The organism is Variovorax sp. PMC12 (genome assembly GCF_003019815.1).
GTDB lineage: Bacteria > Pseudomonadota > Gammaproteobacteria > Burkholderiales > Burkholderiaceae_C > Variovorax.
Window position 1 is genome coordinate 1,847,973 of the sequence record NZ_CP027773.1, and the last position, 113,805, is coordinate 1,961,777.

The 113,805-nt window shown below is 66.2% G+C and carries 101 protein-coding genes and 1 tRNA gene (2 of these 102 running past the window's edge); 49 read left to right on the plus strand and 53 right to left on the minus strand.

Annotation, left to right across the window (positions count from 1 at the left end; genetic code table 11):
- The 4 genes from mutL to C4F17_RS08650 all read left to right on the plus strand — a co-directional run.
- Positions 1-1,085 carry the 3' portion of a DNA mismatch repair endonuclease MutL gene (gene mutL, locus C4F17_RS08635; RefSeq protein WP_106934957.1) on the plus strand. 787 nt of this gene lie to the left of the window's left edge, so the window shows 1,085 of its 1,872 coding nt (coding positions 788-1,872); its start codon lies off the left edge, out of view; its stop codon occupies positions 1,083-1,085.
- 192 nt (positions 1,086-1,277) lie between these two features.
- A complete protein-coding gene (locus C4F17_RS08640; RefSeq protein WP_081266761.1) occupies positions 1,278-2,249 on the plus strand; it encodes an alpha/beta hydrolase in 972 nt (323 codons plus the stop codon).
- An 81-nt stretch (positions 2,250-2,330) separates the two neighbouring features.
- The gene (gene miaA / locus C4F17_RS08645; protein ID WP_106934959.1) at positions 2,331-3,395 is read left to right on the plus strand and encodes a tRNA (adenosine(37)-N6)-dimethylallyltransferase MiaA; all 1,065 of its coding nucleotides are present in this window, start codon (positions 2,331-2,333) and stop codon (positions 3,393-3,395) included.
- Positions 3,392-4,042 (plus strand): ABC transporter ATP-binding protein, encoded by a 651-nt coding sequence (locus C4F17_RS08650; RefSeq protein WP_106934960.1) that lies wholly within the window; start codon positions 3,392-3,394, stop codon positions 4,040-4,042. The genes miaA and C4F17_RS08650 overlap by 4 nt, the downstream gene beginning before the upstream one ends.
- Positions 4,043-4,061: 19 nt before the next feature.
- Here C4F17_RS08650 and C4F17_RS08655 read toward each other — a convergent pair whose 3' ends face one another.
- Entirely contained in the window at positions 4,062-5,021 is a 960-nt protein-coding gene (locus C4F17_RS08655; RefSeq protein WP_106934961.1) for a threo-3-hydroxy-L-aspartate ammonia-lyase, read from the minus strand.
- Positions 5,022-5,138: 117 nt separating this feature from the next.
- Between C4F17_RS08655 and C4F17_RS08660 the strand changes: the two genes are divergently transcribed.
- From C4F17_RS08660 to C4F17_RS08680, 5 genes are all read left to right on the plus strand, one after another.
- Positions 5,139-5,846 carry a GntR family transcriptional regulator gene (locus C4F17_RS08660; RefSeq protein ID WP_106934962.1) on the plus strand — a complete coding sequence of 236 codons (708 nt, stop codon included), beginning with the start codon at positions 5,139-5,141 and terminating at the stop codon, positions 5,844-5,846.
- Positions 5,843-6,718 (plus strand): phytanoyl-CoA dioxygenase family protein, encoded by an 876-nt coding sequence (locus C4F17_RS08665; RefSeq protein WP_081266610.1) that lies wholly within the window; start codon positions 5,843-5,845, stop codon positions 6,716-6,718. The genes C4F17_RS08660 and C4F17_RS08665 overlap by 4 nt, the downstream gene beginning before the upstream one ends.
- 4 nt (positions 6,719-6,722) lie before the next feature.
- Positions 6,723-8,084, plus strand: a complete 1,362-nt coding sequence (locus tag C4F17_RS08670) for an NAD(P)H-dependent oxidoreductase (RefSeq protein WP_106934963.1) — start codon at positions 6,723-6,725, stop codon at positions 8,082-8,084.
- A 163-nt stretch (positions 8,085-8,247) separates the two neighbouring features.
- The gene (locus C4F17_RS08675; protein WP_106934964.1) at positions 8,248-8,610 is read left to right on the plus strand and encodes a YciI family protein; all 363 of its coding nucleotides are present in this window, start codon (positions 8,248-8,250) and stop codon (positions 8,608-8,610) included.
- Complete coding sequence (locus C4F17_RS08680) at positions 8,610-9,848, plus strand: RNA polymerase sigma factor (protein ID WP_106934965.1); 1,239 nt, start codon at positions 8,610-8,612, stop codon at positions 9,846-9,848. Before C4F17_RS08675 ends, C4F17_RS08680 begins: the two co-directional genes overlap by 1 nt.
- Before the next feature lie 6 nt (positions 9,849-9,854).
- Here C4F17_RS08680 and C4F17_RS08685 read toward each other — a convergent pair whose 3' ends face one another.
- On the minus strand, positions 9,855-10,511 hold the full coding sequence (locus tag C4F17_RS08685; protein WP_234382860.1) for an NUDIX hydrolase: 657 nt from the start codon (positions 10,509-10,511) through the stop codon (positions 9,855-9,857).
- Between the two features lie 156 nt (positions 10,512-10,667).
- Here C4F17_RS08685 and C4F17_RS08690 point away from each other — a divergent pair, with 156 nt between their 5' ends.
- Both C4F17_RS08690 and C4F17_RS08695 read left to right on the plus strand, forming a co-directional pair.
- Positions 10,668-11,228 (plus strand): NADAR family protein, encoded by a 561-nt coding sequence (locus C4F17_RS08690; RefSeq protein WP_106934967.1) that lies wholly within the window; start codon positions 10,668-10,670, stop codon positions 11,226-11,228.
- Positions 11,225-12,127: an ADP-ribosylglycohydrolase family protein gene (locus C4F17_RS08695; protein WP_106934968.1), complete on the plus strand. Its 903-nt coding sequence runs from the start codon at positions 11,225-11,227 to the stop codon at positions 12,125-12,127. The genes C4F17_RS08690 and C4F17_RS08695 overlap by 4 nt, the downstream gene beginning before the upstream one ends.
- A 13-nt stretch (positions 12,128-12,140) precedes the next feature.
- Here C4F17_RS08695 and C4F17_RS08700 read toward each other — a convergent pair whose 3' ends face one another.
- The gene (locus C4F17_RS08700; RefSeq protein ID WP_106934969.1) at positions 12,141-13,595 is read right to left on the minus strand and encodes a serine hydrolase domain-containing protein; all 1,455 of its coding nucleotides are present in this window, start codon (positions 13,593-13,595) and stop codon (positions 12,141-12,143) included.
- Between the two features lie 80 nt (positions 13,596-13,675).
- Between C4F17_RS08700 and C4F17_RS08705 the strand changes: the two genes are divergently transcribed.
- The 4 genes from C4F17_RS08705 (at position 13,676) to C4F17_RS08720 (ending at position 18,195) form a co-directional block, all read left to right on the plus strand.
- Positions 13,676-16,285: an FtsX-like permease family protein gene (locus C4F17_RS08705; protein ID WP_106934970.1), complete on the plus strand. Its 2,610-nt coding sequence runs from the start codon at positions 13,676-13,678 to the stop codon at positions 16,283-16,285.
- A 68-nt stretch (positions 16,286-16,353) separates the two neighbouring features.
- Entirely contained in the window at positions 16,354-16,575 is a 222-nt protein-coding gene (locus tag C4F17_RS08710) for a hypothetical protein (RefSeq protein WP_106934971.1), read from the plus strand.
- Positions 16,575-17,648, plus strand: a complete 1,074-nt coding sequence (locus C4F17_RS08715) for a lipocalin-like domain-containing protein (protein ID WP_106934972.1) — start codon at positions 16,575-16,577, stop codon at positions 17,646-17,648. The genes C4F17_RS08710 and C4F17_RS08715 overlap by 1 nt, the downstream gene beginning before the upstream one ends.
- Positions 17,649-17,739: 91 nt before the next feature.
- A complete protein-coding gene (locus C4F17_RS08720) occupies positions 17,740-18,195 on the plus strand; it encodes a YXWGXW repeat-containing protein (RefSeq protein ID WP_081266599.1) in 456 nt (151 codons plus the stop codon).
- 69 nt (positions 18,196-18,264) lie between these two features.
- Here the strand turns inward: C4F17_RS08720 and C4F17_RS08725 are convergent, their stop codons facing one another.
- From C4F17_RS08725 to C4F17_RS08755, 6 genes are all read right to left on the minus strand, one after another.
- A complete protein-coding gene (locus C4F17_RS08725) occupies positions 18,265-19,257 on the minus strand; it encodes a branched-chain amino acid ABC transporter permease (protein ID WP_172839792.1) in 993 nt (330 codons plus the stop codon).
- 10 nt (positions 19,258-19,267) lie between these two features.
- Positions 19,268-20,143: a branched-chain amino acid ABC transporter permease gene (locus tag C4F17_RS08730; protein ID WP_081266598.1), complete on the minus strand. Its 876-nt coding sequence runs from the start codon at positions 20,141-20,143 to the stop codon at positions 19,268-19,270.
- A 136-nt stretch (positions 20,144-20,279) separates the two neighbouring features.
- Positions 20,280-21,428, minus strand: a complete 1,149-nt coding sequence (locus C4F17_RS08735) for an ABC transporter substrate-binding protein (protein WP_234382862.1) — start codon at positions 21,426-21,428, stop codon at positions 20,280-20,282.
- Positions 21,429-21,530: 102 nt separating this feature from the next.
- On the minus strand, positions 21,531-22,730 hold the full coding sequence (locus C4F17_RS08740; protein WP_081266596.1) for an ABC transporter substrate-binding protein: 1,200 nt from the start codon (positions 22,728-22,730) through the stop codon (positions 21,531-21,533).
- A 147-nt stretch (positions 22,731-22,877) separates the two neighbouring features.
- Positions 22,878-23,585 carry an ABC transporter ATP-binding protein gene (locus C4F17_RS08750; protein WP_081266595.1) on the minus strand — a complete coding sequence of 236 codons (708 nt, stop codon included), beginning with the start codon at positions 23,583-23,585 and terminating at the stop codon, positions 22,878-22,880.
- A gap of 1 nt (position 23,586) precedes the next feature.
- Entirely contained in the window at positions 23,587-24,357 is a 771-nt protein-coding gene (locus C4F17_RS08755) for an ABC transporter ATP-binding protein (protein ID WP_081266594.1), read from the minus strand.
- Positions 24,358-24,625: 268 nt separating this feature from the next.
- Between C4F17_RS08755 and C4F17_RS08760 the strand changes: the two genes are divergently transcribed.
- The gene (locus C4F17_RS08760) at positions 24,626-25,834 is read left to right on the plus strand and encodes an AGE family epimerase/isomerase (protein ID WP_106934974.1); all 1,209 of its coding nucleotides are present in this window, start codon (positions 24,626-24,628) and stop codon (positions 25,832-25,834) included.
- A gap of 52 nt (positions 25,835-25,886) precedes the next feature.
- Here C4F17_RS08760 and C4F17_RS08765 read toward each other — a convergent pair whose 3' ends face one another.
- Genes C4F17_RS08765 through C4F17_RS08780 form a run of 4 tightly spaced genes read right to left on the minus strand, consistent with a single transcriptional unit; the run spans position 25,887 to position 30,856 of the window.
- Positions 25,887-27,449 carry a DHA2 family efflux MFS transporter permease subunit gene (locus C4F17_RS08765; RefSeq protein WP_081266592.1) on the minus strand — a complete coding sequence of 521 codons (1,563 nt, stop codon included), beginning with the start codon at positions 27,447-27,449 and terminating at the stop codon, positions 25,887-25,889.
- A gap of 50 nt (positions 27,450-27,499) precedes the next feature.
- On the minus strand, positions 27,500-28,816 hold the full coding sequence (locus C4F17_RS08770; RefSeq protein WP_081266591.1) for an HlyD family secretion protein: 1,317 nt from the start codon (positions 28,814-28,816) through the stop codon (positions 27,500-27,502).
- 38 nt (positions 28,817-28,854) lie between these two features.
- A complete protein-coding gene (locus tag C4F17_RS08775) occupies positions 28,855-30,327 on the minus strand; it encodes an efflux transporter outer membrane subunit (RefSeq protein ID WP_106934975.1) in 1,473 nt (490 codons plus the stop codon).
- On the minus strand, positions 30,320-30,856 hold the full coding sequence (locus tag C4F17_RS08780) for a MarR family winged helix-turn-helix transcriptional regulator (protein WP_081266589.1): 537 nt from the start codon (positions 30,854-30,856) through the stop codon (positions 30,320-30,322). The genes C4F17_RS08775 and C4F17_RS08780 overlap by 8 nt, the downstream gene beginning before the upstream one ends.
- 76 nt (positions 30,857-30,932) lie before the next feature.
- Between C4F17_RS08780 and C4F17_RS08785 the strand changes: the two genes are divergently transcribed.
- On the plus strand, positions 30,933-32,717 hold the full coding sequence (locus C4F17_RS08785) for an ABC transporter transmembrane domain-containing protein (RefSeq protein WP_106934976.1): 1,785 nt from the start codon (positions 30,933-30,935) through the stop codon (positions 32,715-32,717).
- A 15-nt stretch (positions 32,718-32,732) separates the two neighbouring features.
- Here C4F17_RS08785 and C4F17_RS08790 read toward each other — a convergent pair whose 3' ends face one another.
- The 25 genes from C4F17_RS08790 to C4F17_RS08910 form a co-directional block, all read right to left on the minus strand.
- Complete coding sequence (locus C4F17_RS08790) at positions 32,733-33,185, minus strand: DUF1178 family protein (protein WP_106934977.1); 453 nt, start codon at positions 33,183-33,185, stop codon at positions 32,733-32,735.
- Positions 33,186-33,192: 7 nt separating this feature from the next.
- Entirely contained in the window at positions 33,193-33,804 is a 612-nt protein-coding gene (locus tag C4F17_RS08795; RefSeq protein WP_106934978.1) for an NUDIX domain-containing protein, read from the minus strand.
- 7 nt (positions 33,805-33,811) lie between these two features.
- A complete protein-coding gene (locus C4F17_RS08800; protein ID WP_106934979.1) occupies positions 33,812-34,117 on the minus strand; it encodes a DUF2818 family protein in 306 nt (101 codons plus the stop codon).
- Positions 34,118-34,132: 15 nt separating this feature from the next.
- Positions 34,133-35,620 (minus strand): NADH-quinone oxidoreductase subunit NuoN, encoded by a 1,488-nt coding sequence (gene nuoN, locus C4F17_RS08805; RefSeq protein ID WP_106934980.1) that lies wholly within the window; start codon positions 35,618-35,620, stop codon positions 34,133-34,135.
- 24 nt (positions 35,621-35,644) lie between these two features.
- A complete protein-coding gene (locus C4F17_RS08810) occupies positions 35,645-37,123 on the minus strand; it encodes an NADH-quinone oxidoreductase subunit M (protein ID WP_081266583.1) in 1,479 nt (492 codons plus the stop codon).
- A gap of 25 nt (positions 37,124-37,148) precedes the next feature.
- Positions 37,149-39,179 carry an NADH-quinone oxidoreductase subunit L gene (gene nuoL, locus C4F17_RS08815; RefSeq protein WP_106934981.1) on the minus strand — a complete coding sequence of 677 codons (2,031 nt, stop codon included), beginning with the start codon at positions 39,177-39,179 and terminating at the stop codon, positions 37,149-37,151.
- 7 nt (positions 39,180-39,186) lie between these two features.
- The gene (gene nuoK / locus C4F17_RS08820) at positions 39,187-39,495 is read right to left on the minus strand and encodes an NADH-quinone oxidoreductase subunit NuoK (RefSeq protein WP_019653383.1); all 309 of its coding nucleotides are present in this window, start codon (positions 39,493-39,495) and stop codon (positions 39,187-39,189) included.
- Positions 39,492-40,148, minus strand: coding sequence for an NADH-quinone oxidoreductase subunit J (locus tag C4F17_RS08825; RefSeq protein ID WP_081266581.1), 657 nt, complete (start codon positions 40,146-40,148; stop codon positions 39,492-39,494). The genes nuoK and C4F17_RS08825 overlap by 4 nt, the downstream gene beginning before the upstream one ends.
- A 37-nt stretch (positions 40,149-40,185) precedes the next feature.
- Positions 40,186-40,707 carry an NADH-quinone oxidoreductase subunit NuoI gene (gene nuoI, locus C4F17_RS08830; RefSeq protein WP_042579825.1) on the minus strand — a complete coding sequence of 174 codons (522 nt, stop codon included), beginning with the start codon at positions 40,705-40,707 and terminating at the stop codon, positions 40,186-40,188.
- Positions 40,708-40,725: 18 nt separating this feature from the next.
- Positions 40,726-41,805 carry an NADH-quinone oxidoreductase subunit NuoH gene (gene nuoH, locus C4F17_RS08835; protein WP_409195238.1) on the minus strand — a complete coding sequence of 360 codons (1,080 nt, stop codon included), beginning with the start codon at positions 41,803-41,805 and terminating at the stop codon, positions 40,726-40,728.
- A complete protein-coding gene (gene nuoG / locus C4F17_RS08840; protein WP_106934982.1) occupies positions 41,802-43,973 on the minus strand; it encodes an NADH-quinone oxidoreductase subunit NuoG in 2,172 nt (723 codons plus the stop codon). Before nuoG ends, nuoH begins: the two co-directional genes overlap by 4 nt.
- A 20-nt stretch (positions 43,974-43,993) precedes the next feature.
- Positions 43,994-45,334 carry an NADH-quinone oxidoreductase subunit NuoF gene (nuoF, locus tag C4F17_RS08845; protein ID WP_106934983.1) on the minus strand — a complete coding sequence of 447 codons (1,341 nt, stop codon included), beginning with the start codon at positions 45,332-45,334 and terminating at the stop codon, positions 43,994-43,996.
- A complete protein-coding gene (locus tag C4F17_RS08850; protein ID WP_199851934.1) occupies positions 45,334-45,888 on the minus strand; it encodes an NADH-quinone oxidoreductase subunit NuoE family protein in 555 nt (184 codons plus the stop codon). The genes nuoF and C4F17_RS08850 overlap by 1 nt, the downstream gene beginning before the upstream one ends.
- A 10-nt stretch (positions 45,889-45,898) precedes the next feature.
- Complete coding sequence (locus C4F17_RS08855; protein WP_106934984.1) at positions 45,899-47,152, minus strand: NADH-quinone oxidoreductase subunit D; 1,254 nt, start codon at positions 47,150-47,152, stop codon at positions 45,899-45,901.
- A 5-nt stretch (positions 47,153-47,157) separates the two neighbouring features.
- On the minus strand, positions 47,158-47,769 hold the full coding sequence (locus C4F17_RS08860; RefSeq protein WP_106934985.1) for an NADH-quinone oxidoreductase subunit C: 612 nt from the start codon (positions 47,767-47,769) through the stop codon (positions 47,158-47,160).
- A gap of 13 nt (positions 47,770-47,782) precedes the next feature.
- Positions 47,783-48,262, minus strand: coding sequence for a NuoB/complex I 20 kDa subunit family protein (locus tag C4F17_RS08865; protein WP_007837763.1), 480 nt, complete (start codon positions 48,260-48,262; stop codon positions 47,783-47,785).
- Positions 48,263-48,277: 15 nt separating this feature from the next.
- Positions 48,278-48,637, minus strand: a complete 360-nt coding sequence (locus tag C4F17_RS08870) for an NADH-quinone oxidoreductase subunit A (protein ID WP_012748607.1) — start codon at positions 48,635-48,637, stop codon at positions 48,278-48,280.
- A 67-nt stretch (positions 48,638-48,704) separates the two neighbouring features.
- Positions 48,705-48,789, minus strand: a tRNA-Leu gene (locus C4F17_RS08875).
- A 119-nt stretch (positions 48,790-48,908) separates the two neighbouring features.
- Positions 48,909-49,319 (minus strand): preprotein translocase subunit SecG, encoded by a 411-nt coding sequence (secG, locus tag C4F17_RS08880; RefSeq protein ID WP_081266576.1) that lies wholly within the window; start codon positions 49,317-49,319, stop codon positions 48,909-48,911.
- Between the two features lie 39 nt (positions 49,320-49,358).
- A complete protein-coding gene (gene tpiA, locus C4F17_RS08885; RefSeq protein WP_106934986.1) occupies positions 49,359-50,123 on the minus strand; it encodes a triose-phosphate isomerase in 765 nt (254 codons plus the stop codon).
- A gap of 13 nt (positions 50,124-50,136) precedes the next feature.
- Positions 50,137-51,135 (minus strand): NAD(P)H-quinone oxidoreductase, encoded by a 999-nt coding sequence (locus tag C4F17_RS08890; RefSeq protein WP_081266574.1) that lies wholly within the window; start codon positions 51,133-51,135, stop codon positions 50,137-50,139.
- Between the two features lie 89 nt (positions 51,136-51,224).
- On the minus strand, positions 51,225-53,567 hold the full coding sequence (gene pnp, locus C4F17_RS08895; protein ID WP_106934987.1) for a polyribonucleotide nucleotidyltransferase: 2,343 nt from the start codon (positions 53,565-53,567) through the stop codon (positions 51,225-51,227).
- A 205-nt stretch (positions 53,568-53,772) separates the two neighbouring features.
- The gene (rpsO, locus tag C4F17_RS08900; protein WP_007837783.1) at positions 53,773-54,039 is read right to left on the minus strand and encodes a 30S ribosomal protein S15; all 267 of its coding nucleotides are present in this window, start codon (positions 54,037-54,039) and stop codon (positions 53,773-53,775) included.
- A gap of 160 nt (positions 54,040-54,199) precedes the next feature.
- Positions 54,200-55,372: a pyridoxal phosphate-dependent aminotransferase gene (locus C4F17_RS08905; RefSeq protein WP_106934988.1), complete on the minus strand. Its 1,173-nt coding sequence runs from the start codon at positions 55,370-55,372 to the stop codon at positions 54,200-54,202.
- A 32-nt stretch (positions 55,373-55,404) separates the two neighbouring features.
- A complete protein-coding gene (locus C4F17_RS08910) occupies positions 55,405-56,685 on the minus strand; it encodes a branched-chain amino acid ABC transporter substrate-binding protein (protein WP_106934989.1) in 1,281 nt (426 codons plus the stop codon).
- Positions 56,686-56,810: 125 nt separating this feature from the next.
- On the opposite strand from C4F17_RS08910, the gene C4F17_RS08915 reads away from it, so the two are divergent.
- Both C4F17_RS08915 and C4F17_RS08920 read left to right on the plus strand, forming a co-directional pair.
- Positions 56,811-57,182 (plus strand): Hsp20/alpha crystallin family protein, encoded by a 372-nt coding sequence (locus C4F17_RS08915; protein ID WP_106934990.1) that lies wholly within the window; start codon positions 56,811-56,813, stop codon positions 57,180-57,182.
- A gap of 189 nt (positions 57,183-57,371) precedes the next feature.
- On the plus strand, positions 57,372-58,133 hold the full coding sequence (locus tag C4F17_RS08920; RefSeq protein ID WP_106934991.1) for an alpha/beta hydrolase-fold protein: 762 nt from the start codon (positions 57,372-57,374) through the stop codon (positions 58,131-58,133).
- Here C4F17_RS08920 and tsaD read toward each other — a convergent pair.
- The gene (gene tsaD, locus C4F17_RS08925) at positions 58,069-59,130 is read right to left on the minus strand and encodes a tRNA (adenosine(37)-N6)-threonylcarbamoyltransferase complex transferase subunit TsaD (protein WP_106934992.1); all 1,062 of its coding nucleotides are present in this window, start codon (positions 59,128-59,130) and stop codon (positions 58,069-58,071) included. The genes C4F17_RS08920 and tsaD overlap by 65 nt on opposite strands.
- A 129-nt stretch (positions 59,131-59,259) precedes the next feature.
- Between tsaD and C4F17_RS08930 the strand changes: the two genes are divergently transcribed.
- The 4 genes from C4F17_RS08930 to C4F17_RS08945 all read left to right on the plus strand — a co-directional run bounded on the left by C4F17_RS08930 (position 59,260) and on the right by C4F17_RS08945 (position 63,890).
- A complete protein-coding gene (locus tag C4F17_RS08930) occupies positions 59,260-60,513 on the plus strand; it encodes a nitrate regulatory protein (protein ID WP_106934993.1) in 1,254 nt (417 codons plus the stop codon).
- A 333-nt stretch (positions 60,514-60,846) separates the two neighbouring features.
- Complete coding sequence (locus C4F17_RS08935) at positions 60,847-62,091, plus strand: CmpA/NrtA family ABC transporter substrate-binding protein (protein WP_106934994.1); 1,245 nt, start codon at positions 60,847-60,849, stop codon at positions 62,089-62,091.
- A 10-nt stretch (positions 62,092-62,101) separates the two neighbouring features.
- Positions 62,102-63,025, plus strand: coding sequence for a nitrate ABC transporter permease (gene ntrB / locus C4F17_RS08940; RefSeq protein WP_081266756.1), 924 nt, complete (start codon positions 62,102-62,104; stop codon positions 63,023-63,025).
- Between the two features lie 55 nt (positions 63,026-63,080).
- Entirely contained in the window at positions 63,081-63,890 is an 810-nt protein-coding gene (locus C4F17_RS08945) for an ABC transporter ATP-binding protein (protein WP_081266565.1), read from the plus strand.
- 28 nt (positions 63,891-63,918) lie between these two features.
- Here C4F17_RS08945 and C4F17_RS08950 read toward each other — a convergent pair whose 3' ends face one another.
- A complete protein-coding gene (locus tag C4F17_RS08950) occupies positions 63,919-65,196 on the minus strand; it encodes an ANTAR domain-containing response regulator (RefSeq protein WP_234382682.1) in 1,278 nt (425 codons plus the stop codon).
- 266 nt (positions 65,197-65,462) lie between these two features.
- Between C4F17_RS08950 and C4F17_RS08955 the strand changes: the two genes are divergently transcribed.
- Positions 65,463-66,728 (plus strand): MFS transporter, encoded by a 1,266-nt coding sequence (locus C4F17_RS08955; protein WP_081266563.1) that lies wholly within the window; start codon positions 65,463-65,465, stop codon positions 66,726-66,728.
- Positions 66,729-66,748: 20 nt separating this feature from the next.
- Here the strand turns inward: C4F17_RS08955 and C4F17_RS08960 are convergent, their stop codons facing one another.
- The gene (locus C4F17_RS08960) at positions 66,749-68,470 is read right to left on the minus strand and encodes a bifunctional protein-serine/threonine kinase/phosphatase (protein ID WP_081266755.1); all 1,722 of its coding nucleotides are present in this window, start codon (positions 68,468-68,470) and stop codon (positions 66,749-66,751) included.
- Positions 68,471-68,534: 64 nt separating this feature from the next.
- On the opposite strand from C4F17_RS08960, the gene nirB reads away from it, so the two are divergent.
- The 9 genes from nirB to C4F17_RS09005 all read left to right on the plus strand — a co-directional run bounded on the left by nirB (position 68,535) and on the right by C4F17_RS09005 (position 80,663).
- A complete protein-coding gene (gene nirB, locus C4F17_RS08965; RefSeq protein WP_106934995.1) occupies positions 68,535-71,003 on the plus strand; it encodes a nitrite reductase large subunit NirB in 2,469 nt (822 codons plus the stop codon).
- Between the two features lie 12 nt (positions 71,004-71,015).
- A complete protein-coding gene (nirD, locus tag C4F17_RS08970) occupies positions 71,016-71,414 on the plus strand; it encodes a nitrite reductase small subunit NirD (protein WP_106934996.1) in 399 nt (132 codons plus the stop codon).
- Between the two features lie 2 nt (positions 71,415-71,416).
- Positions 71,417-74,215, plus strand: a complete 2,799-nt coding sequence (locus C4F17_RS08975) for a nitrate reductase (protein WP_106934997.1) — start codon at positions 71,417-71,419, stop codon at positions 74,213-74,215.
- Between the two features lie 100 nt (positions 74,216-74,315).
- Positions 74,316-75,221: a DNA-binding protein YbiB gene (gene ybiB, locus C4F17_RS08980; RefSeq protein ID WP_106934998.1), complete on the plus strand. Its 906-nt coding sequence runs from the start codon at positions 74,316-74,318 to the stop codon at positions 75,219-75,221.
- Positions 75,218-76,027: a uroporphyrinogen-III C-methyltransferase gene (gene cobA / locus C4F17_RS08985; RefSeq protein ID WP_106934999.1), complete on the plus strand. Its 810-nt coding sequence runs from the start codon at positions 75,218-75,220 to the stop codon at positions 76,025-76,027. The genes ybiB and cobA overlap by 4 nt, the downstream gene beginning before the upstream one ends.
- A gap of 86 nt (positions 76,028-76,113) precedes the next feature.
- A complete protein-coding gene (locus tag C4F17_RS08990; RefSeq protein ID WP_106935000.1) occupies positions 76,114-77,232 on the plus strand; it encodes an ABC transporter ATP-binding protein in 1,119 nt (372 codons plus the stop codon).
- 55 nt (positions 77,233-77,287) lie between these two features.
- Positions 77,288-78,556, plus strand: coding sequence for an ABC transporter substrate-binding protein (locus tag C4F17_RS08995; protein WP_106935001.1), 1,269 nt, complete (start codon positions 77,288-77,290; stop codon positions 78,554-78,556).
- Between the two features lie 16 nt (positions 78,557-78,572).
- Positions 78,573-79,490, plus strand: coding sequence for an ABC transporter permease (locus tag C4F17_RS09000; RefSeq protein WP_106935002.1), 918 nt, complete (start codon positions 78,573-78,575; stop codon positions 79,488-79,490).
- Between the two features lie 282 nt (positions 79,491-79,772).
- Complete coding sequence (locus C4F17_RS09005; RefSeq protein WP_106935003.1) at positions 79,773-80,663, plus strand: ABC transporter permease; 891 nt, start codon at positions 79,773-79,775, stop codon at positions 80,661-80,663.
- Between the two features lie 1,190 nt (positions 80,664-81,853).
- Here C4F17_RS09005 and C4F17_RS32730 read toward each other — a convergent pair.
- Positions 81,854-82,018: a hypothetical protein gene (locus C4F17_RS32730; protein WP_159053625.1), complete on the minus strand. Its 165-nt coding sequence runs from the start codon at positions 82,016-82,018 to the stop codon at positions 81,854-81,856.
- Between the two features lie 73 nt (positions 82,019-82,091).
- Here C4F17_RS32730 and C4F17_RS32735 point away from each other — a divergent pair, with 73 nt between their 5' ends.
- The 10 genes from C4F17_RS32735 to C4F17_RS09045 all read left to right on the plus strand — a co-directional run bounded on the left by C4F17_RS32735 (position 82,092) and on the right by C4F17_RS09045 (position 92,883).
- Positions 82,092-82,535: a hypothetical protein gene (locus C4F17_RS32735; protein ID WP_159053626.1), complete on the plus strand. Its 444-nt coding sequence runs from the start codon at positions 82,092-82,094 to the stop codon at positions 82,533-82,535.
- A 69-nt stretch (positions 82,536-82,604) separates the two neighbouring features.
- A complete protein-coding gene (locus C4F17_RS09010; RefSeq protein ID WP_106935004.1) occupies positions 82,605-83,849 on the plus strand; it encodes an HlyD family secretion protein in 1,245 nt (414 codons plus the stop codon).
- A complete protein-coding gene (locus C4F17_RS09015; RefSeq protein ID WP_106935005.1) occupies positions 83,846-85,987 on the plus strand; it encodes a peptidase domain-containing ABC transporter in 2,142 nt (713 codons plus the stop codon). The genes C4F17_RS09010 and C4F17_RS09015 overlap by 4 nt, the downstream gene beginning before the upstream one ends.
- Positions 85,988-86,135: 148 nt before the next feature.
- On the plus strand, positions 86,136-87,932 hold the full coding sequence (locus C4F17_RS32740; protein ID WP_159053627.1) for a hypothetical protein: 1,797 nt from the start codon (positions 86,136-86,138) through the stop codon (positions 87,930-87,932).
- 342 nt (positions 87,933-88,274) lie between these two features.
- Positions 88,275-89,405: a sterol desaturase family protein gene (locus tag C4F17_RS09020; RefSeq protein WP_081266551.1), complete on the plus strand. Its 1,131-nt coding sequence runs from the start codon at positions 88,275-88,277 to the stop codon at positions 89,403-89,405.
- Positions 89,405-90,196 carry a YaeF family permuted papain-like enzyme gene (locus tag C4F17_RS09025; RefSeq protein WP_106935006.1) on the plus strand — a complete coding sequence of 264 codons (792 nt, stop codon included), beginning with the start codon at positions 89,405-89,407 and terminating at the stop codon, positions 90,194-90,196. Before C4F17_RS09020 ends, C4F17_RS09025 begins: the two co-directional genes overlap by 1 nt.
- An 11-nt stretch (positions 90,197-90,207) precedes the next feature.
- Positions 90,208-91,413 (plus strand): NAD(P)/FAD-dependent oxidoreductase, encoded by a 1,206-nt coding sequence (locus tag C4F17_RS09030; RefSeq protein ID WP_106937493.1) that lies wholly within the window; start codon positions 90,208-90,210, stop codon positions 91,411-91,413.
- A gap of 222 nt (positions 91,414-91,635) precedes the next feature.
- Positions 91,636-91,848, plus strand: a complete 213-nt coding sequence (gene rpsU, locus C4F17_RS09035; RefSeq protein ID WP_007833691.1) for a 30S ribosomal protein S21 — start codon at positions 91,636-91,638, stop codon at positions 91,846-91,848.
- Between the two features lie 109 nt (positions 91,849-91,957).
- Positions 91,958-92,407, plus strand: a complete 450-nt coding sequence (locus C4F17_RS09040) for a GatB/YqeY domain-containing protein (protein ID WP_081266549.1) — start codon at positions 91,958-91,960, stop codon at positions 92,405-92,407.
- A 5-nt stretch (positions 92,408-92,412) separates the two neighbouring features.
- Entirely contained in the window at positions 92,413-92,883 is a 471-nt protein-coding gene (locus C4F17_RS09045) for an NUDIX domain-containing protein (protein WP_106937494.1), read from the plus strand.
- Positions 92,884-92,890: 7 nt separating this feature from the next.
- Here the strand turns inward: C4F17_RS09045 and C4F17_RS09050 are convergent, their stop codons facing one another.
- Positions 92,891-93,649, minus strand: coding sequence for a sulfite exporter TauE/SafE family protein (locus C4F17_RS09050; protein WP_199851936.1), 759 nt, complete (start codon positions 93,647-93,649; stop codon positions 92,891-92,893).
- 101 nt (positions 93,650-93,750) lie between these two features.
- On the opposite strand from C4F17_RS09050, the gene C4F17_RS09055 reads away from it, so the two are divergent.
- The gene (locus C4F17_RS09055) at positions 93,751-94,686 is read left to right on the plus strand and encodes a LysR family transcriptional regulator (RefSeq protein WP_106935008.1); all 936 of its coding nucleotides are present in this window, start codon (positions 93,751-93,753) and stop codon (positions 94,684-94,686) included.
- Between the two features lie 9 nt (positions 94,687-94,695).
- Here the strand turns inward: C4F17_RS09055 and pmbA are convergent, their stop codons facing one another.
- On the minus strand, positions 94,696-96,066 hold the full coding sequence (gene pmbA / locus C4F17_RS09060; protein ID WP_106935009.1) for a metalloprotease PmbA: 1,371 nt from the start codon (positions 96,064-96,066) through the stop codon (positions 94,696-94,698).
- A gap of 105 nt (positions 96,067-96,171) precedes the next feature.
- On the opposite strand from pmbA, the gene yjgA reads away from it, so the two are divergent.
- Positions 96,172-96,828 carry a ribosome biogenesis factor YjgA gene (yjgA, locus tag C4F17_RS09065; protein WP_081266544.1) on the plus strand — a complete coding sequence of 219 codons (657 nt, stop codon included), beginning with the start codon at positions 96,172-96,174 and terminating at the stop codon, positions 96,826-96,828.
- 121 nt (positions 96,829-96,949) lie between these two features.
- The gene (gene mog, locus C4F17_RS09070) at positions 96,950-97,540 is read left to right on the plus strand and encodes a molybdopterin adenylyltransferase (RefSeq protein WP_106935010.1); all 591 of its coding nucleotides are present in this window, start codon (positions 96,950-96,952) and stop codon (positions 97,538-97,540) included.
- Positions 97,541-97,569: 29 nt separating this feature from the next.
- On the opposite strand, the gene C4F17_RS33355 is transcribed toward mog, so the two are convergent.
- The 6 genes from C4F17_RS33355 to czcI all read right to left on the minus strand — a co-directional run bounded on the left by C4F17_RS33355 (position 97,570) and on the right by czcI (position 106,937).
- Complete coding sequence (locus C4F17_RS33355) at positions 97,570-97,944, minus strand: hypothetical protein (protein ID WP_234382685.1); 375 nt, start codon at positions 97,942-97,944, stop codon at positions 97,570-97,572.
- A gap of 59 nt (positions 97,945-98,003) precedes the next feature.
- Positions 98,004-100,262 (minus strand): catalase/peroxidase HPI, encoded by a 2,259-nt coding sequence (gene katG / locus C4F17_RS09080; RefSeq protein ID WP_106935011.1) that lies wholly within the window; start codon positions 100,260-100,262, stop codon positions 98,004-98,006.
- 234 nt (positions 100,263-100,496) lie between these two features.
- Positions 100,497-103,712, minus strand: a complete 3,216-nt coding sequence (locus C4F17_RS09085; RefSeq protein ID WP_106935012.1) for a CusA/CzcA family heavy metal efflux RND transporter — start codon at positions 103,710-103,712, stop codon at positions 100,497-100,499.
- 10 nt (positions 103,713-103,722) lie between these two features.
- Entirely contained in the window at positions 103,723-105,084 is a 1,362-nt protein-coding gene (locus C4F17_RS09090) for an efflux RND transporter periplasmic adaptor subunit (RefSeq protein WP_106935013.1), read from the minus strand.
- Positions 105,085-105,102: 18 nt separating this feature from the next.
- Positions 105,103-106,467: a TolC family protein gene (locus C4F17_RS09095; protein ID WP_106935014.1), complete on the minus strand. Its 1,365-nt coding sequence runs from the start codon at positions 106,465-106,467 to the stop codon at positions 105,103-105,105.
- A 95-nt stretch (positions 106,468-106,562) separates the two neighbouring features.
- Entirely contained in the window at positions 106,563-106,937 is a 375-nt protein-coding gene (gene czcI, locus C4F17_RS09100) for a cation efflux protein, CzcI family (protein WP_106935015.1), read from the minus strand.
- 159 nt (positions 106,938-107,096) lie between these two features.
- Between czcI and C4F17_RS09105 the strand changes: the two genes are divergently transcribed.
- Together C4F17_RS09105 and C4F17_RS09110 are read left to right on the plus strand one after the other, a co-directional pair.
- Entirely contained in the window at positions 107,097-107,774 is a 678-nt protein-coding gene (locus C4F17_RS09105) for a heavy metal response regulator transcription factor (RefSeq protein ID WP_081266536.1), read from the plus strand.
- On the plus strand, positions 107,771-109,096 hold the full coding sequence (locus tag C4F17_RS09110; protein WP_106935016.1) for a heavy metal sensor histidine kinase: 1,326 nt from the start codon (positions 107,771-107,773) through the stop codon (positions 109,094-109,096). Before C4F17_RS09105 ends, C4F17_RS09110 begins: the two co-directional genes overlap by 4 nt.
- Before the next feature lie 4 nt (positions 109,097-109,100).
- Here the strand turns inward: C4F17_RS09110 and C4F17_RS09115 are convergent, their stop codons facing one another.
- Positions 109,101-110,354 carry a cation:proton antiporter gene (locus C4F17_RS09115; RefSeq protein WP_081266534.1) on the minus strand — a complete coding sequence of 418 codons (1,254 nt, stop codon included), beginning with the start codon at positions 110,352-110,354 and terminating at the stop codon, positions 109,101-109,103.
- Positions 110,355-110,441: 87 nt separating this feature from the next.
- On the minus strand, positions 110,442-112,763 hold the full coding sequence (locus C4F17_RS09120) for a heavy metal translocating P-type ATPase (protein ID WP_106935017.1): 2,322 nt from the start codon (positions 112,761-112,763) through the stop codon (positions 110,442-110,444).
- 70 nt (positions 112,764-112,833) lie between these two features.
- Here C4F17_RS09120 and cadR point away from each other — a divergent pair, with 70 nt between their 5' ends.
- Positions 112,834-113,304: a Cd(II)/Pb(II)-responsive transcriptional regulator gene (gene cadR / locus C4F17_RS09125; RefSeq protein WP_106935018.1), complete on the plus strand. Its 471-nt coding sequence runs from the start codon at positions 112,834-112,836 to the stop codon at positions 113,302-113,304.
- Between the two features lie 9 nt (positions 113,305-113,313).
- Here the strand turns inward: cadR and cysE are convergent, their stop codons facing one another.
- A protein-coding gene (gene cysE, locus C4F17_RS09130) for a serine O-acetyltransferase (protein WP_081266531.1) crosses the window boundary here: on the minus strand, positions 113,314-113,805 show its 3' portion. It continues 282 nt past the right edge of the window; only the last 492 of its 774 coding nucleotides appear in the window; its start codon lies off the right edge, out of view — the gene reads right to left on this strand; the stop codon is at positions 113,314-113,316.

Below are 113,805 nucleotides of genomic sequence, written 5' to 3' on the forward strand. Positions count from 1 at the left end.
TCAACGGCCGCTTCGTGCGCGACAAGGTGCTGTCGCATGCCGTGCGCAGCGCATATGAAGACGTGCTGCACGGCCACCGCCAGCCGATCTACGCGCTCTACCTCGAGATCGATCCGTCGCGGGTCGACGTGAACGTGCATCCCACCAAGATCGAGGTGCGCTTCCGCGACGGGCGCGAGATCCACCAGGCGGTGCGCCATGCCATCGAGGACGCGCTGGCGGCGCCGCGCGCCGGCGACGCCGTGGCCGCATCCGGCCCGCCGCAGCCCTTCTTCAGGCAGACACCGCTGCCACCGAACGCCAGCTGGGCCCAGCCTGCTATCAATTTCGTAGCTCAGGAACGCGGCGCCGGGGATTTCGAAGCGCTGTGGCCCCAGCAGCGCGCCGATCGCTCCGACGACCAGCCACGGACTGAAACAGCCTTTCGTCCGCCGGCCGGACTCGGCCTGTCGGCGGTCGCTCCCGCTGCAGCGCCGGCGCCGACGGCGACCAACGACGAGGCCTGGCCCCTGGGCCGCGCGCTGGCCCAGCTGCAGGGCATCTACATCCTGGCCGAGAACAGCCAGGGCCTGGTGGTGGTCGACATGCACGCGGCGCACGAGCGCATCGTCTACGAGCGGCTCAAGACCCAGCTCGACGGCGCGGCCATCACCAGCCAGCCGCTGCTGATTCCCGCCACCTTCGCGGCCACGCCGCAGGAAGTGGCCACGGCCGAAGCCTGCGCGTCGGTGCTGCCGACGCTGGGGCTGGAGATCACGCCGTTCTCGCCGCGCACGCTTGCGGTGCGCGCGGTACCCGGAACGCTGGCCGACGGCGACCCGGTGGAGCTGGCGCGCAGCGTGCTGGCCGAGCTGGGCCAGCACGACGCAAGCACCGTTGTGCAGCGTGCCCAGAACGAATTGCTCTCCACCATGGCCTGCCACGGCGCCGTTCGGGCCAACCGCAAGCTCACCATCGACGAAATGAACGCACTGTTACGCCAGATGGAAGCGACCGAGCGTTCCGACCAGTGCAACCACGGCCGACCCACCTGGCGGCAGCTATCCATCCGCGAGCTGGATTCGCTGTTCATGCGCGGCCGATAGCCCCGGAAAGCGCCTTTCAGAGGGTTTTCGAGGGGTTCGGGCGGTCATCCGCGTTCCGGGCACGCACGTTGCATAGGCTCCACAAAGCGCCTGCGAGCGTTGTTTCAGGGAGTTAACCGCGGCGCGATGTCGGCACGCCGCGGCCAACGCAGGTGAACTTTTCCGCCGACTTCGCTGTCCCTCAACCTCATGATGAAACGCTGGACCCTCCTCGCGTCAGTCTTTTCGCTTTGCGCCCTGCTGGCGGCGGGTTGCTCGACGCTCGACGAACAGCAGCGCCAGTGGATCTTCCAGCCCAGCGACCGCAGCTGGGGCAATACAGCTTCCATGGCCCAGGGCATGGAAGACGTGTGGATCGACTTCCAGTCCTCCCTTACCGGCGAGCCCGCGCGCCTGCACGGCCTGTGGCTGGGCGGCAAGCCCGAGACGACCGACACGCCCGTGCTCCTGTACCTGCACGGCGCCCGCTACAACGTCGCCGGCTCGGCACCGCGCATCCAGCGCATGCACGAGCTGGGCTTCTCGGTGCTGGCCATCGACTACCGCGGCTTCGGGAAGAGCTCCAAGGGCCTGCCCTCCGAGGAATCGGCCCGCGAAGACGCCCGCGCCGCCTGGACCTGGCTGGCCGCGCGCCATCCCAAGCAACACCGTTACATATTCGGCCATTCGCTCGGCGGCGCCATCGGCATCGACCTGGCGGCCCACGTGAACGACGAGAGCGGCGTGATCGTGGAAAGCACCTTCACCTCGATCGCCGACGTGGTGAGCGGCTTCAAGTGGGGTTGGCTGCCATTCGGCCCCTTCATTACCCAGCGATTCGAGGCAATCAACACGGTCAAGAACATCTCCGCGCCGCTGCTGGTCGTGCATGGCACGGCCGACAGCCTGATCAACCCGACGCTGGGCCGCAAGCTGTATGACGCGGCCACGGTGCCTAAACTCTTCGTGCTGGTCGAGGGCGGCTCGCACCACGACACCAACTCGGTTGGCGAGTCGCAGTACCGCGCGGCGCTGGCGCAACTGTTCCGCATGAAGCCGGAGGCCACGCTCGCCAGCAATGGCGGCCCGGCCCGCCCGACACCCCGGCTCGCACCGCCAGCCAATGCGCCCACCGCGCAAGACGTGCGCGGTGCCGCGCCTGCACCGGTGCCAGCGGCCATCTGAGCGACAGTTCCGTGCAAAGGCGTGCGCGGGCAAGCCCCGCGGCGCCGACGCCCCCGCGCCATTTGCTACCCTCGGCGCATCATGTCTCCCAGCTTCCCCCCGGCCGCCGCGGCCAACGCGGCTGCCTCCCCGGCATCGCCGGGCGCCGCGACCCTTCCCGATTCACCGCGCTATGTCGCACTTGCCGGCCCCACCGCATCCGGCAAGACAGCGGTGGCGCTGGCCATGGCGATGGTCCGCCCGGTGGAGATCGTCAGCGTCGATTCGGCGCTGGTCTACCGCGGCATGGACATCGGCACCGCCAAGCCCACCGCCGTAGAGCGCGCCGCCGTGCCGCACCACCTGATCGACATCCTCGATCCGCATGAAAGCTACAGCGCCGCCGCCTTCGTGGCCGACGCCACGCGGCTCATCGGCGAGATCCGCGCGCGCGGCGCGCTGCCGCTGCTGGTGGGCGGCACCATGCTGTATTTCAAGGCGCTGTTCGACGGCATCGACGCCATGCCGGCAGCCGATGCCGCCGTGCGCGCGCGCATCGACACCGAGGCGGCCACGCTAGGCTGGCCCGCCATGCACGCGCGGCTCGCGCAGGTCGACCCGGTCACGGCGGCACGGCTCGCTCCGCAGGACAGCCAGCGCATCCAGCGCGCGCTCGAGGTGTGGGAAAGCAGCGGGCAGCCCCTGTCGAGCTTTCATGCGAGCGACAACAAGACTGCCAGGCCCGTCGACGGCGGCGTGCTGTTCTCGCTCGAGCCCGCCGACCGCGCGTGGCTGCACAAGCGCATTGCCGAGCGCTTCGACGCGATGCTGGCGGCCGGCTTCCTCGATGAGGTCAAGGCGCTGCGCGCGCGCGGCGACCTCTCGACCGACCTGCCCTCGATGCGCTGCGTCGGCTACCGACAGGCGTGGGAAACGCTCGACGCGTGCGGCACGTCGCAACCCGACGCCCGGGCCATGGCCGACCTGCGCGAACGCGGCATCGCCGCCACGCGCCAGCTCGCGAAGCGGCAGGTCACCTGGCTGCGCAGCATGCCGCAGCGCACCGTGATTGCCTGCGACGCACCCTACGCGGTGCAGAACGCCGTTCAACTGATTGCAAAGGCCATGACCCCCAACAGCCCCAAGAGCCAAAAGAGCCCCGGATGACGCTGCGTATTTCCAACCTCGGCAAGCACTACGGTGAATCGCCCGTCTTCGAGAACGTGACACTCGCCGTCGAGCCCGGCGAATTCGTCGCCATCGTCGGCGAATCGGGCGTCGGCAAATCGACCTTGCTCAACTGCATGGCCGGCCTCGACAGCTGGGACAAGGGCACGGTCACGCACGACGGTACCGACATCGGCGCGCTCGACGGCGAAGCCTGCGCGCTCTGGCGCCGCCGCCACGTGGGTTTCGTGTTCCAGGCCTTCCATGTGCTGCCGCACTTGGACGTTGCGCAGAACGTGTCGCTGCCGCTGATGCTGCTGGGCCAGCAGCGCGACGACGGCCGCGTGGCGCACATGCTCGAAGCAGTCGGCCTGCCCGGCATGGGCGCGCGGCTGCCGCAGACGCTGTCGGGGGGCCAGCTGCAGCGCGTGGCCATCGCCCGCGCGCTGGTGCACCGCCCCGCCCTGCTGCTGGCCGACGAGCCCACGGGCAACCTCGATCCGGCCACCGCCGCCAAGGTGATGGAACTGCTGATCGGCCAGACGCGCGAGCATGGTGCGTCGCTGGTGCTGGTCACTCACTCCGAGAGCGCGGCGGCCCGTGCGGACCGCCTGCTGCATCTCACGGCCAGCGGCATCCGCGCCTGACGAGCCCTTCTGCAGCAGATCAAGGCGCGATGAAAGTCGCGTAGCGCGACAGGTCGACGTTGCCGCCGCTGATCACGATGCCCACGCGCTGGCCGGCGATGGCCTTGCCCGCCGCAATGGCGCCCGCAAAGGCGAGGCAGCCAGTCGGCTCCACCACCATCTTCATGCGCTCGGCGAAGAAGCGCATGGCGTCGACGAGCTGCGCGTCGGTCACGGTGAAGATGTCATCCACGTCGCGGCGGATGATGCCGAAGGTGTACTCGCCCAGGTGCTGCGTCTGCGCGCCGTCGGCGATGGTCTTGGGCGTTTCGATGTGCACGATCCTGCCCGCGCGGAACGACTGCTGGCCGTCGTTGCCTGCCTCGGGTTCGACGCCGTAGACCTTGCAGTTCGGCGCGAGTGCGCGCGCCGACAGCGCGGAGCCCGACAGCAGCCCGCCGCCGCCGAGGCACACGAACAGATGGTCGAGCGGACCGGTCTCCTCGATCAGTTCCTTCACCGCCGTGCCTTGGCCGGTGAGCACGTCGGGGTGGTCGTAGGGCGGAATCATCGTCATGCCGCGCTCCTGCGCGAGCCGTTTGGTCAGTGCCTCGCGGTCTTCGGTGAAGCGGTCGTACATCACCACTTCGGCGCCGTAGCCCTGCGTGGCCGCGACCTTGGCGGCGGGCGCGTCCTTGGGCATCACGATCACGGCGGGCATCGACAGCAGTCGGGCCGACAGCGCGATGGCCTGCGCATGGTTGCCCGACGAGAAGGCGATCACGCCGCCCTTGCGCTGCGCCGCGTCGAACCTGGAAAGCGCATTGAACGCGCCGCGGAACTTGAAGGCGCCCATGCGCTGGAAGTTCTCGCACTTGAAGAAGAAGCTCGCGCCCCAGCGCTCGTCGGCGGTGGTCGAGCGCAGCACGGGGGTGCGATGGGCACGGCCCTCGAGCCGCTGTGCAGCGGCAATGACGTCGTCGTAGGTCGGTAGTTGCATGCGCCGAGCTTAGCGGCGGCTTGCCATCTTTTGCAGGTCCGATGGGTAAAAACCCGGTATGCGCGGCCGCCCTGAAGTTTGTACTCTGTATACAGAGTTCAGACCCGGAGCCCGTCCATGCCAGCCCAGCTCGTCAGCATCGAAGCCGCCCCCGACCTCGTCGACCAGGTCTACCGCGCCCTGCTCGGCGCCATCAGCAGCGGCACGCTCGCGCCGGGCGAGCGCATCACGCAGGAAGACATCGCGCAGCGCCTGTCGGTGTCGCGCCAGCCGGTGCTGCAGGCGCTGCGGCTGCTGAAGAAAGATGGCTTCGTGCTCGACGCGCCGGGCCGCGGCGTGCTGGTTGCGCCGCTGGAGGCCGAGGCGATGCGCAAGGTCTACCAGGTGCGCGGCGCGCTCGATGCGCTGGCCGCGCGGCTCGCGGCGCAGCAGCGCTTTCGCATCGATCCGAAGCTCATCGAGCGCGGCCGTCGCGCGGCGCGCGGGCGCAATGTGGAAGCCATGCTCGATGCCGACGTGGCCTTCCACCAGGCCATATACGAGGCCTCGGGCAACCCGCTGATCGGCCAGAGCGCCGATCCGCACTGGCGCCACCTGCGCCGCGCGATGGGCGCGGTGCTGCAGGCCGAGCCGCAGCGCGAATCGCTGTGGGACGAGCACGAGGCAATTGCCGCGGCCATTGCCGGCGGCAACGCCGACCGTGCCGCGCGCCTGAGCGAAGAACATGTCTCGCGGGCCAGCGAGGCACTGAGCGAGCGGCTCGCGCAGCAACAGGCGCGCGCCGCATCCATGACCCCACCGACCAGAAAAGGAGACAAGGCATGAAGCTGACCCCGGAGCAACGCGCGCAGTTCGAGCGCGACGGCTATCTGTTCTTCCCCGGCCATTTCTCTGCCGAAGAGACGAAGGTGCTGACCGACGCGGTGCCGGACCTCTACAGCAGGCGCGAAGCCTTCAACGTGCGCGAGAAAGGCTCCGACGCGGTTCGCACGAACTTTGCCGCGCACCTCATCAGCGAGCCCTTCGCGCGGCTGGCGCGCCACCCGCGCATGGTGGGACCGGTGACCGACCTGTTCGAGGAAGAGGTCTACATGCACCAGTTCAAAATCAACGGCAAGATGGCCTTCGAAGGCGACGTGTGGCAGTGGCACCAGGACTACGGCACCTGGCTCAACGACGACCTGATGCCCACCGAGCGCGCGATGAACGTCGCGATCTTCCTGGACGACGTGAACGAGCACAACGGCCCGCTGATGTTCATACCGGGCAGCCACCGCAAGGGCGTGGTCGATGCGAAGCATGACCTGACCACCACCAGCTACCCGCTGTGGACGGTCGACAACGATCTGATCCGCCAGCTGGTCGACCGTGCCGGCGGCAAGCGCGGCGGCATCGTTTCGCCGAAGGGGCCGGCGGGCTCGATGATTCTTTTCCACAGCTGCCTGGTGCATGCCTCGGGCAGCAATCTGTCGCCCTTCAACCGCGTGGCTGTGTACCTGAGCCTGTGCGCGGTCAGCAACCACATCCGGCGCCACAAGCGGCCCGAGTACATCGCGCACCGCGACTTCACGCCCATCGAGATGCTGCCCGACGACTGCCTGTTGAAGCCCTATCCGGTGGAAGTGCCATGGAAGAACGGCCTGCCCGAGAGCGCGCTGCGCACCTCGCTGGACGTGCTCGACACCGCGGAGGCCTGACCCCATGAGCCTGCACAACCGCCTGCAGCAGCGCGCCGCCGAAGGCCGCCCCGTGCGCATCGGCCTCATAGGGGCCGGCAAGTTCGGCGCCATGTATCTCGCGCAGATTCCTCGCACGCCCGGCGTGCAACTGGTGGCGATTGCCGACCTCTCGCCGGATGCGGCCCGCGTCAACCTGGAGCGCGTGGGCTGGCAGCGCGAACGTGCCGCGGCCTCATCCGTGCAGGAAGCGCTGAAGCACGGCACCACCTGGATCACCGACGACTGGCAGGCAGTGACGCGCGAGCCGTCCATCGACATCGTGGTCGAGTGCACCGGCAACCCCATCGCGGCGGTGGACCACTGCCTGGACGCCTTCGCGCACGGCAAGCACGTGGTGAACGTGACCGTGGAGGCCGACGCCTTCTGCGGCCCGCTGCTCGCACGCAGGGCGCAGCAGGCCGGCGTGGTCTATTCGCTGGCCTTCGGCGACCAGCCGGCGCTGATCTGCGACCTGGTCGACTGGGCCCGCACCTGCGGCTTTCCGGTGGTGGCCGCCGGGCGCGGCCACAAGTGGCTGCCGCACTTCACCGAATCGACGCCCGAGACGGTGTGGGGCAACTACGGCCTCACGCCCGAGCAGGCGAAGCGCGGCGGGCTCAACCCGAAGATGTTCAACAGCTTTCTCGACGGCTCCAAGCCATCAATAGAAAGCTCGGCGGTGGCCAACGCCACCGGGCTCACGGTGCCTTCCGACGGCCTGCTCTACCCGCCCGCGAGCGTGGAAGACATTCCCTTCGTCACGCGGCCCAGGAGCGAAGGCGGCGTGCTCGAGCGCAAGGGCATGGTGGAGGTGGTCTCATCGCTGGAGGCCGACGGGCGCAAGATCCCCTACGACATCCGCATGGGCGTGTGGGTCACGGTCGAGGCCGAGACCGAGTACATCAAGAACTGCTTCGAGGAGTACAACGCCCACACCGACCCGAGCGGGCGCTACTTCACGCTGTACAAGCGCTGGCACCTGATCGGCCTGGAGGTGGGCATGTCGGTGGCCAGCGTGGCGCTGCGCGGCGAGCCCACCGGTGCCGCCACCTGCTGGAACGCCGACGTGGTGGCCACCGCCAAGCGCGATCTCGCGGTGGGCGAGGTGCTCGACGGCGAAGGCGGCTACACGGTTTGGGGCAAGCTGCTGCCGGCCGGCCGCTCGCTGCGCATGGGCGGCCTGCCGCTCGGGCTGGCGCACGGCATCCGCCTGCTGCGTCCGGTGAAGAAGGGCCAGAGCCTGAGTTGGGCCGACGTGGCCATCGACACTTCGACCGCTGCGTACAAGCTTCGCGGCGAAATGGAAGGCATGTTCGCACCGGCGGTGGAAGCGCGGGTGGCGTGAGCGCCCAGCGCGGGTGAATGCCAAATGCTGCATTGCACCCGCGCGCCATAACGGAAAAAATATTTGCCCCGGCGCGCCACGGCGTGTCGAAATGGCCGCACGCAGGCCGTCATTGTGGTGAGCGATCCTGCTCTGCACAGCTTTTCCATGACGGAGAGACACCATGCAGTACATGTTGATGTTCTACCAACCCGCGGCCGAATTCGAACAACGCGACGACGCCTCCTCCCAGGCCTACCGCGCCAGCTGGGTCGCCTATGCCGACGCGGTGCGCCAGGCCGGCATCTCGCTCGGCGGCCACGGCCTGTTCCCGCCCATGACCGGCACCACCCTGCGCGTGCGCGGCGACAAGCGCCAGGTGCAGGACGGCCCCTTCGCCGACACCAAGGAGCAGCTCGGCGGGTACTTCTTGATCGACGTGCCCGACCTCGACGCGGCGCTCGAATGGGCGGCGCGCGCGCCCTGCGCGACCAGCGGCGGCGTCGAAGTGAGGCCCGTGTTCGTGGCCACCGCCGTCGCCGCATGATGAAAGACCCGGGGGCTCACCAGGCCGCCGAACGTGCGGCGCGCGATTCATACGGGCGGCTGCTGGCCATCCTGTCGGCCCGCACGCACGACATCGCCGCGTCGGAGGACGCTCTGGCGGACGCTTTCGCGCGTGCGCTCGAGCGTTGGCCGGCCGACGGCATACCGGCTCGGCCCGACGCCTGGCTGCTGAGCGTCGCGCGGCACCGCAAGCTCGACGCCTGGCGCCACACCCGCGTGCAGGACGAGGCCACGCAGGCGCTGATGCTGCTGGCGGGCGAGGTCGACGACATCGACAGCGCCAACGACGGCGCGGTCGTGCCCGACGAGCGGCTGCGCCTGCTCTTCGTCTGCGCGCACCCGGCCATCGACGCGCCGGCGCGCGCGCCGCTGATGCTGCAGACCGTGCTCGGCCTCGACGCGGCGCGCATGGCCGGCGCCTTCCTGACATCGCCTTCTACTCTCGGCCAGCGCCTGGTGCGCGCCAAGGCACGCATTCGCGCCGCCGGCATTCCCTTCGAATACCCGCAGGCGCGCGAACTGCCGCAGCGGCTGCAGGACGTGCTCGACGGCATCTACGCCGCCTACGGCACAGGCTGGGACGACGTGGACGGCGCCGATGCGATTCCGCGCAACCTGACGGCCGAGGCCATCGACCTGGCCCGCATCCTGTGCAAGCTGATGCCGCGCGAACCCGAGCCGCTGGGCCTGCTCGCGCTCATGCTGTTCTGCGAGGCGCGCACCGCCGCACGCCGCAACGATGCCGGTGCGTACGTGCCGCTCGACCAGCAGGACATCACGCGCTGGAACCACGAGTTGCTGGCCGAGGCCGAGCACCACCTGCGGCAGGCCTCGTCGATGCAGTCGCTGGGTGCCTACCAGCTGGAGGCGGCCATCCAGTCGGCGCATTGCGAACGCCGCGCCGGCGCGCCCGTGCCGCCCGAAACCCTGGTGTCGCTGTACCAGGGCCTGCTGGCCTTGCGCCCCAGCATCGGCGCGCAGGTCAGCCTTGCCTGCGCGCTCGCCAATGCGCGCGGACCTGAGACTGGTTTGCAGGCGCTCGATGCGATTCCCGCGGCCGACGTCACCAACTATCAACCGTTCTGGGCCGCGCGTGCCCATCTGCTGGCTGCCGGCGGCGCACGCGCGGCGGCGCGGCAGGCATACGACCGGGCCATCGGCCTGAGCACCAGCGCGGTGGTGCGGGCCTATCTCAACGCGATGTCGCAGCGGCTCTGAGCGGCCCTACTTCGTGCTGTTGAAGGTGCGCGGAAACAATGCCGCCTGCGAGCGATCGCGCAGCCGGTAGCTCATGGCCGGCCGGCCCAGGCTGCCCGTGACCATGCCGGCCTCTTCCATGAACCCGCCGTCGAGCATGCGCTTGCGGAACGCGCTCTTGTCGACGTCGCGGCCCAGCACCACTTCGTAGACACGCTGGAGCGCGGGCAGCGTGAAAGGCTCTTCGAGCAGGAAGGCCGGCAGCGAGGTGTATTCGACCTTGCCGCGCAGCCGGGCGACGGCCGCCTCGAGCAGCTCGCCGTGATCGAAGGCCAGCCGCTTGCGCGAAGCGGCACCGACCTCGAACCACGTCACATCCGACGCGTTGGCGCCGCTGCGCAATTGCATTGCCTGCGCAGGAACCAGCGCATAGAAGCAGTGCGTGGCCGACCAGCCGCGCGGGTCGCGCTGCGCACCGCCCCAGCTGCCGAGCTGCTCGAGGTAGGGCGTGACCACGCCGGTCTTCTCGCGCAGCTTGCGCAGGGCGCAGCCGAGCAGCGTGGCGTCTTCGTCGATGTTCACGAAGCCGCCCGGCAGCGCCCACCTGCCGGGAAAAGGCTCGTCGCTGTCGGCTGGCCGCTTCACCAGCAGGACCTGCAGGGCGTCGTCGAGCACGGTGAACATCACCACGTCGACCGTGACCAGCGGGCGGGGAAAAGTCAGCGGCGGGAAGTTCGGCTTGGGTGTGTTCACGGGAAAGGCTTGACGCCGGATTTGTTAGTTGTACTATACAACCCTCAATTAGTTGCACAGAGCAACTCATGAAAGAAGAATAGAAAAATGACCACGACACCCCGCAGCCCTCGAGACCTGCCCGCGTACTTCGCACAGGGCCACCGCCCCGAATATCTGCTGTTCTGGGGCCACCAGGCACCGAAGATCGGCGTCGACAAGAGCTGCTTCAGCCAATGGTTCGAGGCGGAGTTCATCGTCGACGGCATCCGCTATCGCACCGCCGAGCATTTCATGATGGCGGGCAAGGCGCGCCTGTTCGGCGACGCCGAGACCTGCGAACGCATCCTCGCGGCGCGCACGCCCGCCGAAGCCAAGAAGCTGGGCCGCGAGATCCGCAACTTCGACGAAGCCGCATGGGTGGCCGCTCGCCTGGACATCGTGACGCGCGGCAACATCGCCAAGTTCGCGCAGAACCCGGCGCTCGGTGCCTTCCTGCTGGGCACGGGCCATCAGGTGCTGGTGGAAGCCAGCCCGGTCGATCCCATCTGGGGCATCGGACGCGCCGCGACCGACCCCGCGGCGCAAGACCCGCGCGAATGGAAGGGCCTCAACCTGCTGGGCTTTGCCTTGATGGCCGCGCGCGATGCTTTGAGGCAGACGCCATGAACAACGGCATCGACCGCTACCGCGGCTGCCTGCTCGGCCTGGCCTGCGGCGACGCCGTGGGCACCACGGTCGAGTTCCGCGCGCGCGGCAGCTTCACGCCCGTGACGGGCATGCAGGGTGGCGGCCCGTTCGGGCTAGTTGCCGGCGAATGGACCGACGACACCTCGATGGCGTTGTGCCTGGCCGCGAGCCTGATCCACTGCAAGGGCTTCGATGCTGCCGACCAGATGAACCGCTACTGCAACTGGCGCAGCGTGGGCTACATGAGCAGCACCGGCAACTGCTTCGACATCGGCCTCACGGTGTCGGGCGCCCTCGCCAGCTATCTCGCGTCCGGCGATCCGTTCGCGGGCGACCCCGATCCGCGCACGGCCGGCAACGGCGCCTTGATGCGGCTCGCACCGGTGCCGATGTTCTACGCGGCCAGCGCGCAGGCCACCTGGAAGCAGGCCGGAGAAAGCACGCGCACCACGCACGGCGCCCTGGAGGCCATCGAGTGCTCGCAGCTCTTCGCGCTGCAGTTGCGCTCGGCATTGCGCGGTGAAAGCAAGGAAGCGATTCTTTCGACAAAGCCGCTGACGCCCTTGAGCGACAAGGTCATGGCGCTCGCGCGCGGCGACTACGCATCGAAGCCCATCGATCGCATCAAGGGATCGGGCTACTGTGTCGAGTCGCTCGAAGCGGCGCTCTGGTGCTTCGCGCACACGCGGTCGTTCGAGGAAGCCGTGCTCGCCGCCACCAACCTGGGCGACGACGCCGACACCACCGCGGCAATCTGCGGCCAGCTGGCGGGTGCCTTCTACGGCGCCAGCGCCATTCCGGCTGACTGGCTACGCCCGCTGGTGATGCGAGAAGATATCGAGCAGATGGCAGACCAGCTTCTGGCGCTGGCCGGCTGAGCGGCGCGCGCGGTCACTGCTGCAACGGCACCGCCGCCGCAGCGCCCTCGCGCCGCGCATCGAGCTGGCTGCCCCCTTGCGTCAGCGACACGGCGACCACCGCGTTCGCCGCGTCGCGCCGGAACACGAACTGCGCGCCGATGCCCACCACGGCAAAGCGATCGGCGCCCGTGGGCGTCAGCGCGTTGTAGCCGCGCCCCGTCTCGCGCACCAGCAGCTTCGCGCCGCGCACGGTGAAGCTCAGCGCCTTGGCCTTGCTGATGCGGAACTCGCCCTTGTAGTCGTCCAGCCGCTGCGGGTCGAGCGGCACCTCGGCCGTCGGCACCGGGTAGCGGCTCTTGCCGATGGCCAGCATCACCGGCTGCAGCGGCGCGCGCGCGTTGCTGCCGAGCACGACGATCGCCTCGTTGGTGTCGGGCGCGATCAGCCAGAGCGTGCGGTAGCCCTCGGTGAGGCCGGCGTGCCAGTAGGTGCGGCGGCCTCCCTCGGGGCCGCGCACCATCACCGCGTAGCCGATCTCGGCGCCCTCATAGCGCGCCAGTGGCGTGAGCATGCGCGCGGCGGCCGGCCCCAGCGGGCCGCCGGCGCCCGCGATGATGGCTCGGCTGAAGGTCATCATGTCGGCGGCGGTGGAGCGCAGCGCGCTGGCAGGCGCATAGGCCTGCATGTCGAACAGCGGCTGGCGGCGGTCGCCGGCAAAGGCCGGCGCCATGCGCGAAGCCTTGTCGCCGAGCGTGATGACGGTGTCGTTCATGCCCAGCGGCTCGGTGATGCGCGCGCGCACCAGTTCGCCCCACGAGGTGCCGTAGTGCTCCGCCAGCAACTGGCCGAGCAGCGCCATGCCGAAGTTGCTGTACGCGCCCTCGCAGGGGGGCGCCGCGGCCGTGAGCTTGATGCGCGTGAGCGCGGCCCAGAACATCGGCTTGTCGAAGCTGCGGAACTGCTCCGCCAGCGGCGCGCCACCGCTCACGCCGTCGGCCATCACGGGCATGCAGCCGGTGTGGGTGACCAACTGGCGCAGCGTGACCGAGGCCACGGCGGGCGACAGCCCTTGCACCTTGCCCGCGAGCAGCTTGCCCACGGTGTCGTCGAGCTTGAGGTCGCCGCGCTCCACCGCCTGCGCCAGCAGCAGGCCGGTGAAGACCTTGGTGACGGAGCCGATCTCGAACATCGGCTGCTCCGCGCTGTTGGGCTCGATGGGGCGCGGCGGCGACGGCGGCTCGGGGTTGTAGGCCGCGCCGTAGGCGGGCTTGCCGTTGCGCAGCGTGCCGACCACCAGCGTGCCGCGCTCCGCGCCGAGCGCGGCCTTGGCGATGAAGGCCGGATCGCTGGCCAGCGTCAGCGGCTGCGGCTGCGGTTGCGCGGCGGCGGTGCCGGCCAGCAGCGGTGCGAGGAGCCAGGCCGCGAGCCAGCGGCAGGGACTGGCGCGGGTCGTGGCGCGGATCATGGCGCGGGGCAACAGCCGCATCGTGAGGTTCCTCAGCTTCGTCGAAGAGGTGCCATCGTGCCACGCCTGTGTAACAACGTGCGCGCCGCGACAATCGGCGCATGCGCGCATTGCTCACGACCTTCTCATGGCAGGAACTCCGCCACCACCCCTGGCGCAACGCGGCCGCCGTGCTGGCGGTGATGCTGGGCGTGGCGCTGGCGTTCTCGGTGCAGCTGATCAACGCTTCGGCACTCGACGAGTTCTCCAGCGCAGTGCGCTCGGTCAACGGCCAGCCCGACCTCGAGGTGCGCGCCGTGCAGGGCGGCTTCGACGAGGCCGTGTTCGCGCGCATCGCGCAGCAGCCGCAGGTCACGCTTGCCAGCCCGGTGCTGGAGTTCCAGGGCTTGGCGCTGGCCGCAGGCGAGCGACAGGTGCCGATGCGCGTGATCGGCGTCGATGCGCTGGTGCTGCCGACCATCGCGCCCGCGCTGATGCCTCAGGCCGAGGCCGGCGCCGACCGCTTCGCGCTGTTCGCGCCCGGCCATGTGTTCCTCAACAACGCGGCCCGCACCGCGCTGGGCCTGCCGGCGCAATCGGCCGGCGGCGCGGCCGAGACGGTGCAACTGCGCAGCGGCGACGCGTGGCAACGGCTCGACGTGGCCGGCCATGTGGCCGCAGGCGGCACGGCACTCGCGGTGATGGACATCGCCGCCGCGCAGGAGCTGTTCGGCCAGGTGGGGCAGCTCAGCCGCATCGACCTGCGGCTCGCGCCCGGCACCGACCGGGCGGCTTTCATGGCCTCGCTGCGGCAATCGCCGGGCTGGCCGGCAGGGGTGCAGTTCGCGGAACCGGGCGACGCGGCGGAGCGCGTGAGCAACCTCTCGCGCGCCTACCGCGTGAACCTCACGGTGCTGGCGCTGGTCGCGCTGTTCACCGGCGCGTTCCTCGTGTTCTCGGTGCTGGCGCTCAGCGTGGCCAAGCGCGCGCAGCAGTTCGCGCTGCTCGGCGTGCTGGGCCTCACCCCGCGCGAACGGCTGCGGCTGGTGCTGGCCGAATCGCTGGTGCTGGGCCTGATCGGCAGCGCGGCGGGGCTCGCGCTGGGCACCGCGCTCGCGGCCTTCGCGCTGCGCGTGCTCGGCGGCGACCTGGGCGGTGGGTATTTCGAAGGCGTCGCGCCCAAGCTGCACTGGAGTACGGGCGCCGCGGCGCTCTATGGCGGGCTGGGCGTGCTGGCCGCGCTGGTCGGTGGCTGGTGGCCCGCGCGCGCGGCGCAGGCGCTGCCCGAGGCGCAGACGCTCAAGGGGCTGGGCGCGGCACCCGCGCGGGGCAACAGCCACTGGCTCGCGCTGGGGCTGATCGGGCTGGGTGCGGTGCTGGCCAATGTGCCGGCCATCGGCGGCATTCCGGTGGCGGCGTACCTGTCGGTGGCCTGCCTGCTGGTGGGCGGCATCACCGCCCTGCCCTGGCTCATCGCGCTGCTGTACGACCGCATCGCGCCGGCGTTCGCGCAGCGACTGCTGCCGATGCTGGCCATTGAGCGCGCACGCCGCATGCGCGGCACCGCGGCCGTGGCAGTGAGCGGCGTGGTCGCGAGCCTGAGCCTGGCGGTCGCACTGACCGTGATGGTCGCGAGCTTCCGCGATTCGGTCACGCACTGGCTCGACGTCGTGCTGCCGGCCGACCTGTATGTGCGCGCTACCTCGGGCGGGCGCGGCGGCAACGCGGGCAACGGCAACAGCACCGACACCGCGACCTTCCCTCCGGCCTTCGTGCAGGCCCTGGCGCAGCTGCCCGGCGTGGCGCGCACCGGCACGCTGCGCACGCAGACGCTGCAGCTCGATGCCACGCGGCCCGCCGTCACGCTGATCGCGCGCAGCCTCGAAGGCGGCGCCACCCAGTCGCTGCCGCTGGTTGGCAGCGCGCTGCCGGTGCCCGAGGGGCAGGTCGGCATCTACGTGAGCGAGCCGATGGTCGAGCTGTACGGCGCGAAGCCGGGCACGGTGTTCGCACCGCTGTCCGCCGCCATGGGCACCACCACGACTGCGCAAGGGCAACCGCCATCGTTCTTCGTGGCTGGCGTGTGGCGCGACTACGCCCGGCAGTTCGGTGCCATCACGATGGAAGCGCGAGACTTCGAGCGCATCACCGGCGAGCGCAACGTGAGCGACGTGGCGCTGTGGCTTTCGCCCGGCGCGGCGGAAGGCGCGGTGCAGACGCAGGTGCGCGAGCTGGCGGCGCGCCAGGCCGGCGGCTCCGCCGAGTCGGTGGAGATTGCGTCGGTAGGCCAGATCCGCACGACCTCGCTGCGCATCTTCGACCGCAGCTTCGCCGTGACCTACTGGCTGCAGGCGGTGGCCATCGCCATCGGCCTTTTCGGCATTGCCGCCAGCTTCAGCGCGCAGGTGCTGGCGCGGCGCAAGGAATTCGGGCTGCTCGCGCACCTGGGCTTCACGCGGCGCCAGGTGCTGGCGGTGGTGGCCGGCGAAGGCGCCGCATGGACCGCCATCGGCGCCGTCGCGGGGCTAGGCCTGGGACTGGCGGTGTCGGTGGTGCTGGTGAAGGTGGTGAACCCGCAGAGCTTCCACTGGAGCATGGATCTGCTGGTGCCGTGGCTGCGGCTGCTGGGACTGTGCGGCGCGGTGGTGGTGGCGGGCACCGTCACCGCGTGGCTCGCGGGGCGGGCTGCGGCCGGGCGGGACGTGGTGCTGGCGGTGAAGGAAGACTGGTAGGCGGAGGGGCCGGCTTGCTCCCGTCGCCTACGCCGCACGCCAGCCCTGACTTGTAGACTGAGGCCGATATGCAGCAAACACCCTCTTCCTCGTCGTGCAACGCATGGCTCGAGAGCGCCATCCGCCGCAGCGAGGGCATCGGCCGTCCGCGCGCGGAGCCCGGCTTCATACGCACGCTGGCCGATCGCATGGTCGAAGTGCCTAGCCTCGCTCCGGTGGCGTGGGTGCGCAGCACATCCGGCGACATGGCGCCGGCCAAGCGACACGTCGACGCGCCAGCGGCTGCGTGATGACGATGGCTCCCTCGCCCTTCCTGCTGTCGCGCCGCGCGCTGCTGCTGGCAGCCCTGTGCGCCGCACCCGCCGCGTGGGCGCTGCCGCCCAGAACGCTGCAGTTCCCGCGCGACTTCGGCAGCCACCCCGACCTGCACACCGAGTGGTGGTACATCACCGGTCATGCGAAGACGGCGGCCGGACGCGAGTTCGGCTTCCAGGTGACCTTCTTCCGTTCGCGCGTCGAGGCCACGCAGGGCATGCGCTCGGCCTTCGCCGCGAAGAACCTCGTGTTCGCGCATGCGGCCGTCACCGACCTCGAAGGCCGCGTGCTGCTGCACGACCAGCGCATCGCACGCGCGGGCTTCGGCGTGGCGCAGGCCAGCGAGGCCGACACCGACGTGCGCATCCGCGACTGGTCGCTGGCGCGGGAAGGCGGCATCTATGTCGCGCGAATTCCGGCCGGCGAGTTTTCACTCGACCTGCGCTTCACGCCGACGCAGCCTGTGCTGCTGCAAGGCAATGCCGGCCTTTCGCGCAAGGGGCCGGAAGAATCGCAGGCCAGCTACTACTACAGCGAGCCTCAGCTCAAGGCTAAGGGCAAGCTGGCGCTCAAGGGCCAGTCCTTCGAAGTGAACGGCGCCGCGTGGCTGGACCACGAATGGAGCGAAGCGCTGATGCACCCCGAGGCCGTCGGCTGGGACTGGATCGGCATGAACCTCGACGACGGCAGCGCCCTCACCGCGTTCCACCTGCGCCGCGCCGACGGCAGCGCCCTGTGGGCCGGCGGCTCGTTCCGTCCGCGCGACGGCGTGGCGCGCATCTTCAAGAACGACGAAGTGCGCTTCGACAGCCTCAAGACGTGGGAAAGCCCGCGCACGCAGGCCAAATACCCTACGCAGTGGCGCGTCCAGACGCCAGCGGGCGGTTTCGAAGTGCGCGCGCTGCTCGACGACCAGGAGCTGGACAGCCGCGGCTCGACCGGCGGCGTCTATTGGGAAGGCCTGAGCGATCTGCTCGACGCGCAGGGGCGGCGCGTGGGGCGCGGCTACCTCGAGATGACGGGCTACGCGGCGCCGCTGAAGCTGTAACTGTTGTAGCCGCGAACAGCCACCGACAACCGAACCATTCCCGACCGCGTTGGGAAAATGTCGACAACCATCGAAAACAAAGGACCCCACCATGAAGATCCGACTCGCAGCACTGGCCATGGCCGGCGCCCTTTGCATCCTCGCGAGCCCGCTGGCGGCCAATGCGCAGGTCTCGGTCAACATCAATGTGCCCGGTCTGGTGATGGCGCCCCCGCCGCCGCCGCGCTACGAGCCGCTGCCACCGCCGCGCGGCGGATTCGTCTGGGTGCCGGGCCGCTGGGCCTGGGACGGGCGTGCCTACGCATGGCGCCCGGGCGGCTGGCAGCCCGAGCGCGCGGGCTATGCCTACGCTCCGGGACGCTGGATCGAGGACCGTGGCGGCTGGCGCTGGGCCGAAGGCGACTGGCGCCGGCGCGAGGCCTACCGGGAAGCACGCCGGGAGCGCGAGTGGAACGAGGATCACGGCCGCCGCCACGACCGCGACCATTGGCATGAGCGCGAACGCGACTTCTGCCCGCCCGGCCAGGCGAAGAAGGGCAACTGCTGATCCGCAAGCCCGGGCCCGTGGCCGCCATGAAGAAAGGGAGCCGAGGCTCCCTTTTTTCTTTGCCTGCGGCTACTTCACCCGCCCCTTGCGCCGCTCGATGAACGCAATGATCTCCCCCATGATCCCCTTGCGGAACGCCAGCACGCAGATCACGAAGATCAGGCCGGTGACCATGGTCACCGACTCGCCCAGCGTGTTGAACCAGTCGATGGTGGTGATGCGCGCCAGGAAGTTGCCGAGTTCGCCGATCTTGTTTTCCAGCAGCACCACCACGGCCGAGCCCACCAGCGGGCCCGACAGCGTGCCCAGGCCACCCACCAGCGTCATCAGGATGACCTGGCCCGAGGCGGTCCAGTGCACGTCCGACAGCGTGGCGAAACCCAGCACCAGCGTCTTGAGCGAACCCGCCAGGCCCGACAGCGCGGCCGAGATCACGAAGGCCAGCAGCTTGAAGCGGCTCACGTCGTAGCCCAGCGAGAGCGCGCGCGGTTCGTTCTCCTTGATGCCCTTGAGCACCTGGCCGAACGGCGAGTGGATGGTGCGCACGATCAGCAGGAACGCGGCCACCACGATCACCAGCGCCACGTAGTACATGGTGAGGTCGCTCGACAGGTCGATCAGGCCGAAGAGCTTGCCGCGCGGCACGCCCTGCAGGCCGTCTTCGCCGCCGGTGAACTTGGCCTGCAGCGCGACGAAGAACATCATCTGCGCGAGCGCCAGCGTGATCATCGCGAAGTAGATGCCCTGCCGGCGGATGGCCAGCACGCCGAAGATCCAGCCCAGGAACGCACCGGTGAGCGTGCCCGCGACCAGGCCCAGCTCGGGCGTGAGGCCCCAGACCTTCATCGCATGGCCCGCGACGTACGCGGAGCCGCCGAGGAACGCCGCGTGCCCGAAGGACAGCAGCCCCGTGAACCCCAGCAGCAGGTTGAAGGCCGCGGCGAACAGCGCGAAGCACATGAGCTTCATCACGAACACCGGGTAGGCGCCGAAGAACGGCGCCAGCACCAGTGCGAGCACCAGCAGCGCGTAGACGACGGTGGATATCTTTTTCATGTTCATGCCGTCCGCCTTATTTTTCTTTGCCGAACAGGCCGGCGGGGCGAATCAGCAGCACGATGACCATGATCACGAACACGACCGTGGAAGAAGCTTCCGGATAGAAGACCTTGGTGAACCCCTCGATCACGCCAAGGCCCAGCCCGGTGAGGATGGCGCCCATGATCGAGCCCATGCCGCCGATCACGACCACCGCGAACACCACGATGATGAGGTTCTGCCCCATCAGCGGCGACACCTGGATGACCGGCGCGGCCAGCACGCCGGCGAAGGCGGCGAGCGCGCAGCCGAAGGCGTAGGTCAGCGTGATCATCAGCGGCACGTTGACGCCGAAGGCTTCCACCAGGCGAGGGTTTTCAGTGCCGGCGCGCAGGTAGGCGCCGAGGCGGGTCTTCTCGATCACGTACCAAGTGGCGAAGCACACCACGAGCGACGCCACCACCACCCAGGCGCGGTAGTTGGGCAGCACCATGAAGCCGAGGTCGGTGGCGCTGGAGAGCGCATCGGGCGCGTCGTAAGGCAGGCCCGACACGCCGTAGACCGAGCGGAACACGCCTTCGATCAGCAGCGTGAGGCCGAGCGTGAGCAGCAGGCCGTAGAGATGGTCGAGCTTGTAGATCCAGCGCAGCAGCAGCCGCTCGATCAGCACGCCGAAGATGCCGATGACGATGGGCGCCGCGATCAGCATCACCCAGTAGTTGATGCCGAGATACTCCATCGCCATCCACGTCAGGACGGCGCCGAGCATGAACAGCGCGCCGTGCGCGAAGTTGATGACGTTGAGCAGGCCGAAGATCACCGCCAGCCCGAGGCTCAGGATGGCATAGAACGAGCCGTTGACCAGCCCCAGTAGGAGCTGGCTCAGCAGGCCGGGTAGGGAAATATTCATAGACGTATCAGCAAGCCTCTGGCCGTTTTTTCTTTCTCGCGGGGGCCGCCGCGCACGGCCGCCCGAAGCGGCCGGCCCGCCCCCCCTGCAAAGGGAGGTTGGCGAAGCGACACGCAGCGCGCGCAGCCTCGGGGGGTTACTTCCACAATGCGCACTTGCTTTCGGCCTTGGTGGTGAAGACCTCTTCACCCTTCAGCTTCTGGACCACCTTGTAGTAGTCCCACGGCTGCTTGGATTCGGCCGGCGACTTCACCTGCACCAGGTACATGTCGTGCACGAAGCGGCCGTCCTCGCGCACGTAGCCCTTGGCGTAGAAGTCGTCGATGGGCGTCTTCTTGATCTGCGCCATCACCGCGTCGGCATCGACGGTCTTGGCGGCCTGCACGGCCTTCAGGTAGGTCATGGTGGCCGAGTAGTCGGCGGCCTGGATGTCGGTGGGCATGCGCTTGGTCTTCTCGAAGAAGCGCTTGCCGAAGGCGCGCGTCTTGTCGTCGAGGTTCCAGTCCCAGCTGGTCGTCAGCAGCAGGCCTTCGGTGTTCTTCAGGCCCAGGCTGTGCACGTCGGTCACGAACACCAGAAGGCCGACCATCTTCATGGTCTTGGTGATGCCGAACTCCCTGGCCGCCTTGATCGCGTTCTGGGTGTCGCCGCCCGCGTTCGCGAGCGCCAGCACCTGGGCCTTGGAATTCTGCGCCTGCAGCAGGAACGACGAGAAGTCCGACGTGTTCAGCGGATGCTTCACGCTGCCCACCACGGTGCCGCCCTTGTCTTTCACGACCTTGGAGGCATCGGCTTCCAGCGCCTGTCCGAAAGCGTAGTCGGCCGTCAGGAAGAACCAGCTCTTGTCGCCGCGCGCAATCACGGCGCTGCCGGTGCCCTTGGCCAGCGCCACGGTGTCGTAGGCGTAGTGCACGGTGTATGGGCTGCACTGCTCGTTGGTGAGCGCCGAGCTGCCCGCGCCGTTCACCACGAACACGCGCTTCTTCTCCTGCGCCACCTTGGCCATGGCCAGGCCGGTGCCCGAGCTGGTGCCGCCGAACAGCATCGTCAGGCCCTGCGTGTCGATCCACTCGCGCGCCTTGGAGGCGGCGATGTCGGCCTTGTTCTGGTGGTCGGCCTGCAGCAGCTCGATGGGCATGCCGTTGACCTTGCCGCCGAAGTCATCGATGGCCATCTGGATCGCGAGAGCACCGTTCTTGCCCTCCACGTCCGCGTAGAGGCTCGACATGTCGGTGATGAAACCGATCTTGACCTTCTCCTGGGCTTGCGCCGCACCGGCGGCCATGAGGCAGGTGGCAACGAGGCAGGCGGAAGCAATGAGCGTGCGTTTCATGGAGTGATCCTCTTGTTTGACTTCGGTGAAAAGGTCTGGCGCGGCTTCAGCCGTTTACTTCCAGAGGGCGCACTTGGTTTCCGCCTTGGTCGTGAAGACCTGGTCGCCCGGCAGCGTCTTGAGCACCTTGAGGTAGTCCCACGGCTTCTTCGACTCGGCGGGCGACTTCACTTCGACCAGGTACATGTCGTGGATGAAGCTGCCGTCGGCGCGGATCTGGCCCTTGCCGTAGAAGTCGTCGATCTTCATGCTCTTGAGCTGCGCCATCACCTTGTCGGAGTCGGTGGTCTTGGCGGCGGCCACGGCCTTCAGGTAGGTCATGGTGGCCGAGTAGTCGGCGGCCTGCACATCGGTTGGCATGCGCTTGGTCTTCTCGAAGAAGCGGTTGGCGAACTTGCGCGACTCGTCGTTCAGGTCCCAGTACCAGCTGGTGGTGTGCAGCAGGCCTTCGGTGTTCTTCAGGCCCAGGCTGTGGATGTCGCTCAGGAAGACCAGCAGGCCGGCGGTCTTCATGGTCTTGTTGATGCCGAACTCCTTGGCCGCCTTGATCGAGTTGATGGTGTCGCCACCGGCGTTGGCCAGGCCCAGGATCTGCGCCTTGGAGTTCTGCGCCTGCAGCAGGAACGAAGAGAAGTCCGACGCGTTCAGCGGATGGCGCACGGCGCCCACCACGGTGCCGCCCTTCTCTTTCACGACCTTGGTGGTGTCGGCTTCGAGCGCATGGCCGAAGGCGTAGTCCGCCGTCAGGAAGAACCAGCTCTTGCCGCCGCGATCGACCACCGCCGCGCCCGTGCCCTTGGCCAGCGCCACGGTGTCGTAGGCGTAGTGGATGGTGTACGGGCTGCACTGCTCGTTGGTGAGCACCGAGCTGCCGGCGCCGTTGTTGAAGTACACGCGCTTCTTTTCTTCCGCCACCTTGGCGGTGGCCAGCGCCACGCCGGAGTTGGTGCCGCCGAAGACCATGGTCACGCCGGCGGTGTCGATCCACTCGCGCGCCTTGGAGGCGGCGATGTCGGCCTTGTTCTGGTGGTCGGCCGTCAGCAGCTCGATGGGCTGGCCCAGCACCTTGCCGCCGAAGTCGTCGATGGCCATCTGGATGGCGGTGGCACCGCCCTTGCCTTCGAGGTCGGCATACAGGCTCGACAGGTCGGTGACGAAGCCGATCTTCACTTTTTCCTGCGCCTGCACGGCGCCCGCGCTCATTGCGAGGATGCCGACTGCGGTTGCGATGAGGCCGAGTTTCTTTTTGTTCATGCTGTTGTCTCCTTGAAGGACGGGTGATTGCCTGGTGTTTGTCCGGGGACACCGTGGAACCGGCTTTGCCGGGCCACCGGTGTCGCCCCCTGCAAGGGGGTTGGCGAAGCGACACGAAGTGCGCGAAGACTGGGGGTGGGCTTCATGCTAGACGCCGAGCAACTCGGTGAGCACCGGCATCCTGGCTTCCAGCTCCGCCGCGCCGAAAGTCAGCGCGATGCGGCCGTGCTCCATCACGTAGAAGCGGTCGGCCAGCGGCGCGGCAAAGCGGAAGTTCTGCTCCACCATGACGATGGTGTAGCCCTTGGCGCGCAGCGTGGTGATCATGCGGGCCAGCGCCTGCACGATGACCGGCGCCAGGCCTTCTGAAATCTCGTCGAGCAGCAGCAGCTTGGCGCCGGTGCGCAGGATGCGCGCCACGGCCAGCATCTGCTGCTCGCCACCCGACAGGCGCGTGCCCTGGCTGTGGCGGCGCTCGGCCAGGTTGGGGAACATGGTGTAGATCTCGTCGACCGACATGCCCTGCCCCGCGCCCTTCAGCTCGGGCGGCAGCATCAGGTTTTCCTCGCACGAAAGGCTGGCGAAGATGCCGCGCTCTTCCGGGCAGTAGCCGATGCCCAGGTGCGCGATGCGGTGCGTCGGCATGCCGATGGTCTCTTTGCCGTTGACCTCGATGCTGCCCTTGCGCGCGCCGGTCAGGCCCATGATGGCGCGCAGCGTGGTGGTGCGGCCCGCGCCGTTGCGGCCCAGCAGCGTGACGACTTCGCCCGGCTGCACGACCATGTCGACGCCGTGCAGCACGTGCGATTCGCCGTACCAGGCTTGCAGGCCCTTGATTTCGAGTGCGGCGGTCATGTCAGTGGGCACCTTGCATTTCGCCGTCGGTGGTGCCCATGTAGGCTTCCATCACCTGCGGGTTCTTCGAGACTTCCGCGTACGGCCCCTCGGCCAGCACCGCGCCGCGCTGGAGCACGGTGATGGTGTCGGCGATGGTCGAGACCACGCTCATGTTGTGCTCCACCATCAGGATGGTGCGCCCTGCCGACACGCGCTTGATGAGCTCGGCCACGCGGTGCACGTCTTCATGGCCCATGCCCTGCGTGGGCTCGTCGAGCAGCATCAGCTCGGGTTCCATGGCCAGCGTGGTCGCGATCTCGAGCGCGCGCTTGCGGCCGTAGGGCAGGTTCACGGTCTGCTCGTCGGCCAGTTCTTCCAGGCCGACTTCAGCCAGCAGTTCGCGGGCCCTGGCATCCAACGGCTTGAGCGACTTCTCGCTCTTCCAGAAATGGTACGAGGTGCCGAGCCGGCGCTGCAGGCCGAGCCGCACGTTCTCCAGCAGCGTGAGGTGCGGGAACACGGCCGAGATCTGGAACGAGCGGATGATGCCGCGCCGCGCGATCTGCGCCGGTCGCTCGCGCGTGATGTCCTGTCCATTGAAGAGGATCGTGCCGGTGGTCGGCTCGAGGAACTTCGTGAGCAGGTTGAAGCAGGTCGTCTTGCCGGCGCCGTTGGGGCCGATGAGCGCATGGATCGAGCCGCGCACCACCGACAGGTTGACCTTGCTGACCGCGGTGAACCCTTTGAACTCCTTGGTGAGCTGGCGTGTTTCGAGGATGACGTCGCTCATCTCGCGGTGTCGCCCAGGTGCGTAAAGATAAAGTGGGTCATGCGGTCCATCTCAATGCGCCACCATCGAGCGCGGCCTGATTGTTGGTGGGCGCCCTGCGCTTGGATACTGGGGCAAATGCCTATGCTGCAGTGCAACCTGCGCAGGGCGGCGCAACGGCCCGATCAGCGACTGTCGTTGCAGCGACAAAGCGCATCCTGGCAACACTAAGACCTCTGCGGGAAACCCCGAGCGGGGTTCGCGGGGCGCTGCGTAGACTGAGGCGAACATGCTGAATTTCCGCTCTCCCGACTTCCTGACCGATCACGTGCTGCACACGCTGTCGTTCTACGAGCCGCGCTGCATCGACGCCTCGGGCGGCTTCTTCCATTTCTACAAGGACGACGGCACGGTGTACGACATGCGCACGCGGCACCTGGTGAGCAGCACGCGCTTCGTCTTCAACAATGCGATGGCCTACCGGCACTTCGGCAACCCGGCGCACCTGGCGGCGGCGCGGCACGGCTTGGCCTTCCTGCAGAGCGGCCACGCGCAACCCGGCGGCGGCTATGCGTGGCAGATCGACTGGCACCAGCAGCGCGCCACGGTGCAGGACAGCACCTGCCATTGCTACGGCCTGGCCTTCGTGCTGCTGGCGCATTCCCATGCGCTGATGGCCGGCATCGAAGAGGCCCATGCCGGGATCATCCACACCTGGGACCTGATGGAGCGGCACTTCTGGGAGCCGCGCCACCAGCTCTACGCTGACGAGGCCACGGCCGACTGGCGCGTGGGCGCCTACCGCGGGCAGAACGCCAACATGCATGCCTGCGAGGCGATGCTGGCCGCCTACGAGGCCACGCACGACACCCGCTACCTCGACCGCGCGCTGGTGCTGGCGGAATCCATCACCGGCCGGCAGGCCGCGCTGGCGGACGGGCTGGTGTGGGAGCACTACCGCGAAGACTGGTCGATCGACTGGGACTACAACCGCGACGACAAGACCAACATCTTCAGGCCCTGGGGCTTCCAGACCGGCCACCTGACGGAGTGGGCCAAGCTGCTGCTGCAGCTGGAGCGCCACCTTGCCGCTGCCGGCCGCAAGGCCGACTGGATACTGCCGCGCGCGCAGCACTTCTTCGACACCGCCATGTTCCGCGGCTGGGACGCGGACAACGGCGGGCTGGTCTACGGCTTCGCGCCCGACGGCACCGTGTGCGATGGCGACAAGTATTTCTGGGTGCAGGCAGAGAGCTTCGCGGCAGCCGCGCTGCTGGCGGTGCGCACCGGCGAATCGGGCTACTGGGACTGGTACGACAGCATCTGGGCGTACAGCTGGGAGCACTTCGTCGACCACCGCCACGGCGCCTGGTATCGCATCCTCTCGCCGCGCAACAAGAAGATCAACGACGAGAAGAGCCCGGCCGGCAAGACCGACTATCACACCATGGGCGCCTGCTACGACGTGCTGCGCGCACTGAAGACCTCCGCCAAGTAAAAACCCCCAGGTCTTCTTGGCGAAGCCTGGGGGTTGGTGGGTTGCATGCGTGTCAGTGCGCGCCGGCTGCGGCGTCGCCGCCCGCGCCGCCCTTCTGCGGCCTTGCAAGCCACACCAGCGGGATCAGCAGCAGGAACAGGATCGCCGACGCATAGAAGATGTCGTTCGTGGCCAGCATGAACGACTGCTGGTCGACGATGCGGTTCAGCTGGCCCAGCACCTGCTCGGTGCTGAAACCGCTGCTCGCCAGGCCCGACATCGCATTGGTCGCCGCGTTGTTGCCCTGGTTCACCGCCTCGGACAGCTGCGAGTGATGCAGCGCCGCGCGGTTTTCCCACAGCGTGGTGGTGATCGACGTGCCCATCGCGCCCGCCGTGATCCGCAGGAAGTTGGACAACCCCGATGCGGCCGGGATGCGGTCCGGCGTGAGGCCCGACAGCGTGATGGTCACCAGCGGGATGAAGAAGAACGCCATCGCGATGCCCTGGATCACCGTCGGGATGATGATGGTGACGAAGTCGGCCTGGGTGTTGAAGTTCGACCGCATCCACAGCACCAGCGCGAACACCAGGAACGAGAAGGTCGCATAGCGCCGCGGGTCGATCTTGGCCACCGTGAGGCCCACCACCGGCGAGAAGAAGATCGCCAGCAGCCCCACGGGCGCCATGATCATCCCCGCCTGCGTCGCGGTGTAGCCCATCCACTGCTGCAGCCACAGCGGCAGCAGCACCACGTTGCCGAAGAACAGGCCGTAGGCCACGGCCGTTGCCACCGCGCCAGACCAGAAGTTGCGGCGCTTGAACAGCGACAGGTCGACCACGGGGTGCTTGTCGGTCAGCTCCCAGACCAGGAAGAACGCGAAACCGACCACGGCCACCACCGCCAGCGTCACGATCTGCGCCGAGTGGAACCAGTCGAGCTCCTTGCCCTTGTCGAGCATCAGCTGCAGCGAGCCCACCCACAGCACCAGCAGCGCGAGGCCGATGGCGTCGATCGGCACCCTGTGCGTGCTGCTCTCGCGCTTGCGGTACAGCGCCCAGGTGATGGCCGCCGCGACGATGCCCACGGGGATGTTGATGTAGAAGATCCACGGCCACGAGATGTTGTCGGTGATCCAGCCGCCCAGCAGCGGCCCCATCACCGGCGCGACCAGCGTGGTCATCGACCACATGGCCATCGCCAGGCCCGCCTTGGCGCGCGGGTAGCTTGACAGCAGCAGCGTCTGCGACAGCGGGATCATCGGCCCCGCGACGAAGCCCTGCAGCGCGCGAAACGCGATCAGCGTCGTCATGTTGGGCGCCAGGCCGCACAGCAGCGAGGCGACCATGAACAGGATCACGCTCGCCATGAACAGGCGCACCTGCCCGAAGCGCTGCGTCATGAAGCCGGTGAGCGGCACCGCGATGGCGTTGGCCACCGCGAAGCTGGTGATGACCCAGGTGCCTTGCGTGGTGCTCACGCCCAGGTCGCCCGAGATGGCAGGCAACGACACGTTCGCGATCGACGAATCGAGCACGTTCATGAAAGTTGCCGCAGACAGCGCGACCGTGCCCCAGACGCGGGCTGCGCCCTCGAGCGGCGGATGCGCAATGTAAGCAGGAGCAGCGGTGGCCATTGCGGGTCGCGCGAACTGAGCTGATTACCTGAAGAAGGCCGCGCGGGCGATCAGCCCGGCTGGCCTTGCACGGCCACCGATGCACCGGCGGGCGCGGCCTTGGCCGGTGACGCGGCCGTGGCGGGCGCGCCGCGGCCGAGGTTGGCCGAGACGATGCGGTCCACTTCGGCGTCGGCGCCGCGGTCGAGCTGGCTGTAGACCTGCGTCTGCACCAGCGCGGCAGGGCGCGGCGCGTCGGCCAGCATCTTGCCGCTCTTGGACGAGATGTCGATCTCGGCATCCATCGACAGGCCGATGCGCAGCGGGTTGGCCTTCAGCTGTTCCGGGTCGAGCGCGATGCGCACGGGCACGCGCTGCACCACCTTGATCCAGTTGCCGGTGGCGTTCTGCGCGGGCAGCAGCGCAAAGGCGCTGCCGGTGCCCACGCCCAGGCCGGCCACCTTGCCGGTGTACTCGACCTTCTTGCCGTAGACGTCGGCGGTGAGCTTCACGGGCTGGTCGATGCGGATGTTGCGCAGCTGCACTTCCTTGAAGTTGGCGTCGACCCACAGCTGGTTGAGCGGCACGATCGACATCATCGGCGTGCCTGCGGCCACGCGCTGGCCGAGCTGCACGGTGCGCTTGGCGACGTAGCCGTCGACCGGCGCGGGCATGGCCACGCGCTGCGTGGCGAGGTAGGCCTCGCGCACCTTGGCGGCGGCGGCCAGCACGCTGGGGTGCTGGGCCACGCTGGTGCCTTCGGTCAGCGACTGGTTGCTGACCAGCGCTTCCTTGGCGGCGACCACGCCGGCCTGCGCCGCCGCGAGCTGGCTCCTGGCGGTGTCGAGCTGCGTCTCGGCGTGGTTGAGTTCTTCCTTCGACACGGCGCCGTTGCCCGACAGCGCGCGGCGGCGCTGCAGGTCGTCCTGCGCCTTGGCGACGTCGCTCTGCGCCTTCACGATGTCGGACTGGCGCAGCGTGACCTGCGCGGCCAGCGAGCCGTTGTTGGCGTACAGCGTGCGCACCTGGCGCACGGCCTGCGCGAGCGCGGCCTCGGCCTGCTCGAGCGCCACCTTGGCGTCGGCCGGGTCGAGCTGCACCAGCGGCTGGCCGGCCTTCACGAAGTCGGTGTCGTCGGCGTTGATGGCCATGACGGTGCCGCCGATCTGCGGGGTGATCTGGATCACGTTGCCCGACACGTAGGCGTTGTCGGTGTCCTCGTAGTGGCTGGCGACCAGCCATTCGTAGAGGCCCCAGCCGCCGCCGGCGACGATGACCACCGCGGCAAGCGCGGTGAGTGCGCGGCGGCGCTTGCCGTTGCTGGCGGGCGCCTCCGCAGCGGCGGGAGCTGCGGCTGCAGCGGGCGTCGGAGTGTTGTTATCGCTCATGATGAAGTTCTTTCCGAAGACGAATGAATCAGGTCTGTTCAGTTCTGCGCGGCCGGGGCTGCAGCCGTGGTGGTGGAAGGCTGCTGCCAGCCGCCACCCAGCGCGCGGGCCAGCGCCACCTGCGTGTCGAGCGCGCGCGCGGCGAGGTCGACCGCCAGGCGGCGTTGCTGCAGCACGGAGGTTTCCGCAGTCAGCACGTTGAGGTAGTTGCCGAGGCCCGCGCGGTAGCGCTGCACGGCGATGTCGTAGGCGCCTTCGGCCGCGGTCTGTGCGGCGCGCTGCTCGGCCTGCTGGCGTGCGATCGACTGCGCGCTCGTCACCTGGTCGGCGGCGTCGCGCACCGCGTCGACCACGGTGGCGTTGTAGCTTTCGATGGCCACATCGAGGTCGGCCGACTTGCCGCGCAGGTTGGCGCGCAGCTTGCCGCCTTCGAAGATCGGCAGGCTGATGGCGGGGCCCACGCCCCACTGCTCGCTGCCCGACTTCAACAGCTTGCCGAAGCCCAGCGCCTGGAAGCCGGCGAAGGCCGTGAGATTGACGTTGGGATAGAACAGCGTCTTGGCATTGGCCACGTCGCTGGTGGCGGCCTCCACGCGCCACCGAGCGGCGGCGATGTCGGCGCGGCGGCCCAGCAGGTCGGCCGGAATGTTCGCCTGCAGCGCAATGGGCTTGACCTCGCCCAGCAGCGGCGGCTTGAGCGACTGCGACACGTTGGGCTGGGCCACGAGCGCGTCGAGCGCATGCTGCTGCAGCGCGATCTGCTCGTTGAGCGATTCGATCTGCTGGCGGGCTTCGGGCAGGCCGCCTTCGCTCTGGCGCAGTTCGAGGCTGGTGTCGAGGCCTGCGGAGACGCGGTCGCGCACGAGCCGGAGCGTTTCGTCGCGTTGCGCCAGGGTGCGCCTGGCCACGGTGAGCTGGTCGTTCAGTCGGGCCCACTGGAAGTAGCTGCGCGCCACGTTGCTCGCGAGCAGCACGCGGGCCGCGTCGGCATCGGCGGCGGCGGCGTTGGCAGCGCCGATGGCGGTGTCGAGCGCGCTGCGGTTCTTGCCGAAGAAGTCGAGCTCCCAGCTCGCACCGAGCTGCAGCAGGCCGATGTTCTGGATCGAGCCGCCCAGCGGTGCCGGGTAGATGTAATTGCTGTTGAACTTCTGGCGGTTCAGGTCGAGCTCGCCGTTGACCTTGGGCTTGAGGGCGGCGCCGGCGATGTCGGCGGAAGCCTGCGCACGTGCGAGGCGGGCCTGCGCGACCTGCAGGTTGGGGTTGCCGGCCACGGCCTGGTCGATGAGCGTGTTGAGCTGCGGATCGCCGAAGGCGAGCCACCACTGGCTGTCGAGCCGGGAAACCGGCACCGCGGCGCTGTCGGGGGCGATGCCCAGCGACGACGCGTCGCGCAGCTTGGCCTGCGAGCCGATGCCGGCCATGTCGGCGCAGCCTGCCAATGCGACCACCAGCAGTGCGGCAGCCACGACGGGAGTGCGACGCAACGCGCGCACGGCGAGGGAATCAGTCATTTTTATCTCCACGGGCTGCGAGAGCCTGTGCGTTGTCGAGGATGCGGCGCAAGTAACCCTTGAGCTGCTCCCATTCCTCGGTTGTGAAACCTGCGAGATGTTCGTTCTGCACGCGGCTGAGCACGTACGGCACTTCCTTGGCGGCGGCACGGCCTTCGTCGGTGAGTTCGATGTTGACGACGCGGCGGTCTTCCAGCGAACGCACGCGGCGGCAGAGGCCCTTGGCTTCGAGGCGGTCGAGCAGGCGCGTCATGGCGCCGGTGTCGAGCTCGCAGGCGCGGGCCAGTTCGGCCACGGTGGTGGCGGCGCCGACGTGCAATTTGTACAGCGGCACCCATTGCGGATAGGTCGGCCCGCCGGGCTCGCACATGCGGGTTTCCACTGCCTGCCCTACTGCCGTCACGATGCGGCGCATCAGATAGCCGATGCTGTCTTCGGTCAAGTACGTCTCCGCTCGGTAGAAAACAGGCGGGCGACGCTCTGCGTCGGCGGAGGCCGGCACGGCTTCTGGGGTGTTTGCATCGCTCATGGCCAAAATATTATCTGCCGAGGCAATTATTGTCAAGGCCGCCTTTGTAGGGGCAAGGGTTCGGTAGAATCGCCCCATGGCTTCTACCCCTCCGTCTTCCATGGCCAAGGGCTCGCCCCGGTCGCTGTCGGGCCTGAGCCCTTTTCTTCGCCCCTACCGGGTCCAGATCGTCCTGGCGGGGGTGTTTCTGGTGATGGCGGCGGTCACTACGCTGGCTTTCCCTATCGCCTTGCGTAGTCTGATTGACGGAGGCTTCGTCAACCCCGACAAGGGCGCGCAGACGATGGCGCTGCGCGACCACTTCGGCGCCCTCTTCGCCGTGGCCGTGGCGCTGGGTCTTTTCTCCGCCGCGCGCTTCTACACGGTGAGCTGGCTGGGCGAGCGCGTCACCGCGGACATCCGCAACGCGGTCTACGGGCACGTGCTGAAGCAGAGCCCGGCGTTCTTCGAGACCACGCAGACCGGCGAGGTGCTGTCGCGCCTCACGGCGGACACCACGCTGGTCCAGACGGTCGTCGGCTCCTCGCTCAGCATGGGCTTGCGCAACGCGGTCATGGGCGTGGGCGCGCTGGCGGTGCTGGTCTGGACCAATCCCTATGTGATGGTGCAGGTGCTGGGCATCCTGGTTCTGGTGGTGCTGCCGAGCATGTGGTTCGGCCGCCGCGTGCGCAAGCTGTCGCGCGCCAGCCAGGACCGCGTGGCCGATTCGAGCGCCATCGCCGCCGAGGTGCTGAACGCGATTCCTGTGGTGCAGAGCTACACGGCCGAGGACCGCGAAGCCTCGCGCTTCAACGGCTCGACCGAAAACGCCTTCCGCACCGCGGTGCGCCGCACCAAGGCGCGCTCCGTGCTGGTGGCGTTCATCATCATCGCCACCTCGGCAGCGCTGCTCTGGGGCCTGTACCAGGGCACGCAGGCGGTGCTGCGCGGCGACATCACGGCCGGCCACCTGGGCCAGACGGTCGTGTACGTCGCCATTCTTGCCAGCGCCACCGCGGTGCTCGGCGAGGTCTACGGCGACCTGCTGCGCGCAGCCGGCGCCACCGAGCGCCTGATGGAGCTGCTGCACGCGCCCGCCGCCATCGTCTCCCCGGCCAACCCGGCGGTCACGCCGGTGCCTGCCGCCGGCAGCGCCATCCGCTTCGACGCGGTGACCTTCCATTACCCCTCGCGGCCGGGCACGCCGGCGCTGCGCGACTTCAGCCTCGACATCGCGCCGGGCGAAACAGTGGCGCTGGTCGGCTCGAGCGGCGCCGGCAAGAGCACGGTGTTCCAGCTGCTGCTGCGCTATTACGACCCGCAATCCGGCCGGCTGGTGCTCGACGGCGCGCCGCTGACTTCGCTCGCCCTGCCCGACCTGCGCACCCGCATCGGCCTGGTTCCGCAGGATGCGGTGATCTTCTCGGCCAGCGCTTTCGAGAATATCCGCTATGGCCGCCCCGAGGCCACCGCCGAAGAAGTGCACGCGGCCGCCCGCGCCGCCTTCGCCCACGACTTCCTGCAGGCGCTGCCCGAGGGCTACGACACTTTCCTCGGCGAGCGCGGCGTGCGCCTGTCGGGCGGGCAGCGTCAGCGCATCGCGATCGCGCGGGCCATGCTCAAGAATCCGCCGCTGCTGCTGCTCGACGAAGCCACGAGCGCGCTCGACGCGGAGAGCGAGCGCATGGTGCAAGCCGCGCTCGAGTCGGCCATGGAAGGCCGCACGACGCTGGTGATCGCGCACAGGCTGGCAACGGTGCAGAAGGCCGACCGCATCATCGTGCTGGACCACGGCGGCATCGTCGAACAGGGAACGCACGCCACGCTGGTGGCACAAGGCGGCGTGTATGCGCGCCTCGCGGCGCTGCAGTTCACGGCCTGAGCAGGCTGCTTGCTGCTACTGCAGCGTTTCCTTCAGCGCGGCGGGAATCGGCAGCGCCATCACCGGGATGCCCTCGTCGAGCAGCGCTTCGGTCTGCTCGGGCGTCGCCTGCCCGCGGATGCCGCGCTCGCGGGTTTCGCCGTAGTGCATCTTGCGGGCCTCGTCGGCAAAGCGCTCGCCGACGTCTTCGGTCTTGGCCAACACCTCGCGCACGGCGCGCATCCAGCGGGCTTCGGGCGAGAGGTCGGCGGGGGCGTTCGGGCCGACAGCCGCGGGCGCCGCGGCTTCCGGCGCCTTGGCATTGCCCAGGTTCAGGCGCGGCGCGCTCAGCAGCTTGACGATGGCGGTGTCGCCGCAGACCGGGCATTCGACCAGCCCGCTCGCCAGTTGGCTGTCGAAGGCTTCGTTGGACGCGAACCAGCCTTCGAAGCCATGGCCGTGTGCGCAGCGGAGATCGAGAACCTTCATGCGCGGATTATCCCGCGCCGCCTTGGGAGCCCAGGGCCGTCCAGTCCAGTGCCCATGCGCCCGAAATGACGTTCTGCAGCCACAGGGTGCAGGTCAGCGTCTTGGCATCGGTGACGGTGCCGTCGCGGCACCAGCCGGCCAGATCTTCGGGCGTGGCCGTGAACACGTCGAGGAACTCGCCGTGGTCGAGCTGGCGTTCGCCGAGCGAAAGGCCGCGCGCGAAATAGATGTGGATGATTTCCGTCGAGTACGCCACCGCCAGGTGCATGGCGCCCGCATGCGCCCATTCGCGCGCGGTGTAGCCCGTTTCCTCGAGCAGTTCGCGCTTGCCGCAGACGAAGGGGTCTTCGCCCGCATCGAGCTTGCCGGCCGGGAACTCGACCATCACCTGGCCGACGGGGTAGCGGAACTGGCGCTCGAGCACCACCCGGCCGTCGTCCAGCATCGGAATCACCACCACCGCGCCGGGGTGCACCACGTACTCGCGCGTGGCGGTATTGCCGTCGGGCAGGCGGATGGTGTCGCGCTTGGCCTTGAGGAAGTTGCCCTTGAAGAGGTCTTCGCTCTTCGTGAGCTCTTCCCTCAGGTGCGAATCGGAGTTGGAAGATGCAGTCGTCATGTCGTCCTCAATGCCTGTGTTTCATCAGGTAGCGCCAGGTGAACCCCGGAAAGGCGAGCACGATGAACAGCGAGCCCGTCACCGCATAGAACTCCCAGCCCTGCGCCGCGATCTGCCCTGCCCTGCGCTCGAACAGCAGCCCGATGCCACCAGCCAGAAAGTACAAGACCACCAGCTCGGCGAGCCGCACCGCGAGCGACTTGGCATTCGTCGGCAGCGGCACGACGCCGAACAGGCGGTCGTTGAAGAACGGCAGGTTGGCGGCCACGAGGGCCACCAGCAACACGACCCAGACAGACGCGGTTTGCGACACCCGAGGTCGGCCGCGTCAGTGGGCCAGCGTGGCCACGATCGCGTCGTAGCAGAGCGTCATCAGTCCGCCGGGCACGATGCCCAGGATCAGGATCAGCGCGCCGTTGATGGTGAGCACGGTGCGCACGTCGCGCGGTGCCGACACGGTGGTGGCCGTGACCGGTGCGTCGAAGTACATGACCTTGACCACGCGCAGGTAGTAGAACGCGCCGATCAGCGACATCATCACCGCGAACACCGCCAGCCCGATGTAGATGGCGTGGCCCGAGGCGATCAGCGCCTGCAGCACCGCCAGCTTGGCGTAGAACCCGACCAGCGGCGGCAAGCCTGCCAGCGAGAACATCGCGATGGCCATCACGCCTGCGTACAGCGGGCTGCGCTGGTTGAGGCCGGCGAGATCGGTGATCTCTTCGCTCTCGAAGCCTTCGCGTGCCAGCAGCAGGATGATGCCGAAGCTCGCCAGCGTGGTCAGCACGTAGGTCACGATGTAGAACATCGAGGCGCTGTAGGCGTACTGGGCGTTGTAGGTGCCCTGCTGGTCCGAGCCGGCGACCAGGCCGAGGAGCATGAAGCCCATCTGCGAGATCGTCGAATACGCCAGCATGCGCTTCAGGTTGCTCTGCGCGATGGCGGCCAGGTTGCCGACCAGCAGCGAAGCGATGGCGAGCACGGCCAGCATCTGCTGCCAGTCGATGGCCAGCGGCTGCAGCGCGTCGACCAGCAGGCGGATGATGATGGCGAAGGCAGCCAGTTCAGGCGCGGCGCCGATCAGCAGCGTGATCGCGGTCGGTGCGCCCTGGTAGACGTCGGGCACCCACATGTGGAACGGCGCAGCGCCCACCTTGAATGCCAGGCCGGCCACGATGAACACCAGGCCGAACACCAGCACCTGGTGGTTCACCTTGCCGCTCGCGATGGTCTTGAATACTTCGTTGACGTCGAGCGAGCCGGTCGCGCCGTACATCATCGACAGGCCATACAGCAGGAAACCGCTGGCCATCGCGCCGAGCACGAAGTACTTCATGGCGGCTTCGCTGGCCACCGCGTTGTCGCGGCGCAGCGCCACCAGCGCATAGCTCGACAGCGTGAGCAGTTCGAGGCCCAGGTAGATCAGCAGGAAGTTGCTGCCCGAGATCATCACGAACATGCCCAGCAGCGCGAACATGCTGATGGTGAAGAGCTCGCCGCCGCGCAGCATCTCGCGGTCGCCCGCATAGGGACGGCCGTAGACCAGCGTGACCATCAAGGCGACGGTGGCGAAGCACTTGAGCCAGTTGCCCATCGGGTCGCTGACGACCATGCCGCCGAAACCGTAGGCGGTCTTGCCGTCGTGGGCCTGGAGGCCCGACAGCACGGCGACCACGGCCAGCGTGAGCAGCGTCAGCACATAGGTGCGGGTACGGCGCGGGCTCGTGTCCGACAGGTCGACCAGTGCAATGATGCAGGTCATGACCAGCAACACGATTTCAGGGTAGATCGTGACCCAGCTGATTTTGTCAATCATCTCGTTCTCTTCTTCAGCGTGGCATCAGGAGGGCAGCTTCGAAACTGCCACGTGGCGCAGGAGCTCGGTCACCGAGGCATCCATTGCATCAGTGAAGGGCTTCGGATACAGACCCATCCACAGCACGGCAATTGCCAGCAGGGCCAGCATCAGGAATTCGCGGGCATTGATGTCCTTGAGTTCCTTGACGTGGTCGTTGCCGACCGGGCCGAGGTACACGCGCTTGTACATCCAGAGGGTGTAGGCCGCGCCGAAGATCAGTGCGGTGGCGGCGCCAAGGCCGATCCAGAAGTTGGCCTTGACGGCACCCAGGATCACCATCCACTCGCCCACGAAACCGGCGGTGCCCGGCAGGCCGCAATTGGCCATGGCGAACAGCAGCGCGAACGCGGCGAACTTGGGCATGGTGTTGACCACGCCGCCGTAGTCGGCGATCTGGCGCGAGTGCACGCGGTCGTACAGCACGCCGATGCCCAGGAACATGGCGCCCGACACGAAGCCGTGCGCAATCATCTGCACGATGCCGCCGGACACGCCCAGCTCGTTGAAGATGAAGAAGCCCAGCGTCACGAAGCCCATGTGGGCGACCGACGAATAAGCCACCAGCTTCTTCATGTCCTGCTGCACCAGCGCGACCAGGCCCACGTAGATCACCGCGATCAGCGACAGCGCGATCATGAGCCAGGCCCATTCGTGCGAGGCGTCGGGAGCGATCGGCATCGAGAAGCGCAGGAAACCGTAGGCACCCAGCTTCAGCATGATTGCGGCCAGCACGGCGGAGCCGCCGGTGGGCGCCTCGACGTGCACGTCGGGCAGCCAGGTGTGCACCGGCCACATCGGCACCTTCACGGCGAAGGCCGCGAAGAAGGCAAAGAACAGGAAGGTCTGCGCGGTCGAACCCAGCGGCAGCTTGTGCCAGGCCAGGATGTCGAAGCTGCCGCCCGACTTGTTGTACAGGAAGATCAGCGCCACCAGCATCAGCAGCGAGCCGAGCAAGGTGTACAGGAAGAACTTGAACGCCGCGTAGATCTTGTTCGGGCCGCCCCAGATACCGATGATCAGGTACATCGGGATCAGCGTGGCTTCGAAGAACACGTAGAACAGCACGCCGTCGAGCGCGGCGAACACGCCGATCATGAAGCCCGACAGGATCAGGAACGCGCCCATGTACTGGTTCACGCGTTCGGTGATCACTTCCCAGGCGGAAATGACGACGATGACCGTGATGAACGACGTCAGCAGCACCAGCCAGAGCGACAAGCCGTCGACCCCGAGGTGGTAGTTGACGTTGAAGCGCGAGATCCAGCTCGTCTTCTCGACGAACTGCATGGCGGCGGTTCCATTCTGGAAGCGCGTGAACAGCGGCACCGTGACCAGGAAGCTCACGATGGCACCGACGAGCGCGACCCAACGGACGCCCCTGGCGTGCTCGTCACGGCCAAACGCCAGCAGCACGGCGCCGAATGCGATCGGCACCCAGATGGCAAGGCTCAACAAACCCATTTTTCTTTTTCTCCAGCGCTTAGGCTCAGCGTTTGAACCAGACGAAGTACGTCATCAGGACGAAGATGCCGAGCAGCATCGCGAAGGCGTAGTGATAGATGTAGCCCGACTGCATCCAGCGCACCACACCCGAAATCCGGCCGATCACTTTCCACGAGCCGTTCACGACCGCGCCGTCGATCAGCGCCTGGTCGCCGCCCTTCCACAGGCCGGTGCCGAGGGCACGGGTGGCGCGGGCGATGACGTTCTCGTTGAACCAGTCCATGTAGTACTTGTTCTCGAGCAGGCGGTAGATCGGGCCGAAGGCACGCTTGATGGCGGCCGGCAGCGCCGGGTTGATCATGTACATGTACCAGGACAGGACCACGCCGGCCAGCGCCAGCCAGAACGGCGCCGTCGTCAGGCCGTGGATGGCCATGGCCACCGGGCCGTGGAAGCCTTCTTCCAGCTCCTTCATGGCATGGTGCTTGGCACCGTCCACGAAGATCGCGTTCTTGAAGAACTCGCCGAACAGCATCGGCTCGATCGTCATGAAGCCGATCACCACCGACGGGATGGCCAGCAGCACCAGCGGCAGCCAGACGACCCAGGGCGACTCGTGCGGCTTGTGGTCGTGGTGGCCATGGCCGTGGTCGTCGTGCGCGTGGTCGTCATGGTGCGCGTCGGGGTTCTGGTCGTAGCGTTCCTTGCCATGGAAGACTAGGAAGTACATGCGGAACGAATAGAACGCCGTGATGAACACGCCGGCCAGCACCGCGTAGTACGCGAAGTTCGCGCCCCACAGGTGGCTTTCGTGCACCGCTTCGATGATGCTGTCCTTGGAGTAGAAGCCGGCGAAGAACGGCGTGCCGATCAGCGCGAGCGAACCCAGCAGCGAGGTGATCCAGGTGATGGGCATGTACTTGCGCACGCCGCCCATCCAGCGGATGTCCTGGTTGTGGTGCATGCCGATGATCACCGAGCCGGCACCCAGGAACAGCAGCGCCTTGAAGAACGCGTGCGTCATCAGGTGGAACACCGCGACCGAATAGGCCGAGGCACCCAGCGCCACCGTCATGTAGCCGAGCTGCGACAGCGTCGAGTACGCGACCACGCGCTTGATGTCGTTCTGGATGATGCCCAGGAAGCCCATGAACAGCGCGGTGATGGCGCCGATCACGAGGATGAAGCTCAGTGCCGTGTCGCTCAGCTCGAACAGCGGCGACATGCGCGCCACCATGAAGATGCCGGCGGTCACCATGGTTGCCGCGTGGATCAGCGCCGAGATGGGCGTCGGGCCTTCCATCGAGTCGGGCAGCCACACGTGCAGCGGGAACTGCGCGCTCTTGCCCATCGCGCCGATGAACAGGCAGATGCAGATCACGGTGATGAGCATCCACTCGGTGCCCGGGAACGTGATGCCGGCCAGCGTGCCTGCCTTGGCGAAGGCTTCGGTGTAGTTCAGCGTGCCGGCGTAGGCGGCGATCAGGCCGATGCCCAGGATGAAGCCGAAGTCGCCCACGCGGTTGACCAGGAAGGCCTTCATGTTCGCGAAGATCGCGGTCGGCTTGTTGAACCAGAAACCGATCAGCAGGTACGACACCAGGCCCACTGCCTCCCAGCCGAAGAACAGCTGCAGCATGTTGTTGCTCATGACGAGCATCAGCATCGAGAAGGTGAACAGCGAGATGTACGCGAAGAAGCGGTTGTAGCCGTCGTCTTCTTCCATGTAGCCGATGGTGTAGATGTGGACCATCAGCGACACGAAGGTCACGACGCACATCATCATGGCGGTGAGGCCGTCGACCATGAAGCCGACTTCCATCTTCAGGCCGCCCACGACCATCCACTCGTAGAGGGTGGCGTTGAAGCGGGCACCGTCGACGATCACGCTCTTGAGCGTCATGGCCGAGATGATGAAGGCGACCAGCACGCCCAGGATGGTGAGCGAGTGCGTGACCTTGCGGCCGATGTGATTGCCGCCGAACTTGGTGCCGAACAGGCCGGCGATGGCTGCGCCGACCAGGGGTGCCAGGGGCACGGCCAGCAAGGTGGATGCGGAAAGGGTTGCGCTCATGTTGCTGTCAACCCTTGAGCGAGTTGAGTTCGTCCACGTTGATGTTCGACTTGTTGCGGAACAGCAGAACCAGCAGCGCCAGCCCGATGGCCGACTCGGCCGCGGCCACCGTCAGGATGAAGAACACGAAGATCTGTCCGTGCATGTCGCCCAGGAAGTGGGAGAACGCCACGAAGTTCATGTTGACCGCCAGCAGCATCAGCTCGATGGCCATCAGCAGAACGATCAGGTTCTTGCGGTTCAGGAAGATGCCGATCACGGAGAGCGCGAAGAGCATCGCGCCGAGCGAAAGAAAGTGTCCGAGCGTGAGCGTCATGCCTTGTTTTCCTTTGCCGCGTCCGCAGTTGCTGCTTCAGCCACCGGTTCGGCGGCGCGCGTCGCGGGCATCTGCACGATGCGCACGCGGTCACGCGCCTTCACGCGAACCTGGTCGGCCGGGTTGGTGTACTTGCTGTCCTTGCGAGTGCGCAACGTCAGGGCAATGGCGGCCACGATGGCCACGAGCAGGATGACAGCGGCAATTTCGAGCGGATACAGGTATTGCGAATACAGCAGCTTGCCGAGTTCGAGCGTGTTCGAACTGTCGGGGGCCATGGCACCGCTGGTGACGCGCGCCTCGCCGAGGCGGAAGCCGCCCATCAGCACGGCGGCCATTTCGAGCGCGATGAGCGCGCCTACGCCCGCCGCCAGCGGAAAGTGCTTCCAGAAGCCCTCTCGCAGGCTGTCGACGTTGATGTCCAGCATCATCACGACGAACAGGAACAGCACCATCACGGCGCCGACATACACCAGCACCAGCGAGATCGCGAGGAACTCGGCGCGCAGCAGCAGCCAGATGGCCGATGCCTGGAAGAAAGCCAGCACCAGGTACAACGCGGCGTACACGGGGTTGCGGGAAGTGATGACGCGGAACGCTGCGAACAGCAGCACCGCGGCAAACAGATAGAACAGACCGGTCTTGACGTCCATTGGAATTCGAATTGGTACGGGGTTCGGGCTGGTCGGATCAGCGGTACTTGGCGTCGGCCGCCTTGTTCGCTGCAATTTCTTTTTCGTAGCGATCGCCAACGGCCAGCAGCATGTCCTTGGTGAAGTACAGGTCGCCGCGCTTCTCGCCGTGGTATTCGAAGATGTGCGTCTCGACGATCGAGTCGACCGGGCAGCTTTCTTCGCAGAAGCCGCAGAAGATGCACTTGGTCAGGTCGATGTCGTAGCGCGTGGTGCGGCGCGAGCCGTCGTCGCGCACATCGGATTCGATGGTGATGGCCAGCGCCGGGCAGACGGCTTCGCAGAGCTTGCAGGCAATGCAGCGCTCTTCGCCGTTTTCGTAGCGGCGCAGTGCGTGCAGGCCACGGAAGCGCGGCGACAGCGGCGTCTTCTCTTCGGGGAACTGCACGGTGATCTTGCGGGCGAAGGCGTACTTGCCGGTGATGGCCAGGCCCTTGAACAGCTCGAACAGCATGAAGCTGCCCAGGAAGTCCTTGAGCGAGAACGGCGCGGACGGTGTTGCGGTGTGCGCAGCAGACATGATTGTTGGCGCTTCCTGTTATTTCCAGATGTTGAACGGCGTCTGCATCCAGCCACCGACCACGACCAGCCACACGAGGGTGACGGGAATGAAGATCTTCCAGCCCAGACGCATGATCTGGTCATAGCGGAAGCGCGGGAACGTCGAGCGAACCCACAGGAACATGGTGACCACGCAGAAAGTCTTCGCGCCCAGCCAGATCCAGCCCGGAATGAAGCTCAGGAACTCGAACGGGGGCAGCCATCCGCCGAGGAACAGCACCACGGTCAGGATCGAGACGAGCCACATGTTGGCGTACTCGGCCAGGAAGAACATCGCGAAGCTCATGCCCGAGTACTCGATCATGTGGCCGGCCACGATTTCCGACTCGCCTTCCACCACGTCGAACGGGTGGCGGTTGGTTTCGGCCAGGCCCGAAATGAAGTAGACGACGAAGATCGGCAGCAGCGGCAGCCAGTTCCACGACAGGAAGCCGACGCCCATGTTGGCGAACATGCCCTTGCCCTGGACGTTCACGATCTCGCTCATGTTCAGGCTGCCGGTGACCATCAGCACCACGACGAAGCAGAAGCCCATCGCGATTTCGTAGCTCACCATCTGTGCCGAGGCGCGCAGCGCGCCCAGGAAGGCGTACTTCGAGTTCGAGGCCCAGCCGGCGATGATCACGCCATACACCTCGAGCGAGGTGATGGCCATCACGAACAGCAGGCCGGCATTGATGTTGGCCAGCGCCACGTCGGGGCCGAAGGGAATCACGGCCCATGCGGCGAGCGCCGGCATGATGGTCATGATCGGGCCCAGCAGGAACAGGCCCTTGTTGGCGACCGTCGGAAGAATGATTTCCTTGGTCATCAGCTTGAGCGCGTCGGCGATCGGCTGGAGCAGGCCCAGCGGTCCGATGCGGTTCGGGCCGATACGGATCTGCGTGAAGCCGATGGCCTTGCGTTCCCACAGCGTGAGGTACGCCACGGCCAGCATCAGCGGGATCACGACCACGATGATCTTGATCAGCGTCCAGACCACGGGCCAGACCACGCCGGTCCACCAGCCTGCGGCAACCAAGCCCTGGCCGAAGCCATGAATGGTGTCGACGATCATGCCAGTGCCTCCTCGGCACGAGCGGCCACGTTCGAACCAGCCGATGCGTTGCGTGCGTCGGCGGTCAGTTGCAGCGACGGTGCGCGGCGCACGATCGAGTCGAGCTGGTAGATGCTCGCCACCACGGGCGCGGCAACCACGCCGCTGGAAGCGACTGCATTGGCGGAGGTCGCGTTGCTCAGTGCGTTCGCGGGAACGGCGCCCTTGTCACCCACCGTGGCCAGCACTTCGGCGGTCGATTCGAACGCGAAGCCCTGCAGGCCCAGCAGGTTGGCCAGCACGCGCAGCACCTTCCACGCCGGGCGCGTTTCGCCTTGCGGCTTCACGACGGCATGGAAACCTTGCATGCGGCCTTCGGCATTGACGAAGGTGCCAGGGGTTTCGGTGAACGGAGCGATCGGGAGCAGCACGTCGCTGAACTCGAGGTTGGCCTTGAAGGGGCTCAGCGTGACGACCATCTGCGCATTGCCGATGACATCGGCCGCGGCCTTGCCTGCAGCCGAGTCGAACACCGGCTCGGTGTTCAGCAGCAGCACGGCCTTCAGGCCGGAGCCGGCGGCGAGCATGCGGCCGGCATCGAGGCCGCCGTTCTTCGGGAACGCGCCGACGAGCTGCGCGCCCACGGTGTTGGCGGCTTCGGTCAGGTAGCCGACGGTGGCGCCGGTTTGCGCGCCGATCCAGTTCGCCAGCGCCAGCAGGCTGCTGGCCTGGGCGTGGTGGGCGGCGGCGTTGCCGAGAAGCACGGCCTTGCGTTCACCGCTGAGCAGCGAGGCCGCGATGGCCTTGGCGGCGTCGTCCGGTGCGTTCTTCGGGGCCAGCGGCGCGGCTGCGCCATTGGTCTCGCCGATGGCGGCGGCCACTGCGGCCAGCGCCTCGACCCACTGGTCGGCTTCGACGATGCTCGACTGCGCCACGTCAATGGCCCAGGCGTTGCGGTCGGCCATGAGGCTGGCCGAGGTGATCACCGACAGCGCGGCGCCCTTGCGCACGGCCTGGCGGATGCGCTGCGCGAACAGCGGATGTTCCTTGCGCAGGTTCGAGCCGACGACCAGCGCGCGCTGCACCTGCGTGAGCGAGGCGATCGAAGTGCCGAGCCAGCGCACGCCTTCGAACGCCGTGAATTCGGCGTTGCGCAGGCGGTAGTCGATGTTGTCGCTGCCGAGCTCACGCGTGAGCATGGTGGCGAGCTGCAGCTCCTCGAGCGTGCTGTGCGGGCTGACCAGCGTGCCGATGCTCTGCGCACCGTGGTCGGCCTTGATCTGCTTGAGGCCGTTGGCGACGTACTCGAGCGCCGTCTGCCAGTCGACCTGCTGCCATTGGCCGCCCTGCTTCAGCATGGGCTGCGTCAGGCGCTCGGTGCCGTTGAGCGCTTCGTACGAGAAACGGTCGCGGTCGGCGATCCAGCATTCGTTGACGTCTTCGTTCTCGAGCGGCACCACGCGCATCACGCGGTTGTTCTTGACCTGGACGATCAGGTTGGCGCCGGTGGAATCGTGCGGGCTCACCGACTTGCGGCGCGACAGTTCCCAGGTGCGGGCGCTGTAGCGGAACGGCTTGCTCGTGAGCGCGCCGACCGGGCAGATGTCGATCATGTTGCCCGACAGCTCGGAGTCGACCGAGTCGCCGACGAAGGTCTCGATTTCGGAGTGCTCGCCGCGGTGCGACATGCCGAGCTCCATCACGCCGGCCACTTCCTGGCCGAAGCGGACGCAGCGCGTGCAATGGATGCAGCGGCTCATTTCTTCCATGCTGATCAGCGGGCCGACGTCCTTGTGGAACACGACGCGCTTTTCTTCCTCGTAGCGCGAGGAAGAACCGCCGTAGCCCACGGCCAGGTCCTGCAGCTGGCATTCGCCGCCCTGGTCGCAGATGGGGCAATCCAGCGGATGGTTGATCAGGAGGAACTCCATGACCGACTGCTGCGCCTTGATGGCCTTCTCGCTCTTGGTGCGAACGATCATGCCTTGCGTGACGGGCGTGGCACAGGCCGGCATCGGCTTGGGCGCTTTTTCCACGTCGACGAGGCACATGCGGCAGTTGGCCGCGATGCTGAGTTTCTTGTGATAGCAGAAGTGCGGGATGTACGTGCCCGCCTTGTCGGCCGCATGCATCACCATGCTGCCTTCGGTCACTTCGACCTTCTTGCCGTCGAGTTCGATTTCGATCATGAGTATGTTTCTTCTCGCGCTCAGGCCTTGACGGGCGCCGTCGGAACGTGGCCCGGAATCAGGGCTTCGAACTCGTGACGGAAATGCTTGATCATTGCGCGCACAGGCATGGCCGCAGCATCGCCGAGCGCGCAGATGGTGCGGCCCATGATGTCGCCGGCGACGGAGTCCAGCAGTTGCATGTCGCTGGGCTTGCCCTGGCCGTTGTGGATGCGGTCCACCACGCGGTAGAGCCAGCCCGTGCCTTCACGGCACGGCGTGCACTGGCCGCAGGACTCGTGCATGTAGAAGTACGAGAGGCGCTTGAGCGACTCGACCATCGAGCGGCTGTCGTCCATGACGATCACCGCGCCCGAACCCAGCATGGAGCCGGCCTTGGCGATGGAGTCGTAGTCCATGGTGCAGGCCATCATGATGTCGGCCGGCAGCACCGGCGCCGACGACCCGCCGGGGATCACGGCCTTCAGCGTGCGGCCCTTGCGCACGCCGCCGGCCAGTTCGAGCAGCTTGGAGAACGGCGTGCCCATGGGCACTTCGTAGTTGCCGGGCAACTCGACGTCGCCGCTCACCGAGTAGATCTTGGTGCCGCCGTTGTTCGGCTTGCCGCACTCGAGGTAGGCCGGACCGCCGTTGCGGATGATCCAGGGCACCGCCGCGAAGGTCTCGGTGTTGTTGATGGTCGTCGGCTTGCCGTACAGGCCGAAGCTGGCCGGGAACGGCGGCTTGAAGCGCGGCTGGCCCTTCTTGCCTTCGAGCGATTCGAGCAGCGCGGTTTCTTCGCCGCAGATGTAGGCGCCGAAACCGTGGGCGGCGTGCAACTGGAAGTTGTACGTGCTGCCCATGATCTTGTCGCCCAGGTAGCCGGCGGCGCGCGCTTCCTCGAGGGCTTCCTCGAAGCGGTCGTAGGTCTGGAAGATCTCGCCGTGGATGTAGTTGTAGCCCACGCTGATGCCCATGGCATACGCGGCGATGGCCATGCCTTCGATCACGATGTGCGGGTTGAACTGCAGGATGTCGCGGTCCTTGCACGTGCCCGGCTCGCCTTCGTCGGAATTGCAGACGAGGTACTTCTGGCCCGGGAACTGCCGGGGCATGAAGCTCCACTTCAGGCCGGTCGGGAAACCAGCGCCGCCGCGGCCGCGCAGGCCCGACGCCTTGACTTCGGCGATCACCTGGTCGGGCGTGAGGCCCTCGGTGAGGATCTTGCGCAGGGCCTGGTAGCCGCCGCGCGCCTCGTAGTCGGCCAGACGCCAGTTGGTGCCGTCGAGGCCCGCATAGATCTGCGGCTCGATGTGGCGGTCATGGAAACAGGTCTGGACGCCCGTTGCCTGGAACTGCTGTAGAACTTGTTCGGGCGACATCACGAAGCCTCCCCTTTGGCGGCCGGTGCGGCACTGCGCAGGCCGTCGATGAGCTGGTCGAGCTTTTCGTTGCTCATGAAGCTGCACATGGTGCGGTCGTTGACCAGCATCACGGGCGAATCGGCGCACGCGCCGAGGCATTCGCTCTGCTGCAGCGTGAACAGGCCGTCGGCCGTGGTCTCGCCCATCTTTATGCCGAGCTTCTTCTCGAGGTGCACGAGGGCGGTGACGCCGTCACGCAGCTGGCAAGGCAGGTTGGTGCACACGTTGAGCTTGAACTTGCCAACCGGGTGCTGGTTGTACATGTTGTAGAAGGTCGTCACTTCGTGCACGGCGATGGGCGCCATGCCGAGGTACTCGGCAATCTCGCGCTCGCGCTGCAGGCTGACGAAGCCCTCGTCCTGCTGGACGATGGCCAGGCAGGCCATCACCGCGGATTGCTTGCCTGCTTCGGGGTACTTGGCCACCTCGCGCGCAAAGCGCTCGAGAATCGCCGGCCGCAGAGGGGAAGAAGGCGCCAGAGGCGCCGTGTCATGGTGGGTCGAGGAAGTCATTCGCTCTTTCTCACCTGTCGATCTCGCCGAACACGATGTCCATCGTGCCGATCACCGCGACAGCGTCGGCGATCATGTGACCGCGCGACATTTCGTCGAGGGCGGCGAGGTGCGGGAAACCAGGGGCGCGGATCTTCAGGCGGTACGGCTTGTTGGCGCCGTCGCTCACGAGATAGATGCCGAACTCGCCCTTCGGGTGCTCGACGGCGGCATACGCCTCGCCTTCGGGCACGTGGAAGCCTTCGGTGAAGAGCTTGAAATGGTGGATCAGCTCCTCCATGTTCGCCTTCATCGATTCGCGCGCGGGCGCGGCGACCTTGTGGTTGTCGGTGATGACAGGACCGGGGTTGGCGCGAAGCCAGGCCGAGCACTGCTGGATGATCCGGTTGGCCTGGCGCATTTCTTCCACGCGAACCAGGTAGCGGTCGTAGCAGTCGCCGGTCTTGCCGACGGGCACATCGAACTGCATGCGGTCGTAGACGTCGTAGGGCTGCTTCTTGCGCAGGTCCCACTCGATGCCCGAGCCGCGCAGCATGGGGCCGGTGAAGCCCAGGTTCAGCGCGCGCTCCGGCGTGACGACGCCGATGCCCACGGTGCGCTGCTTCCAGATGCGGTTGTCGGTGAGCAGCGTCTCGTACTCGTCGACCATCTTCGGGAAGCGCTTGCAGAAGTCGTCCACGAAGTCGAGCAGCGAGCCCTGGCGGTTCTCGTTGAGCTTCTCGATGGCCTTCGCGTTCTTGATCTTGCTGACCTTGTACTGCGGCATCGCATCCGGCAGGTCGCGATAGACGCCGCCCGGACGGAAGTACGCCGCGTGCATGCGCGCGCCGGACACGGCTTCGTACATGTCGAACAGGTCTTCACGCTCGCGGAAGCAGTAGATGAGCATGTTCATCGCACCGCAGTCCAGGCCGTGCGCGCCGAGCCACAGCAGGTGGTTCAGCAGACGGGTGATCTCGGCGAACATCACGCGGATGTACTGCGCGCGCTCCGGCACCTCGAGGCCCATCATCCGCTCGATGGCCAGGCAGTAGGCGTGCTCGTTGCTCATCATCGACACGTAGTCGAGACGGTCCATGTACGGCAGCGACTGGATGAAGGTGCGCGATTCGGCGAGCTTTTCGGTCGCGCGATGCAGCAGGCCGATGTGGGGGTCGGCGCGCTGGATGACTTCGCCGTCCAGCTCGAGCACCAGGCGCAGCACGCCGTGTGCCGCCGGATGCTGGGGACCGAAGTTGAGTGTGTAGTTCTTGATTTCGGCCATATCAGTCAGTGCAAACCGCCGCCGTAGTTGTCTTCGCGGATCACGCGCGGGGTGATTTCTCGCGGCTCGATCGATACCGGCTGGTAGACGACGCGCTTCTGTTCCTCGTCGTAACGCATTTCGACGTGACCCGACACCGGGAAGTCCTTGCGGAACGGGTGGCCGATGAAGCCGTAGTCGGTCAGGATGCGGCGCAGGTCGTCGTGCCCTTCGAACACGATGCCGTAGAGGTCGAACGCCTCGCGCTCGAACCAGGTCGCGGCATTCCAGACGGGCTGCAGCGAATCGACCACGGGCAGGTCTTCGTTAGGCGCGAACACCTTGAGGCGCACGCGCTGGTTGAGGCTCACGGAAAGCAGGTGCGTGACGACGCCATAGCGTTCGCCCTGCCACTCACCTTCGCGGTAGTCGGAGTAGTCCACGCCGCAAAGGTCGATCAGTTGCTCGAACCGGCAGCCGGGCGCGTCGCGCAGCAGCAGCGCGGCATCGATGTAGTCGGTGGAGTCGACCACGACGGTCACTTCGCCGAGTGCGATCGTCACGGCCTTGGCCTTGTCGCCGAGCGTCTCGGCGATGGTGGCGCGCAGCACCTCCGGCGAAATTGCAAAGTCAGTCATCGTCGGCAATCTCTCAGGCGCGGGCAATGGTGTTGGTGCGGCGAATCTTCTGCTGCAGCTGGATCACGCCGTAGAGCAGCGCTTCGGCGGTGGGCGGGCAACCCGGCACGTAGACGTCGACCGGCACGATGCGATCGCAGCCGCGCACCACGGAATAACTGTAGTGGTAGTAGCCGCCGCCATTGGCGCACGAGCCCATCGACAACACCCAGCGCGGCTCGGGCATCTGGTCATAGACCTTGCGCAATGCCGGAGCCATCTTGTTGCACAGCGTGCCAGCCACGATCATCAGGTCGGACTGGCGCGGGCTGGGACGGAACAGCATGCCGAAGCGGTCGATGTCGTAGCGGGCAGCACCCGCGTGCATCATTTCCACGGCACAGCATGCGAGGCCGAACGTCATCGGCCAGAGAGATCCGGTCTTCGCCCAGTTCACGACCGAGTCGTAGGTCGTGGTGACGAAACCTTCTTTGAGAACGCCTTCAATGGCCATTGTGTAGCTTCCTTGTCATTCCCAGTCGAGCGCGCCTTTTTTCCACTCATAGGCGAAGCCCACGACGAGGATGGCGAGAAAGATCATCATGGCCCAGAAGCCGACAGCACCGATCTCCTTGAGCGCAATGGCCCACGGAAAGAGAAAGGCAATTTCGAGATCGAACAGGATGAAGAGAATCGCGACGAGGTAATAGCGCACGTCGAACTTCATGCGCGCATCCTCGAAGGCTTCAAAGCCACACTCGTAGGGAGCGTTCTTTGCGGCGTCGGGCCGATTGGGGCCGAGAATGTATCCGATGACCTGAGGGGCGACGCCTACGCCGACTCCGACCAGAATGAACAAAAGGACGGGGAGGTAGGAGTCGAGATTCATCGAGAGTTTTTCACCGCTTGCCACCGGCAAGAAGAGCCTCTGGATGAGGCTTTCTGCCGATGAGATTTGGTGCGGTCGGCGAGACTCGAACTCGCACAGCTTTCGCCACTACCCCCTCAAGATAGCGTGTCTACCAATTTCACCACGACCGCGGTTTTTACTGTTCGGATGGCATGAGGTACCTGAAACAGGTAGTTGGCTTTCCGAACAGATTTAGAGTTTACCCTGAAAACGAGCCGTTTTTCACTGACAGCTCATGAAAACGAGTTGATTACTTGCTGGGAATCTGGCCCGGCGCCGGAGCGGGCGCGGCGGGAGCCGACGCAGGGGCTGCAGGAGCCGTTGCACCAGGGATTTCGCCGGCCGCGGGAGCAGCAGGCGCAGCGGGTGCGGCAGGCGCTCCGACAGCGGCGCGCTCGAGCAGACTGCCACCGCCGGCAGGACGCGAATGGCTGAAATAGGCCAGCAGCAGCGTGCATGCGAAGAACACGGCAGCAAGCACCGCCGTGGTGCGAGACAGGAAGTTCGCACTGCCGCTGGCACCGAACAGGCTGCCGGCGCTGCCGCTGCCGAAAGCGGCACCCATGTCGGCGCCCTTGCCGTGCTGGATCAGGATCAGGCCGATCATGACGAGGGCTGCCAGCATCTGCACGCCGACCAGAAGGTTGAGGACCACATTCATTCGTTCTTACTCCTAATTGATTGCCGCCGTTGACCGCGTTCAGCGAGCAGCGGCAGAGATGATCTGCAAAAAGTCTGGCGCCTTGAGCGACGCGCCGCCGATGAGGCCGCCGTCGATGTCGGCCTGTGCCAGCAGCTCGGCGGCATTCGCCGCGTTCATGCTGCCGCCGTAGAGGATCTTGATGGCCGCAGCGTGCTCGCTCGCCGCGTGATGCAGCTGCGCGCGCAGCACGGCATGCACCGCCTGCGCCTGTTCAGGCGTGGCCGTCTTGCCCGTGCCGATGGCCCAGACAGGTTCATAGGCCACGACGATCTCGCTGATGCAATGGCCGTTCACATGAATGACCGCCGCCAGCTGACGCTTGACGACTTCCTCGGTCTGCCCCGCTTCGCGCTGTGCCAGCGTCTCACCGACGCAGACGATCGGCGTGATGCCGTTGGCCAGTGCGGCGGCGGTTTTCGCAGCCACGGCCTCGTCGGTCTCGCCGTGATACTGGCGACGCTCCGAGTGGCCGACGATTGCGTAGCGCACGCCGAAATCCTTCAGCATCGCCGCCGATTGCTCGCCCGTGAACGCACCTTGCGCATGCGCCGAAATGTCCTGCGCGCCCAGCGCCAGAGCAGGCGAACCCGCCAGCAGCGATTGCAGCTGCGCGAAGTACGGCGCAGGCGCGCACAGCGCCACGTCGCACGCGGCCGGGCTCGCAGCCAGGCCTTGCTGCAGCGCCTTCACCAGCGCCTCGTTGGCAGCCAGGCCGCCATTCATCTTCCAGTTGCCGGCGATCAGTTTCTTCTTGGTCGTCATCGCGTTCTTCTCGTCACCATGTCAGCACGATCTTGCCGATGTGCTGGTTCGATTCCATCAGCGTGTGAGCCTGGGCGGCGCCGCTCGGTTCACCCGCTGCTGCAAAAGTGCTGTGGATCACGGGCTTGATCGCGCCGCTCTCGAGCAGCGGCCAGACCTTTTCGCGCAGCGCCTTGGCAATGGCACCCTTGAATGCCACCGGCCGCGGACGCAGCGTCGAGCCGGTGATCGTGAGGCGCCTGCGCAGCACGAGGCCCGCGTTGATCTGGCTCTTCACGCCGCCCTGCACCGCGATGATCACGAGCCGGCCGTCCTCGGCCAGGCACTCGATCTCGCGCGCCACGTAGTCGCCGGCGACCATGTCGAGCACCACGTCCACGCCCTTCCCGCCCGTGAGCTTCTTCGCCTCTTCGACGAAATCGCTCGTGCGGTAGTTGATGGCATGGTCCGCGCCCAGCTTCCTGCAGGCTTCGCACTTGTCGTCGCTGCCGGCCGTGACGATCACGGTCGCACCGAGGGCCTTGGCGATCTGGATCGCCGTCACGCCGATGCCGCTCGAGCCGCCCTGGATCAGCAGCGTCTCGCCCTTCTGCAGGCGGCCACGCTCGAACACGTTGCTCCAGACGGTGAAGAAGGTCTCCGGCAGCGAAGCCGCCTCGACATCGCTCCAGCCCTTGGGCACCGGCAGGCATTGCGCGACAGGGGCCACGCACAGCTGCGCGTAACCGCCGCCCGCAATCAGCGCGCAGACACGGTCGCCGACCTTGAAGCCGGCTTCAGCCAAAGCCGCGGCGTCGCCCGACACGATCTCGCCGGCCACTTCGAGGCCCGGCAGGTCGGATGCGCCCGGCGGCACCGGATAGTTGCCCATCCGCTGCAGCACGTCGGGGCGATTGACACCACTCGCCGCAACGCGGATCAGCAGTTCGCCAGCGCCGGCTACCGGATCGGGGCGCTCCGCCACGCGCAGCACCTCGGGGGCACCGAACGAAGTGATTTCAATGGCTTTCATGGTCTTTCGGCCTCCTGCGCCCGCAGATGGGGCGAAGCTTGCTGTTCAAAAGATGGCAACGGCGGCACTGGACCGCCGTTGCGCCCTTCTTACTCCTGAGGCTCGCGCGGGGCTTGCTGTTGCTGCTCGCCGGCCGCAGCCTGCGGCTGCTCGTTGCGCGGTTGCTGCTGCTGGTCGTTGAAGCGCGGTGCGCGCTCGCCACGATCACCACCGCGGTCGCCACGGTCGCCGCGATCACCACGGTCCGAACGCTCGCGGCGCTCACCACCACGGTCACCACGGTCACCGCGATCGCCACGGTCTTCACGCGGCGGGCGCTCGCTGAATTCCATGCCGGCCGGACGCTCGGTCAGGGCCTTCATGGACAGCTTGACGCGGCCCTTTTCGTCGGTCTCGAGAACCTTGACCTTCACGATCTGGCCTTCGCTCAGGTAGTCGGTCACCTTCTCGACGCGTTCGTGCGCGATCTGGCTGATGTGCAGCAGGCCGTCCTTGCCGGGCAGCAGGTTGATGAGCGCGCCGAAGTCCAGGATCTTGGTGACCGGGCCTTCGTAGACCTTGCCGATTTCGACTTCCGCCGTGATCTGCTCGATGCGCTTCTTGGCCAGTTCTGCCTTTTCCGGATCGGTCGAGGCGATGGTGATGGTGCCGTCTTCGTCGATGTTGATCGTCGTGCCGGTTTCTTCCTGCAGGCCACGGATGACCGAACCGCCCTTGCCGATCACGTCGCGGATCTTCTCGGGGTTGATCTTCAGCGTGGTCAGGCGCGGTGCGAAGCTGGAGACTTCGGCCTTGGCCTCGCCCATGGCTTCCTGCATCTTGCCCAGGATGTGCATGCGCGCTTCCTTGGCCTGTGCCAGGGCGACCTGCATGATTTCCTTGGTGATGCCCTGGATCTTGATGTCCATCTGCAGCGCGGTGATGCCGTTGGTGGTACCGGCAACCTTGAAGTCCATGTCGCCCAGGTGATCTTCGTCGCCCAGGATGTCGGTCAGCACCGCGAAGCGGTTGTCTTCCTTGATCAGGCCCATGGCGATGCCGGCCACGTGCGCCTTCATGGGCACGCCGGCGTCCATCATCGAGAGGCAGCCGCCGCACACCGATGCCATCGACGACGAGCCGTTCGACTCGGTGATTTCCGACACCACACGCACCGTGTAGGGAAACTCTTCCTTGTTCGGCAACACGGCGACGAGCGCGCGCTTGGCCAGGCGGCCGTGGCCGATTTCGCGGCGCTTGGTCGAGCCCATACGGCCCACTTCACCGGTGGCGAAGGGAGGCATGTTGTAGTGGAACAGGAAGCGGTCTTCGTATTCGCCGGCCAGCGCGTCGATGCGCTGCGCGTCGCGTTCGGTGCCGAGCGTGGTGATGACCAGCGCCTGGGTTTCGCCGCGCGTGAACAGGGCCGAGCCGTGGGTGCGGGGCAGCACCGAGTTGCGGATCTCGATGGGGCGCACGGTGCGCGTGTCGCGGCCGTCGATGCGGGGCTCGCCCGACAGGATCTGGCTGCGCACGATCTTCGACTCGATGGCGAACAGCAGGTCGCTGACCTTGCCGGAGTCGAATTCGGTGCCTTCGGCCTTCAGTGCCTCGAGCACGCTGGCGTTGGCTTCGCGCAGGGCTTGCGTACGGGCCTGCTTGCTGCGGATCTGATAGACGGCGCGCAGCTTTTCTTCGGCCAGGCCCTTGACCTTGGCGACGAAGGCTTCGTCTTCGGCGGGGGCCTTCCAGTCCCACACCGGCTTGCCGGCGTCGCGCACGAGTTCATGGATCGCGTTGATGGCGACGTTGGCCTGCTCGTGGCCGAACACCACACCGCCCAGCATGATTTCTTCGCTGAGCTGCAGGGCTTCGGACTCGACCATCAGCACGGCAGCTTGCGTGCCGGCGACGACGAGGTCCATCTGCGAATCCTTGCGGGCGGTCTGGCCCGGATTCAGCACGTACTGGCCGTTGATGTAGCCAACGCGGGCCGCACCGATCGGGCCGTTGAACGGCACGCCGGAGATCGACAGCGCGGCGCTCACGCCGATCATGGCGGCGATGTCGGCATCGACTTCGGGGTTGAGCGAGATCGTGTGGATGACCACATGCACTTCGTTCAGGAAGCCTTCGGGGAACAGCGGGCGGATCGGGCGGTCGATCAGGCGGCTGGTCAGCGTTTCATGTTCGCTGGGCTTGGCTTCGCGCTTGAAGAAGCTGCCGGGGATCTTGCCGGCGGCGTAGGTCTTCTCGATGTAGTCGACGGTCAGCGGGAAGAAGTCCTGGCCGGGCTTGGCCGACTTGGAAGCGACCACGGTCGCGAGGATGACGGTGCCGTCGATGTCGACGAGCACGGCGCCGCTGGCCTGGCGGGCGATTTCACCCGTTTCCATGACGACGGTCTTGTCGCCCCATTGGAACGACTTGGTGACTTTGTTGAAGAGGCTCATGTTTGCTCCTGTTTTAGTAGCGGATCACACAGGATCCGCAAGGGGCGGAGGCTTCTCAGAACACGATGCCATTCCAGCGAAGCTCGGGGCGAACTTCATTGGAATGACACAGCTTCGCTCTGTTTGGGCACTCCGAAAGTGGATCGCGAAGTAAAAAACGCCTGAGCTAGCGGACTAACCCAGGCGTTTTTTCATGCGATTTGGTTTACTTGCGCAGACCCAGCTTGGCGATCAGCGCGGTGTAACGGTCGGCATCCTTGGACTTGAGGTAGTCCAGGAGCTTGCGGCGGCGGCTCACCATGCGCAGCAGGCCGCGGCGACCGTGGTGGTCCTTGGCATGCGTCTTGAAGTGGGGGGTGAGCTCGTTGATGCGGGCGGTCAGCAGTGCGACTTGCACTTCGGGGCTGCCAGTGTCGTTGGCGGCGCGGGCGTTGTCCTTGACGACTTCGGCCTTGATGGAGGCTGCGATCATGTTGATTTCCTTGTTCCGGGATGTTTGACTTGCGGTGTGCGCTGGAACTGCACCCACCGTGCGCCTTGCGGCATGCAAAGCCTCGGGATTATAGCCCGGCGACTTTCGCCGGGCTTTCATGCCCCCTGGAAACCCTCCATCGAGGCAAGGCAGCCCGGGTTCAGCCCTTGCCGGGCCGCTGCTGCGCCAGCCAGTCGCGCAGGCGCTCCACGCCCTTCACCAGCCGCTGCGGGTCCTTGGAGGCAAAGCACCAGCGCAGCCAGCCCTGGGCTTCCGGCGCGAAAGCGTTGCCCGGCGCGAGCCCCAGGCCCGCCTCGGACACCAGCCGCTTGGCCACTTCGAGCGAATCGCCGAAGCCTTCGAGCCGGAAGAAGGCATACATGCCCCCCTTGGCCGGCGCCACCTGGACCCCCGGCACCGCCGCCAGCAGCGGCACCAGCGTGTCTCGGCACGACTTCAGGTGGGCCACCACGCGCGGCGTGATCTCGCCCGTGTGCTCGATGGCGGTGATGGCCGCGCGCTGCGTGAACACGCTGGCGCACGAGGTGTTGAACTCGATCAGCTTGCCGATGCCCTCCACCATCGACGGCGGCAGCACCAGCCAGCCGAGGCGCCAGCCCGTCATGAGGAAGCTCTTCGAGAAGCTGTGCGTCACGACCAGGCGGTCGTCGGGCTCGGAGATGTCGAGGAAGCTGGGCGCGCAGCCGTTGGGCGTCGGCTCGTAGTACAGCCGCTCGTACACCTCGTCGGCCAGGATCCAGGTGCCGGTCTGGCGGCAATGGTCCAGCACGGCCTGCTGCTCGTCGCGCGTCATGGTCCAGCCCGTGGGGTTGTTGGGTGCGTTGACGATCAGCAGCTTCGTCCTGGCAGTGACCGCGGCGCGAAGCGCGGGCAGGTCGAGCGTCCATTGCCCGTCCACCGGCACCAGCGGCAGCGTGCGCACGTTCGCGCCCATGATCGCGGGCTGCGCCGTCAGGTTGGGCCAAACGGGCGTCACGGCGACCACCTCGTCGCCCGCATCCACCAGCGCCTGCACCGCGAGCATCAGCGCGCTCACCCCGCCCGACGTGACTGCGATGCGCGAGGCATCGACCGCCGGATGCAGCCCGCTGGTATAGCGCGCGATGGCCTCGCGCAGCTCGGGCAGGCCGAGGTTGTGGGCATAGAAGGTTTCGCCGCGCTGCAGCGACTCGATGGCCGACTGGCGGATCACCTCGGGCGTGACTTCGTCGCTCTCGCCGAACCAGAAGGCCAGCACGTCGTCGCGCCCCATGCCGGCATTGGCGACTTCGCGGATCTTCGACGCTTCGAGGTTGTGGATGGCTTCACGCATGTCTTCGGGTCCTGTTCTCTGTCATCAATCGATCAAGGTCTCTTCATCTTGCACGAGGTCGGCAGCTCCGCGCGTTCGGCGGGAATGGTCTTGACCACGCGGAAGCCGTAGCCCGAACCCTCGACGTCGAACTGCACGCCCGGCCTGCCCTGCCGGTCCATCACGCCAACCACCAGCTGCTGCTGGAACTGGTGGTCCGCGGCACGCATGCGCCCGCGCTGGCCATGGAGGCTCACGTCGGCCTGCTCCAGCGCGCGTGCGACCGGCACCGCGTCCACGCTGCCCGCGCGTTCGACGGCCTGCACAAGCGCTTCGATCATCAGCGCCAGGCGCATGTGCACATAGTCTTCGGCCGGTTTCGGAAAGCGCGCGCGGAAGGCACGATAGAACTCCGCGGACTGCGCCGTCTGCACGTTGGGCAGCCAGTCGGCCACCGCGACCACGCGGCCGATGCCCGCGTCGCCGATGGCCGCGGGCGCGCCCAGCGCATTGCCGTAGAAGGTATAGAAGGTGCCGTTGAACCCGGCCTCGCGCGCCGCCTTCACCAGCAGCGTGAGGTCGTTGCCCCAGTTGCCCGTGACCACGGCCTGCGCGCCGCTCGCAATGATCTTCGTCGCGTACGGCGCGAAGTCTTTCACCTTGCCCATCGGGTGCAGTTCGTCACCAACGATCTCCACGTCGGGCCGCTGCGCGCCGAGCTGCCGGCGCGCTTCGCGCAGCACCGACTGGCCGAAGCTGTAGTCCTGGCCGATGAGGTAGGCGCGCTTGAGCGCGGCGTCGTCCTTCACCACGTCCATCAGCGCCGCCACGCGCATGTCGGCATGGGCGTCGAAGCGGAAGTGCCAGAAGCTGCAACGCTCGTTGGTGAGCACCGGATCGACAGCCGCGTAGTTCAGGAAGATCACGCGGCGCGACGGGTCGCGCTCGTTGTTCTTGTCGATGGCATCGACCAGCGCTGCGGCCGTGGCCGACGAGTTGCCCTGCAGCACGATGCGCGCGCCGTCGTCCATTGCTGCGCGCAACGCGGAGAGCGCTTCTTCGTTCTGCCCCTTGCTGTCGTAGCGGTCGAGCTGCAGCATGCGCGCGCCGCCAGGCAGCCTGATGCCGCCGCGCGCGTTCACGCGCTCCACGGCCCACAGCAGGTTGCGGAACACGGCCTCGCCGGTGTTGGCGAAAGGGCCGCTCATGCTCTCTATCAGCGCGAGGCGGATGGGTGCGGGCGAAGCCTGGGCGAGCGCCGCGAAGGGCCTCGCGCATAGCGCCAGCGCCGCGAATTTCAAGGTCTCGCGACGCAAATTAAAGGGGGGATTCATTGTCTTGAAACGCTTGCCACTGCGCCTAGATGAGGTGTCAAGCGGCACTCACACGATTGAACGGCCGCGCAGTGTAAGGGACACACATTCCTTGTCCCCATTGTGTTCATTCAGGAGTTCTTCACATGTTTTTCGCACCTACCCTCCGCACCGCCCGTTTCGCTCCGCGCGCCTATGACCGCGCCTTCGAACGCTTCGCCAGCGAGGCCTTCGCGGGTGCCCGCCGTTCGCCGCTCGTCGAACAGGACGACAAGAGCTGGACCCTCTCGCTCGACGTGCCCGGCTTCTCGCGTGAAGACCTCGCCATCAGCATCGAAGGCGCTGTGCTGCGCATCGACAGCAAGGCCGAAGCCAAGCGCCAGTTCAAGGCCGCCTACGAGCTGCCGCAGGACATCGACGTGGCCACCAGCGAAGCCAAGCTCGAGAACGGCGTGCTCACGCTGAAGCTCGGAAAACTGGTGCCGGTGAGCCAGGCGACGAGTTTGCAAATCAACTAGTAAGGGCGATGCCCACAAGAAGAAAGTGTCAGCCAAGGGTTGCTTTTGACTTTGAACATGCTCCCTATTCACAATAGGCGTGCATAACGTCACATCATGTGACGTTTTCTTAGTACTTTCTTCTTCGTGGGCGTCTTGTAAACGCATCGAAAATCATGACGGTGCGGATCGGGTGCCCCTCCTGGCACCATGAAAACTCACCTTCAACCTGCAAACCCCACCGAACAATCCGACACGCTCCTGGTGTTCCTGCCAGGCGCCTACCTCAAGCCCGACGAGTTCGAGCGCGAAGGATTCATCAGCGCCGTAAGGGAGCGCCACCTCGCAGCCGATGCGCTGCTGGTGGATGCCGACGTCTCCTACTACTACGACCAGACGCTCAGCGAACGCCTGCATGCGGACGTCATCGAGCCGCAGCGCGCCAAGGGCTACAAGGCGATCTGGCTGGTGGGCATTTCCATCGGCGGCTTCGGCGCGCTGATCCACGAACTGGCCAAGCCCGGCTCGGTGGACGGCATCGTGGCGCTGGCGCCCTACCTCGGGCGCCGGGTGCTGGGCGCGGAGATCAAGAAGGCCGGCGGCCTGCGCGCATGGCAGGCACCCACCGGGCCGCAGCCCGACGAAGAGCCCGACCGCAAGCTCTGGCCCTTCTTCCAGCAATACCTATCGGCGCAGCCTTCGAAGAACCTGCCGCCGCTCTACCTGGGGTTCGGCCTCGAAGACCGCTTTGCCAGCAACCACAAGCTGCTGGCCGACGCACTGCCGCCGGGCCGCGTGTTCACCACCGAAGGCGGCCACGACTGGCCGCAATGGCGCCAGCTCTGGCGCAACGTGCTGGACGTGCTGCCGCTGCCGGCCATCGGCCGCTCGCGCCAGCCGCAGCCTGCTATGCAGCAGCCTGCGGCATCGATGCCTCGGTCGTCAGCGATGCCAATGGCCATCGCGGTCTGACGTCGAAGGCATAGCGCTCGGTTGCCTGCGACAGGCCCGACTGCAGGCGCATCGCGGCGGCCATGGCGATCATGGCGCCGTTGTCGGTGCACAGGTGCAGCTCGGGGTAGTGCACCCGCACCTTGCGCCTTGCGCATGCGGCATCGAGTTGCTCGCGCAGGTTCTTGTTCGCCCCCACGCCGCCCGCCACCACCAGCCGCTTCAGGCCGGTCTGGTCGAGCGCGGCGAGCGACTTCTTCAGCAGCACCTCGACGATGGCCGCCTGCGTGGACGCCGCGAGGTCGGCCTTGCCGGCCTCGAGCTGGTCGCCGAGCTTCTTGGCCTGGGTGAGCACCGCCGTCTTCAGGCCGGCGAACGAAAAGTCGAGATCACCGCTGTGCAGAAGCGGGCGCGGCAGCTTGAACGCCGCCGGGTTGCCGCCTTCGGCCAGCTTCGCGAGCCACGGGCCGCCCGGGTAAGGCAGGCCCATGAGCTTGGCGCTCTTGTCGAAGGCCTCGCCGGCCGCGTCGTCGATGGTCTCGCCCAGCAGCTCGTAGCGCCCCACGCCGTCCACCCGCATCAGTTGCGTATGGCCGCCGGACACCAGCAGCGCCACGAACGGAAACTCCGGCGGATCGGCGCTCAGGAACGGCGACAGCAGGTGTCCTTCGAGGTGATGCACGCCCAGCACCGGCTTGCCCAGCGCCACGCCCAGCGCGCAGGCCACGCCGGCGCCCACGAGCAGCGCGCCCGCCAGGCCCGGTCCGCGGGTGTAGGCCACCACGTCGATTTCACCGAGCGAGCGGCCGGCCTCGGCCATGACCGACTCGGTCAGCGGCAGCACGCGGCGGATGTGGTCGCGGCTGGCCAGTTCGGGCACCACGCCCCCGTAGGCCTGGTGCATGGCGATCTGGCTGTGCAGCGCATGCGAGCGCAACACCGGCAGCGCGTTGCCGTGCGACTCCACCAGCGCCACGCCGGTTTCATCGCAGGATGATTCGATTCCCAACAAGAGCATGCCGCCGAGTGTAGGTGGCGCCTGCCGCGGTCGCCCGCGAAGGGGCAAGCGCAGGCGAGCGGGAGGCCCTCGAGAGGCACGGATGTTGCAGTGCTCCCCCAAGCCCCCCCGCAGGCGAACGCACCCACCATGAAGTCCGGACTGAGTTTTCTGATCGCCGCCCGCCGCTGCGAAATCGACGAGCTGGACCAGCTCGCGCGCACCAGCGAACTGGTCGGCGTGATCGGGCGGCTGGTGCACGCGCTGCAGCGCGAGCGCGGCATGTCGAACGTGTTCCTTGCATCGCACGGCGTGCGCCTGGCCGAGCAGCGAGCCCCGCAGATCGCCGAATGCCTGGCGCTCGAGCAGGAAGTGCGCGCCGGGTTCGACCAGCTCGAGTCCGAGCATCACCGCGGCGTCGGCTCCGGCAACGGCGCGCGGCTGTTCAGCCGCATCGCCTGGGTGCTGCCGGGGCTGGACGCCCTGCCCGCCCTGCGCCGGCGCATCGATGCGCTCGAACTCAAGCCGTCGCAGTCGACCGCCGCCTTCGTCAAGCTCATCGCCGGCCTGCTGTCGGTCGTGTTCGAGGCGGCCGACGGCGCCACCGACCCCGAGATATCCCGCCTCCTGGTGGCGATGTTCAACTTCATGCAGGGCAAGGAGTTTGCCGGCCAGGAGCGCGCATTCGGCGCCGCCGCGCTGGCCCAGGGCCGCAGCGACGAAACCCGGCGCCTGCAGTGGCAGCACCTGATCGAATCGCAGGAACGATGCTTCCAGGTGTTCGTCGACTTTTCCGGCGATGCGGTGCTCGCCCTCTGGCGCGAGAGCCAGTCCGACGCCACCCTGGCCGAGCTGGAGCGCATGCGCCGCAGGGGCGCCACCTCCGCGCCCGCCGACTCCGCACTCGGCCAGGCCTGGTTCGACTGCTGCACGCGCCGCATCGACGCCATGCGCACCGTCGAAGACCGGCTCGAAGCCGACCTGCGCGCGCTCTGCAGCCACAAGACAGCCCGGGCCCGCAGCGAACTCCAGGCCTACCGGCAGGTGCTCGACACCTTGGCGCCGGAGACCGACGCCGCGCTGTTCTTCGACGACGCCGACGCGCAGGCCGCCGCGCCCGCGCAACTCGGCCGCCACCTCGAGCGCTCGGTGCTCGACATGGTGCAGGAGCAGTCGCAGCGGCTGCAGGCCATGAGCGACGAACTGCAGACCGTGCGCGCCTCGCTCAATGAACGCAAGCTCGTGGAACGCGCCAAGGGCCTGCTGATGGCGCACCGGCGCATGAGCGAGCAGGAGGCGCACAAGATGCTGCGCGAGACCGCCATGAACCAGGGCCGCCGGCTCGTCGAAGTGGCCGAGTCGGTGCTCGCGATGGCCGACTACCTGCCCCCGCCGCCCCGCTGAGGGCGTTCAATTTGGTGCGCCGCACAACAACCGTGCCTGCCGCCCGTGCACCGTCCGGATGGCGCTTCGCCCTTGCAGCGCAAGACGTTCCAGCTACTTTTCCGATAGCAGCAGACCGCCCGGCAGGGCTGGCACACCGCTTGCAAGCAACCAGCGCATAGACCTCCAGGGGTCTTCAGGCAGGCGGCACCCAACGGCGGGTGCCACCCACCGACCGGACAAAGGCGTCCCCATCCCGCAAGGGCTCGTTTTCGAGCAGCCCCTGCGCGGTGCGGACGCCTTTTCGTTTTTGTCATTGCTGTTTTTGTTTGCCTTCAACCGGAGCCCCGCCACATGACCGACCTGCTCAAAACCCGTCTCAGCCGACGCCGCGTCCTGCAAGCCGCCGCCATCGGCGCCGTGGGCATCGACCCCGCCCTGCGCGCGGCCGTCTGGGCCCAAGGCTCCGACAAGCCCGAGAAGGAAGAAGTCAAGATCGGCTTCATCCCGCTGACAGACTGCGCCAGCGTGGTCATGGCCTCGGTGCTGGGCATCGACAAGAAGTACGGCGTGAAGATCGTGCCCAGCAAGGAAGCCAGCTGGGCCGGCGTGCGCGACAAGCTCTCCAACGGCGACATCGACATGGCGCACGTGCTCTACGGCCTGGTCTACGGCATGCACCTGGGCCTGAGCGGCCCGAGGAAGGACATGGCCGTGCTCATGACCCTGAACAACAACGGCCAGGCCATCACGCTGTCGAAGAAGCTCTCCGACAAGGGCGCGGTCGACGCCGCCTCGCTGGCCAAGCTCATCGCCAGCGAGAAGCGCGAATACACCTTCGCGCAGACCTTCCCCACCGGCACGCACGCCATGTGGCTCTACTACTGGCTCGCATCGGCCGGCATCGATCCGTTCAAGGACGTGAAGAACATCACCGTGCCGCCGCCGCAGATGGTGGCCAACATGCGCGTGGGCAACATGGACGGCTACTGCGTGGGCGAGCCCTGGGGCCAGCGTGCCATCATGGACGGCATCGGCATCACGGCCATCACCACGCAGGACATCTGGAAGGACCACCCCGAGAAGGTGCTCGGCTGCACCGCCGAGTTCACGAAGAAGTACCCGAACACCGCGCGCGCCGTGACGGCCGCCATCCTCGAAGCCAGCAAGTGGATCGACGCCGGCCTGCAGAACAAGAACAAGATGGCCGAGACCATCGCCGACAAGAGCTACGTCAACACCAGCGTGGACGCCATCAACCAGCGCATCCTGGGCCGCTACACCAACGGCCTGGGCAAGAGCTGGGACGACCCCAACCACATGAAGTTCTACAACGCCGGTGCCGTGAACTTCCCGTACCTGTCGGACGGCATGTGGTTCCTCACGCAGCACAAGCGCTGGGGCCTGCTGAAGGAACACCCCGACTACCTGAAGGTGGCCACCGAGATCAACCGCATCGACATCTACAAGCAGGCCGCCGCCGCCACGCAGACGCCGGTGCCCAAGGACCCGATGCGCACCAGCAAGCTGTTCGACGGCTCTGTCTGGGACGGCAAGGATCCGAAAAAGTACGCCGAGTCGTTCAAGCTTCATGCCTGAGGAGAACACCATGGTCAGCGCAGTCTTTCATTCGCCGCTCGAAGCGACCACCGCACAGGTGACGCAGGTGGCCCCTTCCGTCGCCGCCAGGCCGGCAGCGCCAAAGCCGACACCCGCTCCGGCGCCCGAGACCCGGGTGCGCGCGCCCATCGACCTGCGCGCATTCTGGATGCGCGTGCTGCCGCCGCTGGCGGGCTTCGGCCTGCTGCTGCTGATCTGGGAAGTGGTGGCCATGAAAAGCACCACCGGCTTTCCCACGCCCGCGGCCACCTGGCAGCAGGCCGTGACGGTGTTCAGCGATCCGTTCTACAGCAAGGGGCCGAACGACCAGGGCGTGGGCTGGAACGTGCTGTCGTCGCTGCAGCGCGTGGCGCTGGGCTTCGGGCTGGCGGCGCTGGTCGGCATTCCGGCGGGCTTTGCCATCGGCCGCTTCGAGTTCCTCTCGCGCATGTTCAACCCGCTGATCAGCCTGCTGCGCCCCGTGTCGCCGCTGGCCTGGCTGCCCATCGGCCTGCTGGTGTTCAAGGGCGCCAACCCGGCCGCGATCTGGACCATCTTCATCTGCTCGATCTGGCCGATGGTCATCAACACCGCCGTGGGCGTGCAGCGCGTGCCCAGCGACTACATGAACGTGGCCAAGGTGCTGAACCTCAGCGAGTGGAAGATCCTCACCAAGATCCTGTTCCCCGCCGTGCTGCCCTACATGCTGACCGGCGTGCGGCTGGCCGTGGGCACCGCGTGGCTGGTGATCGTGGCCGCCGAGATGCTCACGGGCGGCGTCGGCATCGGCTTCTGGGTGTGGGACGAGTGGAACAACCTCAACGTCGCCAACATCATCATCGCGATCTTCGTGATCGGCATCGTAGGCCTGGTGCTGGAGTTCGCGCTCATCAAGCTCGCAACGGCATTCACGTTCGAAGAGGTGAAGTCATGAGCCGCACGGCCGCTCCGAAGGCGAATACCGCAGCGCTGCTGCGCGGAGGTTTCCAATGATCGACGACAGCAAGTACATCGAGATCCACGGCGTCGAGCAGGCGTTCAAGACGCCCAAGGGCCGCTTCGTCGCGCTGCGCGACGTGAACCTGAACGTGGCCAAGGGCGAGTTCATCACGCTCATCGGGCACTCGGGCTGCGGCAAGTCGACGCTGCTGAACCTGATCGCCGGGCTCACCACGCCCACTCAGGGTGCGCTGCTGTGCGCCAACAAGGAAATCAAAGGGCCCGGCCCCGAGCGCGCGGTGGTGTTCCAGAACCACTCGCTGCTGCCCTGGCTCACCTGCTTCGAGAACGTGTACCTGGCGGTCGAGCGGGTGTTCGCCGCCACGGAAAGCAAGGCGCAGTTGCGCCAGCGCACCGACGCCGCGCTGGCGCTGGTCGGCCTCACGCCCGCCGCGCAGAAGCGGCCCGGCGAGATCTCCGGCGGCATGAAGCAGCGCGTGGGCATTGCGCGCGCGCTGTCGATGGAGCCCAAGGTGCTGCTGATGGACGAGCCTTTCGGCGCGCTCGACGCCCTCACCCGCGCCAAGCTGCAGGACGAGCTGCTCGCCATCGTGCAGAAGACGCACAGCACCGTCGTCATGGTGACGCACGACGTGGACGAGGCCGTGCTGCTGAGCGACCGCATCGTGATGCTGAGCAACGGCCCGGCCGCCACCATCGGCGACGTGCTTTCGGTGGGCATTCCGCGCCCGCGCAACCGGGTCGAGCTGGCGGAAGACCCCGTCTACGTGCACGCCCGCAAGGCGGTGATCGACTTCCTCTACACGCGCCAGGCGCACGTGGAGAAGGCCGCGGCCTGACGCTGCGCGAGCGCCAGCACCAACGGCGTCACGACATGATGACCTGGAGGCTGTGCTCGTACGAGGCCGTGAGGCGCTCGAAGGTGTCGACCAGCGCGTCGCTTGAACGCACCAGCGTGGCGCGGCCGTCGGCGCTGTCGAGCGCCTGCACGCCGCCGACCAGCCGCAGCCATTCGTCGCGCGCGCTGGCCAGCGCGGCGCGGATCTCGGCGGTGCTCAGCGGCGCATGCTCCAGCTCGAGCAATGCGGCCTCGAACTCGGCCATGGTCGGCACCAGCCGCGCGTTCGCTGCCTTCTCTTTCAGCGCGGCGGCCAGCAGCGCGTCCTTGGCCAGCCGCTGCGCCCGCATGCGCTGCCGCCCGCAGATGTTGACGATGCGCAGCGCGCGCCGCGCGCCCGAGGTTTCGAGCGCCTCGGTCAGGGCCTCGGCGGCGCGGAGCAATACTTCCGCGCGCTGGTCGATGTCGGCCAGCCCCGCCGCCGACGGCCGCGCGGCCAGGGCAGCGGCCAGCCCGCTCCAAGCGGCCTGCGCATCCCCCAACGCCTGCGCGCCGGCCGCCCCGAGCCCGAGGGCGGCCAGATGATCGAGGTTCTGCTGCACCCGCTCGGCCGACTGCGTGCGCAGCAACCGCGCCCGCTGCGCGTCGATGCCGCCGAGCAACTGCGCCGCCACGCGCACCAGCCGCTGCGAGAGCATGCGCAGCTGCCCGGCCCGGTTGATCGCGTCGGCCCACTGCGCCGCCTCGATGACCGATCGCGAAACCTCGCCCAGACGCAGGTTGGCATGCATCGCGGCGCCGCGCAGCAGGCCGAAGGCCTCGTCCTCGCCGATGCCGCGCGCGGACATCAGCAGACCCTTGGCCCGGTCGACCCACTTGCGCTCGTCCATGCGGGTGCGCAGGCTCTCCAGTTCGGTGCGCAAGGCGGCCTCGCGCTGCCAGCGGGACCGGGCGCGGGCGATCAACGCGGCGAGCGATGCCGCATCGACGGCATCGGCCTGCAACCACGCATGCACGCCGAGCGCGACCAGTTCTTCATGCTGCGCGCCGCCCAACGGCGCGCTGACAAGGCTCAGCGCGCACGGCGGCAGGCCGGCCCACGTGCGCAAGGCATCGAACAGCGCGGGCGCGGGCGCAGGCAGGCAGATCAGGGCCTGCCGGGGCCCCAGCGCCTCGACCTGCCGCGCGAAGCTGCCGCAATCCGCGCAGCCGAGCACGTCGAGACCCGCGCCGGACAGCGCCCGCGCAAGCGCCTCGGGCAGCACGAGGCCGGCGGGTTCATCGGGCAGGACAACGAGAAGGGACATCTTGGGGAAGCGGTGTGGGAGCGCACCGCGAGCATAGGCCACACCCGCGCACACTTGCGGGCACGCCTCTTGCATGAAACGGAGCGCGGTGTAACGAAGCACCGCTTTGGTGACGAGGCTGCAGGTTCCTGCGGCCGGCCCGGCAATCCACTCGCCGTGCACACCCCCACGCCGACAGCGTCCGCTGCCGGCACTCCGCCCCCAACCCCGTCCGTCGACACGACCTCTCCAGGGTCGCGCCGCGGCTTTTCGCATCTTTGAACGCCATGTCCAGCTTCAGGAATTTCTTGCAATCAGGCCACAGCCCGACACTGTTCGCGGCCTTCCTGTACTTCTCGTTCTCCTGCTGCATCTGGGTGCTCAACGGCGCAATGGCGCCCTTCATCGGCGAGACCTTCGATCTGTCGCCCGCCCAGAAGGGCCTGATGCTGTCGGTGCCCATCATCGCCGGCGCGCTGATGCGCTTTCCGCTGGGCATCCTCTCGCAGTACATCGGCCGCAAGAAGGCCACGCTGGTCGAGATGGCGCTGATCGCGGTGGCGATGCTGTTCGGCTTCTTCTTCGTCAAGAGCTTCAACGACCTGCTCGCCATGGGCGTGCTGCTGGGCATTGCAGGCGCGAGCTTCGGCGTCGCGCTGTCGCTGGGCTCGGGCTGGTTCCCGCCGCAGCACAAGGGCCTGGCCATGGGCCTGGTGGGCGCGGGCAACGTGGGCACGGCGGTGTCGGTGCTGGTGGCGCCGCCGCTGGCGAACTGGCTGGGCTGGCAGGCGGTGTACGGCGTGGCCGCGGTCGCCATCCTCATTCCGATGGTCGTGATGGTGGTGTTCGCCAAGGAGCCGCCGGACGTGAACGCCCATTCGAGCTTCCGCGAGCACATTGCCTGCCTGTTCGAGAAGGACGGCTGGGTGTTCAGCCTGATCTACGGCGTGACCTTCGGCGGCTTCATCGGCCTGACCACCTTCCTGCCCTCCTACTACTACGACCAGTTCGGCGTGAGCAAGGTGCAGGCGGGCCAGCTGACCATGCTCGCCGCCTTCATGGGCGCGGCGGTGCGCATCGCGGGCGGCTGGATCTCCGACCGCTGGGGCGGCGTGAACACGCTGACGGTGGTGCTGCTGGTGGTGGCCGTGAGCCTCGTGCTGGTGGGTTTCTCTTCAGGCTCGCTGGCCGTCACCACGCTGGTGCTGATCGTCTGCTTCGCCGCACTCGGCGCGGGCAACGGCGCACTGTTCCAGCTGGTGCCGTTGCGCTGGCCCGCGAGCACGGCCGTGGCCGGCTCGATGATCGGCGAGATCGGCGCGCTGGGCGGCGGCCTCGTGCCCAACGCCATGGGCCTTTCGAAGCAGTACATGGGCAGCTATCTCTGGGGGTTCGTCTTCTTCGCGGCGCTGTCGCTGGTGATGCTGGGCGTGATGCGCGTGATGCAGATCCGCTGGACGCGCACCTGGGCCGAAAAAGGCGGCCGTGCGCGCGTCACGACGCCGCACAACCCTGCCGCCACCACCCATGTACGCAAGGCGGCCCGCCCATGACTCGCCCCGCCCGCATCCGCTCAGCGTGGCAGGAACAGCAGCCACACGACGAGCAGCACGTTGAACAGCACCGACACGCCGAGCGCCAGTTGGTAGAGCGCGAGCGGATCGCGGCGGATCAGCGGCGTAGCGGCGGGCGCGTTGACGGGGCGGGATGCACCGCGTTCGAGCGCGAGCAGCAGTTCCTCGGCGGTTTCGAAGCGCTCGCGCGGGTCGCGGGCCACGGCCTTGCGCACCAGATGATCGAGCCAGATCGGCACGTCGGGCCGCAGGCGCGAGAGCGCGACCGGGTCGCGACGGTAGCGCGCCACCTGGTAGGGCTCGATCTCGCCGTAGGGCAGGTGGCCGGTGAGCCACTGGTAGAGCGTGACGCCGAGCGCGAACAGGTCGCTGGCCGCATCGGCGGTGCCGCCCTCCTCCCACTGCTCGGGGTTGATGTAGCTGGGGGTGCCGGCATGCAGCTCGCGCTGGGCCGCGCCTTCTCTTCCGGACAGCGCCACGCCCAGGTCGAGGATGCGCCAGCGCCCGTCGTCGCCCAGGTGCAGGTTGCCGGGCTTGATGTCGCGATGGATCACGCCCTGGCGATGCAGCCGGCCGAGCGCGCGGCTCAGCTCGATGCCGGCCGCCACCACCTCGGCCACCGTGCCGCGCGCGTTCAGCTTGCGCAGTTGCTCCAGGGTGCGCCCGCCGTGCCAGTCGAACACGATGTAGAGCGCGCTCGCGTCCTCGGCGCGTTCGTGCACGCGAACGAAACCGCTGCCGCCGACGCCTGCCACGCGCAGCCCCAGCCACGCCTCGTGCGCCAGCATCGCGCGTTCCTGCGGATCGCCGGCGCGCGAGGGATGCAGCGTCTTCAGCGCGACCAGCTCGCGCGTGCGCGGGTGCCGCGCCTGGTACAGCAGGTGCACGCCGGTGTCCGCCACCAGCGCGGTGACGGCGTAGCCGTCGAGCACGTCGCCCACTTTCAGCGCGGGCGGCGGTGCGAGCCGGCGGCCGTCGCCGAGTTCGTCGTCGAGCTGCCGCGCATCGAGCCCGACCACACGGATGACCAGCGCGGTCGCGTTGTCGCGCGTGCCGGCGTCGAGCGCCGCATGCACCAGCGCCTCGCTGGCGGCCTCGGCGTCGCCCTGCAAGGCCAGCGCGGCCACCTGCTGCGGCTTGAGCACGCAGTGCACGCCGTCGGAGCTCAGCACGAAGCAGTCGCCCACGCGCACGTCGCCCTGGGCGTAGTCGACGCGCACCTGGTCGTCGAGGCCGATGGCGCGCGTGAGCCGGCTGCGCATGTCGGGATGGTCGAAGGCGTGGTCCTGCGTGAGCGGCACGGCCGGCCCGCCGCCGGCACGCACGCGCCAGGCGCGCGTGTCGCCCACGTGCGCCAGCGTGTAGCTCTGTCCGTGCAGCACCAGCGCGGTGAGCGTGGTGAGCGCCGTGCCGCCGTCCTGCTTGCTCTGGCGCCGGCGGTTGTGGTCGGCCAGCCAGCCGTTCTGCGCGCCGACCAGCCGGTCGAGCGCGGCGGTCGGCTCCCAGGTTGCGGGCGTGGCGAAGTAGTCGGCCAGCAGGCCCATCACCGTGGTCTGCGCCGCTTCGCGGCCGTGCCCGCCGCTCGACACCCCGTCGGCAATGGCCGCGATGAGGCCGCGGGCCTCGTCGCCCGGCGGCGCATGCACTGCACCGGCGAAGTCTTCGTTCAGCTCGCGCGGTCCGCGCTGGCTGCTGTAGCCGATGTCCACTTCAAAGCTCATGGCGCGATTCTGAACGCGCGCCACGGGTACCCGTTTGCTTGATTTCCCTGAAAGGTCCAGCCCCATGAAGAAAATGAAACTCGTGATGGTCGGCAACGGCATGGCCGGCGTGCGCACGCTCGAAGAGCTGCTGAAGATCGCGCCCGAGCTGTACGACATCACCGTCTTCGGCGCGGAGCCGCATCCCAACTACAACCGCATCCTGCTGTCGCCGGTGCTCGCGGGCGAGCAGACGGTCGACGAGATCGTGCTCAACAGCTGGGAGTGGTACACGGACAACCACATCACGCTGCACGCCGGCAAGAAGGTGGTGGAGGTCGACCGCGTCAAGCGCATCGTGCGCGCGGTGGATTCGCAAGGCGGTGTCACCGAGGCCGCCTACGACCGCCTGCTGATGTGCACCGGCTCCAACCCCTTCATGCTGCCTGTGCCCGGCAAGGACCTCAAGGGCGTGATCGCCTACCGCGACATCGCCGACACCGACTACATGATCGAGACCGCGCGCACGCACAAGAACGCGGTGGTCATCGGCGGCGGCCTGCTGGGCCTGGAGGCCGCCAACGGCCTGATGCTGCGCGGCATGAACGTGACCGTGGTGCACGTGATGCCCTGGTTGATGGAGCGCCAGCTCGACGACGTGGCCGGCAAGCTGCTGCAGAAGTCGCTGGAAGACCGCGGCCTGAAGTTCCTGATGGGCGCGCAGACGCAGGACCTGGTGGGCGGTGAGGACGGCCGCGTGAAGGCCATCCGCTTCAAGGACGGCACCGAGGCGGCCGCCGACCTGGTGGTGATGGCCGTGGGCATCCGCCCGAACGTGGAGCTGGCCGAGAAGATGCGCCTGCACTGCAACCGCGGCATCGTCGTCACCGACACCATGCAGACCGTGACCGACGCGCGCATCTACTCGGTGGGCGAGTGCGCGGCGCACCGCGGCATTGCCTATGGCCTGGTCGCGCCGCTGTTCGAGCAGGCCAAGGTGGCGGCCAACCACCTGGCGCAGTTCGGCATCGGCCGCTACCTGGGGTCGCTCACCTCCACCAAGCTGAAGGTGACGGGCATCGACCTGTTCTCGGCCGGCGAGTTCATGGGCGGCGAAGGCACCGAGGAGATCGTCATGAGCGACCCCTTCGGCGGCGTCTACAAGAAGCTGGTGATCAAGGACGACAAGCTCGTGGGCGCCTGCCTCTACGGCGACACGGTGGACGGCAGCTGGTACTTCAAGCTGCTGCGCGACGGCCGCAGCGTGCACGACATCCGCGACAAGCTGATGTTCGGCGAATCGAACATCGGCGACACCGGCCACGAAGGCCACAACAAGGCCGCGAGCATGCCCGACGACGCCGAGGTCTGCGGCTGCAACGGCGTGAACAAGGGCACCATCTGCAAGGCCATCAAGGAAAAGGGCCTGTTCACGCTCGACGAGGTGAAGAAGCACACCAAGGCCAGCGCCAGCTGCGGCTCGTGCACCGGGCTGGTCGAGCAGATCCTGATGTTCACCGCGGGCGGCGACTACTCCGCCACGCCCAAGAAGAAAGCCGTGTGCGGCTGCACCGACGCGAGCCACCAGGACGTGCGCGACGCGATCCGCAAGGAGCACTACCTGACGCACGACGAGGTGTACCGCAACCTCGGCTGGCGCACGCCCAACGGCTGCGCCACCTGCCGCCCGGCCGTCAACTACTACCTGATCAGCACCTGGCCGAAAGAGGCGAAGGACGATCCGCAGAGCCGCTTCATCAACGAGCGCAGCCACGCCAACATCCAGAAGGACGGCACCTACTCCGTCATTCCGCGCATGTGGGGCGGCCACACCACGCCGGACGAGCTGCGCCGCATCGCCGACGCGGCCGACAAGTACAAGATCCCGACCGTCAAGGTCACGGGCGGCCAGCGCATCGACCTGCTGGGCGTGAAGAAGGAAGACCTGGAAGGCGTGTGGAAGGACATCGGCATGCCCAGCGGCTTTGCCTATGCCAAGTCGCTGCGCACGGTGAAGACCTGCGTGGGCAGCGAGTGGTGCCGCTTCGGCACGCAAGACTCCACGCAGATGGGCAAGGACCTGGAGCGCGCGCTGTGGGCCATGTACTCGCCGCACAAGGTCAAGCTGGCGGTGTCGGGCTGCCCGCGCAACTGCGCGGAGGCCGGCATCAAGGACGTGGGCGTGATCGGCGTCGACTCGGGCTGGGAGCTCTACGTGGGCGGCAACGGCGGCATCAAGACCGAGGTGGCGCAGTTCCTCGTGAAGGTGAAGACGGCCGAGGAAGTGATGGAGTATTCGGGTGCCTTCCTGCAGCTCTACCGCGAAGAAGGCTGGTACCTGGAGCGCACGGTGCACTACATCGGCCGCGTGGGGCTGGACTACGTGAAGAAGAAGATCCTCGAAGACGCCGAGGGCCGCAAGGCGCTGTGGGAACGCCTGCAGTTCGCGCTCGACGGCGAACCCGACCCGTGGTTCGAATCGGCGCAGGCCTCGGTCGACGTGCGGCAGTTCACGCCGCTGACGGCGTCGAGCGACACCCACCAGACAGCCTGAAGGAAGGACACCATGAACGATTGGAAAGTCATCTGCCGCATCGACGACATCCCCGTGCTCGGCGCGCGCCGCGTGACGCGGCCCGCCGGCGTGGATGTTGCCGTGTTCCGCAATGCCGAGAACGAGGTTTTCGCGCTGCTCGACCGCTGCCCGCACAAGGGCGGACCGCTGAGCCAGGGCATCGTCTTCGGCACCAGCGTGGCCTGCCCGCTGCACAACTGGGCCATCGGGCTGGACGACGGCTGCGCCAAGTCGCCCGACGAAGGCTGCACGCCGAAGTTCGCCGTGAAGGTGGAAGACGGGGTGGTGCACCTCGACGCGGGCGAACTGGCAACGCACGCCATCGACCTGGAACGCCCGGTCGCCGGGCCGAAGCCGTTCGCGGTGCTGTCGGTCCTTCCGCTGGAATAGCCATGACGCTGGAGACCCGCTCCACCTGCCCCTATTGCGGCGTCGGTTGCGGCGTCATCATCGAATCGCAAGGCGGCGAGATCACCGGCGTGCGCGGCGACCCCGAGCACCCGGCGAACTTCGGCCGGCTGTGCACGAAGGGCTCGACGCTGCACCTCACGGCCAGCGCCGCGGTCACGCGGCAGACGCGGCTGCTGCAGCCCATGCAGCGCCTTGTGCGCGCCGAGGCGCCCACCGCTGTGACCTGGGACACCGCGCTCGCCAACGCCGCCGGCAAGTTCGCGCAGGTGATCCGCGACCATGGCCCGGACTCGGTCGGATTCTATGTGTCGGGCCAGTTGCTCACCGAGGACTACTACGTCTTCAACAAGCTGGCCAAGGGCCTGATCGGCACCAACAACATCGACACCAACTCGCGCCTGTGCATGAGCAGCGCCGTGGCCGGCTACAAGCAGACGCTGGGCGCCGACGCGCCGCCGGCCTGCTACGACGACCTGAAGCACGCAGCCTGCCTGTTCATCGTGGGCAGCAACACGGCGTGGGCGCACCCCATTCTTTTCCGCCGCATCGAGGACGCGAAGGCCGCGAACCCGGCGCTGAAGATCGTGGTGGCCGACCCCCGCCGCACCGACACCGTGGAGATCGCCGACCTGTTCCTGCCCATCCAGCCCGGCACCGACGTGATGCTGTTCAACGGCATGCTGCACCTGATGCTGTGGGAGGGCTGGATCGACGCGAAATACATCGCGGCCTACACCAGCGGCTTCGACGCTTTGAAGGCGACGGTGCGCGAGTGCACGCCGGACAAGGTGGCACAGGTGTGCGGCATCCCGAAGGAGGACCTGCTCGAAGCGGCGCGGCTCTTCGCCACCTCGCCTGCCACGCTGAGCCTGTACTGCCAGGGCCTGAACCAGTCGTCGAGCGGCACGGCGAAGAACGCTGCGCTCATCAACCTGCACCTGGCGAGCGCGCAGATCGGCCGCGCGGGCGCGGGCCCGTTCTCGCTGACCGGCCAGCCCAATGCGATGGGCGGGCGCGAAGTCGGCGGCCTCGCCAACCTGCTGAGCGCGCACCGCGACCTGGCGAACCCGGATCACCGAGCCGAAGTGGCCGCGCTGTGGGGCGTGCCCTCGGTGCCCGGGAAGCCGGGCAAGACAGCGGTGGAGATGTTCCAGGCCGCGGCCGACGGCGAGATCCGCGCGCTCTGGATCGCATGCACCAACCCGGCGCAGTCGATGCCCGACCAGGCCACCGTGCGCCGCGCGCTGGAACGCGCCGAGTTCGTCGTGGTGCAGGAAGCCTTTGCCACCACTGCCACCTGCGCCTTCGCCGACCTGCTGCTGCCCGCCACCACCTGGGGCGAGAAGGAAGGCACCGTGACCAACAGCGAGCGCCGCATCTCGCGCGTGCGCCCGGCCGTGCCGGCGCCCGGCGAGGCGCGCAACGACTGGTCGATTGCCGTGGCCTTCGCGCACCGGCTCGAAAGGCAGCTGGGCCGCACCTTCACGCTGTTCCCGTACGAGACGGCCGAATCCGTCTGGAACGAGCATCGCGAATCCACGCGCGGGCGCGACCTCGACATCACCGGCCTGAGCTACGCGATGCTGGAAACCGCCGGCCCGCAGCAATGGCCGCTGAAGGAAGGCGAAAGCACCGGCCGCGCGCGCCTCTACGAAGACGGCGTGTTCCCCACGCCGGACGGCCGCGCCCGCTTCGTCGACACGGTCTACAAGCCGGTGGCCGAAGCCCGCGAGGCCCGCTACCCCTTCTCGCTGAACACGGGCCGCCTGCGCGACCAGTGGCACGGCATGAGCCGCACCGGCACCGTCGGGCGCCTGTTCGGCCATGTGTCGGAGCCGGTGGTGCAGATGAACGCGCAGGACATGGCGCGCCGCCAGATCCGCGAAGGCGACCTGGTGCACCTGACCTCCAGGCGCGGTTCGATCATGCTGCCCGCGCGCGCCAGCGCCGAGATGGGGCTGAGCCAGGTCTTCGTCGCCATGCATTGGGGCGAGGAATACCTGAGCGGCTGCTCCTCGAACGGCACGCGGCTGGCGGGCATCAACGCGCTCACCACGCCGGCCTACTGCCCGACTTCGAAGCAGCCCGAGCTGAAGCACACGCCGGTGAAGATCCTCAAGGCCGAGCTTCCGTGGTCGCTGCTGGCCATGGCTTGGCTGCCCGATGGCGAAGCGCTTGCCGCGCACCGCGCGCTGCAGCCGATGATGGCGCTGTTTCCTTTTGCGACCTGCGTGCCGTTTGCCGGCAACACGCAGGGCGCCGAACGCAGCGGCCTGCTCTTTCGCGCCGCCGCGCATGACGCGCCCGACGACGCGCTGGTCGAGAAAGTCGAGGCCCTGCTCGGGCTGCAAACCGCCGACACCCTGCGCTACGCCGACCGCCGCCGCGGCCAGCGCCGCTCGGCCCGGCTGGTGCGCCGCGCCGACGGCGGCGCCGGGCTCGAAGCCTTCCTGCTAGGCGGCGACACCAGCGCCGAAGCCTGGATTGCCACGCTGCTGCGCGAGGAACTGCCGGCCCAGAGCTACGGCCGCCTGCTGCTGTCGCCGGGCTCGAAAGCGCCGGTGGCGGTGCAATCGCGCGGCAAGACGGTGTGCACCTGCTTCAACGTGGCGGACGTGGCCATTCAGACCGAACTGGGCCGCTGCACCGGCACCGCCGACGAGCGGCTGGCGAAGCTGCAGGGCGCGCTGAAGTGCGGCACCAACTGCGGCTCGTGCATTCCGGAGCTCAAGCGCATGGTGCGGGCCGCGCCGGCCGAGGCGGAGGCGGTTGCGCCATGACCCCGTGTCTCGCTCCCTCCCACTCCGGGTGAGGGAGCAAAACCAATGCATAAGCCAACTCACATTCCGGCATAAGCATTGCAGGACAATCCGCCTACCCATGGGAATCAGCCAATACATCAAGGAAATCGGCCGCGGCGCGCGAGGCGCCAAGCCGCTCACGCGCGAACAGGCCACCGACCTGTTCGGCCAGGTGCTGGACGGCACCGTCACCGACCTGGAAATCGGCGGCTTCTGCCTGGCCATGCGCATCAAGGGCGAGACACCCGAGGAGATGGCAGGCTTTCTCGATGCCACCCATGCGCGGCTGAACCTGATTCCGGACGGCGACCGGGCGCTGGTCGTGCTGCCCAGCTACAACGGCGCGCGCAAGCTGCCTGTGCTCACGCCGCTGCTGGCACTGCTGCTGGCGCGCGAAGGCCTGCCGGTGCTGGTGCACGGCAGCGCCAGCGAAAGCTCGCGCGTGCTGGCGTCCAACGTGCTCTCGGCGCTTGGCGTCGCTGCGCTGGAGGCCGTCCGCCCCATCGCCAACGGCGAAGCGGCCTTTGCTCCCACCGAACTGCTGAACCCCGCGCTCAAGCGCCTGCTCGACGTGCGCCGCGTGGTCGGCCTGCGCAACCCGGGCCACAGCGTGGTCAAGCTGATGCAGCCCACCGCCGGCGCCTGCGTGGTGGTGGCCAGCTACACGCACCCCGAATACGCCCGCACCATGGGCGAGACCTTCGAGCTCACGGGCATGACCGCCCTGCTCTCGCGCGGCCTCGAAGGCGAAGTGGTGTCCGACCCGCGCCGCACCGCGCAGATCGACGGCTTCGTGCGCGGCGTGCGCACCGAACTGCAGGCGCAGCAGGCGGGCACCGCCGCCGACGTGCCGGGCCTGCCGAAGGAAATCGACGTCGCCACCACCGCCGACTACACGCGCCGCGTGCTGGCCGGCGAGCTTCCCGTGCCCGAAGCCATCGCGGCGCAGGTCAGGCACATCACGCAACTGGCATCCCACGCATGAACAACGACAACCCCACCTCCCTCATCGCCGGCCGCTGCACGCTGGTGGGCGCCGGCCCGGGCGACCCCGAGCTGCTGACCGTCAAGGCCGTGAAGGCGATCCAGGCCGCGACGGTGCTGCTGGTCGACGACCTGGTGAACGACGAGATCGTGCAGGCCTACGCCCGGCCCGACGCGCGCATCGTGCACGTGGGCAAGCGCGGCGGCTGCAAGAGCACGCCGCAGGCCTTCATCGAGCGGCTGATGATCACCGCCGTGCGCGAAGGCGAGACGGTGGTGCGCCTGAAGGGCGGCGACCCCTTCATCTTCGGACGCGGCGGCGAAGAGGTGGAGCACCTGCGCGAAGCCGGCATCGAATGCGCCGTGGTCAACGGCATCACCGCCGGCCTCGCGGCCGTGACCGCGCTGGGCGTGCCGCTCACGCACCGCGACCATGCACAGGGCGTGGTGTTCGTCACCGGCCATGCCAAGACCGGCGCGGGCGCGGCCGAAGACCCGACCGACTGGCGCGCACTGGCCGCGACGGCGTACAACGCGCGGCTCACGCTCGTCATCTACATGGGCGTGGCGGGTGCGAGCCACATCGAGCGCGAACTGCTGCAGGGCCTGCCGGGCGACACGCCGGTGGCCGTCATCCAGCATGCGAGCCTGCCGCACCAGCGGCACATCGCGACCACGCTCGACAAGCTGCAGCGCGGCATCGCCGAAGCGGGGCTCGCCAGCCCGGCGGTGATCGTGGTGGGCGACGTGCTGCGCGGGCTCGCCGCAGCCGCCTTGCCGGTGCGCGCGGACAAGTTCGGTACCTGATCGGCACCTGACCGGGGCGAGGACGGTTCGCGCGGCGCGGGCGCCGCGCACCACAACGTGGCATGGATCGTGCTGTGCCACCGGCAATGAATGCAGCCGTCACGCCCGAACCCGCCGCCGTCGAAATCGTCGCGCTCACCAAGCGCTACGCCCCCGGCACGCCGGCCGCCGTAGACCAGATCGACCTGCGCATCGCCAGCGGCAGCTACTGCTGCCTGCTCGGCCCGTCGGGCTGCGGCAAGAGCACCACGCTGCGCATGATCGCGGGCCACGAGTCGGTCACCAGCGGCGACATCCTGCTGGACAACCGCAACATCACCGACCTGCCCGCCGCGGCGCGCGGCACGGCGATGATGTTCCAGAGCTTCGCCCTCTTCCCGCACCTCTCGGCCACCGACAACGTGGCCTTCAGCCTCAAGATGAAAGGCGTCGGCAAGGCCGAGCGCCACAAGCGCGCCAACGACCTGCTCGAACGCGTCGCGATGGGCCACCTGGCCGACCGCAAGCCCGGCGAGCTTTCCGGCGGCCAGCAGCAGCGCGTGGCGCTGGCGCGCGCGCTCATCACCGAGCCGCGCGTGCTGCTGCTCGACGAGCCGCTGTCGGCGCTCGACCCCTTCCTGCGCATACAGATGCGCGCCGAGCTGCGGCGCTGGCAGAAGGAACTGGGCCTGACCTTCGTGCACGTGACGCACTCGCAGGAAGAAGCGATGGCGCTGGCCGACACCATGGTGGTCATGAACCACGGGGTGATCGAGCAGGTCGGCTCGCCGCACGCGGTCTACAACCACCCGGCGAGCGAGTTCGTGGCGCGCTTCATGGGCGGCCACAACGTGTTCGACACGCCGGCCGGCCCGATCGCGGTGCGCAACGACCGCATGCGGATCGCCGCAGTTTCCGGCGAAGCAAGCGCGGCACCCGATGCACTGCGGGCCACCGTCACCGACGTGGAGTACCAGGGCACCTACGTGCTGCTTGGCCTGTCGCTCGGCAGCGCCGCGCCGGGTCGCCAGAACGTTTCGGTGCTGCTGGGCGAAGCCGCTTTCCTCGCCCGGCCCTATGCGCAGGGCGAGGCTGTGCACCTGTCATGGGCCGCGGCCGACGCGCGCGTGCTCGGCCCAGGCGCCAAGCCGCCGGGCGAGCGGGCCTCGGCACTCGCCGGCAGTGCACCGCGCGACGACACGGCCGCGCTTGCCATGACCCTCTGAGCCGACCCTTTTTCTTCCCTTTCCTTTCCACTGCTTCTTCCACGGAGACTTCACCATGACCGACCCCATCGACTCGTCCGCCGGCTTCAAGCGTCGCACCCTGCTGCAGGGCACGGCCGGCATCCTGGCCACGGGCATCGCACCCTTCGTGCATGCGCAGGAAAAGGTCGTGCTGCGCTACCTCGGCACGGCGGTGAACCAGGACAAGGCCATTGCCGAGAAGTTCAAGGCCGACACGGGCATCGAGATCCAGTACGTGGCCGTGACCACCGACGACGTCACCAAGCGCGCCGTCACCGCGCCCAACAGCTTCGACCTGATCGACACCGAGTTCTTCTCGCTCAAGAAGATCGTGCCGACCGGCAACCTCAAGGGCATCGACACCAAGCGCGTGAAGAACGCCGACAAGATCACCTCGCTGTTCACCAAGGGCGAAGTCGCCGGCAAGAAGGTCGGCGACCAGGGCACGGCGCCCGTGAAGGTGATCTACCTGGAAGGCGAGAAGAGCAAGGCCTTCGCCAAGTCGGCCACGCAGTACATGTCGCTGATTCCCACCACCTACAACGCCGACACGCTGGGCATCCGCCCCGACCTGATCAAGCGTCCCATCGGTTCGTGGGCCGAGCTGCTGAACCCCGAGTTCAAGGGCAAGACCGCGATCCTGAACATCCCGTCGATCGGCATCATGGACGCGGCGATGGTGGTGGAAGCCAAGGGCATCCACAAATACGCCGACAAGGGCAACATGACCAAGGCCGAGATCGACCTGACGATCAAGACCCTGATCGAGGCCAAGAAGGCCGGCCAGTTCCGCGCGCTGTGGAAGGACTTCAACGAGTCGGTGAACCTCATGGCCTCGGGCGAGGTGGTGATCCAGTCGATGTGGTCGCCTGCCGTGACGGCCGTGCGCAGCAAGGGCATCGACTGCACCTTCCAGCCGCTCAAGGAAGGCTATCGCGCCTGGGCCTCGGGCTTCGGCCTGCCGGCCACGCTCTCGGGCAAGAAGCTCGACGGCGCGTACGAATTCATCAACTGGTTCCTCGACGGCTGGGCCGGCGCGTACCTCAACCGCCAGGGCTACTACAGCGCCGTGCTCGACACCGCCAAGACCAAGATGGAGGCCTACGAATGGGCCTACTGGATGGAAGGCAAGCCCGCCGCGCAGGACATCAAGAGCCCGCAGGGCGATGTGATTGCCAAGGCCGGCTCGGTGCGCGACGGCGGCAGCTACGAGCAGCGCATGGGCGGCATCGCCTGCTGGAACGCGGTGATGGACGAGAACGAGTACATGGTCCGCAAGTGGAACGAGTTCGTCGCGGCCTGACCTCCGGCCTGAGCCTGTGAGCGCACCCTCGACCAGCGCGTCCGCCGCCACCGCGCCCATCCACGCCGTCAAGGCGTGGTGGCAGGCGGCGCCGTTCGCGCTGGTGTTCCTGCTGTTCTTCCTGATTCCGCTGGCGCTGGTCGCGATGGTCAGCCTGTGGAACTTCAATGAATACGAGCTGATCCCGGCGGTCACGCTGCGCAACTACCTGAGCCTGTTCGAGGGCTGCTCGCGTCTCACCGACAACGGCGACCTGTGCGTCACGCTCAACACCTACCTGAGCACGTTCAAGTTCTGCGTGCTGGTGTGGGGCATCACGCTGCTGATCGGCTTTTCGGTGGCGTACTTCCTGGCGTTCCACGTGCGCTCTTCGACCATGCAGACGGTGCTGTTCGTGCTGTGCACGGTGCCGTTCTGGACATCGAACGTGATCCGCATGATCTCGTGGGTGCCGCTGCTGGGGCGCAACGGGCTGGTCAACCAGGCGCTCATGGGCCTGGGCCTGGCGAACCAGCCGCTCGAGTGGCTGCTGTTCTCCGATTTCTCGGTGGTGCTGGCCTTCGTGCACCTGTACACGATGTTCATGATCGTACCGATCTTCAACAGCATGATGCGCATCGACCGCTCGCTGCTCGAAGCAGCCAGCGACGCGGGCGCCTCGGGCTGGCAGACGCTGTGGAACGTGGTGGTGCCGCTGTCGCGCACCGGCATCCTGATCGGCTCGATCTTCGTCATCACCATCGTCATGGGCGACTTCGTCACCATCGGCGTGATGGGCGGCCAGCAGATCGCGTCCATCGGCAAGATCATCCAGGTGCAGACCTCGTACCTGCAGTTTCCGCTGGCGGCTGCCAACGCGATGATCCTGCTGGCGGTGGTGCTGATGATCATCTGGGGGCTCACCCGGCTCGTCGACATCCGAAAGGAGTTGTAGCGTGGGCTTTTGTTCTTCAGGGCACGCTCACGCCGACGGGGTACCTTGCTCCGCGAATGTCCCCCGGCCTGCGGCCTCCTCCTTTATTTCGCTGCGCAAGGCACCCCATCGGCGCGAGCGTTGTTCGCAGCAGTGGTTGATCGGCCGCGAACCAGCAGCGTGTCCTGTGCCGGGAGCATCGGGTGCTCCCCGCAGCGAAATAAAGGAGGAGCCGAAGGCGGGGGACATTCGCGGAGGGGAGTACCCGGTGCTCTCGGCACTCGCCCTGAAGGAAAAACACAAATGAGCCAACGCATAGGCGAACAACGCTCCCCAGGCTTCTGGCCGCTGGCAACCGTATTCGGACTTTTCGTCCTCTTCCTCTACGGCCCGATGATCACGATCTTCGTGCTCAGCTTCCAGGGCCCCGAGGGCGGCCTGACCTTTCCATTGCGCGGCGTCTCGCTGCACTGGTTCTACAAACTGGCCGAAGGGCTGGGCACGGTGGACATCGGCGCGGCCTTCAGGCGCTCGCTCGCGCTGGGCGCGGTGGTCATGGCCTTCACCGTCGTGCTGTCGGTACTGGCCGGCCTGGCATTCCGCAAGAAGCTCGCGGGCAGCAACGCCCTCTTCTTCGTCACCGTCGCCAGCCTCATCATGCCGTCGATCATCATCTCGCTCGGCATCGGCCTGCAGTTCCGGCTCCTCGACACCGGCATCAAGAGCCTGCTGACAGCCATGGACGCCACCACCCTGCTCGAAGGCTACGGCACCGCGCTCGGCCTGTTCAGCTCCGCCCTGGGCGCACACCTGACATGGACGCTGCCCTTCGGCCTGCTCATCATGTTCGCCGTGTTCAACCGCTTCAACCCCGCCTACGAAGAAGCCGCACGCGACCTGGGCGCCACCCCGTGGCAGAGCTTCCGCTTCGTGGTGCTCCCGCTGATCGGCCCCTCGATCGTGGGCATCGGCATGTTCGGCTTCACGCTGTCGTGGGACGAAATCGCCCGCACCTCGCAGGCCATCGGCGACGTCAACACCCTGCCGCTCGAACTGCAGGGCCTGACCTCGACCGTCACCACGCCGTCGATCTACGCACTGGGCACGGTGACCACCATCGTGTCGCTGCTGGTCATGGCCGTGGCGCTGGGCTCGGCCGCCATGCTGCGCCGGCGCTCCACCCGCAAACGCTAGCCGAGGGCTGCGCACCGGGCAGCCAGCAGCGTCTCGATGTCGTGCACACGCCGGCCCGTGGCATCGACAACGTTGCGCTAGGTTTCGATTCATCGCGGAAACGCTACTCCCTTGAAATCAACGGCATTTGCCCCGAGCACTCATTGGGATTGGAAATCGTATTTCATGAATAATGGAGTTCTTGGCGATTTAAATCGCTAATTTTGTAATTCCTACCAGAGTCAACTCTGCTTTGCTCAGTAGGTTAGCGCCAAATCTCTGGGTACGCAAATAAAAGCCATATACCGATAATTTGCCCCTTGGTTCGCTATGTTTTCTTCATAGCAATGCTCAAGATATCAGGGTCCTAAACGCGGCGAAGTGGGCTGCGCGCTCGCACGGCGCGGTCGTCGTGGAAACTATGGCTAGCTCTATGCTGTTAGAGCTGCTTCCAGTGCACGCTCCGGCCTAGCGCAGGATTTGGCTGGTTAGCGCTATTCAGTCGAACACAAGACAACTCGACACCCCTAGGCAGGCCTAACGGCCTCGCGCTGACGCACCTCTATTGAGTTCTACCGAATACTGATCTTCTACCCACGGCAATTTGCGTTTAAGGCTGATCCACGTAAAACCATGCCCTGCTCGTCTTTAAAAAGCAGAGCATCTTAAGAGTGATCGACGTGGCGACATTGAATGTCGCCAGACATTGGCCCTCTGCGAGTAGATGTCATGCGCGAGATCGCAAGGCATGCCTGTCTCGCAAGACCGTAAAAAAGTACCTGCGAGGTGCCGCATTACGCTAAGCAAACGACCTCGAGCAAGCTCGATCCGTATGCCGAGAAATTCGCGACCTGTCACGCGATCGAGCCACCAAATCGCGGAAACAGCGCTGCACTCTGCGGCAGACCCACACAATCGACTAGCTTGAAGGCGATCGCCCGATCCAAGCACTGCAAGACCCTCTCGAGAGTCTCCGCCTTGAGCAAAAGATCAAAAGCGCATGGGATCTCTTTGGTGCGGAGGGGGGGCGATTCGGACACTCCTTCCGTAAGCACCGCAGTTTGCTGGTGAATCCAATTGCTTAGAGCATGCGCTTCAAAACAAAGACGCTCATGAAATGTCGATCGTCGATGTAAAACCATTTGCCTATTTGACAATAAGAACCAATTGATATCAATTGTTAAATAGCCCATGCAAACCGTATGGTAATTTCATATCGTCCGCGTGCTCTTAGTAGCATTCATCGCCGCGTCCGAGCCTGCGATCGCAACCGTCAAAGGCATCCCGACAGAAGCAATCAGGCCGCCGTTGTTGGTCGGATAGGAAGCCTCAGATACCACGTCAACAGACATAAATGATTCCCGTTCTTTTTTCATTCTGATTGTTTGGAGGTGAACATCAATATTTAATACCAGCCATATTTCCAATTTACTAATTCAAAACTCAATCATGGAAAAAACAGGAATTCGCCCACTTAGCAACGAAGAATTGAACCAAGTCTCCGGAGGGCAACTAAGGGAGATTACGGTCACCGCGGATCGAGAATATCCGGCAATGCCTCCAGGGTATGGGGCATCCTTTATGGACCGGTTTGGTAGGGCAGGCATGGATATGCTGGGGCAATTTACTCGGCTAGAAGGAGAATTGCAAAAGCAAAGAGATTTTTCTCCTTCTAACTTTGCCCACCCGCCGATATTAGGGCCGGTCACCGACCGCGGTCACATGGGCATGATTGCTCCACTAAAAAGTCATCCAGGCGAAATCGCAATGGATCGAAACGGAAATGGTGTTTTCGACACGATATTGTATCTGCCAAACACCCAGGCCAATACAACACCTTATGTCTTTACGAACAGAGGAAATGGAATAACTCTAGGTTGGTATCCAAAGTAGCCCTGAACAATTTTAAGGCGTCACAAACCTGCGCTACAGATTCGTCTGTAGCGTCAAATTAAATAGATAATGACAACACTGTTCAGAAAGGAGGCCCTGGAAAATAAAAGTCTACGGTTGCACGGCACCGTGACACTAAAAAATACAACCAGGCTATCCATCATTGCCTATGCTTTGCTGGCGATAGCTGCAGCGCTGATTTGCGCAGCCCTGCTATCGCAGTATTCTCGAATTGAAGTTGTCCCCGGCGTTGTTATTACAACTCAGCCTACCGCCAAGGTTTTCGCTTCAAGAAGCGGTGTGATAAAAAAAATCTTGGTCCGAGAAAATGAAAAAGTACAAGTCGGCCAGCTCCTAGGCGTGGTTTCTGTCGACTATGTAGCGGACCAAGGGGCTCGAGTTGCCGAAGACAGCTTATCTGCACTCAACGAGCAAAAATCCGCCATTCGAGACCAGCAAAAGAGCTTAGAAATGGCAGTCTTGCAAGAAACAAAGCGACTGCAGCAACTCGCAAAGCAAAGCGACCAAGAAGTTATCAACTTTACGTCACAAATCGCACTTCAAAAACAGCTTGTTGCGTCAGCCGAATATCTATTCGAACTCAGCGATCTAGTGATTGGCGAAGGGATTGTTTCAAAAGTAGAGCACGAAAGAAGGCGTCAAGCCAGAATTCAAGAGAACCAAAAATTACAACAACTGGAGCAACAAAAAAGCTCTGCTATCGCACAACGACAGCAATTCGAAATTCAGCTAAAAAAGTCTTTTATTGACCATCAGAGGCAAATGGCAGCCCATGAAGGGAATATCAGCCTATTAGATCAGCAAAGATCTAAACTTCGAGCCGACGTCGATTACAACATCATATCGCCCGCTCACGGCCGCATCACAACCATTCAGTTAGCACAGGGACAAAACGCGGATCCGAGGGTTCCAATTATGACTATTGTGCCCGAACCCAGCGCCTTCAAGGTCGACGCCTATGCGCCATCCAGATCCATCGGGTTTATCCAAAAAGGACAGCCCGTGCGACTGATGTATGACGCGTTTCCATATCAACGATTTGGTTCATTTGAGGGTGTGATTGACGAGGTTTCGCGGGCAATTAGTTTGCCCAGCGAACTGGATGTCCCACTTCAACTAAAAGAAGCAGTGTATCGAATAAGAATAATCACCCCTGAGCAATCAATTAAAGCATTCGGAGCTACGTATGCCCTGCAATCCGGCATGACATTAAGAGTAAGCATCATTTTGGAAAAGCAAACCTTTTTAGATAAATTGCTTGAGCCGTTTTACGCAATGAGGGCTAAATCTTGAAGAGGAAGAAATTTTCGCAAGAAAACTATCAACGGCAATCCGAAACGGGAGAGTGCGGCTTAGCCTGCATATCAATGATCGCAAGTTACTACGGAAAGTCCGTAGGCCTCTCCAGCATCCGCAGGAAATTCCCCATTTCATCGAGGGGAACGACTCTTAAAATGCTTATTGAGCTAGCAGACGCTCTACAACTTCAAAGCCGAGCCGTTCGGCTGGATCTAGATAGTATTTCCGGACTTCAGCTGCCAGCCATCCTACATTGGGAGCTCAATCACTATGTAATTCTGATTGAGGTCTCGACAAAAAATGGAGAAATAACATACCTCCTTGCAGATCCTGCAATAGGAATTAGAAAAGCAGCAGAAAAAGAATTTTCTCAGGGATTCACGGGAGTCGCACTCGAAATCAACCCCAATAAAGAATTTCTTCCAGAGCGAGCCCATACAAGACTTCAGGTCAAGCAACTCTGGTCTGGAATGCACGGCATTGTCGCAGCCTTGCTGAAGGTGCTGGCCCTTTCTCTGCTCATACAGGCGATATCTCTTGTAATGCCGTTTTATCTTCAGACGGCTGTCGATACCGTTGTGCCCGCTCAAGACAAAGATCTAGCCAAGGTGCTGTTCGTTGGGTTTCTTGGGCTTCTGGCAATCAACACCGTTTCCTCTTGGACACGCTCCCAGTTGATGCTGATTTTGGGAAATAGACTCTCCCTTCAAACCACTACCAATTTATTTAGACATACCGTTTTCCTGCCGACGCTGTGGTTTGAAAGACGGCATCTAGGTGATGTTATATCTCGATTTGGCTCCATGCAACCCATTAACGATTTGATCAGCAGAGGGTTAGTCTCTGGAATTGTGGATGGCATCCTGGCGCTGCTTACGCTCGGATTGATGATTCTATATTCTCCCATTCTGTCAGGAATCGCGATTTTTGCCGTCTTTCTAATCTCGCTGATAAAAGTCTTTTATTTCAACGCAGCTAAGATACTGAGCGACAACCTTTTATCGGCACAGGCCAACGAAGAAAGCGTTTTTATAGAAAGCATCCGCGGGATTGAGACGATAAAAGGCTTCTGCCAAGAAAGCAGTCGTCAAAAGATTTGGCAAGGAAAAAAAAATGCTTCTGTTGAAGCGACGATCAACAACGGAAAACTCTCGGCCAATTTCGAAGCAGCGAGCGCGGCGGCAGTAGGCCTTGAGGCGCTCCTGTTTGTCTATATAGGCGCGAACCTTGTGATCAATGCGGAAGTCACATTGGGAATGATGTTCGCTTATCAAGCGTACAAACAGAATTTTATTGGTGCAGCAGTTCGATTAGTCGATCAATTAATGAGCTATAAGCTGCTAGGAGTTCATTTAGATCGAATTTCAGACATTGCATTTTCGCGGGGCGACTCCTTGCCTGACATGGAGGATTTCGCATCGGCGCCATTTAAAAACCTGGAGTTGAAAAACATTCAATTTCAATATTCACATGAATCACCAAAAGTCTTGGAAAATTTGGACCTGAAAATTCAATTTGGAAAGACGACCGCGATCATTGGAAAATCAGGCTGTGGAAAAACGACTTTGGTAAAGATTTTATGTGGAATACTCGAGGCCCAATCCGGTGAATTTTTGATCGATGGCATGCCGCTTGAAAACTATGGTCGGCGACGATATCGAAATCAGCTCGGGATAGTCAGTCAAAATGACACCTTATTTTCGGGGTCATTAGCTGAAAACATATCGTTCTTCGATCCAGACTATGACAAGGATTGGCTAGTAAGTTGTTGCCGTCAGGCTGCAATACACGATGAAATAAACTCAATGCCAATGGGTTATGACACCATGGTTGGGGACATGGGATCAAATTTATCCGGGGGTCAGAAGCAAAGAATTTTGCTTGCTCGCGCTCTGTATAAAAAACCAACCATCTTGATTATTGACGAAGGGACCGCGCATCTTGACATCAGTACAGAAAAACTCGTTGCCGCAAGCATCAAGGCCTTAGGTATTACACGAATTATTGTTGCCCACCGCCCTGAAACAATAGGGAGCGCAGACCATGTTGTGGAGATTTTTCACAAAGCATCAGCGACTTTAGCGAGCACCGATGGTTTAATTCGACAGTCAAGGCAAACCAATGCATTTTAGTGTTTGGCAAAAAAAACGCGCTCGAAAATGGGCAATTTATCTCCTAACTCTAATAGTTTTTCTTTTCCTATTGGCGCGGGATTCAGGGGTAATTAGAGATCGCATAATCGGGTACCTATATGGCATTACAATTAAAAACTCGCCTCCAATGCCCCTGGTTGCAGCCCAAAAGGAGTATGTTTGTTCGGCTAATGAGGTAACGCTATCTCCGTCGGGAAATTACGCAATTTTTGAGCGCGGAGAACGCAAAACCAACATCATGGCATCGAGTGGAACCGCGATGCAGGTAGTCGATCTGGTATGTTTAAAAAACAATAATCCAATGGAAAATTGTGCCGTTCATTTAGCTGGCTTTGATGGAATGCGCCCTTTTGCTTGGCTAAGAGATGAAAGTGCGATATTTGCAATGGAAAATGAAACAAATCTAATAAAAATCGCACTAAGCCCTGTGGGCTCTATGAATTCCCCCCGTATCGTAGAACGAGTCAAGTTTGATAGTTTTAGTGCAATCAGATCATTAACAAAATCCGGGGTGACTGATGATAGTTCTGCAAAAATTAACGTGGATCGCTTGAATGAATTGAATCGCGAAGTGTTTGAGCGTGTACGTAAAAATGACACCGTCGTAGGGATTTCGCTAATGGCAGACGGGAAAGTTGGAGTCTTTGCCAGGACCGAAGACTTGCAATCTGTCATATACGACGATTGGAGGCGCTTTGAACAAGGGACAAAAGAAATGGTGATCCATTCGTCTGTACTTGCTCCCGCTCCCGGCGGCGAGAGTGAAAAACTGCTGGTACTGGGGACAGGGTTTGCGACCCAGAGCGATGGCTTTGAAATTGCCAATTCCAACGCATCATATGCGAGCAAGCCTCTCTTATCTCCTCAAGACGGGCAATGGCTGGGGTGGTTCGACTTAAAAGATTTACGGCTTAGTCAGAATTTAATTAATGGCAATGCGGCAGAAAATGAGGTCAAAACTATTTTAAAGGACCCCTCACAGACAATTTCTGGCCTTTCTATTTCGGACTCTGGCGACTTTGCAATAATTTCAAGAGATTCTTTCGAAAATAAATTGATTACTATCGGGGATCGCGAAGGAAAATTTGCGATCGATTGCCCAAACCTGTACCCCATAGCGTTTGGAAGTCTTGAGAACTCTCTTGAAGACCGAGCATTTAAAGCCGCAGTTGATGTTGTCTCTCTCGGCACATCAGAATGGCCGCTGTACGGAATTTCGCTTGTGCAACCCAACCCACATGGGTTGGCGGTTGTATTCGGTGGAGGGCCTGGAAATTCGGGACTCAATCAATTAAGAACAAATTCCTCCGCTCACATGTACCGGCGCCTCGGGTACAACGTACTTATTGTGGACTACAGCAGCAGTCCGGTGTACGGGTTACGGGTGGCAGAGCGAATCAGGCTTCTCGGATTGAATGCACTAACGCGGGATAGCGACCTTGTTGCTCGCTATATCTTGGAGAAGCATCCGGAAGAGAAAAATATCGTTGTGCATGGAGAGAGTTTCGGAGGCCTTCCTGCAGTTTCCCTGAGTGCTTCGATTTCAGGCCCGAACAATCTAGTATTGATGGCTCCATTTTTAAAATACTTAAAACCAGAAGAATGGGTTTTTGATGCCAAAGGAGCATCAAATTCGGCGCGTTCGAATTATCAGCACGCATGGGACAAAGCTGTTATGGGCGTTGATTCAAAGGACTCCAACGAATTCGAGATTCAACTTCGAAAATTTGTCGAGCGGAAAAATCCTGAATCTCGGATTTTTGTTGCGTTCGGCGATGCGGACGTAATGTCTAAAAAGGAGCACCTCCCAAATTCTTGGGATGAAGGGTTGGAAACTCAAGTATTTTCGGGAAATCACGAGATGCTCTCGCTGAATCCCGCGCTTTGGCCAGCTGTGGCGGAATGGTTGGGCCTAGCAAAATGAGATGTCCTAAGGGAGTGAATCTTTCCTGTTAGTGCCGGTGCAATCGTGATCGGCGGTTTAGCTGGTCAAAATTGCGTCGGCCCTAACGGGCTAACCAACTCAACGGCGTTGTCGACCTCAATAGACCTCCGCACAGCCGAGCCGGGCCCACACATCGACAGAGTGAATCATCTCTGCTAGTCATGCGACGTGTGCTACCCCGCACGGAAGGCATTGAGGCCAATATACAAAGGTAAGCGATTGGTCCCAAGGTTTAGTTGCGCTAGAGCCGCCTCGTCGAAAAACACCGCGCGACCTAAAATCCGCCGCACAACAAGCACAACGCAACCCTGAGGGGGTCCCATGCTCGACATCGACAAACTCAACGAATTCACCAACAACCATGGCGAACTGCGCCGCGGCCAGGGGCTGGTCACGGGCACGATCGCCCTGAGCCTGGCCATCCTGTGCTTCCTGGGCGTGCTCGCGTTCCACTTTCCGCAGTACCTCACCACGCCGGAGCTGCGCAAGAGCTACAACGTCGACGTGATGCGCATCATCCTGCTGACGGCGCTGGTCATCTCGGGCGGGCTGTCGCTGGTGAACATCATCTTCAACCGCTCGCGCTGGCTGTCGTCGGCAGCGTTCCTGCTGGTGGTTGCGTCGGCGCTGCTGGGCGGGCACAAGGTGCCGGTGCACGACTTCGCGGACCACACGCCGTACATCGGGCTCGACTGGTTCATCCTCGACCTGCTGGGCTCGTCGCTGATCTTCATCTTCATCGAGAAGCTGTTCGCGCTGCGCAAGGACCAGCCCGTGTTCCGCGAGGAGTGGCAGACCGACTTCCATCACTTCGTGGTGAACCACATGATCGTGGGCTTCGTGCTGCTGGCCACCAACCTGCTGGTGCACAAGCTCTTCGGCTGGGCAGCCAACGACGGCATCCGCGGCTGGGTCGGCAACCTGCCGTTCTGGGCCGGGCTGCTGCTGATCATCCTGGTGGCCGACCTGGTGCAGTACTGGACGCACCGCGCCTACCACGAGGTGCCCGTGCTGTGGCGCCTGCACGCGGTGCACCACAGCGTGAAGAGCATGGACTGGATGGCCGGCTCGCGCCAGCACATCCTGGAGCTGCTGATCACCCGCACGCTGGTGCTGGCGCCGATCTACGTGCTGGGCTTCAGCAAGGAAGTGATCGACGCCTACATCGTGGTGGTCGGCTTCCAGGCGGTGTTCAACCACTGCAACGTGAGCGTGCGGCTCGGCCCGCTGCGCTATTTGATCGTGACGCCCAATTTCCACCACTGGCACCACAGCCAGGACATCGAGGCGCTCGACAAGAACTATGCAGCGCACTACGCCTTCCTCGACTACATCTTCGGCACGGCCGTGAAGAGCACCAAGCTCTGGCCCGAGAAATACGGCGTGCTGGGCGACTACGTGCCCAACGGCTTCTTCAAGCAGTTGAAGTTCCCGTTCGTCTGGAAGGGCTGATGCGCGCTGCCTTCAAGACCCGCGCGGCCCTGGCGGCCGCGAGCGCCGCATTGCTCATGCTGACGGCATGCGCCACCCGCCTCGACCTGCCCTCCAACGACGCCGGGCTGCGCCTGCGCGTGCAAAGCTCGGTCATCGCGCCGGGCAATGGCGGCGAGCTCATCGCGGCCGATGCGCTGGAGGCGGGCGACATCCTGCTGACCTCCATCGCCACGGTCAATTCGTTCGGCATCCGGCTGGGAACTTTCTCGCCGGTGAGCCACGCGGTGCTGTACCTCGGCGACGGCCAGATCGCCGAAGCCGTGGGCACCGGCGTGCGCGCACGGCCGCTGGCCGAGGTGGTGGACGAGGAACAGATGGTCGTGGCCTTTCGCGTGCCGGGCGTCGATGCAGCCGGCGCCGCACGCCTGCGCGAATGGGCGATGTCGCAGGTCGGCACGCGCTACAACACCGTGGGCGTGCTGCTGAACGCGCCCTTCGTGCTCAACCGCCGCCTGTGCGAACTGCCGCTGATGCCCGAGGCCGTCAGCAGCTACTGCATGAGCGGCATGGCGATGGTGCAGTTGGGCGCGAGCCGCAACGACCAGTTCTTCTGCTCGCAGTTCGTGCTGGAGGCCTACAGGCAGGCCGGCCTGCCGATCACCCGCGCCGACCCGCGCTGGGTGAGCCCGGCCGACCTGCTGCACATGCGTGAAGGCGACGTGCCCTCGATCGCCGCCACGCAGCCGCTGCGCTACGTGGGCCACCTGAAATACAACCCGCCGCCGCTGCTCGCGGCGGATGGCCCTTGAGCGCGGCGGACGTGTCCCACCGGTTCGACGTCGTCGTGATCGGTGCCGGCGCTGCCGGGCTGTTCTGCGCCGGCGTGGCGGGCCAGCGCGGGATCAAGGTGCTGGTGGTGGACCACAGCGAGAAGGTGGGCGAGAAGATCCGCATCTCGGGCGGCGGGCGCGCCAACTTCACCAATCGCGACCTCGACGTGCGGGCGCCGCAGCGCCACTTCATCGGCGACAACCCAAATTTCTGCCGCTCTGCGCTGTCGCGTTACGCGCCGCAGCAGTTCATCGACCTGGTGCAGAAGCACGGCATCGCCTTCCACGAGAAGCACAAGGGGCAGCTGTTCTGCGACGGTTCCTCGCAGCAGATCGTCGACATGCTGCTGGCCGAATGCGCGGCGGGTGGCGTCGAACAGTGGCAGCCGTGCAGGATCGGGAACATCGCTTTGACGGGCTCAGGGAGCTATCAAATCGAGAGCAGCCGAGGCCCCATCGAGACTCCGAAGATCGTGGTTGCCACCGGCGGCCTGTCGATCCCGCAGATCGGCGCCACCGATTTCGGCTACCGCATCGCCGAGCAGTTCGGCCTGCGCGTGGTCACGCCGCGGCCGGCGCTGGTGCCGCTGACCTTCGGCGGCGAAGCCTGGGAGCCCTACGCGGGGCTGGCCGGGCTGGCGCTGCCGGTGCGCATCGAAACAGGGGCCAAGAAGGAAAAAATGGCCTTCCTCGAAGACCTGCTGTTCACGCACCGCGGGCTTTCTGGCCCGGCGGTGCTGCAGATTTCGAGCTACTGGAAGCCCGGCGCCCCGCTCACGCTGGATTTCGCCCCCGGCGTGGACGTGGCCCAGGCGCTGGGCGAAGCCAAGCTGCGCTCGAAAAAGCGCATCGCCAACGAACTGGCCGCCCTGGTGCCTTCGCGCCTGGCCGACGCCTGGGTCGGCCAGGACCCGGCACTGCAGCGCCCCGTGAACGAGGCCGCCGACAAGGCGCTGGCCGCGCTGTCGGAGCGCATCGCCCGTTGGCAGATCACCCCCAGCGGCACCGAAGGTTACAAAAAAGCCGAGGTGACGGCCGGCGGCGTGGACACCCGCGACCTGTCGTCCCAGACCATGGAATCGAAGCAGCCCGGGCTGTTTTTCATCGGCGAAGTGGTCGATGTCACAGGCTGGCTCGGCGGGTACAACTTCCAATGGGCGTGGGCGAGCGCACATGCATGTGCGACGGCCCTCTGACCCTATTCGCCAGGGCACCGTGGAACCGGCTTCGCCGGGCCACCGGTGCCGCCCCCGGCGAGGGGGAAGGCGAAGCGACACGAAGTGCGCGCAGCCTGGGGGAGTGCTATAATCGCGGGCTAACTCTGGCCTCCCCTCAACGGCCGCAAACAGTTTTCAGTTGAGGAACCCCGGCTTGGGGCCTCGATCTCTCCAGGCCAAATTCATTTCAACGATTCATCAATGACCACCATCCGCGTTAAAGAAAACGAGCCCTTCGACGTCGCACTGCGCCGTTTCAAGCGCACCATCGAAAAGCTCGGCCTGCTGACCGACCTGCGTGCCCGCGAGTTCTACGAAAAGCCGACCGCCGAGCGCAAGCGCAAGAAGGCCGCCGCGGTCAAGCGCCACTACAAGCGCGTGCGCAGCATGCAGCTGCCCAAGAAGCTGTACTAAGCAACGCCCGGGCGGCCGGCTCCAGACGAAAGTCAGCACCGCCGCCCAGTTGCCTCAGCCGCGCCAGGGAAACCTGCCGCGGCTTTTGTTTTTTCCGAAAGGTTGCCGAATGACACTCAAAGAACAGATCACCGAAGACATGAAGACGGCCATGCGCGCCAAGGACTCCGAGCGCCTGGCCACCATCCGCCTGCTGCTGGCCGCCATGAAGCAGAAGGAAGTCGACGAGCGCGTGGAGCTCGACGACGCCATGGTCGTCGCCATCGTCGACAAGATGGTCAAGCAGCGCAAGGACTCGATCGCCGCCTTCACCACCGGCGGCCGCGCCGACCTCGCCGACAAGGAAGCCGCCGAGATCAAGGTGCTGGAGGTCTACCTGCCCCAGCGCATGAGCGCCGATGAAACGGTGGCCGCGGTGAAAGCCATCGTGGCCGAGCTGGGCGCCAGCGGCCCCGGCGACATGGGCAAGGTGATGGGCGTGGTCAAGACCCGCCTTGCCGGCAAGGCCGACATGGGCCAGGTCAGCGCAGCGGTCAAGGCCGCTCTGACGGGCGCCTGATGCCGATGAACGCCGACAGCCGCTCCGTCGCCATTCCCAAGGCCTGCGCCTGCCTGGTCGACGCACGGGGCCGGCTGCTGGTGTTCCGCCATCCCGAGGATGGCAACATGCAGCTCCCCAAGGGCACCATCGAGCCCGGCGAAGCGCCCGAGGTGGCGGTGCGCCGCGAACTGCTCGAGGAATCGGGCATCGACCACCGCGGCCCGCTGCAGTCGCTGGGCACGCTGGACCGCGAATGCGAGGCCGGCGTCGAAGGCAACACCCATCGCCACCCGCAGCTGTGGCACCTGTTCCTGATGCGCGCAGAAAGCCCGCTGCCCGAGAGCTTCACGCACACGGCAACGGGCAGCCCCGAAGAGGAAGGCCTGGTCTTCCTGTTCAGCTGGCTCGAAGCCGGCGACGCGCTGGACGACTTCGCCCTGCCCTACCGCCAGACCATCGAGCGCGTCCGCGCCGCCCTGCTGCTCGCAGCCTGACACCGGCTCACAGGCCGGCGCGCGCGGCCATGTAGAGCCCGAGCAGCGCCAGCCCGATCAGGAAGCAGCGCTTGAACACGGCCACCGGCAGCCGCCGCCGCAGCCAGGTCCCCAGCACCATGCCGCCGATGGCCGGCACCAGCATCGCGAACGAGCCGCCCAGCGCCGACACTGGAAAGCCCCCGTTTCCGATCAGCCCGACGGCCAGCACCACCGTCGAGGTGGTGAACGAGATCCCCATCGCCTGGATCAGCGAATCGCGCTGGAACCCCAGCGCCTGCAGGTACGGCACCGCCGGCACCGCGAACACCCCGGTCACCGCCGTCACCAGCCCCGTGACGATGCCCACCAGCGGCCCCAGCCAGCGCGCCCGCGCGTCGCTCACGTGCAATTGCCGCCCGGTCAGCCCCCAGACCGCGTAGACCACCAGCGCCACCCCGAGCGCGAACGAAGCCCAGGCCCCCGCCGGCACGCCCAGCCACAGAGCCCCGCCCAAGGTACCGACCACCACGCCCACCTGCATGCCGCCGATGCGCCTCAGCACCGGCATGAAGGTCTCGCGCGGCCCGGTCTGCCAGATGTTGGTGACGAGCGAAGGCACTATCAGCAGCGCCGCCGCCTGCACGGGCGACATCCACAGCGCCAGCAGCCCCATCGACACCGTCGGCAGCCCGAGGCCGACCACGCCCTTGGTCACCCCGGCCAGCAGGTACACCGCGGTGGCGGCGGCCCAGAAGCTCACGGCGTCGTTCGTCGGCATCGTCATGGCGGCCGAGTCTGCCGGGGAAGCCCGCGCCCGGAAATGCGGCATTCGCGCAGCCGGCCTCAGGCTGGGCCTGAGGCTCATGGTGCACACTCCGGCGGATCATGCGATTCGATCTCACCGACCTGCGGCTGTTCCTCAACGTGGTCGAGGCCGGCAGCCTCACCGGCGGCGCCGGCCGCTCGCACATGACACTGGCCTCCGCCAGCCAGCGGGTGCGCGGCATGGAAGACGCGCTGGGCACCCCGCTGCTCACGCGCCATGCACAGGGCGTGCGCGCCACCGAGGCCGGCCGCACGCTGCTGCACCATGCGCGCGTCGTGTTGCAGCAGATGGAGCGGCTGCGCGGCGAACTCGGCGAATACGGCCAGGGCCTCAAAGGCCACGTGCGCTTCATGTGCGGCACTTCGGCGCTGACCGAGCACCTGCCCGAAGTGCTGAGCCGCTTTCTCGCGCAGCATCCGCGCATCTCGGTCGATCTGGAAGAACGCGCCAGCCCCGACACGGTGGAAGCGCTGCGCGCCGGCCTGTGCGACATCGGCATCGTCTCGGACGCCATCGACAGCGAGGGCCTCGAATGCCACACCTTCCGCCGCGACGACCTCGTGCTCGTCATGCCGCGCGGCCACGCGCTGGCCGGGCGCCGGCGCCTGAAACTGGCCGAGGTGGTCGACAACGAATTCGTGGGCCTGCCCGCCGACAGCGCGCTGCAGCAGCTGATCACCCAGCATGTGCGAGCGCTCGGCAAGCACCTCGCCTACCGGGTTCGCGTGCGCAACTTCGAGGCGGTGTGCCGCATGGTCGAGTACGGCATCGGCGTGGGCATCGTGCCGCAGACTGCCGCCGAGCGCTGTGCCCGCTCCATGAAGATCGCGCGCGCCTCGCTTTCGGACAAATGGGCCGAGCGCACGCTGATGGCCTGCGTGCGCTCGTCGGAAGAGCTGCCGCTCAATGCCAGGCGCATGCTCGAGCACCTGATCGCGCCGGTGGAAGAACCAGCCAGGCCGCGGCGGGCCGCGGAAGAAGCCCGACCCGGTTGACCCAGGACCTCAGGCGCCGGCCACCTTCATGCGGTTCACCAGCACAGAACCGGTCGTCTTGGCGCCGAAGGTGTAGGCATCGGCACCGATGGCCTCGATACCCATGAGCATGTCTTTCAGGTTGCCGGCGATGGTGATCTCCTGCACCGGGAAGGCGATCTTGCCTTTCTCGACCCAGAAGCCGCTGGCGCCGCGCGAGTAGTCGCCGGTCACGTAGTTCACGCCCTGGCCCATCAGCTCGATCACGAACAGGCCGGTGCCCAGCTTGGCGAGCATGGCGTCGAGGTCGTCGGTGTGCTTTGTGAGGCGCGAGCTCAGCGTCAGGTTGTGCGAGCCGCCGGCGTTGCCGGTGGTCTTCATGCCCAGCTTGCGGGCCGAATAGGTCGAGAGAAAGTAGCCTTCGAGGCGGCCGGCATCGACCACCTTGCGCGCCCGTGTGGTCACGCCTTCGTCGTCGAAGGGCGAGCTGCCCTTGCCACGCATCACGTGCGGGTCTTCGGCCACGTCGATGTGCTTGGGCAGCACGGGCTTGCCCAGCGAATCGAGCAGGAAGCTGCTCTTGCGGTACAGCGCCCCGCCGCTCACGGCCTGCACCAGACCGCCCAGGAGGCCCACGGCCAGCGGCGACTCGAACAGCACCGGGCATTCGGTGGTCTTGATCTTGCGCGACTTCAGGCGGCTCAGCGCCCGTTCGGCGGCGTAGCGGCCCACGGCCTGAGGGCTGGCCAGTTCGTCGGCGGAGCGCATGGAGCTGTACCAGGCGTCGCGCTGCATGTCGTCGCCCTTGCCGGCGATGGGCGCCACCGAAATCGAGTGCCGCGAGCTGGCGTAGCCGCCGCGGAAGCCGTGCGTGTGGGCGCTGAAGAAGTGGCTCTGCTGGGCCGAGACGCCCGCGCCTTCGCTGTTGGTGATGCGCTTGTCGGTCGACAGGGCGGCCGCTTCGCATTCCAGCGCCAGCCTGGCGGCCTGCTCGCTCGTCACGTCCCAGGGATGGAACAGGTCGAGCTCGGGGTGTTCCTTGGCGATGTCATCCTCGTCGGGCAGGCCGCTCACCGGGTCTTCGGCGGTGAAGCGGGCGATGTCGTAGGCCGCCTGGACGGTCTGCTCGATGGCAGCTTCGGAGAAATCGGAGGTGCTGGCGTTGCCGCGGCGGTGGCCCACGTAGACCGTGATGCCCAGCGACTTGTCGCGGTTGCGCTCGACGTTCTCGAGCTCGCCCTTGCGCACGGAGACGCTGAGGCCGCAGCCCTCGGACGCCTCGGCGCCGGCATCGGTCGCCCCGAGCTTCTTGGCGTGCGCCAAGGCCGAGTCGACCAGGTTTTCGAAGAAGGAACGGCTGTAGGCGAAGCCGGAATCGGCGCGCGAGGAGGATGTCGTCATGTGGTGGCTATGATACTTGCGCCCCCCAATCCCCGTTTACCCCCTGCTTCCCACCGCGCATTGCATGCGTTGCAACGCCTCGCGGTGCGGCCCAGAATCCATCCCATGTCCCGCAAACCCAAAAAAGGCTATTTCGTCCGTGGCCAGTTCGTCGCCGAAGGCAGCGAGCTCGACCTGGAGCTCAAGCGCGAGCTCAAGGGCACCGACGACGCCAGCCGCACCGACCTCAAGCGCGAGAGCGACGAACTCCAGAAGCTGGGCGGCGAACTGCTCACGCTGCGCGCCGGCCTGTTCGACGCGCTCCCGCTTGACGAAAAGCTGGTCGACGCCATCGCCGAAGCCAAGCGCATCACCAATTTCGAGGGCAAGCGCCGCCAGATGCAGTTCATCGGCAAGCTCATGCGCAAGCTCGAGCCCGAGGTGCTGGAGGCCGTCAGGCAGGCCCTGTCGGAGCAGGCCAGCGTGCCGGCCGCCGAAACCGCCGCCCTGCACGAGGCCGAGCGCTGGCGCGACCGGCTGATTGCCGACGACGACGCCCTCGGCGGCTGGATCGAGACCCACCCCGCCACCGACTCCCAGCAGCTGCGCGCCCTGGTGCGCCAGGCCCGCAAGGACATGAAGACCGGCCCGGCCGGTGAAGCGCCCCGCCAGGGCAAGGCCTACCGAGAGATCTTCCAGTTGGTGCGCGCACAGCTGGCGGTGCACGGCGGCGACGACCACGCAGCCGCCGCGGCGGAACAAGACCGGGAAGAGGACGCATGAAGCGCCCGTATTTCTCCCTCCCCTTCCGGTGGAGGGCCGGGGTGGGGGCACGCAGCGCATCCATCGGGCGCTCTGCCAGCCCCCATCCCAACCTTCCCCCGAAAGGGGAAGGAGCCGCTCCATGAACGCGCCTGAACCGGTCCGCATCGGCATCGTTTCGGTCAGCGACCGCGCCTCCAGCGGTGCCTACGAAGACAAGGGCCTGCCCGCGCTGAAGGAATGGCTGGGCAAGGCGCTGAAGAACCCCGTCGAATTCGAGCCCCGGCTGATTCCCGACGAGGCCGCGCGCATCAGCGCTGCGCTGGTCGAGCTGGTCGATGCCGGCTGCTCGCTGGTGCTGACCACCGGCGGCACCGGCCCCGCGCTGCGCGACGTGACGCCCGAGGCCACGCTGGCGGTCGCCCACAAGGAAATGCCCGGCTTCGGCGAGCAGATGCGCCAGATCAGCCTGCGCTTCGTGCCGACCGCGATCCTGTCGCGGCAGGTGGCGGTGATCCGCGACAAGAGCCTGATCATCAACCTGCCGGGCCAGCCCAAGTCGATCGCGGAAACGCTCGAGGGGCTGAAGGACGCGAACGGCGCGCAGCTGGTGCCCGGCATCTTTGCGGCGGTGCCCTACTGCATCGACCTGATCGGCGGGCCGTACCTGGAAACCGACGATTCGGTGTGCAAGGCCTTCAGGCCGAAGTCGGCCATCCGCACACGCGCCTGAGCGGCGCCGACCAACGGCCGCTACAGCCGCTACTGCGGCGGAAGGCTCTTCGCCTCCACGTCCTTCAGGCACGCACTGACCGCCGCGTGCGATGCCTGCTCGTGGCAGCGCGCGGCCGCGGCACGCGCGGCCTTCTGCTGCACACGGCGCTCTTCGGCGCTGTCGATCTGGTAGCTCATGAGCCATTTCATGGACAGCGCCAGCACGATGCCCAGCCCTAGCGACATGCCCACCACCGTGGAGCGCCAGGTCCGCGCACTGGGCACGGCGGGCTCGGCCACGGGGCCGACGTCGAACGCCATGGGCGGATGTGAAGGTGAGCCGCCATGGACCCGGCGGCGCTGCGAAGCGCGCGGCTCGGCGGTGGCTGTGGTGCGTGCGGAAGACTTGTCGTAGCTGACCATCGAGCCGATTGTCCGCGAATCGGCAGCCCCCGCCGCAACGCGCCGGGGGCTTTTCAGGCTCAGGCCAGGTCGAACCTGTCGAGGTTCATCACCTTCGTCCACGCGCCCACGAAGTCGTTCACGAACTTCTCCTGTGCGTCCGAGCTCGCGTAGATCTCGGCAATGGCACGCAGCTGCGCATTCGAGCCGAAGACCAGGTCGGCGCGCGTGCCGGTCCACTTCAGTTCGCCCGACTTGCGGTCACGGCCTTCGTACTTCTCGTTGCCGGCCGGAGCAGCCTTCCACTCCGTGCCCATGTCGAGCAGGTTGACGAAGAAGTCGTTGCTCAGCGTGCCCGGCTTCCTGGTGAAGACGCCGTCCTGACTCTGGCCGACATTGGCGCCGATCACGCGCAGGCCGCCGATGAGCACGGTCAGCTCCGGTGCGGTCAGCGTCAGCAGCTGCGCCCGGTCGACGAGCAGCACTTCCGCCGGCACGCTGAACCGCGCCTTCGTGTAGTTGCGGAAACCGTCGGCCACCGGCTCCAGCGGCTCGAAAGACTGCACGTCGGTCTGCTCCTGCGACGCGTCGGTACGGCCCGGCGAGAACGGCACCTTCAGTTCGCGTCCGGCATTGCGCGCGGCCTGTTCCACGCCCGCGCCGCCGGCCAGCACGATCAGGTCGGCCAGCGAGATCTTCTTGCCGCCCTGCTGCGCTGCGTTGAACTCATCGCGGATGCCTTCGAGCACCTGCAGCACCTTGGCCAGCTGCGCCGGCTCGTTCACCGCCCAGTCCTTCTGGGGCGCCAGGCGAATGCGCGCGCCGTTCGCGCCGCCCCGCTTGTCGGAGCCGCGGAAGGTCGACGCCGACGCCCATGCCGTCGAGACGAGCTGCGCCGGCGTGAGGCCCGAGGCCAGCACCTTCTTCGCGAGCGCCTCCACGTCCTGCGCATCGACCAGCGCGTGGTCGACGGCGGGAATCGGGTCTTGCCAGATCAGCTCTTCGGCCGGTACCTCAGGGCCGAGGTAGCGTGCGCGAGGGCCCATGTCGCGGTGCGTGAGCTTGAACCATGCGCGGGCGAATGCGTCGGCGAACTGGTCGGGGTTCGCAAGGAAGCGGCGCGAGATCTTCTCGTACGCCGGGTCGATGCGCAGCGACAGGTCGGTGGTGAGCATGGTCGGCGCGTGGCGCTTCGACGGGTCGTGCGCGTCCGGGATGGTTCCCGCGCCGGCGCCGCCCTTGGCCACCCACTGGTGCGCGCCCGCCGGGCTCTTGGTGAGTTCCCATTCGAAGCCGAACAGGTTCTCGAAGAAGTTGTTGCTCCACTTCGTGGGCGTGGTGGTCCAGGTGACTTCCAGGCCGCTGGTGATGGTGTCGCCGCCCTTGCCGGTGCCGAAGCTGCTCTTCCAGCCCAGGCCCTGGGCCTCGATGTCCGCTACCTCGGGCTCATGGCCGACGTTGGTTGCCGGACCCGCGCCGTGCGTCTTGCCGAAGGTGTGGCCGCCGGCGATGAGCGCCACGGTTTCTTCGTCGTCCATGGCCATGCGCGCGAAGGTGTCTCGGATGTCGCGTGCCGCGGCGAGCGGGTCGGGGTTGCCGTCCGGGCCTTCGGGGTTCACGTAGATCAGGCCCATCTGCACGGCGGCCAGCGGGTTCTCGAGGTCGCGTGTATGCGGCACCTTGCTGTCGTCGTCCTTCACGAGCACAGCGCCGGGTTTCTCGACGCCCGGCGAACCTTGCGAATAGCGGATGTCGCCGCCGAGCCAGGTGGTCTCGCGGCCCCAGTACACGTCCTGGTCGGGTTCCCACACATCGGCACGGCCGCCCGCGAAGCCGAAGGTCTTGAAGCCCATCGTTTCCAGCGCGACGTTGCCCGTGAGGATCAACAGGTCGGCCCATGAAATCTTGTTGCCGTACTTCTGCTTGATCGGCCAGAGCAGGCGCCGTGCCTTGTCGAGGCTCACGTTGTCGGGCCAGCTGTTCAGCGGCGCGAAGCGCTGCTGGCCGCGACCGGCGCCGCCGCGTCCGTCACCGATGCGGTAGGTGCCCGCGCTGTGCCATGCCATGCGGATGAACAGCGGGCCGTAGTGGCCGAAGTCCGCCGGCCACCAGTCCTGCGAGTCGGTCATCAGCGCGGCGAGGTCTTTCTTCACCGCTGCAAGATCGAGGCTCTTGAACGCCGCGGCGTAGTCGAAGTCCTTGTCCATCGGATCGGATTTCGACGAGTGCTGGTGAAGCAGATCGATACGCAGTTGCCTGGGCCACCAGTCTCGGTTGGTGGTACCGGCACCTGCTGCCTGGCTGAAGGGACACTTGGCTTCGGTCTTGTCACTGCTCATGGGAACTCCTGGTTTTGTGCTGCGAGGGGATGGGGCAAATTCTCTGACAGAAGCAGCCGTGGGGCGAATAGAAGCACTCAATTCCAGCGATAGCGCAAGCTGGCCGTTGCGGTCGTTCGCCATGCGGTCTCCGCCGTGCGGACGCGAGCTTTATAGCGCTATCGCCCGCCCCGCCGCAATCGATCGGCCCTGCAGCCGAGTGGCATCACGCAGGGCGCTGCGGCGTGCGAATGCTCATGTGCCATGGGGTCCTTGCGGTACAGGGTCGAGCGGCGCGCCGTGGTTCTGCTCGCGTGCGTCTTCTTCCTGCCGCACCTCGTCTTCGTCGCGCCTGTGCGCGATGCGGTAGAGCAGCGGAAGCACCAGCAGCGTCAGCGCGGTCGACGAAAGGATACCGCCGATCACCACGGTGGCAAGCGGCCGCTGCACCTCGGCGCCCGTGCCGGTGGCGATGGCCATGGGCACGAAGCCCAGCGACGCGACCAGCGCGGTCATCAGCACCGGCCGCAGCCGCGTGAGCGCGCCTTCGCGAATGGCCGCGTCCAGCGGCAGCCCACCCTCGCGCAGGTTGCGGATGAAGGAGATCATCACCAGCCCGTTGAGCACCGCCACGCCCGACAGCGCAATGAAGCCCACCGCCGCCGATATCGACAGCGGTATGCCGCGCATCCACAGCGCGACGATGCCGCCCGTCAGCGCGAACGGAATGCCGGTGAACACCAGCAGCCCGTCCTTGAGGTTGCCGAACATCGCGAACAGCAGGGTGAACACCAGCAGCAGCGACACCGGCACCACGATCTGCAGCCGCTGCGTGGCGGACGCGAGGTTCTCGTACTGGCCGCCCCACACGGTCCAGTAGCCGGAGGGAATGCTCACCTTGCGCATGGCCTCTTCGGCCTCGGCCACGAAGGAGCCCAGGTCTCGGCCGCGCACGTTGGCGCTCACCACGATGCGGCGCTTGCCGTCTTCGCGGCTCACCTGGTTGGGGCCCGGCGCAATGTCGAGCGTGGCCACTTCGCCCAGCGGGATGAAGCTGGTGCGCGCGCCCTCGGCGCCCGCCCCCTTGGGCAGCGCCACGGGCAGGCGCTTGATGGCCTCGAGGTCGGTGCGCAGGTTCTCGGGCAGGCGCACGATGATGTCGAAGCGGCGGTCGCCGTCGAACAGCGTGCCCGCCTCGCGCCCGCCCACCGCGACCGAGATCGCGTCCTGCACGTCGCCCACGTTCAGGCCGTAGCGCGCGGTCTTGTTGCGGTCGATGTTCACCGTGAGCATCGGCAGGCCGGTGGTCTGCTCGACCTTCACCTCGGCCGCGCCGGGGATCTTGCCCAGCGCCTGCGACACCTCGGCCGCGGTCTTGTTGAGCACGTCCATGTCGTCGCCGAAGATCTTCACCGCCACGTCGCTGCGCACGCCGGAGATCAACTCGTTGAAGCGCAGCTGGATCGGCTGCGAGAACTCGTAGTTGTTGCCCGGCAGCTTCTCGACTTCTTCCTGCACCGCCGCCAGCAGCTCGGCGCGCGAGCGGCGTGGCGTGGGCCACTCGCTCTCGGGCTTGAGCATGATGTAGCCGTCGGAAATGTTCGGCGGCATCGGGTCCGAAGCGATCTCGGCCGTGCCGGTGCGCGCGAAGATGCGCTCGATCTCGGGAAACTTCTGCTTCAGCGTGCGTTCGAGCTGCTTCTGCATCTCGACCGACTGCGTGAGGCTGGTGCCCGGAATGCGCAGCGCCTGGATGGCGAAGTCGCCCTCGCTCAGGCTGGGCACGAACTCGGTGCCCAGGCGCGTGGCCAGCAGGCCCGACAGCACCACCGCCACCACCGCGGTGGTGATCACCAGCGGCTTGGCGGCCATGACGCGCGCCAGCAGCGGCTCGTAGCCGCGCTTGGCCCACACCATCAGGCGGTTTTCCTTCTCGCTCACCTTGTTGCCGATGAACAGCGCCACGGCCGCGGGGATGAAGGTGATCGACAGGATCATCGCGCCCAGCAGCGCGATCACCACGGTGAAGGCCATCGGGTGGAACAGCTTGCCCTCCACGCCCGTGAGCGCAAAGATCGGCAGGTACACGATCATGATGATGAGCTGGCCGAACAGCAGCGGCCGGCGCGCCTCCTGCGAGGCCGCGAACACTTCATGGAAGCGCTCGGTGCGCGTGAGCGGCCGGCCCTTGTGGGCCTGCGCGTGGGCCAGCCTTCGCACGCAGTTCTCCACGATCACCACCGCGCCGTCGATGATGATGCCGAAGTCCAGCGCGCCCAGGCTCATGAGGTTGGCGCTGACCTTCTGGTTCACCATGCCGGTGAAGGTGAAGAGCATCGACAGCGGAATCACCAGCGCGGTGATGATCGCCGCACGGATGTTGCCGAGGAACAGGAACAGGATCGCGATGACTAGCACCGCGCCCTCGAACAGGTTCTTCTTCACCGTGGCGATGGCCTTGTCGACCAGCACCGTGCGGTCGTACACCGTCACCGCCTTCACGCCGGCGGGCAGCGTGCGGTTGATCTCCTGCATCTTCCTGTCGACGGCCTGCGACACGGTGCGGCTGTTCTCGCCGATCAGCATGAACACCGTGCCCAGCACCACTTCGCGGCCGTTGTCGGTGGCGGCACCGGTGCGCAGTTCCTTGCCGATACCGACCTCGGCCACGTCCTGCACTCGCAGCGGAATGCCGCCGGCGTTGCCCAGGATGACGTTGCCGATGTCCTCCACCGACTTCACCTGCCCCGGCGCGCGAATGAGGTACTGCTCGCCGCGCTTCTCGATGTAGCCCGCGCCCACGTTGGCGTTGTTGCGCTCCAGCGCGGTGACCATGTCGGTCATGGTGAGGCCGTGGGCCAGCAGCTTGGCCGGGTCGGGCGAGATCTGGAACTCCTTGGCGTAGCCGCCGATGGAGTTGATCTCGGTCACGCCCGCCACGTTGCGCAGCTGCGGCTTGATGATCCAGTCCTGTATCTCGCGCAGGTCGGTGGGCGAATAGGGCTTGCCGTCTGCCTTTTTCGCGCCCTCTTCCGCTTCCACGGTCCACAGGTAGATTTCGCCCAGGCCGGTCGAGATGGGCCCGATCACCGGCGATATGCCGCTGGGCATGCTTTCGCGCGCCGACTGTATGCGCTCGTTGACGAGCTGCCGCGCGAAGTAGATGTCGGTGCCGTCCTTGAAGATCACGGTGACCTGCGAGAGGCCGTAGCGCGACAGCGAGCGCGTCTGCTGCAGCCCCGGCAGGCCGGCCATGACGGTCTCGATCGGGTAAGTCACGCGCTGCTCGGTCTCCAGCGGGGAGTAGCCGGGCGCGGCGGTGTTGATCTGCACCTGCACGTTGGTGATGTCTGGCACCGCGTCGATGGGCAGCTTCTGATAGCTGAAGATGCCCAGCGCCGCCATGCCCAGCACGGCAAGCAGGATCAGCCAGCGCTGCTCGATGGAGAAGCGGATGATGCGTTCGAACATGCGGGCTTCCTCAGTGGGTGTGCGTGGCGGAGCTCTTGCCCTGCTGCGACTTCACGACGAAGCTGCCGCTCGCGGCATAGGCCGCGCCGGGCTTGAGGCCGCTGGTGACCTCGATGCGCTGGGCGTCGCTGCGCCCGGTCTGCACATGCTGCGGCACGAAGCCGCCGGGCACGCGCAGGAACACGGTGGGCTTGTCTTCGACAGTCTGCACCGCCTCGGCCGAAACCGTCACGGGCGCGTCCACTTCGGAGGCCACGAGCTCGACGTTCACGAACAGCCCCGGGCGCCACACGCGCTGCGGGTTGGTCAGCGTGACGCGCGCGGTGGCGGTGCGCGTCTGCGCGCCGATGAGCGAACCCACGTAAGACACCTTGCCCGTGGCCGTCTGGCCCAGGGCGCTGGAGCGGATGCTCACCGGCTCGCCGATGCGCACCAGGTTCAGGTTGTTGGCCGCCACGCTGATCTCGGCCCACACCGTCGACAGGTCGGAGATGGTGAACACATTCACTGCTTCCCCCACCGATTCGCCGAGCGAGATGTGCTTCTCGACCACCATGCCGTCGAAGGGTGCGCGCAGCTCGTAGCGGCCTAGCGCCGACGAAGATGGCGCGGCGCCCAGCGCCAGCAGCTTCTGGTTGGCATTGGCCACAGCGATCTGCGCCTCCTGCATCAGCTGCTGCGCCTGCAGGTAGTCCTGCTCGGGCGAGATCTTTTCTTCCCAGAGCTTCTTCTCGCGCTCGTAGGTGGTGCGCGCCAGCGCGAGCCGGCGCTGCGCCGACTGCAGCTCGCTGCGCTGCTCCGACAGCGCCGGGCTCGAAATCACGGCCAGCACCTGGCCGCGCTTGACCTCCTGGCCCAGGTTGGCCGACACGCTGTCGACCACGCCCGCCACGCGCGGCACCACGTGGGCCGTGCGGTCTTCGTTGAACTTGATCTCGCCGGGCAGTTGCAGCGACAACTTGATGCGCGCGGGGCCCGCGCTTTCGATGGTCATGTCGGCCGCCTTGATCTGCGCGTCGGTGAAGGCGATCTTTTCTTCCTCTTCCTCGTGGCCGGCGGGCTCCTTTTTCGCCTCCTGCTTGCCTTCCTCGTGGTGCTCGGTGTCGGCGTGGCCCTTGGCTTCACCGTGGCTGTGGTCGTGGTCTTTGCCCTCTTCCTTGGCTTCCTGCTTGCCGTGAGCCTTGCCTTCTTCGTGGTGCTCGCCGTCGCCGTGGCCGGCCTCTTCCGAGTGGCCTGCGGCCTCCGGCTTGGCGGGTGCTGAGCGAAGGATCAGCGCGCCGGCGCCAAGCCCCACCACGAGGACGACGACGATGGCCATCCACTGCTTCTTGCCGACGCGTTCTTTGAACGAGCCGCGGTTTTCTGTGTTCATGATCTGTTGCCTTGCTTGTCAGCGCGCCACGGGCGCCGCGGGTGTCACGGGAGAAATGTCGTCGCCTTCGTTGCCGAGCAGCCGGTCGAGTTCGCCGGCCGCACGGTGCGCATCGGCCAGCGCGAGCAGGTACTGCGCGCGCACCTGGAACAGCGTGCGCTGCGCATCCAGCGCCTCCAGGAAGCTGAACTTGCCCAGCTCGAAGCCCTTGGTCGCGGCCTTGTAGGCGGTCTCGGCACCGGGCAGCGCGTCGTGCTGCAGCGTCTGCGCGGTGGCGCGCGCGGAGCGCAGCCGTTCGGTGGCCTGCGCCACCTCGGTGCCCAGTTGCAGCTCGGCGGCAGCGAGGTCGTCGCGCGCCTTTTCCTCGCGGCTCAGGGCCTCGGCCACGTTGCCGCGGTTGGTGTCGAAGATGGGCAGCGGCACCGACAGGCCCACCACCACCTGGTTGCGCCGGCTGCCGCCGGCCTCGCCGTCGGAAGCCGGCACGCGCTTGGCACCGAGCGACACGGTCACGTCGGGAATGCGCTTGGCCTGCTCCAGGTCGGACAGTGCCTTGCGCCGCTCGACCTCGAGCCGCGCCTGCACCACCACGGGCGCCGCGGCAATGCGCACGCTCAAGTCTTGCGACGCCGCCATCGCGGGCAACTGGTCGACCGCGCCCTCCACCTGCGTGAAGCGCGGATCGGGGTTGCCCCACAGCGCGGCCAGTTGCTGGCGGGCCGAGCGCAGCGTGCCTTCGGCCTGCAGCAGCTCCACGCGCGTACCCGCCTCGGCCACGCGCGCCCTGGTTTCTTCCAGCGGCGACACCTTGCCGGCGGCCACGCGATTGGTGGCCGCGCGGGTCGCGGTCTGCGCGAGGCCCACGGAATCCTGCGCGAGCCGCAGGCGCTCCTGCGCGGTCAGCACGTCGAAGAAGGCGGTGACGGTCGCGGCGCGGATCTCGGCGCGTCGCCCCGCCAGCGCGGACGCGGCCTGGTCGCGCGCGCGCTCGGCGGCCGTCACGCGGGCAGAGCGCTTGCCGCCGAGCTCGATCGGCTGGCTCAGCTGCAAGGTGGTGGTGCGGTTGTCGCGGCGCAGGTCTTCCAGCTGTGCGTCCAACGTGGGGTTGGGCCAGGCGCCGGCCTGCACGATGGCGGCCTCGGTGGCGTCCTGCTCGCGCGACGCGGCGGCAAGGCCGGGGTTGGCGCGCAGTGCCATCGCAACCGCGCTGCGCAGGGTCAGCGGGCCCGTGGACTCCAGTGTCCTGGTGGCCGCGCGCGAAGACGCCTGCGGCGAAGCCGAAGAGGAACCGGCCGAGGCCGGAACGGACGGCGTGACTTGTTGTGAATATGCCGGGGGCACCGCCATGGCCAATACGGCCAGCGGCACGAAGAGCGTGCGCATCGAATTCTCCTGGGTTGCGAAACAACGGACGGACGAATTCGGCGAGAGCTCAGCTGATGGTGTGGATCAGAAGTCGGGTGTGTTCTCTCGCCGAATCAGAAGGCGAGAGACCAGTCGGGACGGACCGGAACGTCGGAGATGTGCGAGTCGAAGCGCTCGGCCGCCATGACGCGCAGCGGCTGTGCAATGCGCCGCGCGGACAGCACGGGCTCCGGCGTGCCTTCGACGTGCTGCGCGTAGCCCGAATGGCAGACCGCGCAGTCGCCGATGACGGCATTCGGCTGGGTGCTGGAGTTCTTCTGCGCGCCCTCGCCGCTGTGGCTGCGGTCGGTGCCGCGGCTTTCGTGCTCGTGGTGGCCCCAGTGCTGGGGCTGCATGTCGTGCTCGTGCTGGCAATAGGCTGACGCCGCCGCCCAGCTGAGCTGGAACGGAAGCAGGAACAGCATGAGGATCAGGAACCAGCGGCGCATGGAGCAAAAAGTATATCGGGGGCCTGTGGCAGTGCTTGGGCAATGCCCTTGCGGCTTGCAGGCGCCGCGGAATGTATGACACAAGGTCGAGCGCTTGTCCGTCAATAGGATTACCAAAACGTAACCATGGCGGCGAAAGTGCTTCGTTACCATTCGGAAATGCGCATTCTTGTCATCGAAGACGAGCCCAAACTGGGCGATTACCTGAAAAAGGGGCTCGAAGAGAACGGATACGTGGTCGACATAGCCCGCGACGGCATCGAGGGGAAATACCTCGCCACCGAGGGTGACTACGCTCTGGTTCTGCTCGATGTGATGCTGCCCGGCATCGACGGCTTCGCCGTCCTGCAGGCCATACGGCGCACCCGCAACGTGCCCGTGCTGGTGCTCACCGCGCGCGACAAGGTCGAAGACCGCGTGCAGGGCCTGCAGCAGGGGGCGGACGACTATCTCGTCAAGCCGTTCTCGTTTTCGGAGCTGCTGGCGCGGGTGCAGGCGCTGCTGCGCCGGGGCAAGCCGCAGGAATCGACAACGCTGCGGCTGGCCGACCTGGAGCTCGACCTCGTCAGCCGCAAGTGCTTTCGCAACCGCGCGCGGCTCGACCTCACGGCCAAGGAATTCACGCTGCTGGTGGTGCTGCTGCGCCGGCGCGGCCAGATCCTGTCGCGCACCACGCTCGCCGAGCAAGTGTGGGACATGAACTTCGACAGCGACACCAACGTGGTGGAAGTGGCCATCCGCCGCCTGCGCAGCAAGCTCGACGACCCGTTCGACGTGAAGCTGCTGCATACGGTGCGCGGCATGGGCTACGTGCTGGAAGACCGCTCCTGGGCATGAGCCAGCCCCCAGGCCGGCCGCACTCCATCCAGAGCCGGCTGTCGCTCTGGATCGCCGCGCAGACCCTGTTCGGGCTCAGCGTGATCTGCCTTGCCATCTACCTCGTCACGGCCTGGAACTTCGGGCAGAAGCAGGAAGAGGAACTCGACCACAAGGCCGTGCTGGTGCAGCACCTGCTCAAAGAGGCCGAGAAAGGCGGCGACCTGCCCTTCCTGCGGCACAAGCTCGACGACTTCTTCTCGATGCAGGACGACGTGACGCTGTCGATCTCGCACGCGGGCCAGACGCTGTTCCAGTCGACGCCCGCCGTCGGAGGCCGCTGGATGCTGCGCGACATCGAGGTGCCATGGACGCAGGGCGCCACCAGCACCCAGCTGTCGGTGCAGATCGGCGTGAACACCGCGCAGGAAGCGCGGCTGCTGCGGCGCCTCGCCTGGACGCTGCTGGGCGCGGTGGTGCTGGGCACGGCGCTGGTCTCGTTCACCGGCATGTGGCTGGTGCGGCGCGGGCTGCGTCCGCTCAAGCGGCTGGCCGAGAGCACCGCGGCCATGGCGCCGGACAAGGCCAACCGGCCGATCGACGCCATGGACTTCGCGGAGGAACTGCGCCCCTGGATCACCCAATTCAACGCCCTGCTGCTGCGGGTGCAGCGCGCCTACGTGCAGCTGGAGTCGTTCAACGCCGACGTGGCGCACGAACTGCGCACACCCCTGGCCAACCTCATCGGCTCCACCGAACTCGCGCTGACCCGCCAGCGCAGCAACGAAGAGCTGCAGGCCGTGCTCGCGTCCAACCTCGAAGAGGTCGGCAGGCTCTCGGGCATCGTCACCGACATGCTGTTCCTGTCGCAGGCCGAGCGCGGCACGCCGATGCGCACGCGCGCGTCGACCAGCCTGGCCGTGCAGGCCGCCGACGTGATCGACTTCTACGACGCCATGCTGGAAGAAGCCGGCCTGCGCGCCGAGGTGGCCGGCGACGCCACGGCCGACGTGGATGCCGCGCTGATACGGCGCGCGCTGTTCAACCTGCTGGGCAACGCCATCCGCTTCGCCACGCCGGCCTCGGTCATCCGCATCGAGATAGCCCAGGACAGCCAGGAATTCACCATCGCGGTGGTCAACCGCGGCGAGCCCATCGACCCTGCCGCGCTGCCGCGCCTGTTCGAGCGCTTCTACCGCGCAGCCCAGGCGCGCGACGGCTCGACACGGCACCACGGCCTGGGGCTGTCGATCGTCGAGGCCATCGCGCGCATGCACGGCGGGCGGGTGTTCGCGGCCAGCCAGGGCGGCGAGACGCGCATCGGGTTCACGCTGCAGCGATGAGCCATCAAGGCTTGGCGTGCGCCGCATCGGCCACGGCGGGCGCCCGGCGGCCGATGAACAGGTTGATCAGCGGTCCGGTCATGGCGGTGGTCGCAAGCGCCATCACCAGCAGCATGGTGAAGAGCTCGGGGCCGATGAGGCCGGCGTCCAGGCCGATCTTCATGACGATGAGTTCCATCAGCCCGCGCGCGTTCATCAGCGAGCCGGTGGCCAGGCTTTCACGCCAGCCGTAGCCCGCCATGCGGGCGCCGACCGCGCCCCCGGCGATCTTGCCGAAGGCGGCCGTGGCCAGGATCAGCATCATGGCGCCGAAGCCCGCACCCGAGAACGCATTGGACGTGGTGCCGAGCCCGGCCAGCGCAAAGAACAGCGGCATCAGCACGACGATGGAGATCGGCTCGATGCGCTCGCTCAGCGACTTCAGCAGCCGGTCGTCGCGCGGCAGGCAGGCGCCGAAGAGGAAAGCGCCGAACACCGCGTGCAGGTGCAGCCACTCGGTGGCCAAGGCCGTGGCCAGCAGGCCGAGCATCAGCGAGGCCATCACCGTGGTCGAGGGCTCGCCCTCGGGCGCCTTGGTGCGCAGCAGCCACGCGAAGGCCGGCTTGAGCCCGAAGAACAGCACGCACAGCACCACGGCCATGCCCAGCGTGGTCTTGAGCAGCCCCTGGTAGCCCTCGCCCGCCCCCACCATCGCCACCACGAAAGCCAGCAGGATCCACGCGAACACGTCGACCACGGCGGCGGCGCCGAGCGACAGCTGGCCGAAGGGCGTGCGCGTCATGCCGCGGTCCTTGAGGATGCGCGCCATCACCGGGAATGCGGTGATCGACAGCGCCGCCGCCATGAACAGCGCGAACGGCCAGAAGCCGACACCCGCCGGCGCCAGCGTGGGATAGAGGGCCGGCGAGATCGCGATGCCCAGCGCCAGCGGCACGACCACGCTCAGCACGCCCACGTAGCCCGCCGAACGCAACTGCTCGCGCACGCTTTTGGAAGCCCGCAGCTCCAGCCCCACCACGAACATGAAAAGCACCAGCCCGAGAGTCGACAGCGACGACAGTCCCTGCAGCGACTCCCTGGAGAACAGCTGCGCATGCAGCGAAGGAAACAGCGCTCCGAAGACGATCGGCCCCAGCATCAGGCCGGCGGCCATCTCGCCCACCACGCCGGGCTGCCCGACGTGCCGGAGAACCCAGCCGCAGACGCGCGCGGTGGTCAGGATGACGATGAGTTGCAGCAGCAGGGAAGTTGCGGACATGGCGTAGCGATAACTTGGAAGCCGACGGAATTGCGGCCCATGTTAGTGCCCCACGATGACCGGCTCAACCCGACCTCCGCCCTGCCCTTATCTGGGTACGCGCATCAGGCGCAGCCCGTTCGCCACCACCAGCAGGCTCGCCCCCATGTCCGCGAACACCGCCATCCACATGGTCGCGCTGCCGAACACCGCCAGCACGAAGAACACCGCCTTGATGCCCAGCGCCAGCGTGATGTTCTGCCAAAGCACCGAATGCGCGCGGCGCGACAGGCGGATGGTCTCGGGAATGCGGCGCAGGTCGTCGTTCATGATGACCACGTCGGCCGCTTCCATGGCGGTGTCGGTGCCCGCGCCGCCCATGGCGAAGCCGATGTCGGCCTGTGCCAGCGCGGGTGCGTCGTTGATGCCGTCGCCGGTCATGGCGGCCGCGCCGTAGCGCTGCTGCATGGCCTTGATGGCGTCGAGCTTTTCCTCGGGCAGCAGGTTGCCGCGCACGTCGTCGATGCCGGCGTGGGCGCCGATGGTCTTTGCAGTGGCGGTGTTGTCGCCGGTGAGCATCACGGGCGTCACGCCCAGCGCGCGCAGCTCGGCCACCGCCGCCTGCGACGATTCCTTGATGGTGTCGGCCACCGCGAACAGCGCCAGCACCGCCGTGTCTGATGCCAGCAGCGTAACGGTGCGGCCCGCTTCTTCATGCCGCTTGAGCTCGGCTTCGAGCGCCGGCGAGCACAGCCCGCGTTCCTCGATCAGCCGGTGGTTGCCGAGCACGTAGGCCTGGCCCGCCAGCGTGGCCCCGACGCCGCGGCCGGGCAGCGCGGTGAAGTCGGCGACTTCTTGCCGCTGGCTCTTCAAGCCCTCTGCAATGGCTTTCGACACCGGGTGGTCGGAGCGGCCCGCAATGCTGGCGGCCACCGCGAAAGCGACGGCTTCATTGCCCGATGCATCCAACAGCACCGACTCGACCAGCTTCGGCTTGCCTTCGGTGATGGTGCCGGTCTTGTCGAGCGCAATCGCCTTGAGCTTGCGCGCCTCTTCGAGGTACGTGCCGCCCTTGATGAGAATGCCGCGCCGCGCGGCCGAGGCCAGCGCGCTCACCACGGTGACGGGCGTAGAGATGACCAGCGCGCACGGGCACGCAATGACCAGCAGCACCAGCGCCTTGTACACCGACTGCATCCACGTCCAGTCCATGAACAGCGGCGTGAGCACCGCCACGGCCAGCGCCAGCACGAAGACGGTGGGCGTGTAGACGGCCGCGAACCTGTCGACGAAGCGCTGCGTGGGCGCGCGCGAGCCCTGTGCCTCCTCGACGGCGTGGATGATGCGCGCGAGCGTGGTGTTCGACGCCACCGCCGTCACGCGGAACTCCAGCGCGGCGGTCTGGTTGATGGTGCCCGCGAACACCGGGTCGCCCACGGTCTTGTCGACGGGAATGCTCTCGCCGGTGACGGGCGCCTGGTCGATGGCGCTGGTGCCTTCGGTCACCACGCCGTCGAGCGGCACGCGCTCGCCGGGGCGGATGCGCGCCACGGCGCCCAGCGCCACGGTGTTGGCCATCACGGTCTGCCAGCTGCCGTCGGCCTGCTTGACCTCCGCCTGCTCGGGCGCGAGCGCCAGCAGGCTCTGGATGGCGTTGCGCGCGCGGTCCACGGCGCGCGCCTCGATCAGCTCGGCAATGGCGTAGAGCGCCATCACCATTGCGGCTTCGGGCCACTGGCCGATGATGAAGGCGCCGGTCACGGCCACCGCCATCAGGGCGTTGATGTTCAGGCGCCCGCGCACCAGCGCGGCAAAGCCTTTCTTGTAAGTGTCCAGGCCCGCCAGGCCGATGGCGCCGAGCGCGAGCACGACTTCCGCGGCCTTGAAGCCCATGCCGTCCGGCGCCATGAACGAAATCGACTCGGCGGCGATGGCCAGCACCAGCGCCGCGACGAGGCGCACGAGGCCCATGTTCATGCCGGCGATCTGCGCGGGCGCCGCGGCGGCCTGCTCGCCGGGAGCGTTCAGCGGTTCCGGCTTGAAGCCGGCCTTGCGGATGGCGGCCAGTGCCTCGGGCAACGCGCCGTCTTCGGTGGTGATGGCCATGGTGCGCTCGCCGAGGCGAAAGCGCAGGGCCTTGACGCCCGCCACCGGCTCCAGCGCGCGGCGGATTTCCGACTCTTCCACCGCGCAGTCCATGGTGGGAATGCGGAACAGCAGGGCGCCCTTGGGCACATCGGCGTTGTCTGTTGCGGCCGGGGCGAGCGGAATCGGGCCGCAGGGGCTGGCGCTGCCGCAGCAGGAACCTTCGGCATGCGAGTGGGCATGCGGCTTGGCGTGCTCGTGGTCATGGCCGTGGTCGTCGCCATGCGGATGAGGGTGCGAATGGGCGTGCGGCACAGGCCGGGTCAGAGCGTTTTCGTTCGTCATGGAATCGATTGGAAACCCTGAAGCAGGTGTAGAGTCAAACGCTCATTTCCACTCGTTCATTTGCCGCATCATGAAAATCGGTGAGCTGGCCAAGGTCGCGAACACACCCGTCGAAACCATCCGGTACTACGAGCGCGAACGGCTGTTGCCCGAGCCCGCGCGCACCGAAGGCAACTACCGCATCTACGACGAAGACCATGCCCAGCGCCTGGGCTTCATCCGCCGCTGCCGCTCGCTGGACATGACGCTCGACGAGATCCGCAGCCTGCTCAGATTCCGCGACGCCCCGCAGGAAGACTGCGGCCAGGTCAACCAGCTGCTCGACGACCACATCGGCCACGTGGCCGCGCGCATCGCCGAGCTGAAGACGCTGGAAAAACAGTTGAAGGCGCTGCGCCAGCAATGCGGCGGGTCGGAGTCGGCGAGCAACTGCGGCATCCTGCAGGAGCTGGACACCGCCACGCTCGCGCCCGAGCCCTTCGGCCAGCACGCGGGGCACGTGCACGGCGCGCTGCACGCGCCGGCCAAGCGCGCGGCCTGACCGGTCTTTCTACTTGCCGATGAGCTGCGTGAGCTTCTCGGCTTCGAAGCACTCGTCGCGGGCCGCATCGCCCGGCACGCAGTCCTTGGTGGTGCCGGAGCGATCCGACAGCTTCTCGATGGCCTGCCACAGCAGCGCGATCTGGTGCTCCTGGCTCGACGCGTTCTCGACCAGGCCGCGCATGGCCTGGCTCAGCGGGTCGTCTTCCTGCGTGATGCCGTAGGCCGAGAACTTCTGCGGCGCGGCCACGTCGGCGCTTTCACCGGCCTTCGACGGGATGATGCGCGCCGGAATACCCACCGCCGTCGCGCCCGCGGGCACCGGCTTGATGACCACCGCGTTGCTGCCGATCTTGGCGCCGTCGCCCACCTCGAAGCCGCCCAGCACCTTGGCCCCTGCGCTCACCACCACGTTGCGGCCCAGCGTGGGATGCCGCTTGGTGCCCTTGTAGAGCGAGGTGCCGCCCAGCGTGACGCCCTGGTAGATGGTGCAGCCGTCGCC

Bases quoted from the DNA above. Each gene is read 5' to 3' on its own strand.
- C4F17_RS08640 (WP_081266761.1), top strand. From the start codon at position 1,278: ATGAAACGCTGGACCCTCCTCGCGTCAGTCTTTTCGCTTTGCGCCCTG.
- miaA (WP_106934959.1), top strand. From the start codon at position 2,331: ATGTCTCCCAGCTTCCCCCCGGCCGCCGCGGCCAACGCGGCTGCCTCC.
- C4F17_RS08650 (WP_106934960.1), top strand. From the start codon at position 3,392: ATGACGCTGCGTATTTCCAACCTCGGCAAGCACTACGGTGAATCGCCC.
- C4F17_RS08655 (WP_106934961.1), bottom strand. From the start codon at position 5,021: ATGCAACTACCGACCTACGACGACGTCATTGCCGCTGCACAGCGGCTC.
- C4F17_RS08660 (WP_106934962.1), top strand. From the start codon at position 5,139: ATGCCAGCCCAGCTCGTCAGCATCGAAGCCGCCCCCGACCTCGTCGAC.
- C4F17_RS08665 (WP_081266610.1), top strand. From the start codon at position 5,843: ATGAAGCTGACCCCGGAGCAACGCGCGCAGTTCGAGCGCGACGGCTAT.
- C4F17_RS08670 (WP_106934963.1), top strand. From the start codon at position 6,723: ATGAGCCTGCACAACCGCCTGCAGCAGCGCGCCGCCGAAGGCCGCCCC.
- C4F17_RS08675 (WP_106934964.1), top strand. From the start codon at position 8,248: ATGCAGTACATGTTGATGTTCTACCAACCCGCGGCCGAATTCGAACAA.
- C4F17_RS08680 (WP_106934965.1), top strand. From the start codon at position 8,610: ATGAAAGACCCGGGGGCTCACCAGGCCGCCGAACGTGCGGCGCGCGAT.
- C4F17_RS08685 (WP_234382860.1), bottom strand. From the start codon at position 10,511: ATGTTCACCGTGCTCGACGACGCCCTGCAGGTCCTGCTGGTGAAGCGG.
- C4F17_RS08690 (WP_106934967.1), top strand. From the start codon at position 10,668: ATGACCACGACACCCCGCAGCCCTCGAGACCTGCCCGCGTACTTCGCA.
- C4F17_RS08695 (WP_106934968.1), top strand. From the start codon at position 11,225: ATGAACAACGGCATCGACCGCTACCGCGGCTGCCTGCTCGGCCTGGCC.
- C4F17_RS08700 (WP_106934969.1), bottom strand. From the start codon at position 13,595: ATGCGGCTGTTGCCCCGCGCCATGATCCGCGCCACGACCCGCGCCAGT.
- C4F17_RS08705 (WP_106934970.1), top strand. From the start codon at position 13,676: ATGCGCGCATTGCTCACGACCTTCTCATGGCAGGAACTCCGCCACCAC.
- C4F17_RS08710 (WP_106934971.1), top strand. From the start codon at position 16,354: ATGCAGCAAACACCCTCTTCCTCGTCGTGCAACGCATGGCTCGAGAGC.
- C4F17_RS08715 (WP_106934972.1), top strand. From the start codon at position 16,575: ATGACGATGGCTCCCTCGCCCTTCCTGCTGTCGCGCCGCGCGCTGCTG.
- C4F17_RS08720 (WP_081266599.1), top strand. From the start codon at position 17,740: ATGAAGATCCGACTCGCAGCACTGGCCATGGCCGGCGCCCTTTGCATC.
- C4F17_RS08725 (WP_172839792.1), bottom strand. From the start codon at position 19,257: ATGAACATGAAAAAGATATCCACCGTCGTCTACGCGCTGCTGGTGCTC.
- C4F17_RS08730 (WP_081266598.1), bottom strand. From the start codon at position 20,143: ATGAATATTTCCCTACCCGGCCTGCTGAGCCAGCTCCTACTGGGGCTG.
- C4F17_RS08735 (WP_234382862.1), bottom strand. From the start codon at position 21,428: ATGGCCGCCGGTGCGGCGCAAGCCCAGGAGAAGGTCAAGATCGGTTTC.
- C4F17_RS08740 (WP_081266596.1), bottom strand. From the start codon at position 22,730: ATGAACAAAAAGAAACTCGGCCTCATCGCAACCGCAGTCGGCATCCTC.
- C4F17_RS08750 (WP_081266595.1), bottom strand. From the start codon at position 23,585: ATGACCGCCGCACTCGAAATCAAGGGCCTGCAAGCCTGGTACGGCGAA.
- C4F17_RS08755 (WP_081266594.1), bottom strand. From the start codon at position 24,357: ATGAGCGACGTCATCCTCGAAACACGCCAGCTCACCAAGGAGTTCAAA.
- C4F17_RS08760 (WP_106934974.1), top strand. From the start codon at position 24,626: ATGCTGAATTTCCGCTCTCCCGACTTCCTGACCGATCACGTGCTGCAC.
- C4F17_RS08765 (WP_081266592.1), bottom strand. From the start codon at position 27,449: ATGGCCACCGCTGCTCCTGCTTACATTGCGCATCCGCCGCTCGAGGGC.
- C4F17_RS08770 (WP_081266591.1), bottom strand. From the start codon at position 28,816: ATGAGCGATAACAACACTCCGACGCCCGCTGCAGCCGCAGCTCCCGCC.
- C4F17_RS08775 (WP_106934975.1), bottom strand. From the start codon at position 30,327: ATGACTGATTCCCTCGCCGTGCGCGCGTTGCGTCGCACTCCCGTCGTG.
- C4F17_RS08780 (WP_081266589.1), bottom strand. From the start codon at position 30,856: ATGAGCGATGCAAACACCCCAGAAGCCGTGCCGGCCTCCGCCGACGCA.
- C4F17_RS08785 (WP_106934976.1), top strand. From the start codon at position 30,933: ATGGCTTCTACCCCTCCGTCTTCCATGGCCAAGGGCTCGCCCCGGTCG.
- C4F17_RS08790 (WP_106934977.1), bottom strand. From the start codon at position 33,185: ATGAAGGTTCTCGATCTCCGCTGCGCACACGGCCATGGCTTCGAAGGC.
- C4F17_RS08795 (WP_106934978.1), bottom strand. From the start codon at position 33,804: ATGACGACTGCATCTTCCAACTCCGATTCGCACCTGAGGGAAGAGCTC.
- nuoN (WP_106934980.1), bottom strand. From the start codon at position 35,620: ATGATTGACAAAATCAGCTGGGTCACGATCTACCCTGAAATCGTGTTG.
- C4F17_RS08810 (WP_081266583.1), bottom strand. From the start codon at position 37,123: ATGGGTTTGTTGAGCCTTGCCATCTGGGTGCCGATCGCATTCGGCGCC.
- nuoL (WP_106934981.1), bottom strand. From the start codon at position 39,179: ATGAGCGCAACCCTTTCCGCATCCACCTTGCTGGCCGTGCCCCTGGCA.
- nuoK (WP_019653383.1), bottom strand. From the start codon at position 39,495: ATGACGCTCACGCTCGGACACTTTCTTTCGCTCGGCGCGATGCTCTTC.
- C4F17_RS08825 (WP_081266581.1), bottom strand. From the start codon at position 40,148: ATGGACGTCAAGACCGGTCTGTTCTATCTGTTTGCCGCGGTGCTGCTG.
- nuoI (WP_042579825.1), bottom strand. From the start codon at position 40,707: ATGTCTGCTGCGCACACCGCAACACCGTCCGCGCCGTTCTCGCTCAAG.
- nuoH (WP_409195238.1), bottom strand. From the start codon at position 41,805: ATGATCGTCGACACCATTCATGGCTTCGGCCAGGGCTTGGTTGCCGCA.
- nuoG (WP_106934982.1), bottom strand. From the start codon at position 43,973: ATGATCGAAATCGAACTCGACGGCAAGAAGGTCGAAGTGACCGAAGGC.
- nuoF (WP_106934983.1), bottom strand. From the start codon at position 45,334: ATGTCGCCCGAACAAGTTCTACAGCAGTTCCAGGCAACGGGCGTCCAG.
- C4F17_RS08850 (WP_199851934.1), bottom strand. From the start codon at position 45,888: ATGACTTCCTCGACCCACCATGACACGGCGCCTCTGGCGCCTTCTTCC.
- C4F17_RS08855 (WP_106934984.1), bottom strand. From the start codon at position 47,152: ATGGCCGAAATCAAGAACTACACACTCAACTTCGGTCCCCAGCATCCG.
- C4F17_RS08860 (WP_106934985.1), bottom strand. From the start codon at position 47,769: ATGACTGACTTTGCAATTTCGCCGGAGGTGCTGCGCGCCACCATCGCC.
- C4F17_RS08865 (WP_007837763.1), bottom strand. From the start codon at position 48,262: ATGGCCATTGAAGGCGTTCTCAAAGAAGGTTTCGTCACCACGACCTAC.
- C4F17_RS08870 (WP_012748607.1), bottom strand. From the start codon at position 48,637: ATGAATCTCGACTCCTACCTCCCCGTCCTTTTGTTCATTCTGGTCGGA.
- secG (WP_081266576.1), bottom strand. From the start codon at position 49,319: ATGAATGTGGTCCTCAACCTTCTGGTCGGCGTGCAGATGCTGGCAGCC.
- tpiA (WP_106934986.1), bottom strand. From the start codon at position 50,123: ATGACGACCAAGAAGAAACTGATCGCCGGCAACTGGAAGATGAATGGC.
- C4F17_RS08890 (WP_081266574.1), bottom strand. From the start codon at position 51,135: ATGAAAGCCATTGAAATCACTTCGTTCGGTGCCCCCGAGGTGCTGCGC.
- pnp (WP_106934987.1), bottom strand. From the start codon at position 53,567: ATGAGCCTCTTCAACAAAGTCACCAAGTCGTTCCAATGGGGCGACAAG.
- rpsO (WP_007837783.1), bottom strand. From the start codon at position 54,039: ATGATCGCAGCCTCCATCAAGGCCGAAGTCGTCAAGGACAACGCCCGC.
- C4F17_RS08905 (WP_106934988.1), bottom strand. From the start codon at position 55,372: ATGCGTGAAGCCATCCACAACCTCGAAGCGTCGAAGATCCGCGAAGTC.
- C4F17_RS08910 (WP_106934989.1), bottom strand. From the start codon at position 56,685: ATGAATCCCCCCTTTAATTTGCGTCGCGAGACCTTGAAATTCGCGGCG.
- C4F17_RS08915 (WP_106934990.1), top strand. From the start codon at position 56,811: ATGTTTTTCGCACCTACCCTCCGCACCGCCCGTTTCGCTCCGCGCGCC.
- C4F17_RS08920 (WP_106934991.1), top strand. From the start codon at position 57,372: ATGAAAACTCACCTTCAACCTGCAAACCCCACCGAACAATCCGACACG.
- tsaD (WP_106934992.1), bottom strand. From the start codon at position 59,130: ATGCTCTTGTTGGGAATCGAATCATCCTGCGATGAAACCGGCGTGGCG.
- C4F17_RS08930 (WP_106934993.1), top strand. From the start codon at position 59,260: ATGAAGTCCGGACTGAGTTTTCTGATCGCCGCCCGCCGCTGCGAAATC.
- C4F17_RS08935 (WP_106934994.1), top strand. From the start codon at position 60,847: ATGACCGACCTGCTCAAAACCCGTCTCAGCCGACGCCGCGTCCTGCAA.
- ntrB (WP_081266756.1), top strand. From the start codon at position 62,102: ATGGTCAGCGCAGTCTTTCATTCGCCGCTCGAAGCGACCACCGCACAG.
- C4F17_RS08945 (WP_081266565.1), top strand. From the start codon at position 63,081: ATGATCGACGACAGCAAGTACATCGAGATCCACGGCGTCGAGCAGGCG.
- C4F17_RS08950 (WP_234382682.1), bottom strand. From the start codon at position 65,196: ATGTCCCTTCTCGTTGTCCTGCCCGATGAACCCGCCGGCCTCGTGCTG.
- C4F17_RS08955 (WP_081266563.1), top strand. From the start codon at position 65,463: ATGTCCAGCTTCAGGAATTTCTTGCAATCAGGCCACAGCCCGACACTG.
- C4F17_RS08960 (WP_081266755.1), bottom strand. From the start codon at position 68,470: ATGAGCTTTGAAGTGGACATCGGCTACAGCAGCCAGCGCGGACCGCGC.
- nirB (WP_106934995.1), top strand. From the start codon at position 68,535: ATGAAGAAAATGAAACTCGTGATGGTCGGCAACGGCATGGCCGGCGTG.
- nirD (WP_106934996.1), top strand. From the start codon at position 71,016: ATGAACGATTGGAAAGTCATCTGCCGCATCGACGACATCCCCGTGCTC.
- C4F17_RS08975 (WP_106934997.1), top strand. From the start codon at position 71,417: ATGACGCTGGAGACCCGCTCCACCTGCCCCTATTGCGGCGTCGGTTGC.
- ybiB (WP_106934998.1), top strand. From the start codon at position 74,316: ATGGGAATCAGCCAATACATCAAGGAAATCGGCCGCGGCGCGCGAGGC.
- cobA (WP_106934999.1), top strand. From the start codon at position 75,218: ATGAACAACGACAACCCCACCTCCCTCATCGCCGGCCGCTGCACGCTG.
- C4F17_RS08990 (WP_106935000.1), top strand. From the start codon at position 76,114: ATGAATGCAGCCGTCACGCCCGAACCCGCCGCCGTCGAAATCGTCGCG.
- C4F17_RS08995 (WP_106935001.1), top strand. From the start codon at position 77,288: ATGACCGACCCCATCGACTCGTCCGCCGGCTTCAAGCGTCGCACCCTG.
- C4F17_RS09005 (WP_106935003.1), top strand. From the start codon at position 79,773: ATGAGCCAACGCATAGGCGAACAACGCTCCCCAGGCTTCTGGCCGCTG.
- C4F17_RS32730 (WP_159053625.1), bottom strand. From the start codon at position 82,018: ATGAAAAAAGAACGGGAATCATTTATGTCTGTTGACGTGGTATCTGAG.
- C4F17_RS32735 (WP_159053626.1), top strand. From the start codon at position 82,092: ATGGAAAAAACAGGAATTCGCCCACTTAGCAACGAAGAATTGAACCAA.
- C4F17_RS09010 (WP_106935004.1), top strand. From the start codon at position 82,605: ATGACAACACTGTTCAGAAAGGAGGCCCTGGAAAATAAAAGTCTACGG.
- C4F17_RS32740 (WP_159053627.1), top strand. From the start codon at position 86,136: ATGCCCCTGGTTGCAGCCCAAAAGGAGTATGTTTGTTCGGCTAATGAG.
- C4F17_RS09020 (WP_081266551.1), top strand. From the start codon at position 88,275: ATGCTCGACATCGACAAACTCAACGAATTCACCAACAACCATGGCGAA.
- C4F17_RS09025 (WP_106935006.1), top strand. From the start codon at position 89,405: ATGCGCGCTGCCTTCAAGACCCGCGCGGCCCTGGCGGCCGCGAGCGCC.
- rpsU (WP_007833691.1), top strand. From the start codon at position 91,636: ATGACCACCATCCGCGTTAAAGAAAACGAGCCCTTCGACGTCGCACTG.
- C4F17_RS09040 (WP_081266549.1), top strand. From the start codon at position 91,958: ATGACACTCAAAGAACAGATCACCGAAGACATGAAGACGGCCATGCGC.
- C4F17_RS09045 (WP_106937494.1), top strand. From the start codon at position 92,413: ATGAACGCCGACAGCCGCTCCGTCGCCATTCCCAAGGCCTGCGCCTGC.
- C4F17_RS09050 (WP_199851936.1), bottom strand. From the start codon at position 93,649: ATGACGATGCCGACGAACGACGCCGTGAGCTTCTGGGCCGCCGCCACC.
- C4F17_RS09055 (WP_106935008.1), top strand. From the start codon at position 93,751: ATGCGATTCGATCTCACCGACCTGCGGCTGTTCCTCAACGTGGTCGAG.
- pmbA (WP_106935009.1), bottom strand. From the start codon at position 96,066: ATGACGACATCCTCCTCGCGCGCCGATTCCGGCTTCGCCTACAGCCGT.
- yjgA (WP_081266544.1), top strand. From the start codon at position 96,172: ATGTCCCGCAAACCCAAAAAAGGCTATTTCGTCCGTGGCCAGTTCGTC.
- mog (WP_106935010.1), top strand. From the start codon at position 96,950: ATGAACGCGCCTGAACCGGTCCGCATCGGCATCGTTTCGGTCAGCGAC.
- C4F17_RS33355 (WP_234382685.1), bottom strand. From the start codon at position 97,944: ATGGTCAGCTACGACAAGTCTTCCGCACGCACCACAGCCACCGCCGAG.
- katG (WP_106935011.1), bottom strand. From the start codon at position 100,262: ATGAGCAGTGACAAGACCGAAGCCAAGTGTCCCTTCAGCCAGGCAGCA.
- C4F17_RS09085 (WP_106935012.1), bottom strand. From the start codon at position 103,712: ATGTTCGAACGCATCATCCGCTTCTCCATCGAGCAGCGCTGGCTGATC.
- C4F17_RS09090 (WP_106935013.1), bottom strand. From the start codon at position 105,084: ATGAACACAGAAAACCGCGGCTCGTTCAAAGAACGCGTCGGCAAGAAG.
- C4F17_RS09095 (WP_106935014.1), bottom strand. From the start codon at position 106,467: ATGCGCACGCTCTTCGTGCCGCTGGCCGTATTGGCCATGGCGGTGCCC.
- czcI (WP_106935015.1), bottom strand. From the start codon at position 106,937: ATGCGCCGCTGGTTCCTGATCCTCATGCTGTTCCTGCTTCCGTTCCAG.
- C4F17_RS09105 (WP_081266536.1), top strand. From the start codon at position 107,097: ATGCGCATTCTTGTCATCGAAGACGAGCCCAAACTGGGCGATTACCTG.
- C4F17_RS09110 (WP_106935016.1), top strand. From the start codon at position 107,771: ATGAGCCAGCCCCCAGGCCGGCCGCACTCCATCCAGAGCCGGCTGTCG.
- C4F17_RS09115 (WP_081266534.1), bottom strand. From the start codon at position 110,354: ATGTCCGCAACTTCCCTGCTGCTGCAACTCATCGTCATCCTGACCACC.
- C4F17_RS09120 (WP_106935017.1), bottom strand. From the start codon at position 112,763: ATGACGAACGAAAACGCTCTGACCCGGCCTGTGCCGCACGCCCATTCG.
- cadR (WP_106935018.1), top strand. From the start codon at position 112,834: ATGAAAATCGGTGAGCTGGCCAAGGTCGCGAACACACCCGTCGAAACC.